Annotated in this window: 98 protein-coding genes, 2 tRNA genes and 1 other RNA gene (1 of these 101 only partly in view); 40 read left to right on the top strand and 61 right to left on the bottom strand. The window is 60.1% G+C overall.

The annotated features are described in order from the left end of the window. The first annotated feature begins 90 nt into the window (after window positions 1-90). From JST30_07805 to JST30_07790, 4 genes are all read left to right on the top strand, one after another. Window positions 91-1404, top strand: coding sequence for an RHS repeat-associated core domain-containing protein (locus tag JST30_07805; protein MBS1714227.1), 1314 nt, complete (start codon window positions 91-93; stop codon window positions 1402-1404). Window positions 1405-3383: 1979 nt separating this feature from the next. After that, entirely contained in the window at window positions 3384-3575 is a 192-nt protein-coding gene (gene rpsP / locus JST30_07800; protein ID MBS1714226.1) for a 30S ribosomal protein S16, read from the top strand. 270 nt (window positions 3576-3845) lie between these two features. Next, the gene (locus JST30_07795; protein ID MBS1714225.1) at window positions 3846-4268 is read left to right on the top strand and encodes a hypothetical protein; all 423 of its coding nucleotides are present in this window, start codon (window positions 3846-3848) and stop codon (window positions 4266-4268) included. A 43-nt stretch (window positions 4269-4311) separates the two neighbouring features. Then, entirely contained in the window at window positions 4312-5346 is a 1035-nt protein-coding gene (locus tag JST30_07790) for a hypothetical protein (GenBank protein ID MBS1714224.1), read from the top strand. 260 nt (window positions 5347-5606) lie between these two features. Here JST30_07790 and JST30_07785 read toward each other — a convergent pair whose 3' ends face one another. Beyond that, window positions 5607-6044 (bottom strand): hypothetical protein, encoded by a 438-nt coding sequence (locus JST30_07785; GenBank protein ID MBS1714223.1) that lies wholly within the window; start codon window positions 6042-6044, stop codon window positions 5607-5609. Window positions 6045-6391: 347 nt separating this feature from the next. Next, window positions 6392-6556, bottom strand: coding sequence for a hypothetical protein (locus tag JST30_07780; GenBank protein ID MBS1714222.1), 165 nt, complete (start codon window positions 6554-6556; stop codon window positions 6392-6394). 1220 nt (window positions 6557-7776) lie between these two features. Between JST30_07780 and JST30_07775 the strand changes: the two genes are divergently transcribed. The 4 genes from JST30_07775 to JST30_07760 all read left to right on the top strand — a co-directional run bounded on the left by JST30_07775 (window position 7777) and on the right by JST30_07760 (window position 15728). Then, window positions 7777-10941, top strand: a complete 3165-nt coding sequence (locus JST30_07775) for a glycosyltransferase (GenBank protein ID MBS1714221.1) — start codon at window positions 7777-7779, stop codon at window positions 10939-10941. Then, window positions 10934-11299, top strand: coding sequence for an iron-sulfur cluster assembly scaffold protein (locus JST30_07770; GenBank protein ID MBS1714220.1), 366 nt, complete (start codon window positions 10934-10936; stop codon window positions 11297-11299). Before JST30_07775 ends, JST30_07770 begins: the two co-directional genes overlap by 8 nt. A gap of 321 nt (window positions 11300-11620) precedes the next feature. Continuing rightward, on the top strand, window positions 11621-14902 hold the full coding sequence (locus JST30_07765; protein ID MBS1714219.1) for an RHS repeat protein: 3282 nt from the start codon (window positions 11621-11623) through the stop codon (window positions 14900-14902). 1 nt (window position 14903) lies between these two features. After that, complete coding sequence (locus JST30_07760; protein ID MBS1714218.1) at window positions 14904-15728, top strand: RHS repeat-associated core domain-containing protein; 825 nt, start codon at window positions 14904-14906, stop codon at window positions 15726-15728. Between the two features lie 1099 nt (window positions 15729-16827). Here JST30_07760 and JST30_07755 read toward each other — a convergent pair. The 3 genes from JST30_07755 to JST30_07745 form a co-directional block, all read right to left on the bottom strand. Then, the gene (locus JST30_07755) at window positions 16828-17595 is read right to left on the bottom strand and encodes a hypothetical protein (protein ID MBS1714217.1); all 768 of its coding nucleotides are present in this window, start codon (window positions 17593-17595) and stop codon (window positions 16828-16830) included. Continuing rightward, complete coding sequence (locus tag JST30_07750; GenBank protein ID MBS1714216.1) at window positions 17531-18073, bottom strand: hypothetical protein; 543 nt, start codon at window positions 18071-18073, stop codon at window positions 17531-17533. The genes JST30_07755 and JST30_07750 overlap by 65 nt, the downstream gene beginning before the upstream one ends. A gap of 104 nt (window positions 18074-18177) precedes the next feature. Next, window positions 18178-18336: a hypothetical protein gene (locus tag JST30_07745; protein ID MBS1714215.1), complete on the bottom strand. Its 159-nt coding sequence runs from the start codon at window positions 18334-18336 to the stop codon at window positions 18178-18180. A 954-nt stretch (window positions 18337-19290) separates the two neighbouring features. Here JST30_07745 and JST30_07740 point away from each other — a divergent pair. Continuing rightward, window positions 19291-20148 carry a hypothetical protein gene (locus JST30_07740; protein ID MBS1714214.1) on the top strand — a complete coding sequence of 286 codons (858 nt, stop codon included), beginning with the start codon at window positions 19291-19293 and terminating at the stop codon, window positions 20146-20148. 1125 nt (window positions 20149-21273) lie between these two features. Here the strand turns inward: JST30_07740 and JST30_07735 are convergent. Continuing rightward, on the bottom strand, window positions 21274-21837 hold the full coding sequence (locus tag JST30_07735; protein ID MBS1714213.1) for a hypothetical protein: 564 nt from the start codon (window positions 21835-21837) through the stop codon (window positions 21274-21276). A 277-nt stretch (window positions 21838-22114) separates the two neighbouring features. On the opposite strand from JST30_07735, the gene JST30_07730 reads away from it, so the two are divergent. Further along, window positions 22115-22381: a helix-turn-helix transcriptional regulator gene (locus JST30_07730; protein ID MBS1714212.1), complete on the top strand. Its 267-nt coding sequence runs from the start codon at window positions 22115-22117 to the stop codon at window positions 22379-22381. Window positions 22382-22757: 376 nt separating this feature from the next. Then, complete coding sequence (locus JST30_07725) at window positions 22758-23240, top strand: hypothetical protein (GenBank protein ID MBS1714211.1); 483 nt, start codon at window positions 22758-22760, stop codon at window positions 23238-23240. Here JST30_07725 and JST30_07720 read toward each other — a convergent pair. Then, window positions 23237-24067 carry a MobA/MobL family protein gene (locus JST30_07720; GenBank protein ID MBS1714210.1) on the bottom strand — a complete coding sequence of 277 codons (831 nt, stop codon included), beginning with the start codon at window positions 24065-24067 and terminating at the stop codon, window positions 23237-23239. The two genes, JST30_07725 and JST30_07720, sit on opposite strands and share 4 nt — an antisense overlap. A gap of 187 nt (window positions 24068-24254) precedes the next feature. On the opposite strand from JST30_07720, the gene JST30_07715 reads away from it, so the two are divergent. Both JST30_07715 and JST30_07710 read left to right on the top strand, forming a co-directional pair. Then, window positions 24255-24515: a hypothetical protein gene (locus tag JST30_07715; GenBank protein MBS1714209.1), complete on the top strand. Its 261-nt coding sequence runs from the start codon at window positions 24255-24257 to the stop codon at window positions 24513-24515. A gap of 6 nt (window positions 24516-24521) precedes the next feature. Continuing rightward, window positions 24522-26213, top strand: coding sequence for a type IV secretory system conjugative DNA transfer family protein (locus JST30_07710; protein ID MBS1714208.1), 1692 nt, complete (start codon window positions 24522-24524; stop codon window positions 26211-26213). Window positions 26214-26217: 4 nt separating this feature from the next. Here the strand turns inward: JST30_07710 and JST30_07705 are convergent, their stop codons facing one another. From JST30_07705 to JST30_07690, 4 genes are all read right to left on the bottom strand, one after another. Further along, on the bottom strand, window positions 26218-26796 hold the full coding sequence (locus tag JST30_07705; GenBank protein MBS1714207.1) for a hypothetical protein: 579 nt from the start codon (window positions 26794-26796) through the stop codon (window positions 26218-26220). A gap of 94 nt (window positions 26797-26890) precedes the next feature. Then, entirely contained in the window at window positions 26891-27103 is a 213-nt protein-coding gene (locus JST30_07700) for a hypothetical protein (protein MBS1714206.1), read from the bottom strand. An 864-nt stretch (window positions 27104-27967) separates the two neighbouring features. After that, the gene (locus tag JST30_07695) at window positions 27968-28993 is read right to left on the bottom strand and encodes a hypothetical protein (protein MBS1714205.1); all 1026 of its coding nucleotides are present in this window, start codon (window positions 28991-28993) and stop codon (window positions 27968-27970) included. Between the two features lie 347 nt (window positions 28994-29340). Beyond that, the gene (locus JST30_07690) at window positions 29341-30228 is read right to left on the bottom strand and encodes a DUF1738 domain-containing protein (protein MBS1714204.1); all 888 of its coding nucleotides are present in this window, start codon (window positions 30226-30228) and stop codon (window positions 29341-29343) included. 372 nt (window positions 30229-30600) lie between these two features. Between JST30_07690 and JST30_07685 the strand changes: the two genes are divergently transcribed. Next, window positions 30601-31905, top strand: a complete 1305-nt coding sequence (locus JST30_07685; GenBank protein MBS1714203.1) for a hypothetical protein — start codon at window positions 30601-30603, stop codon at window positions 31903-31905. A gap of 738 nt (window positions 31906-32643) precedes the next feature. On the opposite strand, the gene JST30_07680 is transcribed toward JST30_07685, so the two are convergent. Both JST30_07680 and JST30_07675 read right to left on the bottom strand, forming a co-directional pair. Continuing rightward, entirely contained in the window at window positions 32644-33516 is an 873-nt protein-coding gene (locus tag JST30_07680; protein MBS1714202.1) for a nucleotidyl transferase AbiEii/AbiGii toxin family protein, read from the bottom strand. Further along, window positions 33513-34115, bottom strand: a complete 603-nt coding sequence (locus tag JST30_07675; protein MBS1714201.1) for a type IV toxin-antitoxin system AbiEi family antitoxin domain-containing protein — start codon at window positions 34113-34115, stop codon at window positions 33513-33515. Before JST30_07675 ends, JST30_07680 begins: the two co-directional genes overlap by 4 nt. Before the next feature lie 2148 nt (window positions 34116-36263). On the opposite strand from JST30_07675, the gene JST30_07670 reads away from it, so the two are divergent. Together JST30_07670 and JST30_07665 are read left to right on the top strand one after the other, a co-directional pair. Next, window positions 36264-36629, top strand: a complete 366-nt coding sequence (locus JST30_07670; protein ID MBS1714200.1) for a hypothetical protein — start codon at window positions 36264-36266, stop codon at window positions 36627-36629. A 3-nt stretch (window positions 36630-36632) separates the two neighbouring features. Continuing rightward, window positions 36633-38165, top strand: a complete 1533-nt coding sequence (locus JST30_07665; GenBank protein MBS1714199.1) for a hypothetical protein — start codon at window positions 36633-36635, stop codon at window positions 38163-38165. 648 nt (window positions 38166-38813) lie between these two features. Here JST30_07665 and JST30_07660 read toward each other — a convergent pair. The 6 genes from JST30_07660 to JST30_07635 all read right to left on the bottom strand — a co-directional run bounded on the left by JST30_07660 (window position 38814) and on the right by JST30_07635 (window position 44815). Beyond that, on the bottom strand, window positions 38814-40064 hold the full coding sequence (locus tag JST30_07660; GenBank protein ID MBS1714198.1) for a phage integrase SAM-like domain-containing protein: 1251 nt from the start codon (window positions 40062-40064) through the stop codon (window positions 38814-38816). A 487-nt stretch (window positions 40065-40551) separates the two neighbouring features. Then, on the bottom strand, window positions 40552-42033 hold the full coding sequence (locus JST30_07655) for an SAVED domain-containing protein (protein ID MBS1714197.1): 1482 nt from the start codon (window positions 42031-42033) through the stop codon (window positions 40552-40554). Window positions 42034-42040: 7 nt separating this feature from the next. Further along, the gene (locus tag JST30_07650; GenBank protein ID MBS1714196.1) at window positions 42041-42937 is read right to left on the bottom strand and encodes a nucleotidyltransferase; all 897 of its coding nucleotides are present in this window, start codon (window positions 42935-42937) and stop codon (window positions 42041-42043) included. Window positions 42938-42939: 2 nt separating this feature from the next. Then, complete coding sequence (locus tag JST30_07645) at window positions 42940-43449, bottom strand: HORMA domain containing protein (protein ID MBS1714195.1); 510 nt, start codon at window positions 43447-43449, stop codon at window positions 42940-42942. Continuing rightward, window positions 43446-43919 (bottom strand): hypothetical protein, encoded by a 474-nt coding sequence (locus JST30_07640; GenBank protein MBS1714194.1) that lies wholly within the window; start codon window positions 43917-43919, stop codon window positions 43446-43448. The genes JST30_07645 and JST30_07640 overlap by 4 nt, the downstream gene beginning before the upstream one ends. Continuing rightward, complete coding sequence (locus JST30_07635; GenBank protein MBS1714193.1) at window positions 43916-44815, bottom strand: AAA family ATPase; 900 nt, start codon at window positions 44813-44815, stop codon at window positions 43916-43918. The genes JST30_07640 and JST30_07635 overlap by 4 nt, the downstream gene beginning before the upstream one ends. Window positions 44816-45315: 500 nt before the next feature. On the opposite strand from JST30_07635, the gene JST30_07630 reads away from it, so the two are divergent. After that, window positions 45316-45567: an excisionase family DNA-binding protein gene (locus JST30_07630; protein ID MBS1714192.1), complete on the top strand. Its 252-nt coding sequence runs from the start codon at window positions 45316-45318 to the stop codon at window positions 45565-45567. Here JST30_07630 and JST30_07625 read toward each other — a convergent pair. The 3 genes from JST30_07625 to JST30_07615 form a co-directional block, all read right to left on the bottom strand. Next, entirely contained in the window at window positions 45564-45695 is a 132-nt protein-coding gene (locus tag JST30_07625) for a hypothetical protein (protein ID MBS1714191.1), read from the bottom strand. The two genes, JST30_07630 and JST30_07625, sit on opposite strands and share 4 nt — an antisense overlap. Before the next feature lie 63 nt (window positions 45696-45758). Next, complete coding sequence (locus JST30_07620; GenBank protein ID MBS1714190.1) at window positions 45759-46910, bottom strand: tyrosine-type recombinase/integrase; 1152 nt, start codon at window positions 46908-46910, stop codon at window positions 45759-45761. Between the two features lie 119 nt (window positions 46911-47029). Continuing rightward, a tRNA-Thr gene (locus JST30_07615) sits at window positions 47030-47104 on the bottom strand. Window positions 47105-47315: 211 nt separating this feature from the next. On the opposite strand from JST30_07615, the gene JST30_07610 reads away from it, so the two are divergent. From JST30_07610 to JST30_07595, 4 genes are all read left to right on the top strand, one after another. Then, window positions 47316-47654 carry a hypothetical protein gene (locus tag JST30_07610; GenBank protein MBS1714189.1) on the top strand — a complete coding sequence of 113 codons (339 nt, stop codon included), beginning with the start codon at window positions 47316-47318 and terminating at the stop codon, window positions 47652-47654. Between the two features lie 150 nt (window positions 47655-47804). Continuing rightward, window positions 47805-48353: a hypothetical protein gene (locus JST30_07605; protein ID MBS1714188.1), complete on the top strand. Its 549-nt coding sequence runs from the start codon at window positions 47805-47807 to the stop codon at window positions 48351-48353. Continuing rightward, a complete protein-coding gene (locus tag JST30_07600; protein MBS1714187.1) occupies window positions 48350-50209 on the top strand; it encodes a PAS domain S-box protein in 1860 nt (619 codons plus the stop codon). Before JST30_07605 ends, JST30_07600 begins: the two co-directional genes overlap by 4 nt. After that, window positions 50206-51315, top strand: a complete 1110-nt coding sequence (locus JST30_07595) for a response regulator (protein MBS1714186.1) — start codon at window positions 50206-50208, stop codon at window positions 51313-51315. Before JST30_07600 ends, JST30_07595 begins: the two co-directional genes overlap by 4 nt. On the opposite strand, the gene JST30_07590 is transcribed toward JST30_07595, so the two are convergent. Next, window positions 51312-52118 (bottom strand): VanW family protein, encoded by an 807-nt coding sequence (locus JST30_07590; GenBank protein MBS1714185.1) that lies wholly within the window; start codon window positions 52116-52118, stop codon window positions 51312-51314. The two genes, JST30_07595 and JST30_07590, sit on opposite strands and share 4 nt — an antisense overlap. A 64-nt stretch (window positions 52119-52182) precedes the next feature. Between JST30_07590 and JST30_07585 the strand changes: the two genes are divergently transcribed. Continuing rightward, entirely contained in the window at window positions 52183-52932 is a 750-nt protein-coding gene (locus tag JST30_07585) for an SIMPL domain-containing protein (GenBank protein MBS1714184.1), read from the top strand. Window positions 52933-53062: 130 nt separating this feature from the next. Here JST30_07585 and JST30_07580 read toward each other — a convergent pair whose 3' ends face one another. After that, on the bottom strand, window positions 53063-54769 hold the full coding sequence (locus JST30_07580) for a glutamine--tRNA ligase/YqeY domain fusion protein (protein ID MBS1714183.1): 1707 nt from the start codon (window positions 54767-54769) through the stop codon (window positions 53063-53065). Window positions 54770-54900: 131 nt separating this feature from the next. On the opposite strand from JST30_07580, the gene JST30_07575 reads away from it, so the two are divergent. Beyond that, a tRNA-Gln gene (locus JST30_07575) sits at window positions 54901-54974 on the top strand. A 161-nt stretch (window positions 54975-55135) separates the two neighbouring features. On the opposite strand, the gene JST30_07570 is transcribed toward JST30_07575, so the two are convergent. The 6 genes from JST30_07570 to JST30_07545 form a co-directional block, all read right to left on the bottom strand. Next, a complete protein-coding gene (locus JST30_07570; protein ID MBS1714182.1) occupies window positions 55136-56245 on the bottom strand; it encodes a mandelate racemase/muconate lactonizing enzyme family protein in 1110 nt (369 codons plus the stop codon). Window positions 56246-56285: 40 nt separating this feature from the next. After that, the gene (locus JST30_07565) at window positions 56286-57617 is read right to left on the bottom strand and encodes a hypothetical protein (GenBank protein MBS1714181.1); all 1332 of its coding nucleotides are present in this window, start codon (window positions 57615-57617) and stop codon (window positions 56286-56288) included. A 1-nt stretch (window position 57618) separates the two neighbouring features. Then, on the bottom strand, window positions 57619-58764 hold the full coding sequence (locus JST30_07560) for a caspase family protein (protein MBS1714180.1): 1146 nt from the start codon (window positions 58762-58764) through the stop codon (window positions 57619-57621). Continuing rightward, entirely contained in the window at window positions 58761-59954 is a 1194-nt protein-coding gene (locus JST30_07555) for a hypothetical protein (GenBank protein ID MBS1714179.1), read from the bottom strand. The genes JST30_07560 and JST30_07555 overlap by 4 nt, the downstream gene beginning before the upstream one ends. Before the next feature lie 69 nt (window positions 59955-60023). After that, complete coding sequence (locus tag JST30_07550) at window positions 60024-60674, bottom strand: DUF1080 domain-containing protein (protein ID MBS1714178.1); 651 nt, start codon at window positions 60672-60674, stop codon at window positions 60024-60026. Between the two features lie 26 nt (window positions 60675-60700). Continuing rightward, window positions 60701-63151, bottom strand: a complete 2451-nt coding sequence (locus JST30_07545) for a hypothetical protein (GenBank protein MBS1714177.1) — start codon at window positions 63149-63151, stop codon at window positions 60701-60703. Window positions 63152-63195: 44 nt separating this feature from the next. On the opposite strand from JST30_07545, the gene JST30_07540 reads away from it, so the two are divergent. After that, on the top strand, window positions 63196-63534 hold the full coding sequence (locus JST30_07540) for an MmcQ/YjbR family DNA-binding protein (protein ID MBS1714176.1): 339 nt from the start codon (window positions 63196-63198) through the stop codon (window positions 63532-63534). A gap of 44 nt (window positions 63535-63578) precedes the next feature. Further along, window positions 63579-66005 (top strand): glycoside hydrolase family 127 protein, encoded by a 2427-nt coding sequence (locus JST30_07535; GenBank protein ID MBS1714175.1) that lies wholly within the window; start codon window positions 63579-63581, stop codon window positions 66003-66005. A 15-nt stretch (window positions 66006-66020) separates the two neighbouring features. Here the strand turns inward: JST30_07535 and JST30_07530 are convergent, their stop codons facing one another. Beyond that, window positions 66021-67280 (bottom strand): hypothetical protein, encoded by a 1260-nt coding sequence (locus tag JST30_07530; protein MBS1714174.1) that lies wholly within the window; start codon window positions 67278-67280, stop codon window positions 66021-66023. Between the two features lie 136 nt (window positions 67281-67416). Here JST30_07530 and pruA point away from each other — a divergent pair, with 136 nt between their 5' ends. The 3 genes from pruA to JST30_07515 all read left to right on the top strand — a co-directional run bounded on the left by pruA (window position 67417) and on the right by JST30_07515 (window position 72456). After that, window positions 67417-69048, top strand: a complete 1632-nt coding sequence (gene pruA, locus JST30_07525) for an L-glutamate gamma-semialdehyde dehydrogenase (protein MBS1714173.1) — start codon at window positions 67417-67419, stop codon at window positions 69046-69048. 113 nt (window positions 69049-69161) lie between these two features. Continuing rightward, the gene (locus tag JST30_07520) at window positions 69162-70799 is read left to right on the top strand and encodes a PQQ-dependent sugar dehydrogenase (protein ID MBS1714172.1); all 1638 of its coding nucleotides are present in this window, start codon (window positions 69162-69164) and stop codon (window positions 70797-70799) included. A gap of 10 nt (window positions 70800-70809) precedes the next feature. Continuing rightward, window positions 70810-72456 carry a PQQ-dependent sugar dehydrogenase gene (locus JST30_07515; protein ID MBS1714171.1) on the top strand — a complete coding sequence of 549 codons (1647 nt, stop codon included), beginning with the start codon at window positions 70810-70812 and terminating at the stop codon, window positions 72454-72456. 68 nt (window positions 72457-72524) lie between these two features. Here the strand turns inward: JST30_07515 and JST30_07510 are convergent, their stop codons facing one another. The 3 genes from JST30_07510 to JST30_07500 all read right to left on the bottom strand — a co-directional run bounded on the left by JST30_07510 (window position 72525) and on the right by JST30_07500 (window position 77774). Beyond that, entirely contained in the window at window positions 72525-75029 is a 2505-nt protein-coding gene (locus JST30_07510) for an ATP-dependent Clp protease ATP-binding subunit (GenBank protein ID MBS1714170.1), read from the bottom strand. A 326-nt stretch (window positions 75030-75355) separates the two neighbouring features. Beyond that, on the bottom strand, window positions 75356-76435 hold the full coding sequence (locus tag JST30_07505) for a DUF935 family protein (GenBank protein MBS1714169.1): 1080 nt from the start codon (window positions 76433-76435) through the stop codon (window positions 75356-75358). 25 nt (window positions 76436-76460) lie between these two features. Further along, complete coding sequence (locus tag JST30_07500; GenBank protein MBS1714168.1) at window positions 76461-77774, bottom strand: hypothetical protein; 1314 nt, start codon at window positions 77772-77774, stop codon at window positions 76461-76463. 157 nt (window positions 77775-77931) lie between these two features. Here JST30_07500 and JST30_07495 point away from each other — a divergent pair, with 157 nt between their 5' ends. The 3 genes from JST30_07495 (at window position 77932) to JST30_07485 (ending at window position 80931) form a co-directional block, all read left to right on the top strand. After that, window positions 77932-78381: an ester cyclase gene (locus tag JST30_07495; protein MBS1714167.1), complete on the top strand. Its 450-nt coding sequence runs from the start codon at window positions 77932-77934 to the stop codon at window positions 78379-78381. Window positions 78382-78487: 106 nt separating this feature from the next. Next, window positions 78488-80299 (top strand): hypothetical protein, encoded by a 1812-nt coding sequence (locus tag JST30_07490; protein ID MBS1714166.1) that lies wholly within the window; start codon window positions 78488-78490, stop codon window positions 80297-80299. 11 nt (window positions 80300-80310) lie between these two features. Beyond that, window positions 80311-80931 (top strand): hypothetical protein, encoded by a 621-nt coding sequence (locus tag JST30_07485; GenBank protein MBS1714165.1) that lies wholly within the window; start codon window positions 80311-80313, stop codon window positions 80929-80931. Between the two features lie 81 nt (window positions 80932-81012). Here the strand turns inward: JST30_07485 and JST30_07480 are convergent, their stop codons facing one another. Together JST30_07480 and JST30_07475 are read right to left on the bottom strand one after the other, a co-directional pair. Further along, window positions 81013-81633 (bottom strand): hypothetical protein, encoded by a 621-nt coding sequence (locus tag JST30_07480; protein MBS1714164.1) that lies wholly within the window; start codon window positions 81631-81633, stop codon window positions 81013-81015. Window positions 81634-81719: 86 nt separating this feature from the next. Then, entirely contained in the window at window positions 81720-83162 is a 1443-nt protein-coding gene (locus tag JST30_07475; protein ID MBS1714163.1) for a leucyl aminopeptidase family protein, read from the bottom strand. Window positions 83163-83219: 57 nt separating this feature from the next. Here JST30_07475 and JST30_07470 point away from each other — a divergent pair, with 57 nt between their 5' ends. Further along, the gene (locus JST30_07470; GenBank protein MBS1714162.1) at window positions 83220-84908 is read left to right on the top strand and encodes an adenylate/guanylate cyclase domain-containing protein; all 1689 of its coding nucleotides are present in this window, start codon (window positions 83220-83222) and stop codon (window positions 84906-84908) included. On the opposite strand, the gene JST30_07465 is transcribed toward JST30_07470, so the two are convergent. Beyond that, a complete protein-coding gene (locus JST30_07465; protein ID MBS1714161.1) occupies window positions 84887-85366 on the bottom strand; it encodes a DinB family protein in 480 nt (159 codons plus the stop codon). The two genes, JST30_07470 and JST30_07465, sit on opposite strands and share 22 nt — an antisense overlap. Window positions 85367-85403: 37 nt before the next feature. After that, window positions 85404-87599, bottom strand: a complete 2196-nt coding sequence (locus JST30_07460; GenBank protein MBS1714160.1) for a hypothetical protein — start codon at window positions 87597-87599, stop codon at window positions 85404-85406. 60 nt (window positions 87600-87659) lie between these two features. Here JST30_07460 and JST30_07455 point away from each other — a divergent pair, with 60 nt between their 5' ends. Then, entirely contained in the window at window positions 87660-88352 is a 693-nt protein-coding gene (locus JST30_07455; GenBank protein MBS1714159.1) for a hypothetical protein, read from the top strand. Here JST30_07455 and JST30_07450 read toward each other — a convergent pair. Next, entirely contained in the window at window positions 88342-89880 is a 1539-nt protein-coding gene (locus JST30_07450; protein ID MBS1714158.1) for a M14 family metallopeptidase, read from the bottom strand. The two genes, JST30_07455 and JST30_07450, sit on opposite strands and share 11 nt — an antisense overlap. A gap of 229 nt (window positions 89881-90109) precedes the next feature. Here JST30_07450 and JST30_07445 point away from each other — a divergent pair, with 229 nt between their 5' ends. After that, on the top strand, window positions 90110-90751 hold the full coding sequence (locus JST30_07445) for a hypothetical protein (protein MBS1714157.1): 642 nt from the start codon (window positions 90110-90112) through the stop codon (window positions 90749-90751). 162 nt (window positions 90752-90913) lie between these two features. Here the strand turns inward: JST30_07445 and JST30_07440 are convergent, their stop codons facing one another. Further along, window positions 90914-91444: a transposase gene (locus tag JST30_07440; GenBank protein MBS1714156.1), complete on the bottom strand. Its 531-nt coding sequence runs from the start codon at window positions 91442-91444 to the stop codon at window positions 90914-90916. Between the two features lie 71 nt (window positions 91445-91515). After that, window positions 91516-91977 carry a hypothetical protein gene (locus JST30_07435; GenBank protein MBS1714155.1) on the bottom strand — a complete coding sequence of 154 codons (462 nt, stop codon included), beginning with the start codon at window positions 91975-91977 and terminating at the stop codon, window positions 91516-91518. A 149-nt stretch (window positions 91978-92126) separates the two neighbouring features. Here JST30_07435 and JST30_07430 point away from each other — a divergent pair, with 149 nt between their 5' ends. Beyond that, complete coding sequence (locus JST30_07430; GenBank protein MBS1714154.1) at window positions 92127-92945, top strand: hypothetical protein; 819 nt, start codon at window positions 92127-92129, stop codon at window positions 92943-92945. A gap of 14 nt (window positions 92946-92959) precedes the next feature. Here JST30_07430 and JST30_07425 read toward each other — a convergent pair whose 3' ends face one another. The 3 genes from JST30_07425 to JST30_07415 all read right to left on the bottom strand — a co-directional run bounded on the left by JST30_07425 (window position 92960) and on the right by JST30_07415 (window position 94625). Then, a complete protein-coding gene (locus JST30_07425) occupies window positions 92960-93118 on the bottom strand; it encodes a hypothetical protein (GenBank protein MBS1714153.1) in 159 nt (52 codons plus the stop codon). A 259-nt stretch (window positions 93119-93377) separates the two neighbouring features. Beyond that, window positions 93378-94037, bottom strand: a complete 660-nt coding sequence (locus tag JST30_07420) for a hypothetical protein (protein MBS1714152.1) — start codon at window positions 94035-94037, stop codon at window positions 93378-93380. A gap of 90 nt (window positions 94038-94127) precedes the next feature. After that, window positions 94128-94625, bottom strand: coding sequence for a hypothetical protein (locus JST30_07415; protein ID MBS1714151.1), 498 nt, complete (start codon window positions 94623-94625; stop codon window positions 94128-94130). A 15-nt stretch (window positions 94626-94640) separates the two neighbouring features. Between JST30_07415 and JST30_07410 the strand changes: the two genes are divergently transcribed. Next, window positions 94641-96614 carry a hypothetical protein gene (locus JST30_07410; protein ID MBS1714150.1) on the top strand — a complete coding sequence of 658 codons (1974 nt, stop codon included), beginning with the start codon at window positions 94641-94643 and terminating at the stop codon, window positions 96612-96614. A 6-nt stretch (window positions 96615-96620) separates the two neighbouring features. Here JST30_07410 and JST30_07405 read toward each other — a convergent pair whose 3' ends face one another. Genes JST30_07405 through JST30_07385 form a run of 5 tightly spaced genes read right to left on the bottom strand, consistent with a single transcriptional unit; the run spans window position 96621 to window position 101082 of the window. Continuing rightward, window positions 96621-97631: a DUF21 domain-containing protein gene (locus JST30_07405; GenBank protein ID MBS1714149.1), complete on the bottom strand. Its 1011-nt coding sequence runs from the start codon at window positions 97629-97631 to the stop codon at window positions 96621-96623. A gap of 51 nt (window positions 97632-97682) precedes the next feature. Beyond that, window positions 97683-98537 carry a zinc metallopeptidase gene (locus tag JST30_07400; protein ID MBS1714148.1) on the bottom strand — a complete coding sequence of 285 codons (855 nt, stop codon included), beginning with the start codon at window positions 98535-98537 and terminating at the stop codon, window positions 97683-97685. 42 nt (window positions 98538-98579) lie between these two features. Beyond that, on the bottom strand, window positions 98580-99896 hold the full coding sequence (locus JST30_07395) for an adenylosuccinate lyase (protein ID MBS1714147.1): 1317 nt from the start codon (window positions 99894-99896) through the stop codon (window positions 98580-98582). 17 nt (window positions 99897-99913) lie between these two features. Further along, window positions 99914-100591: a hypothetical protein gene (locus JST30_07390; protein MBS1714146.1), complete on the bottom strand. Its 678-nt coding sequence runs from the start codon at window positions 100589-100591 to the stop codon at window positions 99914-99916. After that, window positions 100588-101082, bottom strand: a complete 495-nt coding sequence (locus JST30_07385) for a sigma-70 family RNA polymerase sigma factor (protein MBS1714145.1) — start codon at window positions 101080-101082, stop codon at window positions 100588-100590. The genes JST30_07390 and JST30_07385 overlap by 4 nt, the downstream gene beginning before the upstream one ends. 158 nt (window positions 101083-101240) lie before the next feature. On the opposite strand from JST30_07385, the gene JST30_07380 reads away from it, so the two are divergent. Continuing rightward, complete coding sequence (locus JST30_07380) at window positions 101241-101666, top strand: DUF4870 domain-containing protein (GenBank protein ID MBS1714144.1); 426 nt, start codon at window positions 101241-101243, stop codon at window positions 101664-101666. Here the strand turns inward: JST30_07380 and JST30_07375 are convergent. From JST30_07375 to JST30_07340, 8 genes are all read right to left on the bottom strand, one after another. Further along, on the bottom strand, window positions 101656-102885 hold the full coding sequence (locus tag JST30_07375) for a hypothetical protein (GenBank protein MBS1714143.1): 1230 nt from the start codon (window positions 102883-102885) through the stop codon (window positions 101656-101658). The genes JST30_07380 and JST30_07375 overlap by 11 nt on opposite strands. A gap of 7 nt (window positions 102886-102892) precedes the next feature. Further along, a complete protein-coding gene (gene purD, locus JST30_07370) occupies window positions 102893-104140 on the bottom strand; it encodes a phosphoribosylamine--glycine ligase (GenBank protein ID MBS1714142.1) in 1248 nt (415 codons plus the stop codon). Then, the gene (gene recR / locus JST30_07365) at window positions 104137-104730 is read right to left on the bottom strand and encodes a recombination protein RecR (protein ID MBS1714141.1); all 594 of its coding nucleotides are present in this window, start codon (window positions 104728-104730) and stop codon (window positions 104137-104139) included. Before recR ends, purD begins: the two co-directional genes overlap by 4 nt. Before the next feature lie 7 nt (window positions 104731-104737). After that, window positions 104738-105073 carry a YbaB/EbfC family nucleoid-associated protein gene (locus JST30_07360; protein MBS1714140.1) on the bottom strand — a complete coding sequence of 112 codons (336 nt, stop codon included), beginning with the start codon at window positions 105071-105073 and terminating at the stop codon, window positions 104738-104740. Between the two features lie 5 nt (window positions 105074-105078). Next, window positions 105079-106701: a DNA polymerase III subunit gamma/tau gene (dnaX, locus tag JST30_07355; protein ID MBS1714139.1), complete on the bottom strand. Its 1623-nt coding sequence runs from the start codon at window positions 106699-106701 to the stop codon at window positions 105079-105081. Window positions 106702-106729: 28 nt separating this feature from the next. Further along, window positions 106730-106828, bottom strand: an RNA gene (gene ffs, locus JST30_07350) — signal recognition particle sRNA small type. Window positions 106829-106918: 90 nt separating this feature from the next. After that, on the bottom strand, window positions 106919-107590 hold the full coding sequence (locus tag JST30_07345) for a hypothetical protein (protein MBS1714138.1): 672 nt from the start codon (window positions 107588-107590) through the stop codon (window positions 106919-106921). A 214-nt stretch (window positions 107591-107804) separates the two neighbouring features. Next, on the bottom strand, window positions 107805-108782 hold the full coding sequence (locus JST30_07340; GenBank protein MBS1714137.1) for a hypothetical protein: 978 nt from the start codon (window positions 108780-108782) through the stop codon (window positions 107805-107807). A gap of 176 nt (window positions 108783-108958) precedes the next feature. On the opposite strand from JST30_07340, the gene JST30_07335 reads away from it, so the two are divergent. Then, window positions 108959-110053: a hypothetical protein gene (locus JST30_07335; GenBank protein ID MBS1714136.1), complete on the top strand. Its 1095-nt coding sequence runs from the start codon at window positions 108959-108961 to the stop codon at window positions 110051-110053. 75 nt (window positions 110054-110128) lie between these two features. Here the strand turns inward: JST30_07335 and JST30_07330 are convergent, their stop codons facing one another. From JST30_07330 to JST30_07315, 4 genes are all read right to left on the bottom strand, one after another. Next, entirely contained in the window at window positions 110129-111496 is a 1368-nt protein-coding gene (locus JST30_07330; GenBank protein ID MBS1714135.1) for a hypothetical protein, read from the bottom strand. A 1-nt stretch (window position 111497) separates the two neighbouring features. Next, the gene (locus JST30_07325) at window positions 111498-112286 is read right to left on the bottom strand and encodes an ABC transporter permease (GenBank protein ID MBS1714134.1); all 789 of its coding nucleotides are present in this window, start codon (window positions 112284-112286) and stop codon (window positions 111498-111500) included. Then, complete coding sequence (locus tag JST30_07320) at window positions 112283-113281, bottom strand: ABC transporter ATP-binding protein (GenBank protein MBS1714133.1); 999 nt, start codon at window positions 113279-113281, stop codon at window positions 112283-112285. Before JST30_07320 ends, JST30_07325 begins: the two co-directional genes overlap by 4 nt. An 85-nt stretch (window positions 113282-113366) precedes the next feature. Beyond that, the gene (locus JST30_07315) at window positions 113367-114053 is read right to left on the bottom strand and encodes a ribonuclease HII (protein MBS1714132.1); all 687 of its coding nucleotides are present in this window, start codon (window positions 114051-114053) and stop codon (window positions 113367-113369) included. Between the two features lie 96 nt (window positions 114054-114149). Here JST30_07315 and JST30_07310 point away from each other — a divergent pair, with 96 nt between their 5' ends. Both JST30_07310 and phrB read left to right on the top strand, forming a co-directional pair. Continuing rightward, a complete protein-coding gene (locus JST30_07310; protein ID MBS1714131.1) occupies window positions 114150-114707 on the top strand; it encodes a DUF1439 domain-containing protein in 558 nt (185 codons plus the stop codon). A 25-nt stretch (window positions 114708-114732) separates the two neighbouring features. Further along, on the top strand, window positions 114733-115343 hold the beginning of the coding sequence (gene phrB / locus JST30_07305; GenBank protein ID MBS1714130.1) for a deoxyribodipyrimidine photo-lyase. It continues 826 nt past the right edge of the window; only the first 611 of its 1437 coding nucleotides appear in the window; the start codon lies at window positions 114733-114735; its stop codon lies beyond the right edge, outside the window.

Raw genomic sequence — 115343 nt, 5'->3', positions numbered from 1 at the left:
GGCGAGCCCTTCGTCGTGTCCGGCACGGACTCTCACGGGTCTGTCGCATCGCACGCGAGAGGAGGGTGAGAAGGTGGTAGAACCACGCTCGTGGCCGCGAGACGATTCCGCGCCCTGACCGCGTGCTTAACGGCCCTCGCCGCAGCGCTCTGTCTCGGAGCGACTGGAGCGGACGCCTCGTCCGATGCGGGCGGCGCCTCCTCGGAGGCGCCTGCCCTTAGCGCGCAGGCCGTACGAGAAGATGGCTCGCAAAACGGCGCAGGCAATCCGACGACGTACCGTGACGACGCGCTGATTTTCAACGCTGACAACCAGCGCAGCGCGACGGGCTTCGCCTTCGACGGCAACGGCAGCCCGACGGCCTATGCCGGGGCAACGATGACCTGGGACGAGGAGGCGCGCCTAAAGACGGTTTCAAGCACAGGCGCGTACCGCTGGTACGGCACCCGGTCGGACGGCCTCAGGGCGTGGAAGGACAGCGCGACCAGCGTCCCACAGGGCGGCGGGACGCCGACTTCGACGGCCAAGTACTTCTATTACGACGGCGGCAAGCCGGTGTTGGAGACGGACGCGAGCGGCACCGTCACCGCCATCAACGTCTTCGCCCCCGACGGGCTCGTGGCACGATGGGGCGGGTCTTCTTGGCGCTATTACCAGTTCGACCAGCAAGGCTCGGTGGTGCACCGCCTAAAGGCAGACGGCACGCTCGACAACTCCTCGATGTACGAGTGCTACGGGCAATACGTGAACGTGCCGCAGTACATCGGTGCAGACTGCTGGCGCTGGAACGGGCGCTGGGGCTACTACTACGACTCGGAGACGGGCCTCTACCTCTGCGGGCAGCGGTATGTGGATCCGGGTCAGGGGCGGTGGCTGAACCGCGACCCGATCGGCTACGAGGGCGGGGCGAACCTGTACGGGTACTGCGATGGGAACCCGATAGGGGCCGCGGATCCGGAGGGATTGCGCTGGGTCTTGCAAGGTAAACCTGGAAGAGGCAAGTCCTGGGACATCGAGTGGATTTGGATCGATCCATGGCGGAGAGATCCCGAAGGATACATGGTATATGTAGGCGTTGATCACGACGCTGACCTGTTCTCACGGATTAACCTTAAGGGCAACGCCATGACGATAAGTGGATACACCAGAATCCACGACGAAGAGGACTATGAATTGTACCTTAAGAGTTCAAGATGGCGTAAGCACGAGCACTGGCATATCGAGCAAGAGAACTGCTACGGGGCTGCCTATTTGCCCATGACGATCATAGGGTACGTCAGCACTTTGTCGCATGACAATGCGCCAATGGAAATCGATGCATACAATGCTGCTGGTTATCCATACCGTGATCCGATGTCAGGGCCAGCATACCCGATTATCCCGGTGGTGCCTCTGCTTAGGTGAGTGTATAAACCGTCAAGCTATAGTCAAACACGCCCGCATAGCATTCAGTTTCGCTCGGATTGTTGTTGTTTCTGCGGCATGCCTCGCGGCATGCGGTTGCTCGAAGGTGCATAACGTGCTTTTCGTTAACTATGCAAGTACGCCGCAAACGCTCACGCTTAGAGAGAGCGGCCAGCGCTTCACGGTAGCACCTGAAGGCAGTATTTGGACTCGCGAGTATTTAGGCGGACAGTACGGAGAGTTTTCATGCACAGTCGAGAAATCGGGGTCTTCGACAATGATTAATTACCGCGGTAAGGATCTCGCTAGGCGGATCAAGGATGACAGCGTTCTGTTGATTGAACTTCACTAGCACGGCTGGTGGCAAGACCATGGGTGACGGCCACCTGGATGGCCTGCCCTTAGACTCCCCCCCAGCCGTTCAAGGGCTGGTTACTTGGGCCACGGCGGGTGGCATGGGTGAAACGGGATGAGTCGTGCCCGTTTGCACCCATGTGTCCGTAAGGACTAGGGGACGACCGAGTGCGTGTCGTCTCAGCGCGTGGCCCCACAGGTCGCTCGACGAAGGGTGACCTCCCTTCCGTGTGGCCCGTTTGTCGCGGCAGGGTGTCCCGACGATGGGTGACCTCCTCCGGGGTGGCACGATTACGGGCCCGTCAGGAAGGACAGCCTACTGCAAGCGTCCTGCCGAGGGCCCTTCGTCGTGTACGGAGCGGACCTTCAAGGCAGACGGGGATCGAGCCCCACCTTGGCGGGTGGCAGGACTAAGGGTGGTCTCGCTTGGGCGGCCAGGACAAGGCCGACGGTTCGTACGACCTTGTCATGGTTCTTAAGGAACATGGGCTTCTGCGTGTGTGCGCTCGATCGATATCAGCCGGTTACGCACTCTTCCTCGCCCTACGTCCGGCCCAAGGTTCTCGGAAAGGGCAGAAAAATCTGAGAGGCTTACTGCAAATCGACCCCCGTCCCACTTTTGCCCCTGCCCCCGGGGGTGCCGGAAAGTTCGGACGTCTCTTGGAGGCGGACTTGAGGATCGTACGAACGGCCTTGCCCCTGACTGCTCCCGGTGGGGGGTCGACAAATTCGGTCGTCCGCACCGACTCCAGGCCCACGGACGGCCGCTCCCTAATGAAGTTTTCCAGCTTCTCAAAATTTGCGGGGCCGCATCCCCTCGCGAGAAGGGGCAGGGGCGGGGGCATCGGTGTCGGCCTCGCCAGGTGACCGAGGAGCCTGAAGGCGAGCCAGGGATCGAGCCGACCACCTTACTGAATTTGAAGACCTACCTGCCGCCGAGTGACCTGTCGGGCTCGCCTGCCAAGACCCCTCAGAGGAGCAGAAGACTACGCCGAGAACTGTCAACTACACTGTCAAAATCGAATTCAACGGATTGATTTGGTTTGGAACTCTAACTACTTAAGTTCAAAACTCTGGAGCCGATGACCAGATTCGAACTGGTGACCTGCTGTTTACGAAATTCCTGCTCGGGGCAATTTTGGCGGGTATTTCGTCCCGTTTGAACCTCGCGTTTCAAACTCATAACGCAAGGACACGCACCAGAACTTCGGAAGTTTTTTCGGAAGTGTTCAGACCAGCTGTCCGCCTACATAGCAGGACTTCCGAAACAGGCTACCCAAAAACTTCGGGGCGTGCAACGGCCAGCGAAGATGTCGCCTCAACCGAGAGGAGAGGATGGAAGGAACCGGGCCCAGAAGGCCGCCTGTCAGCCGTAAAGAGCGAAGCGGGGCAGTTGCGCAGCGGCGATGATCGTGCGCAATCGCTCGTGCATCCTGCCAGGCGTCAGACTGACGTGAATTCCGGGGCGGGAATATATCCCTCCTGACGTTCGTCGGGGCGGCGGCGACTACTCTGAACCGTCCCCATACTAAGACGGATTTGTGCTATCGTAGTGCTCCCAATTTTCTTGCTGGCAGTGAGCGAGGCGCAAGCCCCCTGACTGCTGCAGAGGTATGTAGTAAAGAGTGGTAAAGATCAGGCTAGAAAGACAGGGCCGAAAGCACCGTCCCTTCTACCGAATTGTCGTGGCAGATGAGCGCAAGAGGCAGAAAGGACGAACAATCGAGTGTATTGGCACCTACGACCCCGTTTCAAAGAAACAATTTCTCACGCTAGAATCTGAACGGGCCCTATATTGGTTGCTTGTTGGAGCATAGCCGAATGACGCCACCACGCTGAGATTACTTTGGACAGATGGGGTGCTGGAGTCATATTCAGCGATTCGAGGTCAAAGTCCCGGCGTCCGAAAAATTCAGGCACGTGCCTTGAAGCAAGGTCTCGGAACTCGGATCACCAGGCCGTTGGCTCCGGGGCGCCGTCTTGACATTGAACAGGACTCCAGTATTCCTACGGAGCTCTGGACTGCGGAGCCCAGGGAACAAGTCACTCGTGCCCAGCGGCCAGGCAAGGAGCGGAGTCCGAAGCCCATGAAGGTCAGCAGGGGGAGCAATTGGATTGGAAGGGACGCCAGCGAAGCGGCCTTTTTCGGCGCTCCGTCGTCTCAACCTGTAATGAAGGCTGACACGGATGTCGCCAAGGTGGAATTGAAGGGCGCTCAACTGCATGTGAGCGTTGATGTCACTTCTCTTTTCTCGGACTTCTCAGACATCGCGCAGCCCGTCGTCTTTGTAACCTCTGTCGGATACAACTCCGAAATAGAGCGCGATGCTACCATCCTTCGTCCCCAAGTTACGCCTTCCACAGGCGACGCGGTCACGGTTAGCTTCCAGCTCATTGACGCTTTTGATGGGGAATGTGTCAAGCGCGAGGACATTGCCATTTCATTTGACCCCTCGTCTGAGCGGTTCCGTCAAATGCAGGTAAGATTACAAAACTCGGAGCACCTGTAGTTGGCCACCTGAGCTAGGCATTTAGTCCCAGATTGCCCCTGTCATGGGACTGTGCATGCAACATATAAGTGCGAACGCTGCGGTTACATTTAACCGTTCTCTCAATGGTAGCTGTTCATTTACGATTTTTGGTGACACCTTTGTTCCGGGCGAGCATCTTTCAAACTTCGAAGATATCAATGCAGACAACCTGAGACAGTTGCTGGACGACTCTGACTTCGCGCTCAAAGCATGGTCAGAGTACGCGGACATGTATGGCCAGTTGCTTCGGGGTCACGAACTGCATCAGAACTGCCTTTTAAAACTATCCGAAGCAATACACAGTTCAATTGCGCTTACAAATACCTTTTTGTCCGTTCTTCGAGACCGTAGAATACCAGATTTGCGAGCAACATACTTCTCATGGGCGCGTCCTACCACTCATTACTCCCTTTCACATGCACTCAATGTACACAGGCGGGGCGTACCAATACCCTGGCACCTCTTAATGGCAAGTGACATTCCTCGAAGCGACGTAAACATCGAGACGGCAACAGACTGTGCGCAATTACTTCTGGGCCTTGTTCGTCCAATCGCTTACATAAAGAACATGGAGCCTGTTAGAGATGACGACCCCCGTGTGTTTGGCCGAGCAGAAAGTAAGTCAATCGTCGGTAAGGTAATTGTTAGTGTTGGCAGTACAACGGGCACTCAGAAGCCTGCTCTTTCCTCGTCAGCTGTTGCAGCGAAACTAATGGACGTAGCACAAGATTCCGCAGATCACGAAGTTACTGTCGTGCCATTATTTCGCAAGTCATCTTTTCTGAAGGCACTCAGCAACTCTCCGCACTCTGACTGCAATGCAGTCATAGTTGCTAGCCATGGCACATATCTTGGCTCTGATCAACAGAGTTCTGGATTTGAGATGCATCACAATCATGTGGTCGATGCACGATTGGACATCGCGCGCAAGATCAATGATACGGGTGAAAACGGGCTGACCAACTCACCAGCGGTAATTCTGTTTGTCTGTGGAGCCGGAGGCGAACGCAGGGATGGAAGACAAACATGCAATCGATCTTACAACAGCCTTTCTTAGAATTGGGGCAAGCATTGTCCTCGCAGCGATGACAGCGGTCTCACTATCGGCAAGCCTTAGGATGCTTGAGGCCATCGCGCCTATTGCTTGGGTTGAGGGTAATACCTTTTAGGAAGCACTTGCCATGGTCGTGTCTGCAACTGACGATAAACTGCAGTTGGCTCATGACAACTTGTACAATGTATACTTCAGTCCGAAGGGGCATCCGATTCAGCTGGGCGGGAGCATTGACGATAAAAAGCGAGATACTCGAGCTGAACTCATTGTTTGAGGTTCAGTATCCACTTGAGACAATTGCCGAGTGATTCAGGAGATGCTTTGCCTTTTCGCACACGAACTTTTAGCTTCCGGCTTTTCGTGAGAGAATCTGTCTCATAATCAATCTTCAGGAGGGTCTGAGCAATGTACCAGAGGGCGGCGGCAACAGTCATTGTTGCCAGTGTCGCATCCTGCTTGTCAGAGTCTGGCGCTGCTACTGCTTTCTGCACGAGGGGCGTAACTTCTTCGCTTGAAACAAAGCTGTCGACATCCCTTTCAAGAGATTGCATGTCACCACATTTGGGTAGTTCTGCAATGAATTCCTCTATCCCAACACGAACGTCGTCATCCAGCGGTACGGCGTCTCGTCCAGTTTCGTCATACTCGTAGTGCTCATGAAGCCATGAGCCCACGCTTTTCAGTTCCGTTTCGTTCAGCACTATGAGATGTTACCATGTATGTTTCTACGTGGACACCGTATGGGAACGATATGTTTGAGTAGCTACGAGTCCTCAGGTGATTGGTCGCAGTTCAAGCTGTTTTCGACGGCTCTCTTGGTACTCGCAGAGCTGAAGCATCGATGAGGTCACGGCGAATGCCCATGGTTCTTCGTGCCACGTGGACCAAACCAAAGCGGAATCGAATTTCAAATTGATCCTGCGGATGGGTGGGTGACGAATCTAGGGCAGATTGCTTGCTCTTTCTAAACGTCGGCCTTTTGGGCAGCGAAAGTGTCGCCTCGACCGAGAGGCGAGGATGGAAGGAACCGGCACCGGAAAGCCGCCTGTCATTCGTAGAGAGCGAAGCTGGGCAGTTGCGAAGCGGCGATGATCGTGCGCAATCGCTCGCGCATCCGGCCAGGCGTCCGATAGGCGTGAGGTCCGGGGCAGGAAGGTATCCGTTCCGGACGGTTCGTTGAGGCGGCGGCGAGCGCCAAATTCGCCTTCTTCATCTAGACATTCCAATTGGATCTGCACCTTAAGTTGGGTTTCCAGTAGAATTCTTACGAATGCGTCTGGTGGACGTGGAATAGTCTCTGCAACTACCTCGTCTATGCTGATGAATTCTTAAGGGACTCTTACGTCAAAATCATGGCAGTTAATGAACCCGCCTTGAGGAGTTGCCTCGCTTTCGCATATTATCTAACCAGTCCTTGCCCCTTCTTGGCGCACACTATTGGATTTGTGGCACTGCCTCAGCTTTTGACTGACTGCATTTAGATCGCGATGAAGTCACACTATGGGAAAGCGTCGAGTCTGCATTGATGATCCGAATGTCCGACTTGCGGCTCGGATAGCTCTTGCAGCTCGAGGAGAAAGGGACGTCCCAAATGGTCAGGCATGCTCCGCCTTCAAACATCCTGACGGCAGAGACCCTATCGCTAGCTTTGGATCGCCTTAATGCACAACATGTACTCGTAAACTTTCGATATTAAGCCGGATGGATGTACGTTGCTCTGGTGTCCACGGCTCGGACAAGACCGCTATGACGAAGCCAAGCGTCGGCTCTCCGCTCGAACAATGGACCACCATAGGAAGGGTATCTCTCGCCATGCGGGTGATCAAGGCTAAAATTGGCGGTTAGCCACGGCTCTTTCATTACAAGATAGCACTGATCCGAAAATCCCGCGCCAAGAAGGTACGGGCCGACCTGTGACGTGGACTCGACACGTGCTTCCAACAACCGTCCGTTCCAAACCGGACAAACGACGGAGACGCGTTTATCAAGCCGGTCCAGGCCCGGTGTGACCCAGTCGTGAACGTGGGCCATTGCAGTGTCGCTCGAAAAATGGAGCAACGCCCGTGTATCGCAAAGGTGGAGCCCCGATAACTCGGCGCTTGAATACCAATAGCCATCGCCGAGATCGCTTGGCCTGAGTCGGAAACGGTCAAGGGCTTCGTCGATGACGTCTGACACGAAGTAGTACTTGGTCAGTACCTCTTGTGAGACCAAACGGTCAGCGATCCTGGACACCTGCTTAGGGTCCCGAACGTTGTTCACGAACAGGACGCGTTCGTCGAACGGTCGGGCCAACCGCCCTATACGCTCTGCGAGCACTCCGGGAGCGAGAAGTCGCTGCCAGTCTTCCTCCCAACATTTCGTCTCAAAGGTCACCGTGAGCCTTTCAGGTCCGGGAGCAGTCGATGGCATTACTTCTGTAGAATACAAGTCGTGACAAGGGACAAACCGGGATCCTCGATCGCGACCGCGTACTGCGTCCACGACGACTGGTACTATCTTGCCGACAGCATCGCGTCGGTCAAGCAGCTTGGACCCGTGATGGTGTTCGTAAGCCGTGTTCCGTGGCATGCCGAGCCGGGCGACTGGGCACGATGTGCCGAAATCGCGCACAGTGCGGGTGCCGAAGTCTGTGAGGGCGATTGGTCAAGCGAATCGCTGCACCGCTCCTATGCTTTGGGCGAAGCCCGTCGGCGAGGCGTGACGTTTCTCCTGACCGTCGATGGAGACGAGATCGTCGAACCGTCCCTTGGTAAAGCGCTTTCGGCCGTTGCGAAGGCAAACCTGGCCGATGTTGTCGAAGTTGAGATGCAGACGTACTGGAGGTCCCCGGAGTACGCCATACGGCCGCCCGAGAGCTTGACGCCGGTCCTGATGGTACGAGCTGACGCCGCCGAACACCATCACATTCGGAATTACTCTGGGAAGCGTCGAGTGCGCTTGGGCGCCGGGATCGGGTCGCTCCACCACCTGTCGTATTGCGGCCCTGACGAACGTATCCTACGAAAGCTGGAGACCTGGTCGCACCGAGACGAGGTCGTGTCCGGCTGGTGGACGAAGAAGTGGCAGGCTTGGAAGACTGACCACACGGTGAGGAACCTCCATCCGACCCACCCTGAGTGCTACCTGTTCACGGAGAGAATCCGTTGCCCGGCGGTCCTGGAACCGTGCATGGACAAGGAATGGGATTTGCCTCGAACGGCGCTCCAGTCTTTCTTCACGGGATCCGAAGGAAGGGCGGATACGGACCCGAAGGTCTCGGTGTGCATTCCTCTTTGCGGCGGTGAAGACGACATAGTGCGTTGCCTCGACAGTTTGGAGTCTTGCAGGGACCTTCTGCACGAGACCATTGTCGTCGACAATGCCTCTCCTGACGGGTCGAACGCGTTGGTGAGACAGCGCGACTGGGTCCACTTGATCGAAAACGAACAGAATTTGGGTTTTGCTCGGGCGAGTAACCAGGCGGCGAACGCGGCGACGGGAAACGTCCTCCTCTTTCTCAATAGCGATACGATCGTGACCCGACCCGGTATCAGGGAAATGATCAAGGACCTCATGTCGAGCGGTTCGGTGGCTGCAACCGGCCCTGTCAGTAACAACGTGGGGCACAACCAGCAGATCGATCCGACGTACACGAGCCTGGAGACCATCGAGCTGTTCGCGGAGGATTTGGCCGCAACCGCGAAACGGGCAAGGGACGTGGACATGCTGGTCGGCTTCTGTTTGGCCGTGAAGCGCTCTGTGTTCGAAGAGGTCGGCCCCTTCGACGAATCGTTCGGGCTTGGGTTCTTTGAGGACAACGACCTCTGCTACAGGATGCGTCGAGCGGGATACAGACTGTCAATATCAGAGCGGGCGTTCGTCCATCACCGCGGATCGGCGAGCATGTTCCGGTTGGGCGTGGACGGAAACTTGCTGTTGCGCCAGAACGAGGCCCGGTACTTGGACAAGTGGCGGATCGACACCGAGTGCGGCTTCGTCAACGTCCTGCCGGGCCTGTCCTCTGAGCGCACCGTCTTCGACGAGAGCAGGCGACCAGAGGTCCTTCTTGCTTCGTTTCGGTCTGCGGCGCAGCTTGCAGACATCAGCCTTTGCATGATCGTCAAGGATGAAGCAAGGGTCATTGGAGACTGCCTGCGAAGCGCCGAACCGTTTTTCAAAGAGATCATCGTGGTCGACACTGGCTCCACGGACGGTACGCAGGAGATCGCGCGATCGTTCGGGGCAAAGGTCTATGAACACCCTTGGGAGAACAGTTTCTCCGACGCCCGGAACCGCTCGCTCTCGTACGCTAAGGGAAGCTGGATCTTTTGGATGGATGCGGACGACACCTTACCGATGAAAACTGGTGAAGCTATTCTTGACGCGGCGATGAGCGCTCCTGCCGATGTTTCCGGCTTCGTCATACCCGTCCAGTTCGTGACGGACGGCAAGGACGCAGGAACGAGGGTCGACCATGTCAAGCTCTTCCGGAGGGGTCCGAACGTCCGATTCGAAGGACGCATCCACGAACAAGTCCTGCAGAGCCTTCGGTCAGGCGGTGGCATGATCAGTAGGCTATACGCAGTCGTACTCCATTCCGGCTACGACACGAGCCCGGAAGGGCAGGCCAAAAAGAGGGCGCGCGACCGTGCGCTTCTTTGGCTAGACCTAACAGAGCGGCCGAACCATCCGTTCGTTCTCTTCAATCTTGGAATGACGGCCCACTTCAACACCCAGCACAAGAAAGCTTGCAGGTGGCTCAAGAAGAGCATCGAGGCGGCAGAACCGGGCGAGAGCCACCTGAGAAAGGCGTACGTACTGCTCGCAGTGAGCCAACGCGAACTCGGGCTGAGTGCCGAAAGCGCCTGGACGCTTGAAGAAGGACTGAGGGCCGTCGGGACAGATCCGGAACTCCACTTTCAGAGAGCCCTGCTTCACAGTCGCTGCGGAAACCTACAAGAGGCCGTGCATCACTATTCCGCGGCACTGGATGCCGACGTCAGCTCGTGCTTCAACAGCTTTGATATCGGTATCAAGGGCTTCAAGACGCACCATAACCTCGCAGGGGTCCTCAACGCACTTGGACGCCGGACTGAGGCCAAAGAGCACTATCTCAAGGCACTTTCGTCCTCGAGCGACTACGCGCCTAGCGCCGAGGAGCTCTTCACGATAGCGATGGAAGTTAGAGACTGGAGCACTGCTCAATTGTGTCTGGATCACCTCAATAAAATCGATGGGCTCGGCAAGCTCTACTGTAGCCATGCTGCCAGGTTCGCCGAAGCACAAGGTGGGCCAATGGAACGGCAACGCCTCTTCGAGAACATCGCGCGAACTTGCCCGACGGCGCTGGAACCTCGCTTGTGCCTTGCAAGGGCCTGCTTTGACGCCGGGCAGAATTCGCGAGCGGTCCATGTCCTTCGAGAACTCGAGGCTGCCGGAGAGCCGGAGGCAGCCTTCATGATCGGCGTCAGCCGCATGCTGGCAGGCGATCCAAGAGGCGCAAGGGAGCACCTGCTTGTCGCGCACAGGCTCAATCCGTTTCACGACCAGACCAGGCAGCACGTCCGCCGCGTTAACGTCACCCTGGGGTTAGCGGAGGAAGACGGTCTTGCTTAGTGCCACGGTCATGTCGCTTTCGGGCATGCCAAGACACGAGGGTGCCGTCGAACGCCCGACGCATCGGGGCCAGCTGGGGACTCCGGGCGAAGGGCCGTACGTCAAGTTCACGCTGCGCGAGCGGGAGGGGACAATCGAAGAGTGCCGGTTCCAAACCTACAGCTGTCCGCACGCGCGGGCTTTTTGCGAACTGCTCTGCCGCCTCATGGCAGGGCGAACATTAGCGTTCTCTAATGAACTTACAGCCAGGGACTTGGTAGTATTGGTTAGAGAAGTTCCCGAAGGTAAACGCGATCTGGCCCAATTGGCCTTAAGTGCATTCCAAAGCATGGCGGATCGCACACCCGACGAAGCTTAGAGGGATTCTGATGGCGATGCCCCCCTGGTTCTGTTGGTCCTGTTTCCAATGGCCTCCTGAGTTCGGCGGGGGTGGCGGCCCGGGCGGGTCGGGAGGAGGGTATGGCGGCCCGGGAGGAGGGAACGGCGGCAATGGCGGAGTGCCTGGAAACGGCCAACCTGGTGACTGCGGATCGTGTGCAAACGGGGCATCAGGAACTTGCGCGACTTTCAACAGCCCCCGCCTTCCAAGTGCATCGTGCCCACAAGTGCCGGCTCTCCCGACCTCGAACTCGCCTGGCCCTACCAACCCGTGCGCGCCGTTAGACTAAGGATGAGAGCCATGGCACGAGAGTTCGGCCCAGAGACGTGGAACCCAGAGACAGGTTTGCCGGCCTATGTCGGTACGACCGCACGTGAAAGAGCGCATCCTTATCGGCCTACGCCTGATCCCGCAACGGGAAGGCTAGTCGTCGACCCCGAATTGAGGCTGAAGGCCCGGGGGTTCGGGGTCGATGTGAGCCTCTATTACGACTCTGCCAGCGATTTGGACGGCCCGGTGGGAAAGGCACGGTCGGCCAACGTGTTCCAATCCATCGTCAGCTACACGAACAACGGTACGACTTATGCGAAAGTGGTGCGGGGCAATCAGGACGTATCTGTATTCGAGTTGGACGCCGGAAACTACTCGGCTGCGAACCAGATGTCGTACACCACGCTCACGTACAGTTCAGGTTCTGACGAGTTCACCGAGCACTACCCGGACGGCATAAAGGCGGTCTACGCTCCGAAGGTAGCCACGACCACTTATAGTCTGTCAAGGGTGGAGGACACTTACGGCAACAGGCATACGTACAGCTATTCGGCGATCGGAGGATTCCCGTACCTGGACAGCATCGCTGTCCCCGGCGGAGCGCTACTGAGTTTCGCTTATTCCACCGGATCTCCGACCTCGCTTCTGAGCGGCATCGACGATTGGGGCGGTCGGCACTGGACGTTCCAATACGACTCGAACCGGAACCTCACCACCATGGTCGTCCCGTCGGGCTGTGTGACCCGCTACGGTTACACGACGGTAACGAACGACACGGTGTCCATTCTGAACAGCATAGAGGATCCAAGAGGCTTCGTCACGTCCTATGTGTTCAATGCAGACAGGCGCGTCGTGAGCATGATCTTGGGTACTACGCCAGAATCTCCTTTCTGGAGCTACGAGTACAACGAGGCGCAGAAGCGGACAGTCATCACGTCGCCACTGGGAGGAAAGACCACGTATGTCTTCGACGCCGACGGTCGCGTGTCCACGGTGACGTCGCCAGATGGAGTCGTCGAGACATCGACGTACGATGGAAACGGCTGGCTCGCGTCTTCGAATAGGCCGATGGGCGTGCACAAGGCGTTCACGAACAACAGCGTGGGACTGGTCCTGTCGGAAACGGACGCTCTAGGCAACATCACAACGTACAAGTACGACGCGTTCCTGAACTTAACGACCGTCGTCGACGCCCTCAATAACGTCTGGACGTCCGTCTACTCCGATGTCTCAACGCTGGCGAACAAACGGAGGCTTTTGGCAGCGATCGATCCGTTAGGTCAGCGGACCACATATTCGTACACTGCACAGGGCTTGATGCGGACCATGAAGGACGCAAGAGGCCTGGTCACGACCTTGAACTATGACTCTCTGGGCAACGTTGTCAGCATTCAACACAGCGACGGTGGGGTCGTTACGAACCTGTACGATCCATTGAACCGCCTGCTGCAGACCACGGATCCTCTCGGGCGGGTGACCTGTTTCCAATATGACCTTTCTGACAACGTGACCGCGAGAATCGGACCCTATACGGTCGGTGCGGACGCACCGGTGTGGAACTACGTGTACGACCAATGCATGTTGACGGCGGAAGTCGATCCACTAGGGAACCGCACGACCTACGCCTACGGCCGGTATGGGAACCGCACCTTGGTCATTAACGCTCTCGGTGATAGGACCACGTACGAGTACGACGTCCTCGGGAACGTGACAACGGTGACCGACGCGTTAGGGTTCACGATGGTCTACGAGTACGACGCCGCCAGTCGGCTCACCACGGTGCAGGACCAGCTCGGCTTCACGATGGTCTACGCGTTCGATGCGGCGGGCCGTCGGGCCGCAGTGACCGACGCGCTGGGGCATAGCACGTCTACCGAATACGACACGCGCAACAACGTCACGACCGTCACGGATGCGTTGAACGGCACCACGACGTTCGGCTACGACGCACGCAACCGGCAAGTTCAAAGCACCGATCAGACAGGCTGCCTTTCCCAGACGGTCTTCGATGCCGTCGGACGTGTTCGGTCCTCGATCGATCCGCTCGGAAACCGGGCGACGTACTCCTTCGACCAGGTCAGCAATGTCGTCACCGTCTGTGACGCGAACGGCAAGATTACGACGAACGCCTATGGTACGTCCTCGAACCGTCTGTCCGCGGTGACGGACGCGAACGGCAACACGACGTCTTACGAATACGACCTCGCCGGTCAACAGACCGCTATCATCGATCCGGCCGGCGCGCGCACTACGATCGGCTACACGCCCGAAGGATGGCGCCATACGTTAGGCAATCAGCTCGGCTTGACGACGACGACCTCGTACGACCGTAAGGGCCGGCCCGTCACGGTCATGAACGCCAGGGGAAGGATCAAATCGCTCACTTATGACGCCCTGGACCGTACGGTCTCGCTCCACTATGCGAACGGACAACGGGCCACGATGCAGTACGACGCGTTGTCGCGACGCACGACCCTTGTCGATTGGACCGGCGCGACGACTTTCGCATACTCGAAGCGAAGCGAGGTGATCGATGAGACCCAGGTCGGTTACAGGCTCCAACGGAAATATGATGCCGTGGGTAACCGCACGACCCTCATCGATCCGGACGGCGGGGTCATGACGTACGCCTTCGATGCATTGAACAGGATATCGGAAATCCGTAACCCGAACGGACGGATCTTTACGCAGCAGTACGATGCGGCTTCGAGGCTGACCACCCTTCTGATGGATCAAGGCTGGCAGCGGCGCTGGGAGTACGACGCGGCTTCACGGTTGACGACTCTGACCGAAAAGAACCCCGCCGGTGCCTTCGTCATGACCATCGTCGACACGTGGGACGGAGCAGGCAATAAGACCGCTTCGGCAAAAGACGGTATTGCGACCAACTACACGATGGACGACGCGTACCGTTTGACGGGACAGTCCGTTTCGGGCGGTACGGCCACCTTCGGATACGACACGCGCGGCAACTTGACGCTGAAGTGGCACCAGGGCCTGCAGCCGATGACCTACAGCTTCGATGTGGCCAACAGGGTGACGACCCTGCAGGACGGCCCGACGTTGGTCACGTACACATATGACGACAACGGAAACCAGACCCGCGAGGATAGAAACGGACAGGTGACGAACTGGACGTACGACGACGAGGACAGACTGACCATTGAAGAGCTCGCCAACGTCGCTCCACCGTTCTCGACCTACACCTATTCGGCCGACGGCCTTCGGAGGTCGCTGGTCCAAAGTGGGCTCGGGGCCAAACTGACCACCATGATCTGGGACGGTAGCGACTACCTGATGGAAAAGGACTGAGTTGGCCACCACCAGGTACACGGTTGTGAACGGGGTGGTCCTCCACGAGGACCGAAACGGCACAGAGCGGCTCTACCGGCCCGACACGCTCGGCTCGACAGCCGCCCTTCAGGACGCGACCACCACTCGGGCCACCTACGACTACTGGCCGTATGGAGAGATCCGCTCCAACACTGGCTCCGGCAGCTCCCGCTTCAAGTATGTCGGCACTTTCGGCTACTACGACGACGGTGCCAGACTCTACGTCCGGGCCAGGCAATACAGGCCCGTGCAGGGGCGGTGGATGACCGTAGACCCGCTGTGGCCAGACGAGGCTGCGTACAATTATGCGGAAAATCACCCGATCAAGAATAGCGATCCTTCGGGCCTTTCCATAGTGATTCCGCTACCGGTGCTTGGTGGACTTGGTGGTCTTTTTGGAGGAGCGGTTGGCGCTGCCTTAGCCGCAGCCTTCGCCATCGTTACGGCAATAGTAGTGATGGTTCTAGCTTACTGCTGGATGTGCGCTTGGGTCAACATGATCACTCAAACCATTTGCAAGGTGGGGCTAGCCTGCAAAGGTACAGATCATTGCTCTACGTTACTCAAGAAACTCTTTCTCATGGTACTATGTTACCTGGCGCAACTGATAGTGTCGCGTTTGTGCCACTGGCCCTGGGAGTGGACACACGGAGAAAAGCTCCGCAGTCTTAGGAACGGTGTCCGTAAGTGCTTTCTAATTGCACTCGTGAAGTGCCTGATCCTTCCAGGGCCTGGTGTCCGCATTCCACCTCCTCCCCCATGGACATGGCCCATTTTTGGGCCGCTACTTACCTTTGGCCGATGAATAGTATATATAGAATATAATGTGTGACGCCTGCTTCTCCGCCTCTGTCTGTGCACTCTCTGCAAAGTAATGGATCTTTCCCACGACATTCTCAGGGTAAGACTTGTGGTTGAAAGCGCTTTCCAAAATTCGGTTGCACCGTTGACAGCGGCAGACCTATTCCGTAATCCGCGAGATTGGCAATTGAGGGGAAAAATAAGCTGGCTTCTGGCTACACCTAGAAACCTCATTTCGCTTGACGACATGTATTCAATTGAACCTACTCGACTGAGCCCGAGAGCATTTGCTTACTTTGCACCGGTTTTCCTGGCAGGAGGGAGTGATCCAGAAAGTATCGGGCTAGACCCCTTTATGATTGGATTGATGGCTCGGACAGCCTCGGAATGGGCTAGTCTCGCTACACTATTAAGGGAGTTTGATCATCGAAAACATCGTGCGCTAAGTATTTACTTTCGATTTTATGCGCGCCATGAACCTTTGACATATCTTAGCGCGTTCCGAGAGTTTAAGCGGATGGCCGCTTCTCTGTAATGACTGCATCGTTCCAAGCCTAACGGTCGTGTCGAAACTAGACGGTGCTCGTTTCGGATTCGAGCGGACGGGCATGACTTTGAAAACAGATTGGCGCACTCATTTCCGACCCGGGAGCGATTGACTTGAGCATATTACAGAGTGGCTACGGCCCGATACACTATGGTGAACGGCGTGGCCCACCACGGGACTGTAGCGAGACTGAGCGGCTCTACCGCCACGACACCCTGTGCTCCGCCGTCACCCAGCATGACGCGATGACGACCAAGGCCACCAACGGCTTATTGCCGTATGAAGAGGCAGGACGAGCATGGTTCCAGTAGCTCGCTCTTCAAAATCTCTGGACACTGGGCTACTACTACCACGGGAGTCAGGCTTTACGTCTGGGCCGAGCCGACACTGGCCGATGCTGGGCATGTGGATTGGCGAACCAATTGGCACGGCCGTAGATTCAAGACCGTGTTTCTCAGTGATTAAGACTACACCGGTTTATCCCATTGGAGATATCTAGGCTGAACTGGGATGCGCCACGCGGACTCGTGGCAAGAACCTTTGCATGAGCTTCGATCTAGCCGCGCCCAATGGACACCAATGCTACACCCTGCTGAGCACATATTGCACGCCAAGGATCGATTACCACAGATCCTTCTGGGAATTTGACCGCGTGGAACGCCTCGTGATTAGTTCCCAGCACGAACACGGCGGACTTGACGAATACGTCGGTCGCCTCACCGTCCGTAAACGGATCGTATGCTGCAACGGCACCGCCTTGAGCGGCGATCAAGTTTGCCAACAATACGGCAGGGCTGCCTACCGTCAAGTTTGTCTCCGGCTTGTATGCTTTTCCGAGCACTACGATGGCCAGATCCCTGTTTCGCGATTCTGCCACCGCTAGGTTCGCTATCCATTCTGTCTGTCGGCCTCTGGCCGCCATGATTGCCTCGAAGATGTCGAAACTCAACCCCAATTGCCTCGCGAGGTAGGACATGGCGATGTTGTCCCGGGGGTGGCATCCGCCACCGTCTCCCATGTCCGCCCGCATGTACTTCGGACTGAGCAGACGCTTCGTCGCGAGAGACAAGGCGGCTGTAACGTCGTCGACGTCCGCGCCCACATGCTCGCTGACCTCCATCATCGTGTTCGCGAACACGACCTTCATACCGATGAACGTGTTGTACGCGACCTTGATGAGTTCGGCCGTGCACACGGTTGTGCAAAACATCGGTCGCCCATGTAGGCTCCCGTACAAAGTTTGCATCAGTTCGAGAATGTCATGATCTTCCGACCCCAAGAGGACGAACTCCGGATCCATAAGATCCGGGATGGTCGTGCCCATCGCTATGAAAAACGGATTGTAGCAGAATCGCACTCTGGACGATAGTAGGTGCCTGATCTCCCGATTGATCGTCCCTGGTAGCACCGTTGAGACGAGGGCCAGGTTCACGGTCCCGTGCCAGCCGGTCGGCGGCGGCAGAGAGATCGGCTGCCGCAGCTTTAATGTATTGGTAGTCAAAGTGCGCGCGCATGGGGGGCAGTGGCGTGACACCTTCATACTCCGGACCGTGAGGAGTTTGCACGGCCAAAAAGATTAGATCGCACTGATCGAAGAGTTCGTCGGTACTGCACAACTCCAGCGATGACTCATCGAGCAGTCCTTGCGCTTGTTCCTCTCGATATGGAATGTGCCGAGTACGGACGTATCCGAGGACCTCCTTGCTCGTGTCCGTGCCAAAGACACGGTGACCCCCGTAGTGTTCCATCGCGAGCGCACAGGGCAGCCCCAACTTTCCGAGAGCGACGAATCCTAACTTCATTTCCTGTCTGCCCACTCCTGCACCAGCGGCCGCAATCGCTCAACGTCTGCCATGATCCACGATTGCATTTCTCGTCCGAAAAACTCGCCCGTCGTAAACTGGCGCTAGTGGTACACGTCGTCATCGTTGTCGCCCGTGAGGTCGGCCCGCTCATGCCGCACGTAGATCTCCACGTCCGTTCGGATGCCGAGACGGTTAGCAACATGCTCGATGTACGTGTCGTTGTGGTTGCTGCGCGATAGGTGGCCAAGTTCTCTAAACATGAGGGCTGGCACGATCGGAGAGATACACGAAGACGTCTTGTGGTTGCCTGATTCGAGTCCGGATTTAGCACGGCGAACCGATCACCGAATGAGGCCACGACGACGTCCCAATGCAGCGTTTCCATAACGGCGTCGTCGTTCCACAGGAACAGCCAGTCGCCGTTGGCCCGTGCGGCGAGGAAGTTCACGTACATGTGGAGGTTTGCATATCCGAGCCGAGGTCCGACAAACAAGTGAGAACCCGGAATAGGACTCTGCCCGAGGTCATCAAGGGTCAAGCCATCGTCGTCATCGACGGCTAGCAAAATCTCGACCGAGCCTGCTGCCCGATCGACGAGCGAGGCCACGCTGCGCCGCAATGCCCCGGGCCGATGGCGTGTCGGCAACAGGATCGAGACGAAGGGGTGTTCGACCTCGACCATCCCTTCAGCAATTCCCATTTCCCTACTTCTACTCGCAGCGAGCTGTTGATCTTGCAGTTTGCGTCCTTGGCGCGCCCGTCGCTTAGGGCATGTATGAACTTGCGGCGCGGACCGATTGTATGCAGCTGTAATGCGGAGCATCCGACACTTGCCGGGGCAGCTCGTCCGACAACAACTACAAGACATGCTCTGGACGACAACAAAAAACAATAACCCGAAGAGTCGCGTCCGATCAGGTAGTGCACCTTCTTCGTCGTCCCTTCCAGCACAACCATGTCGATTGTACCCTAGGAACCATAACCAAGGTCAGCACCTTGAAGCGGGAGACGACCATTCACGTCGCCAAGGAGCGCTCCTTCACCCCATTGCTCGCTGGCCTACTTTGGAAGATTCCGGGACGAACGGGAATACGCCGGGCTCGCGAATGGCACCATCAGACGTTGCCAGAGCCTAGACCTGACTGAATGAACGATAACGTCCCCGATTAGGCTATTCAAAAGAGGACTCAGCTGTTGTTGGGCTACAATGAACCGTGGCCACGACCCGGTATACGGTGGTGAACGGGGTGGTCCTCCACGAGGACCGGAACGGGACGGAGCGGCTCTACAGGCCTGACACCCTGGGATCGACCGCCGCCCTCCAGGACGCCACCACGACCAAGGCCACCTACGTCTATTGGCCGTACGGCGAGGTCCGCACGACCACGGGCTCGGGCAGCTCACCTTTCAATTTCGTGGGGACGCTGGGCTACTATGACGACGGCTCCAGGCTGTACATTCGGGCCAGGCATTACAGACCCGCGCAGGGACGGTGGATGACCGTAGATCCGCTTTGGCCATTCCAAGCCCAGTACGCTTATGTCGGAGGCAAGGTTGTTTCAAACACGGACTACTTAGGTCTGCGCCCAATGACTCCATTGGAGCAAAAGGATGATTGCTGTTTTGATAATGCATTGCTGGCAGCCACATTTAATGCTGGATGGCTGGTCGGCGGAGCCCTCGCTACTTGTTTGGCATGCGCAATCTTTACGGCTGGAACGTGCGCCTTCGTCTGTGGGCCATTGCTGCTGATACTCGGTGCCGCCGCTTTGTTGATGCTGCTTATTAACGCAACTCTGTTTTACCTATGGTGTATGAATAGTCCTTACGGGCCATGCAATAGTTTGCCGCCGATAAAACAGCCCTGCTTGCCTCCGACAAGCCCTGACCCCCCTATTCTTCCGCCTCCGGGAGTAGCTCCGACGTTTCCTCCTTTGCCCGGCACTCCTCCTGTCAAAATTAAGAATTGCGACACATTTGCCACGGAATGGTGCATTAGGCATCCAAGGCCCAATTGCTGGATAGAGGAACAAGCCAGATGTCTTGGGTTAAGTCGCAATTTGATTACGTAGTCTGTCGGAAGCTGACGGCCAGTTGGCCAATGAACGGAACTAAAACCAGATGAAGACGCTTCGGGCACTTGAAAAGTCGATCATAATCGTCGGATGTTTGCTTCTTCTTGCCGAGCCATCTTTGTTTTTGTGGTTGCCAAGCCCCCGACTACTACTCGGTGTTCTAACGATTAATACCATAGCGTGCTACGTATGCGGCGTTCGCTTGAGAGACAGAGTGACTGAGCGTAAGTCCTTGGGTGCCAACTTGATTCCAGCATTACTGGTATGTCACCTTTTGTCGCAAGCATCAGCACTCTTGATTGGATTGAAACTTGCTAATCCGTCACAATCTTTGTCGCATGAGAGCTTGCTAGTTTCGGTCATGTTGAACGTCACGCTCCTCGGAGGTGCTGCCCTCTCTTTTGGATGTGGATTATTGTCTCGAAAAGTATAGCAGAGCGCTCCTGTATTGATGATGTGCGCTAACGAAGGTTGCGACAAACAGAATTGGACCGGCAAAGTACTGTTGGTCCGGCGGTGGCAACGGACCTGCTCCTTTAGTGTGGCACGATTGACGCCGCATTTCCTACCTAAGCTACATTGACAGACCATTGCCCTGGCCAGCGGGTGGCCAGGCGAAGAGCGACGGGTGGAAAGACCAAGGATGACTACTCGCTTGGGTGGCCAGGACAAGGCCGATGGTTCGTGCGGCGTTGCCCTGGTTCCGCAAGGAACGTTAAAAAAGGACGCCCGATGCACGAAGCAGGGTAGAACCACGTCCATGGCCGTGAGACCCCTCCGCGCAGCTCCAGCGACGAAGGCAAGTTCCTTGGGAACCGGGCTGCAAACGGGCACAAGCCGTCCCCTCTCAGCCCGGCCACCTAAAAGGAGGTCACCCATGGTCAGGCCACCGTCGTTCTCCGACACGAAGCGGAGCGTTCTTGCGCCGTCCGACTCGTGACGTTTGCGACCGAAGAATCGGCCGAAATCACTAGAGTGAAGTCGGCATGAGATAGTCGAGATCTTATTGCTCTCCCCTACAATCTCGCAGCCTGAGATAGCCGGGTATCGGATTCTCATGGCGACTGAACTCGCCACGGCGGCCGCACGATTTGTCGCCGACTTCTCAGGCTGGAGCAGCGGCTAGAAGAAAGCGCTCACGATCGCGTTGGTGAAGTTGAGTTTTCCTGTCGTAAGCCTCGTCGTCTTCCACGGAGCGGCGAGCGTGCCGTCTGTAGCCGGAATGCCATCGATGGCGAACTCAATGTAGGACAGGTCAGTTCCCGTAAACTTGATCGAAAAGTCTACGGAAGCTGTCGAGGTGTAAGTGACGGGAAGCGTTCCAGTTAGCGTCCGTACGTCACTTGCGAGCTTCATTGCTGAATCGACGCGGACGTGATGGTCGCCTTGTGTCGCGCTGAAGAAGCGGATCAGAAAGCCATTCGAGAACGACTGACCCTGCCATTCGGCAGCGGGCGTGGTCATCTCGATCAGGTTTTGAGCGATTACGCTAGCTTGAAGCACTCCGTCCGGAGAAAGAGGGACTTTAAAGGAGGTCTGACCTAGCGTGGCTCCCAGTCCTGCATTTGGTATGACGGCATTGACGACTTTAGAGCCTTCGCTCAAGAGTACGACCTGACTTCCTGCAGTGATGTCCTTGGCCACAATCACGTTGCTCACCGTCCGGAGGACACCGTTCACGTTCACTTTGACAGTCTGAGGTGAGGCGGACTCGCTCAAAGCCGTCTGAAGCGTCCCAGAGAATCCCGTCATGTCATAGGCGATCGCCAGGTCGGTCGTCCCGCCACCGCCACTCCCGCCCGAGGCTGAGCTGCCCCCGCACCCAAGAGCAAGCGGAATGATCGTGAGGAAGAGCAGAAAATGGCCCAGTAGAGCACAGGGATTAGAATTGGTCTTCATAGCATCACCGAAGTGGAATCCTATGGTAGCATATTCCTACCACTCCAACGGTCATCTTGCCTTGGTGAGCTCGGAAAACACGGTTCACCGCCGCGAACACGATGCCTTGCTGCGCCTCATCGTAAAGTGGCGCTTGGAGGCAGGTTTGAGCCAGCGCCAACTGTCCGCGCGACTCCAAAAGCGCCACAACTTCATAGTGGAGATCGAGACTGGCCAGCGCGGTGTCAGTGTCGTCGAGCTGGTGGACATCGTTCGCGCCCTCGAGTTGACCGTACCGCAAGCCCTCAATGAGTACGCGAAGGCCCTCACCGAGCCAGGCTCATTGCCGTGAACCTCACCAATCGTGGGCCTGGACTACTGTTCAGAAGCGGCTTGCGCTGGTCGCCCGACAAGCGTCACTGTTAGGTCTGGGTATTCGTTGAATGGACGGACCGACCATTCGTCCGGTGACAAGTCGGCGGCTTAGGCGCGTCGTCGTCGCCGCAGTTGTTCCTTCCCATCAAGATTTGGATGCACTAGCCATTGCAGTCACGAAACAAGTGTGAGAACCAAAGTGGACAATAGCCGAAGGCTCGCGGCAATGAGGCCCGTAAGATGGCTAGACTTATGACATTGGAAGTTCGTGAGACACTTTGCTGTTGTACGATTGGTCCATGCCATGGCTGAATTTCGAGCGCAATGCCTACGGCCCATATACTAGAGCGTTCGTGGGTCTTGTCAAAGTGATCCCTGCTGGTGAGAAGATCATCCTTCCCAAGGACCGCTATGGACACAGTGGCGGGCTGGTAATTTCCAACGTCGCCCTGTATGAAGTCAATCCTCCTGGAATGGTGGCATCATTGACGGAGATCTTCCCCACTATGAAGGTTCAGGGATGGTCTCTTCAGGAAGGCAGTCTAGGGGCAGTCCTTCTAGCACGTCATCTGGACGGGAACGAATTCTGGGGATCCGTCCTGAATTTCAATACACTACGCATCTGCTATCCGCTTGCACTAAACGGTGCCGAGACGCTCGGGAAAGTGGCAGACATGTTTTTGCCGAAACTGGGCCTTGGTAATTTTGCTAAGAGTCTAGGCGGAGCCGATGACAAACAGTGGCGCAAGGATCTGGAGGTGTACTCCGAACCGGCAGCAGAACGTGTTTTCGGTTATGTCCAAAGTGCCTTCACTACGAGCTCCGGCCATCTCTAAGGTTCCATCTCGCTGTTATACTGGTCGCTCCGCTCACGATCGTGTGCTTCCCTTTGCTTGGCCCTCGTGCTAGACAGGAAACCACGGACCGCGCCGTGCCGCCTGCTATCGGCGCAGTCGGGCTGCATCTCATTGCGTTTAAGGATTGACCGGTTGCGCTCACCGAGTTCCGTGAGCTTGCCTCGCCGCTCCATCGCCGTGGCATGAACACCCATATGGTACGTCGGCTCTAGTGCGAGACCCTGGTCTTCGTAGCTCCGGTGATCAACCTCTAAGAGTCGACCTTCTGCGTCGAGTACGCCATGCTCTCGAAAGGCCTGATTCACCGCTTCGGCCCAGTTCGCCCGCCATGCATTCAGCTGTAACGGCGTGTTCAACTCCCGTTCCTTGATGGGATCGAAGCCTGCAGGCGACAAAGTGCGCATGGTCACCATCACGTGTGCATGAACATTGCGCACGTCTCCGGACTGGTTCGCGTCGTGGATCGCCCAATCGGCTACCAAACCACGTGCGAGGAATTCGGATCGGATGAACCGTTCCAGGACTTCCGCTTGCTGCTCAAGACTGAGTAGGTGTGGCAGGCCGAGCACAAACTCCCGTGCGAGCTGCGCATCCTTGCGCTTTTCGAAGGCTTCAAGTTGGTTCCAAAGATCTGACCGGTTACGGGTCCAAGAAGGGGCGTTCTGCGGCGCTGACACGCCGCTCAGCTGCACGCCTGTCCGAAAGGAATAGTCGTGCGTCCTGCCATATCGCTCGTCCTTTATCCTTGTACCTGACCGATAGGCTGCGCAAGCGACTGCCGAACGGCCTTGTCCTCTTCCGATCACTGAGACAGACAGATGATAGTATCCTTGCATTTTCGCGAGTGTTCCCTATTCAACTAATGGGTGCAGGGCAAGGCCCTGCCGCACCGTTGCGAAGCAACGTATAAGTGCGCCCTTACTGCGCTCGGTTCATCAACGGTTGATGTTTGTGACTTGACGACATATCTATGATACAATCATAGGTTGTAATATGGGCGCTGAGAACCGGATTGAAGTGTTGAAACAGAAGCGGGCTCAGCTAGACGCCGAGATCCAACGCTTGGCGGCAAGGAACCGTATGCAGTCGCGCAAAGACGACACACGTCGGAAGATATTGATCGGGGCGGTCGTAATGCTTGAGATGGCGGATCACGAAGAGTTCGCCCGGTTCATCCGAAAGGCCCTGTCCAAGCGACTGATGAAGCCGCGCGACCGGCAGTTATTCAATTTGGATGCAAGCAATCTGAGGTAGGAAGCCATGGCACATTTTCCGGGATTGACGGGTGGCGGCGGAGAGCTCAATGCGCATGCGCACGGCTCCGCGCGCTGGATGACGGCGGAGGAGGCCGAGGAACTACATCTCTACGATTATCGTCCCGGGAGCATCATCTTGGGCCAAAACCAAGACGGCTGGCTCTGTTGCCTGAACCGGCAAGGGCATGTGATTGTGCTTGCCCCTCCGCGTACGGGCAAGGGGGTTGGATTCGTTCAGGCCAATCTCGCAGGCTATCAGGGCAGCATGGTGGTCACGGATCCGAAAGGGGAGAACGCCGCGGTGGCGCACCGCCACCGATCCGGCGCAATGAATCAGAACGTCGTCGTTCTGGACCCGACGCAGAAGCTGCAGAGCTACGGTATGGACGATCCGGTCCCGATCCACAGCTTCAACCCTCTGTCGGTCTTCGACAATGCCAATTACGCTGAAGTGTTGGACGATGTGGGCATGGTCGCGGACGCGCTGTTGGTACCGAAGGAAGGGGAGAAGGAGCAGCATTGGCGCGACGGTGCCCGAGCGATCCTTTGTGGACTGCTGACCTACCTGCTCTTCTTCGTCCCGCGCAAGGACCGGAACCTGATCATGTTGGCCCGGATCGGCGGTGGGCTTGAAGGATCGCTGGACGAGATCTTTTCGGCCCTGACTCTCAACGAGCATCCTGACCCTGTATTGCGCGATGTCATTTCGAAGACGGGAACCTGGTGGGACAAGGTCAACCTGAAAGAAAGGGCCTCTTTTCTCTCCTTGGCGCTTCGTTCCTTGGCCTGGCTCAACAGCCCGGTATGGCACGACCACTTACGCACTTCAGACTTTCACCCTTACGATCTGAAGCAGGGTAGCACAACGGTCTTCATCGTTTGCCCGTTCGAGAAGTTGGAGCTCTATTCTCCCTGGATACGGCTGGTACTAAGCTGTTGTATCGTGGCGACGCTCCGAGCACCGTTCGTGGAAAACGTGCCGCCCGTGCTCTTCATGCTCGATGAGTATGCTGCTGCGGTCGGTCGCCTCGCGGTCGTCGAGCAATCGATGGCTTTTATAGAGGGTACCGGCGGAAGGTTCGCACTGATCTTTCAGTATTTGAGCCAGATGCAGAAGCTTTGGCCGGATCCAGGCTATCACGGCATCTTCGCCGGTGCCGGCGCTCATGTGTTCTTCAACGTGAACGATCAGCACACCGCCGAGTATGTGAGCAAGTTCATCGGCCAGCACGGCGCGATGCTGCCTACAGCAGGGATGTTGTCCTTCGTCCAGCGTGACCTGCTGAAACCCGACGAGGTGCGCACTCTACCGCAAAACGACTTGATCGCCTTTGTCAGGGGCTATCGCCCCGCCTGGATCTCGAAACTGGACGTTAGGTCGCACCAGGCATTCGAAGGACGGCTCTTGCCCAACCCGACCTACGGGACGCCGCGCTCGCCTAAACAGCTCGGCACTTGGCCATCGGACGAGGAACCGCTCCTGAGACCTGCTGCCACGGCGCGCGCGGAAAAGGTTCAATCAAATTTCGATCAAGACGCCTTGGCGTCGACGATCGCAGCGAAGTATCCAGACAAAGACATCTGTGTCGAAGGCGACATGCTGGGGTACCGTGAGGCTTGCTTTGATCCGGTCACATGCGGGTCAGAGTGGGTGTTCGTGCCGCTGATGCACGTCAGCCTGCTGACTGTGCTCTGAGCTCTTATCTGTCAAAGTCGTGCCCGTCTTCGCGCTGGCGGGACTTCTGGTCTTGAATCTTTGAGAGAAAGGCGTCGACCAGTTCCCATTTGCGCGGTTGGGTTTCGTGCTCGGTGATCCCAAACCGCTCGTTGAGCTCGCGCTCTGTCTCCGTGAAGATCCGCTCGACCTCTTCCCTGCGCTGTGAGATCTTGGTCTCCATCATGATCCTCGCGGCCTGAAAGTCGGGGTTGAGCAGGAAGCGTTGGTTGGTGTCGTCCGCGAGTTCGCGCAGTTCCTTCAGATAAGGTTCGTGAACCTCGACTTGACGCGCGGGATAGAGTTCGCGCGAGACGGCGGCGTTGGCATCTCTTTGAATGCGTGATCGTTCGCTTGCCTTCCATTGCTCGGTGAAGGTTGAACGCCGCTCGGCGTCCAAGTCGTCGAGACGTTCCATGGCTTCGATGTGCTCTTGACCGAGCTCCAACGTAAAGTCACGTTGAGCGACAGCGCGATCCGGATAGTCACTTGGCGTGAAACGGCTCTTGATGAATCCGAGTGACTGGTTCATGGCCCGGCGCCAGTTCATCTCTCTGTCGGTCACTTGATGAGTTTATACGCAGCATGGTCTTAGCGTCCCTTCGTCATTTACCAGAAGAAAAGCGACCCGTAGCATCCTGCCACGGGTCGATTGACTGCTATTCGAAGGAAACGACAGTGCTGGTCGCGTCCGGTTTTTCCTTCGGAGGAAAGAGCACGATCTTGTACTTGCCGTCGGCAGGCGCTGGTAGTGCGTCGAGGATCACGGCTGCTCCATTTCCCTTGATCGCGAAGGCTGGACCGATGCGGGTCCAGTAGGATTTTCCGTTCTCTGATTGACGCACGGCGTACGCGGTGAGGTGCTTCTTCATGGTACTGCTCCTTAGTTGGTCGGCCAGTGAATTCCCGCCGATGACCGTAGAGGGCCAGGCGCAAAGGGCTGTGAGTGCAAGGGCGCGAAGCCATAGGGGTGTCCCCAGGTTGGCAGGGCACTGAAACTGGGGGAAGATGGCGGCAGGGCTAGGGGCTGTACCCTTGCGAGAGCAGCCGCGTCTGGCACAGGTCGTCAAATTGGCGGGATTCCCCTGGCCAATAAAGGCGTGAGGTGAACTGACGCTTCCGATTCGCAGAAAATTGAGCGCAGCGGATGTACTGTACGCTAGATCCTCTTCTAAGCGGAAGGAACGTGCGGGATAATCAGGACAACCTGGCCCAGCAGAGCACTGATTCGATGGTAACCTTATCTGCAAGTGCCTACACAAGACGACCACAACTCTGGCTTCCGCGTCGCTGAAACAGTAATCCTGTCAACCTCTTTCGGCGTATCATTCCATACCATATCGCACTTTAGCTGGGTTAACACTGAGAAGCTTGCGGAATCATTTTCATGGTGCTAACTTGAAACACAAGAAAGAAGACACTGATCAAGCAACTGGGGAGGACAGTTTGAATCTCGTAAGATCAATTGTTCGCAATACCAGGTTTCATGGGTTGATGCATGACTGCAACGAGCCAGTTTACGAAGATGCAGATCGATGTGAATACGCAATATTTACAATCCGACTCTCAGAACAAGACTTCGCCGCTGTACGTCGGTTATCAAGTAAGATGAATGTATCTCTAGACGACCCTGACATCCTAATGATTATTGGTTCTGTGACTGGGCGAGACTATTCTGCCAGTATTCCTTGGCTAAAGGCGAAAATCGCACGAGAACAGCCAAACCAATAGCTGCACTATCTCAATTCATCAAAGCCAAAGAGGCGCCGACCCACGTGATCTAGGTGATCATATGCGTTCCAAAATGAGTTACTCGAGAGATCACGCATGGTGGCTTCCCTTTCAAATTCGCTTGGCATCATGCACTCACCGTCTTCGATGAGGTAGGCTAGTCCCATGGCTGTTTCGACCAGTGAGGCCATTGTAGTTGCGTTTATCGCCTGGGCATTGTCTCTTGCATAATTGGCGAGTTTTGCGGTCAATTCTATCAATGAGGATCTTTCCTTTGCCTCCAAGAGCGATCTGGCTCTAACATAGCTGTCGAACAGGCCAGGGCGGAACCTTAGTTTCGGGCTACCGTCGGATCGAAAAGAGTGCATACGGTATAGTTCGATGAAGTCGCGGCACTGTTGGGCACAAAACTCAAAGCCTGTGCTGGTCGACTCGGTGGTTGAGATTTCTATAGCCTTCATCCAATCTGGTGTCTGGAATCTGTAAACAATGGATATCCACCAGTAGAGCCGCACACAATCCGACATTACCTCCAAGTGACACTCCGTATAATCGTCGTGCATTGCAAGCGGCTCGGGAAGTCCCGTTTGCGAGTTTGGAGCCTCCAATTCATCGAACACCAGATTTTCAAATTTCGCCTGAAGTAGTTCAGCTATGATCCCGGGAAACAATTCGCTCAACTGACGATCACGATCTGTGTCCTCGATGTAATGGCTGACCATCCCGCGCCTCCTGGCGCCACATTCGTAGCGACGAGCCTTGAACCGTCCGAAAATGATCTTGCGAGTGCACTCGTCATTTTGTGCCGGCAGGAGTTGATCGCAGAAGCGGCAGACCGTTCCAGCAACTCGTTCGGCTTCCACAAGGTTTGCACGCGCTATGAGCTGAGATGCAAGGCAATAGCCGACATTAAGGTAACGGCTCCACCACTGACATGCCCCGGGGAAACTATCTTGATCGCGATTAGCATAAAGCTGGTTCTGCCATATGCCATGTCCGCACTCGTGCGCTGTTTGCCCGTGGGCGTCCATGCACTTGTCGTGCCATCGTTTGCGCCTCAATTTGAATGACGCGCTGGGAATGTGTGCATCGGTCAGCCACCATAGCTCGGAGTGTGGGTCAGTTATCACCTGCGGCGCTTGATGGTATCCGGAGATATGAGTGAAATTCAAGTATGGGTATTGAATGGTGTAGAGTCACCGCCACAATGCAAAGTGCTTTTTGTTCGCTGTTTGATGCTGCAGGCCCCAGATTGGCGAAGCCCTGGAGGATCAGCTGTGGAGGCTTGCGTGCATGTGCGAAACGGGATGTCCTTACGACCGCCGCTGCAATCGGCTAGTGCCGCGCGGTGCTATCCATACACCCTGTGTCAGTCCGATCATGGCTGAAGGTGATGAAGGAAGTCGGCAGCTCTCTGAGCTTGCTGTGCAGCAGTGAAGATGGCCCTGCTGTCTGACGACAAGAGCTTCAACCATGATTGGATGTAGCCAGCATGGTCGAGGCGTGGCTCAAGTTCAATGGCGAGATCTGCGCAGATGAAAGCTGACCCAAGCTCTGCTACGAGCTCTTCGGCAGCATAGGAATCGGTTCCAAAACGTCCTGAGAGATCGCGGTTGAGACGCGATGGGTGCGCCGTCCAGTGGGTGACCTCGTGGGAAAGCGTTGAGTAGTAGGCAATTTCGTCGAAAAAGGCCTCAAAAGGCGGCATCTGAACGTGGTCGGTCAATGGCTTGTAGTAAGCCTTCGATCCTCCGTGCCTGATATCTGCGTTCAAAGCTCCAAAGAAGACTTCCGCACGCACAATTCGCCTGCGGGGTTCCAGGACTTCAGTTTGAGGCAGCTGGTAATCCGACGTTTGAGCTGCGTTGAATACAGAGAATGCGCGGGCGATCCATTGTTGTCGCGGCGAGCCCTCGACTTCATCCTGAGTCTCTGTCCGGTCATCAGGCGCGGCCTCAGCTGGTTTCCAGAATACGGCAACGGTCGCCTTCTCGCCGCGTTTGACAGAGTGACCAAGGCTGTTCCACTGAGCTAGGGTCGCCCAGATGTTCTCAGGATAGCAGGATGCATGAGCGGCCATCCAAAGGGCGAGGACGTTGACGCCGCGATAGCGATTGCCGGTCGCAGCATTTCTGGGGATCGATACGTCGGCTCCGCTTGCGTGCCATGGCATCTCATAGGTTGCCGCCCCCGATTCGATGCTCTCGATGATCTGGTTCGTCACGCGTTCGTAAACGCTGCGCCGCGAGACCGGTGCCTGTGCCATCTCTACCTCCGTTCTGAGAATCTGGAGCTACAACCTAAGGTTGTTTGTGGAAATGATCAAGTCCTTGTCGTCAGTGGGGCGGCCCGGCAGAGATACCTGTAACCAGATCGAATGAGCACAGTTTCTTTTCCTAAAGCCTGGAAGAGTCCGATTGCGAAGTTCCGTTCGGAAGTCAAGGGCGGGCCCTTTTCGGTAGAAGCGGCTCCGCATGCGAGGGTGCCCTTGACTTGAGCAATGCCCCGTCAGCCGGGCGGAACTGTAGCCACAATTGAGGCGGCTTCAGGGAAACGAATTCTGACCCCTTCAATAAGTCCCACCGAGCACGAAGCGACACTTGATGGGAGCAGTGCTAGACCCTGACAAAATGAGAGCGTGCCGATCAATATTCCTGAGGGCCGCCGGAAGTTTGCATGGCAGCTAGTTGAAGAGCTGCAAGGGATCGTCGTTACCGAGCCTGAAAAGCAGCCTAAGGAAAATCGCAGGAAGCGCGGCGTCGCAACAGAGCTTCCAGAAGTCGGGCCCCTTCGGATCCTCAACTTTGGCATGTACTGGGAGGTTCAGTTCTGGCTGTGCGGCGTGGTGAGTTGGGGTCATGAAAGGGTCCACGATAAAGGCAACCTGGTCGTAACGGCTGCCATGTTGGCGAAGCAAAACCGGGACAACGGCATCTCGACTTTCATCGCCTCATTGCAGAAGCTGGCCAAAGAGCGGCGAGCGGCATCAAGACCCATGAAAGTTGTTTTCGCTGCAGACCTGCCGAGTTTGCCGAACGGATTGAGGGCTCTAAAGCTGCTTGGCCGTTCACTCAAGCTAGGTGCGCCGGGTGAGTTTTCCGAACTGGAAACTCACCTGACGCAAAGTCAGTACTGGCACAGTTCAGCTGATCGTTCGCGCGTCATATCCGACCTCTCGAACTACGTTCCGGTCAAGGTCAAGATCTCCTCTCCTTCGACCGATGCGGCCTTTGAGGAGGCGTACGATGTCTTTAGTCTCTTTCGTGCCTGCCTAAACCTGGACTGCCACCTTGGTGTCAGCCAGCCCTTGGGCCATGCTGGCGGTCCGTATGCCACGCACCCAATGCCCTCTTTTGGATATGTGGTCGACGGCGAAGAAGTCAAAGACTACGGCAGACACCCTGACCGACTTCCTCCCAGGGGGAACCCCAAGGAACGCGAGTGGATCGCTGCTATTGGGATGCTTGAGAGTTTCGCAAGGACGCCCAGTAGCTCGTCACCTTTGGTCGCCCTGCATCAGGCAATTGACGCTTTTCAAGAAGCGATCGATCAGGCTCTGCCGTCAACGGCAATGGCGTCCCTCTGGCGTTCGCTTGAACTTGTGGTAGGAACGCACAAGACAAGTGAGGTCGTTGAGCGGTGCTCGGCCATCTTCGGGAACAGCAACGTGGTGCGGGCCAGGTTCGAGGCACTAGCTACGATTAGGAACACTTACGTACACGAGGGGCAGTTTGGTGCAGACCTCATGCCTGGCATGCAGTTCGCAATTCGATTGGTATGCCTTTGCCTCACAGCGTCTCACCAGAGGATGAGAGGAGTGTCAACGCAAGCCGTGTGGAAAGAGGTCGTGAGGCTTGCAGTGGTCAGCGGAAAAACGCGCAGGGTGCTGAAAAGGGCCTTGCAGCGCATGGATGAGTTTGATGCGGAGCGCAAGCAAGATTGAAGTTATGGTGCCGGTAAGCCTTGAGTACGGGAACTAGGCAGTGAGTTCTCCGCACTCGTCGTTGGCGTATGGGGCAAGCCCGATCAGGCGGATTTGAGCCAGAACGGCCTCATTCTCGTCAATTCCGCTGTCCACGCCGTGAGTTCGGCGGCCGCACAACATGTGGCGCAGCATGCGAGGTCGTTCTGGGCCTGATAGCAGCTCGGGTGACCGAGGAGATGATGGAGGGCACCGGATTATTGGCGTCGGCTTGCAGCCGTCAGAGTGAAGTGGGGCAGTTGTTCGGAGGCGATGGTTCATGCGACGGAGAACATCCTGCCAGGCGTCCGCAAGGCGTGTGCCGATTGTCCGGGAGGTGGCCGTCCACTCCTTGGTCACAAAGGGTACGAACACCAATCTCTCTATCATGGGAACTTACCGTTTCATCGGGTCAGACCGGGACATGTTCGCCGGCCACCCCTTCCGGTCACAATGCGAGAAGAGCCCCAGTCATTTGCTCCTTTCGAGACCAGGGCTTGGATGGCGGTCACAAGTTACTATACGTGGCCGCTTTGCGGGCATAATTGAATTTGGCGCCTCTGCTTGACGCGGGCCTCGGTTGCGGAGCAGGGAGGAGTCGGGGCAGTGCTACCCACTTATTTTAGACTACTCAGCTTTCTGTAGACCGAATATTGATGTGTTAACTGCAGGAATTTGCCAGTCGGTTCGGATTGTTTTGACATGGTTACTCAGACTGGCTTATGCTGAAGTGTTTCGTGCAAGTGCGAAGATTTTCGATGCCCACGGTCGAATTTCTGCGATCACGTCAGCCAGACTCGGGGCTTCCGTGCCTAAACCGCCCACAAAAGCTGCCCATTGCTGGTGCTTTCCTGCATACTCAGCGAACTCGTCGCTGAGTCCGTTGGGCACCGAGTCTGGCACCGTTTGGCCACGGCGTTCGAAGGTGCGACGGACGGCAATCGCTAAGCTCTCCAGATCATCGTTAAAAGTCGTCGCAAAGAACCAAAGGTCGAAAAAATCCTTCAATCGGCTATTGGCGAACCCAAGATCGACTACGGCTTCAAGCTTCTCGGCGATGACAGTGGCGCGAGGATATGCGAGGAGCCGAGGTGCAGGCATGTCGAGCAAGGTTGGATAGTCGGTTTCCTCAGGTTCCGGGGTCACGATGTCACCAATGCCGAAGTCAATTTGAATGGGAATGATCGCAGTGGTCAGTCGTGCCACAAATTTAGCCCGGATGCCTCCGTACCGGTCCGCCTCCCTTATCTCGGCGATTTTAAGATTGGCTAGATCAAAGTGCAGGCCGTCAGGGGGATCGACTTCGGGCGGGCAGATCTCTCGAAGGATCCGCGCTATCTGATCGCTGTCGATACTTTTCGCCAAAAGGTCGAGGTCTCTGGTGGCACGGTGCGGGGTGCCACTCCAGAGCTCAAAGAGCATGGCGCCCTTCAGGATCAAACTTGACCTGTGCTCAGAGTTGGAGAGGCGATAGAGGAATCGTTCCAGGGCGAACCTGGTTAAGACCAGATCGAATGTCTCATTGCGTGCACGCGCTGTGTTCAACAGGCGTGCACGAAGGGACTCTCCGACGTTGGTGACGGGCTTGCTCATGCTGAAAGTGCCTCAAGATATGGACGCATGACGCGTTCCACCCGGAGTGCCTTGGCGTGCCTGTGCAGTTCGTCCCGAGTACAACGGCGATCGCGCAGGGCTTCGCGGAGGGCTTCGATGGCCACACCAATTCCAATTGTTTGCCTGAACTTGAAACAGTCTGCAATGGTCTTTGCGACCGAATAGACTGGCACCTCGACCCCTTCGATTTGGTGTCTCTCGATTCCTGGAAAGTAGCCGTCGTGGCGCATGACGACGGTTCTGATAGGAATTCCGCTCGGCTTGGCGATCCACGATCCAAAGGGGACGGCTAGCCAAACCTGATGTGGCAGCTGTGTGCCGACGTGATGGAAAGCGAGGGCCGAAAGTAGACAGACGACGCCCTTGGGCTGAGTCCGGACGGCTTCGACGAGAGTGTGATCTTGGGTGAGTTCGAATGTCGCCAGTGTGTAGAGGCCCCTGCTCGATCTGATGAGCTCACCTCTGGACATGAGGTGGCCGAGGTAGCTTGGACTCACACCGATCTGTCGGAGGTCGCGTGGCCGAATGGCGCCTCTCTGCTTGGCAAGTTCGAGGATCTGCTGACGTTTGGTCGGCATTGAATTCTTGTTTCCTCTAACGATGATAGCATGTGTTAGAGGTATCGTCAACTGTGGTGCAAGTTCGCCACTCTGCTCAGCTTACGAGCGCTGCTTGGGGGTGGGCCGGAACGGTCGCCGCCTCGGCAATCCACGGCCCTGCTCTGGCCAGCATTCGTATCGGGTCAATAGCATGCTGATGAGCTGCTGCCGCTTGTTCTGCGGGAGGGAGTCAATGAGCTCAGCAACCATCCTCATGATTTCGAATTCGTTGCCTTGCTCGGGAGTCACGTCGTCTCGCATCCGGCCACTATCACTGTGGCGACAGCGGTGTCAAGTTACAACGCGTTCGGTTGCGGCTAGACGAGGCCATCCACAGGCGCCAGCAACTGTGTCTAGGTCAATTTCTGGTTGGACAAGAACTACCCGCGTGAGTACGAAAGGCCCATTAAACGGGCACGATATTTCAGCTCGCGCGAGACGACCTGAATGCGATTCAAGTTCCCCTTCGATAGATCCTTGGTCCTAGGACCTTTTAGGTTCAATGCATTAGAAGGCCGCGTCAAGGCCCTTTGAATTCGACCAGAGGCGGGTTATACTGGCCCTCAGGTGAGGCAAACTGAGACCAAAGTCCTATTGCAGTGTTAATCGCAACATAACTGTAGTATGATCCCTGGCTTTCGTGGAACTTCACCTTCAGTGAGGCCGTCAAGAAATGTGTGACTGAAAACCACATCATGGATCTTCACCGTAGATTTGCCGAGATTAATCTTGGATGAATGGCACATCTGAGAACATCCCGGCAGAGGACAAACCAGCTCAGGAGGTATTGATGCACGAAACTCGAGACAATGGTCTGGATCCTGAACTCCAGAAGTTCAGGGCTGAAGTGCAGGCTCGGCTTGACAATGATCCGAGTCTTGCTTCCGGGCCGAAATCACAGAAGAAAAGGGCTGCCCTTCTCATTGGCAGGCACAGTCCAGGCAATGCGAAAAGAAGCAAGCCGAGTTCTCCCACCAGTGGTAATGGCGGCACAGAGCCGCCTCCAGCATAGCCCGAACCTGACCGAACGAGGGGCGACCATTCAAAGTGGTCGCCCCTCGTTTTATTTGTAAAGCGCCTTCGAGTGTCGGCCGTACAGTTCGAGCCGAACGATTAAACCAGGTATAACACGCCGTTCTACTAAAGGGCTGCCCACGGAGAACGCAGGTGATCGAGATCGCCACCTCAACGTTCAGTTGGGAAACATTGCAATGAGGCGAATAGCGATTGTCGATCCCTCGGCCCTCCTAGTGCTGGCGAATTCAGGTCAGCGATTGGGGGAGACGGTGTCCCGAGCCAAGGACACGCAAACCGTACTGGTCTTTCTCGACCAGAGTAGAGCGAATTCAGACCTTGAAGGAAACTTCTTTGCCAGATTGAGTAGTCAAGCGCGAATTTGGCTTCTGTGGAACAGGCTGAATAAGTCGCGGGATGAGTGGCCCATCACCATTTGCAAGAGCCTGGATCTAAGGAAAGCGTCGAGTGCGGTTCCGGTCGTCGGGGTGGCTCGTGCAGTGCTGGGTGATTGCGGTGAAGTAGGCGCCATCTACCTAGCCCTCACCATGCAGCTTCCGAACTGTAGCACCGTGATACTGACGGACACACCACGTAAGTACGATGGCATTGACGGCTTCGATAAGACTAACTTGGCCAGCATACAACGATGGGTCTGACCCGGGCGGCACTTCAAATCGCGGTCTCTTGTCCTGCTCGTCGGAATGACCAGAGGATTCGGTTGGTGCGGGCGGCCGGACTCGAACCGGCACGGGATTGCTCCCAACGGATTTTCGTACCACTTCGGCTTGCGCCGCCGCTTGTAGGCGTTCGTGGTCTGGACTATCCCTTCACCTTGGCCATTCATTGGCGGTAGGTGCTGCCCGTCTAGTCTCTACACCTTCCTGCGAGCAGGCTTGGCTCGGGATCGCCCGATGCTGGGGTTCCCCGAATTTGAGCAGTTCTGCTCCGCTGGTTTCCCAGCGGGCACTCACTTGAACAAGTCCGTTGCGTCTACCATTTCGCCACGTCCGCACGCCCCTGTTATAGAGACAATGCACCCACTTGCCAACCCCGCCAAACAGCATTTGCTACACCGTTGAACTAGCTCGATGACATTGGTCATAATGCAGCATGCCTGAGGCCGGACTTCAGATTTCAATCTCCGCAGCGGCAATCGAGGACGAAAGCTCGCCTCAAAGCGCAGAGGTGCTCGCGCTGCATGATCATCTCCGAAAACTCGCTCTCGCCGCGCCGACGGCCGCAGCCGGAGAGCAAAATGTGGCTAACTTCATTACTATGATCCTGGCAGCACCCGTCTTGGTCGAAGTCGCAAAGGGATTCTTCGACTATCTGAGAACGCGTCCGACAGGTAAGATTTCCATTTCGCTGCCTGAAGGACATCCAATGCACGGTGCAGGCCCAATTGTTATTGAGGGTATTTCAAAGCCTACAGAAGTCAGCATTCTGAAAATCCTTCGAGAAATCCTAGACTTCTAATAGATGAACGTAGGCATCCTGCTTCTGGGATCATCCGAATACGTTGGATACCTTGGGGAATCACAGGGCGCGGACAAGGTCGCGAAGCTTCGCACCTGCCTCGCGATCAGAACCAGCCATGACCGATTGGCGGCCTACTTCTCACACGAATCATGGATCCGGCAGGGCACCGCTGTTAAGCTCTTAGATCTCTTCGATTCCAGTCAAGGCATGGAAGCGACGCTGGAAGCTGTCATTGACTGGCGGAATTCGCTGCCGGAACCGTTAGAAAGCATTGTAGTGTACTTCATCGGCCATGGCCAAGTTTATGATAGGGAATACTATCTTCTCTTGAAAACCTCCAAACATGCAGAGGGCAAGTTGACAGCTACTGCTCTTAAAGCAACAGATCTTCTCTCAGTGCTAGTTCGACATCTTCCACGTGTGCATAAGCACTTCATTTTCGACGCCTGCTATGCCGGACAGGTCATGACCCAAGCAGTCGCGTTTCCCGATACTAAGGATTTTGCCGACGATAATAATGCGACATCACTTACCGTTGCTGCATCATCAGGATACTTAGAACCGTCACGCGTACTCAACGGTGGCACGGCATTTACTACGTTGCTTCTTAACCAATTGTGCGACGCATGGAGCTTTGAAAGTGTCTCCCTCATGGCTACCATTGAGGCAATTCAAGATACGGTCTCCGAGCTAAACAGGTCCGTAAAATCGGCATTTGTACGACCACTGTTACGCTTGCAAGGAAGTATTGCTCCACCGATTTTATTTCCCCAGTATCGCACTCCCAGCAGAAGGAGCCTGCAATCACTCCTTCAGAACACCGATCTCGCGCTAGGCGAGCGCATTGTCAGGGCGTTTGAGTCCATAAGCGACGAAATGCCCATTGCAGTCCAACTGAGAATCATGTGCACGATTGTTCAGTTGTCGGCACTCTGGGCACGAAGCGAGGAGAACCCAGAGACCACGGGAATAAATTGCAATATTATGATTCCCCGTAAAGTGACCGCCAGATGGCCCATGGATGACGTCAAAGCAGGAATAAGAGAGATCTACTATCCTGAACCTCACTTGCTGAATCCGCCAGCACTCCACCGAAAGTACTCTGAAGCCCTTTGCCTTGTGCAATGGGCCGATAGGTACCCTCATACTCCAAAAGGCTTTACCTTGCTAGTAGACAAGGATGCGCAGTCCGTAGTGTTCGGCGCTCCTGCATGCTGGAAAACGCTTCAGGAGCAACCAGTCAACAATATCAGAAAGCAACGCCGAAAATTCGGCGAAGGTCAGTCCCGCCAAGTGGCCGAAGCAATTGAAGCCTATCTCATTAGACAGGAGTATGACAGTTTTCATTGTTTTCCTATACTTCACAAGAGGAGTATTTATGGTATCCTAACGGTGCACTGCAAAAAGTCGCCTGTTTTTGGACGGCGCGGACGGCAAAGGGATGAGGCCTTAGAGTCAATTCGAAAGGTGAGCTGGATGATCGGCGAACGGATAAGCAAATATCCGCGTAGAGAGTTGGAGGAGATTGTGTAGATGATGGCTCGTCTGTGTTGCGGCGAGTCTGCAGTACGTAACGATTTATGACAGTTGTTTTAGGAGCGGTACGAATATGGATAACGTGAACATTCAAGGACGAGTCGAGGTTGACGACGAACAGCGCAAGCTTTCTGACGCAGAAGTTGGAAGATTGTTGCGCGAACGCAGAATCACCGGATGGCGAGCACAAGTGACGCCGGAGTGGCAAAGTATTCTGGATGACATGGTCGCCTTGATCATAACTCACAGGCGTCCTGATCTGCTTGATATGTCCGCGCTCACCTCAAACTCTTCTGATCCACCTTCGCACGCCCCTAGTAGTGGGGCTCTAGCTCGGCGGCAACAGCCAACGCAGAACACACAAGGATACTGCACTGTAGGCAAGGTTGAGAAGATGAGACGCAGAAGCAAAGGTAATTATGATCTTTAGCCCTAGTACTTGTGATGTGTCTTTTGACAAGGGTGGCAAGCTCTGGACAGCATCTTATAATTCGCGTGCGTTGCCGACAGTTATAATTGCTCGTCTACGGAAAGTTGCGGCGGCTCCCCAGCCCCTAAAAGTTGCGTTGTGGATGGAAAGCCGGGACGCTGAGTCATCTTCCCTCACTAACTGGCAGTGATTGTCTTCAAAGTCGGAAAGAGTACTTATGCTGCTTTATTGTGGCGGGATGGACGGGGAGATTTCTTTCTAAGATTGATTGCCGATGCGTCGATCATATTCTTAAGATGGGCCGCGTAGTGCTTCTGAATGATCTCAATACTGGTGCGGCAGTTTTTTGCGATCTCGTAGATATTTGCACCTTCAAGCAGGCGAAAGCATATATACGAGTGGCGGAGCGAGTATGCCGTCCGCCAGTTTCCGTCGCGGTCTTTCTTGAGGTCGAGCTCATCGAGAATGCTATTGAGCAGCTCTGTGTGAGCTTTCGGAAACAGAAGATCCGTCGGGAGCGGAAGTCGACGCTCGGCCGAAGTTCTCGAATTTCGTCCTTCTCCGGATTGACCGACGCCGGATACTGCACGCGGCCTTTCGCGGAGCCGCTCGAAGGGACGAACGGCACCTGGCATGCTCTTGCAGTAACCTAGGCCCCGCTTGCCTCGCACCTCGATCTCGAGAATCTTCTCTCGTGTTGCCTCGTCCCTGACGATGGTGACGTCCCGGAACTCTAGACGTGCGGCTTCGTCAGGTCTCAAACCCGAATTGCAGACAAGCAGAACGTAATCGTGCAGTTGCTCACAGGCCCATTTCCAACGGGGCTTGAGCGGATTGGCGGCTCTTGCTCTCGTTGCTTCGTATAGCCTGCGGTACTCGTCGTGAGAAAACCATCCTCGGTGGCTGATCTTGCTGGGCGCTTTGAATGGATCCTTCAGATCGGGCACGTATGCGATCCAACCTTGCCGGTTTGCTGTCTTTAGAACCTGGCGAAGCGTGACGATCTCCTGATGAATCGTGTTACGTGCCGGTTTGATCAACTCCCCCGTGGCTGGGTTTCTCTTTGAAGTTGACCGGTGGATTCGGTACTCCTGTACAAAACCTGGAGTGATGTCAGAGACGATGCGCGTCCCGAAGAACGGACGCAAATGTGCCCGCAAACGGTCTTGATGACCGCGCACATAGTGCTGACCACGGTCGTGAGCGATCAGAGCTTCGACTTCCCTGAGAAACTGATCTGCAGCTTCATTGAATGTCTTACCTGACTTCAACGTGCCAGCACGCTCCTTGCCGCGCAATGTTAAATACCAGTCTTCTGCGAACTCTTTAGCCAATGCCAAGCTGTCCGTTTTAGTGCTCACTCGCCAGTTTCTGCCTTTTAGGTATGCTGAACACTGCCAGTTCGTGCTCATCGCACGACGGTAGACATGCAACTTGCCTCCCATGATCTTGTGATGCTCTGTCATGCTCCACCCTCCCTGGACGATGTGTCACTTTGTGTAAGTCGTGTGTAAGGCTGATCGTACAATGTGTCAAGACTAAATCATTGGAATTGCTTCGAAATATAAACTAAAGGATTAAGTCAGATCAATTTTAAGTCGTCATCGTGTAAGACTAAGTCATTGACATAGCTGGATGATTTTGAAAATCACTCACCTGTGTGCAACTGGATGTGCAAGTTGTTCCGGCGCCAAGGAAGCACAGCAAAAATGTCGCCATTCCGCGTGGAAGGTCCGAGGGCAGCGGGCTGGAAACGCCGTTCGGCAGCCGTAGAGAGCGAAGCGGGGCAGTTGCGCAGCGGCGATGATCGTGCGCTATCGCTGGCGCATCCTGCCAGGCGTCCGCCGAACATGTGTTCCAAGGCCGGGAGGAAACCGTCCCGACGGCTCGTCAAGGCGGCGGCGAGCACATAGACACAGTTCTGAGTGGTGCGCGACTTCAGTTGGCGCGTTGCTAGGCAAGAAGGAAGGAGGGTAGGTATGTTCTGTCGTACTGCGCTTCCATGATTTGAATTTCCGCTCCGACTGCATTCATGACGCTCCCTAAAAAGCAGGCACCACTAAGGGGCCCATAATAGAAAATACACACCCTCTTAGCCTTCCGTTGTCGGACATAAGATGAGATCAGCGTCTTTGTTTGACGCGCAAACGTGACCACGTCTCCCGCGTCAACAAAGGCGTCCCTCCCAGGCCCCTCCTTGGGAGAAAGTAGAAGCAAGTGTGACGCCAAGCCAGAGTCAGAAAGGGCATCACGCACGTCACTTGAAAGATCGCCTGTTATGCTAATACCCACTGCAACGGTGTCACTATTACCTTGGCAGACCTCGCCATCCATGTTGGAAGTTACAATCTCGAACCGATTGGACGGCGCTGAGTCCGTCCGCCAAAGGTTGCCGTATTGATCGACCTCAATCACATAGCGGCTAACTTCTGAAAACACATACCCAAATGCAAACCAGGCAGAAAGTCTTGCAAGCCCGCGGGCACGGATCAGTCTCACACCCGACTCCTCAGCAATTTCACCTTCAATGCGGTGCAGTTCGGGCAAGAACTTCTCGTTCCATGCGTTGCTGACCTTTGGTGCGTGACCTTTGAGTTGATCTTGGCCCTCAAACTCGACGCGCCAGTCGATGACGTAATCGGGCCGCAAGTCCGTGGATTGCTTCTTGATCGTAGTCAGATGAACTATCCTGCAGTTTTCGTCAGTCTCGGCACGCAAGTCATTGGCTGTGATCGCTTCATCCAGAACGGCGTGTGTCACTTGCTGCAGGCCACTCTTAATCCACCCACGAACGATGCCGACTGCGACGAGCAAGGCTGCTTCGTCGTGCTTGAGTCCTAGATTGGCCATTCGCTCGCTAGCGTGACGCGCTCGTTCAGTAAAGCACGCGGCACCTAGGCAGAGGCGTATGTCTTGGATGAACCGCGCGAAGGTGGTTGCATCAGCCTCAAGATGGGCTTGCCACTTGTTTCGGGCCTTTCCAGCGTCTTCCTGGTTGGAAACTGTGAGGAACGATTGACGAAATTTGTTTGTTTCGCCGTCAATCTGCGTGGCTACTGCATCCTCCGCACTCCAAGACCAATTGCTGACCAAATGTAACTCGACCTCGCGCTCAGGCTCCGCATCCTTCAGCTTCTTCCACGTGGCGAAAAGCTTGGTCAGTAGGCTAGTCCCCTTTCTTTTTCTTTTCAAAAGTGCTTCAGTCGAGTATGCACCAGCGTGCGTCGTGTGAAACTTCACCTGATAGAAACGATCAGGCTGCCCAGACTCAGGAGAGTAGCGAACAGTAATGTCGTCCGCCGAACCGCTTGTCTCATCTTCAACAGTGACCAGTCTGACGCGATAACGCGGGTATTTTAGTTCCAGCACGTGGAGCCATGTGGTGATGTGCTGGTAATCATCGCCCTTCAATCTTGCGCCCGTCTGATTCGCCATTCACATCTCACGAGAGCGGGAACATTGGCCCAAATAGCTCACGCCACGCTTTGAGCGCTTCGTAGTTCTTGCCTTGGCGGGCAAGATCGATTGCAAGCGTACATTCACGCGCCGCCGACTTGAGCGCTGCCTTTGCTGTGGCCCTGCGTACTGAATCCATCATGTCGCTTACTGGTGGGCCCAAATTTGCTGGGTCGTTCCACGTTTCATCTATGCGGTTTGATAGCGTGGCAAAAAAGCTTTGCATCTCATACGCATAATTTCCCGACCAAGGCGCATGAAGGCATTCCAGTGCCATAACTTCAAGCAAGAAGGATGGCTTGACTGGCTTATCCGCGTGTTTCTTGTTGTTCCAGTACTTGACCATCCGAACAAGGCCCTTCCACTCACTACTGTAAGCTTGGTGCGCAGAAACTGCTCTTTCGGCATGCACTTTCGGATTGGTCTTGACCCACTTGCCTTCGGTAGCATCTGGTATCTCGTAGTTGTCACCGTCCTTGAAGGCGGCGACAACATCAAGACTTAGAACCCGATAATCGGTCTTGTCATCGGCATCAGGCTTCACTCCAAAGTCAACCGTCACCGCGCGACGCTGCTTGGACACTGAACTACTACCGTACTTTTCCACAAGGGCCGTCTCGAAGGCCAACATCACGTTCGACGGATGCTCCTCGCGGTAATGTTTCTCCTTTTCGCCAAGAACCACAAACACATCAATGTCCTTAAGTGGTTTTGTCTTGGTGTGTCGCGCATAAGACCCTGTTAGAAAGTCGTTGTCTATTGAGAACTTGCAACGCATGTGATCGCGCACTTCAGTATGTCGCTTGCTTGCGTTATCCTGTTCTCGCGAGTTGAGTTCGAGCCGAGACTTGAATTTCCTGAAGGCTTCGTCGGTCGTAAGCATGCCTAGGAAACCTTCCTATAATAGCTCGCCGAACCACCGAGGCCACTGTGTTCGACATTAGTGCCGAGGCTTTGACGCACAAAACCTTGGGTCGAACGGAAATTGCAGTCACCCCAGCCCGCAACGTAAGGCTCGCCTGAACTGTTTTTGACTTTAATGGCATAAGCGGCACTAGATGGCCAGATGCCCGACTTCTTGATGGCGTTCCTAATTTGATCTGTATCGACCCAAAAGCGGCCATTTCCGCCCGACCACTCGTAGGAAATGTCAATATCCCAACGTCCGATCAGGGCGTCCGAGGACGTATTGTAGACCTCAAGTGTCACGCGCTCAAGGTGCCCCGAATGTATCCATGTGCTAATACCTGAATGCAGAACATGCCAGTCAGTAGTCATTTTTTCTGGGCTCAGACCACTCAAGACGATGATGTCCTTTAGCGTTTTCAGAATGTTATCGGTGACAAATGTTACAGAGTGTGTATAGGTGCTTACAGAAACAGTGGTTGCGCTCATGATCGCAGAAATGCCTCCTCATCAAACATAACAGCTGCGCGGGTGTTGTCGTTGCTTTCGCCTAAGTTAAGGCCCTGGTCGCGGTCGCGGGCGGTGATACGCGTTGACTTATTCTTCAGCGCCGCTTGAACCCATGACAAATCTGAGTTGAAACACGGAAGGGACATAGCCCAATCGCCCTCGGTCGCGGTGAAACTTAGGGCCTGTTCGGAAGCTTTGTCACCCTCGATTGCATCGTCGTCATAGATACAGTAAATCCGCACCCGTGGGTTGGGGCCCGTCACAGTGGCAGGCGAAGGGGCCCTGAATGCCTTGTCTGTGATCAGAGAACAGGCAATCCCCTCGATACGCATGAGTTCATCCCGCGCGTCGCCCGGCTCAGGTGCGATGAGCGACACAATGGCCCGCCAAGTGTCAGGTGCAGTCCGTTCTGGCACGGATTTGTAGGTGCGTGCGACGGCACTGCTCATCGTCGCACGTCCTTGAGCGCTCGCAACGCAGCCCTCTCGATATCTTTCTCAGTGAGTAGACCGGGATTTAGCGCGGTCTTCTTGTCGAACGTACAGGCGGCAGCAACAAGTTTGCGGATCTGCCTTCCATCTAGGCCGACGCACTTGGCGGCCAGTGCAGCAAATTGTGGTCGCCTAGTGAAGCCCCTTAGCTCAGGATAGGTGTTTGACAACTGATCTAGTGTGTTTGCCAAAATTGAGTGAGAAGCCTGGGAATCAGGCAGAGGGACTTCGAAAACCACGTCGCAGCGCGAGACGAAAGCACCATCTATGGCCTGGGGAAAGTTGCTCGTTGCGATGATGAGCAGATTTGGATGCTTCTCCGCCAGATGATCGAGGGCCACTAGCGCAGCATCGGTAGCGCGATGAACATCGATCGGGTTGGCATCTAGGCTGAGTTTTGCCCGGTCAACCAAGATAGTCTCCACCTCGTCAAGCAAAACAACGGTAGGCCCCTGCATGGCGATCTCAGCGATGCTCGTCGCGAACAGGTCAGACACTGCGCGCTGTGTTTTGCCCAAAGCCGAGCTCGCAAGCGAGTGAGGCTCAACCTCCACGAATGTAAGACCGTTGCCTTTGATCAGGTCGGCAGTTTCGGAGGCCAAACCCTTTGCTAGCGTTGTCTTCCCCGTACCTGGCTTTCCCGTCAGAAGTATGATCCCGTGCAAAGGCACCACATTTCGACCAACTCGGCCACGCATTGTAAAATTGAGAGCAGCTTGGCATAGCAGAGACTCCTTTAACTCGGGCGCGACAATAATAGACTGCCAGTGCTTCTTGAAGTCGGCGTGAGGCAGCCGCCTGATGTCGTAAATGCCCGGAGCCTCAATGCCCGGCAAGTTTCTTTCTTGTTTCATCCTAAATCCTTCAAGTTCCGTCCATCCCGTCCGAAGACGAGTCCACGAAACGGTGATGGGCCCGGTAAGATAGTGCACACAAGTATACCTGTGCAAGAGCCTGGCGGTCACACGGCTTTGGGCCCCGCGGGCCTAGGCAAAATGGCTCTGCAGGTGTCCGCGGCACTCTTTCGTTCGCTTGTAGAAAAACCCTCCAAAGACTGGAGACGGGACAAATCTAGGAATAGCCGCAAGAATATTGGCAGTCGTTCAAAAAGACTGCCAAAGGCCTAGAAGGGAGTTGATCAGCCAAGCGTCGGAGTGCTCCGCTGAGGTTCATTGGTAGACTGATTTCCACTCGGCCAGTAATGGGGGCTGCGCTCGTGGAGATGGTAGCAGTTGTTGATATTCTTAATGCCGTGAAGCAGGAAGGTTTTCTGGCATCTCTATCAGAACGTTTGTGCTAGATACTGCTGTAAACTTATCCATTGTGGCTTCGCCACGCTTGCAACGGGGGTTGCATGAGTCCCTCAAGTCATCAGCGTTCCAAAGAACTGACGGGCGATCAGGCGGTTGCGATCCGTCAGAAGGAGCATTTGACCGTTCAGGAATTCGCGTGGCTGTTCTCTGTGTCCGTCCGTCACATTGAGTATGAAGCGGCCAGGGGCCGCATCTACTTCACCCGGAATGGAAAACTTCGGCGCATCAACCGACGCGAGATCGAGCGGTATGACGCTTATCTTGAAAAGTCCACCCTCTCGCCCCAATCTTAGTTGTAGTCGGTACCCTGGCATTTCGGGCACGGAGGCAACCTGTCGTCGTCATCGTCAAGGATCACTGAAGTGCCGCAGTTTGTGCATATGTATGTTCCTGCGCCAGGCTTTTCACCAGTTGTTGGCATCGTTTTTCCTTGCTCACGAGCGAGCGAGACCTAGGTTACCCAATACCACGTCCCAAGCGTATGTCAGTCAACAAAGTTGTTCAGCGCTTCGGGGATTGCCCAGGCGTAGTTCTTGAGAAGCGTGTCCACCGTGTGACCCGTCACCTTGGCTACATCGACGGGATTCTTGCCTTCGGCCAGCTTCCGGCTAATGTAGGAATGCCTGAGCCAATAGGGACTGACCTGGCTTGGCAGCTTTGCAGCTTTGACCGCAGGAACGACCAGCTCTGACAATGGCTTCTGGTCAAGCGGCCGGCCCGATCCATTGAGCGCGATCGCTTCCTCCGGGCCACGTTGCAGTGACTGTAGGTAGTCAATCAGAGCCTTACTCAAAGGGATCGAACGGGTCTGCTTGTTCTTTGTGAGCTTGTACTTGCCGTTTTCGTAGGTGCGCCAGATCCGGACGCGCTTGGTTTCAAAGTTGAAATCTTTGCCGACGAGCCCAAGCGCCTCGCCTGTCCTGCAACCAAGGTTGTCCATCAGGGTCAGGACGATGTGCGCAGGAGTGCCCTCAACGCCCGTCAGGAGCCTTTTCCGCTCCTTGTCAGTCAGAACCTTGGCGTCCAAGTCTTCCTTGTCGCTCTCAGCGGCTTTCTCAGTCAAATCAAGCAGCCTTCGTTCTTCCGTCAGCTTTGACCACTTCACCTTGACGGAACACGGATTGGCGGTCGTCATGCCATGCTGACGGCCCAGGCTGAACAGGCGGGATACGGTTGAGAACACGTACTTGAGGAACGCTTCCGATGGCGGACGCTCAACCCCCTTGTACTTGACCTTCGATGCGGCAAGATCAGCAAGGAGCTGGTTGACGTCGCCGGGATTGACGGCATTCACGGGCATCCGCCCAAGAACTGCCTTGACGTGCTTCCCATAGAGCCGCCGGAAGTGCCGGACGTGTTTGTCCTGTTCGTTCGACCAGTCGCGTTCGCAAATAAAGGTGAACAGCGCGTCCACGGTCATGGGCTTGTCGGGCCGACCGTCGCGGACGCCAGGGTTCAAGAGCAATCGGTTGTACTCTTCGTAAATGGCATCGCGCTCGGCACGGGCGTCCTCGATGGTCGCCCGCTGCAGGTCGCGGCAAAAAGGTGTACCGTCTTTCAGTCGCCACTTGATCTCGACGCGGTAGGAATTGCCGCGCTGAGTGATGTTCGCGTCCTTGTTCTTCGCCTTCTTCATGTGATGACTCTGGCATCACGGCGCAAGCGAACGCTACAGGAATTCGGAGGTTTTTTCGGAAGTGGTTCTTCGGCGTCACGAAAAACCGTTCGTATCCCGTATGGATTAGGTTCAATCATTGGAGCCGATGACCAGATTCGAACTGGTGACCTGCTGTTTACGAAACAGCTGCTCTACCACTGAGCTACATCGGCCGGACAGGGGAATTATGGCCGAAACGGCCCTCAGACTCAAGGGTCGGGCCGGAATTCCCAGTCGCCGAGCACCGCATTTCCACGGCTAGGAACAGCACCGGACTTGATCCGCACTGTCAAGGATGCCGGACAAGCAGGGGCCCGGAATGGTGAACAAGACCGATGTGCAGGCAGCGAGGGCGCTTGCAGATCGGTGAAAACCATGTACATCTTGAATTGGAACCCTAGCGTGCGGCAGGTCGAGGCGAGCTTCGGAGGCGCGGTCACCGCGGCCGAAGCCGAAGTCTTCCTGGAGGACTTCCGGGCGTTGGTCGTCTGCGACGACGTCTGCGACTTCGACCTTTTGATCGACTATGCCAAGGTGAGCCGGATGGACGACGGTATCCGTCAGACCCTGGACACCGCCAGGGAGATGGCCCAGTTCTCCGGAGCCCGGAAAGTCACCGTCGTCACCCGGGACCAAGACGAGGTCCAGGCGTACACGAACGTACGTCTACAGCAAGTCTTGGAAGGCACTGAAGAGTACGTTGCCTTCGGCCTCGCCGCCTGACGGCGCGAGGTCCGTTGTTTCTTTTGGGGCCGCCCGTCTGGGCGGCCCTTTCTTTGTCGTCCTTTTTGACTCCCGGTATTCGTACGGACTTTGGATCTCACGTCCTGTAACGTTCTTCACTTATACCGATTATTGATAAGGTTCGGAACCGTGAAGAAAACCCTGTTCGTCCTCCTTGCGGCCTTGTGGGCCGGGATCGTCGCTGAAGGCTTCGCAACGATGCATCGGTTTGACTCGACTCCCGGCCCTGTCGTCTGGGCACCGGTGCCGCCCCAAAGGGCGACGGGCCTTTGGAGGATCGTCGTCGTCGGGACCGTAGAGTGTCCGTGCACGACTTCGACCATCGAAGCCATCGGAATGGCCTCGGCCGCGTTCCCGAACGATACGTCCGTCGAAATCCGGTTCATCGGAAAGGCCGGGCCCCAAGACCGTGCCTACCGCGCGGCCCGGCGGGTCCATAGTGCTCCGATCGCGACCGGCCTGCTCCAGGGTTCGCCGGAGGCGCTCGGGGCACGGACGTCCGGCCAGACCTACATCTTCGCACCGGACGGGACCTTGGCTTTCGAAGGGGGACTGACCCAGGGTCGTGGCGCTGACCTGCCCCGCCACGCGGTCGCGCTCTACGCGTCCGTGCGTAACACGACGAATCTGATCCACGCGGCCGTCTATGGGTGCCGGATCGGGGGTGAGGGGCCTTGACCGCGCTCCGACGCACGATCCGGCTCCACGAGGCCTTCCTCCAAAAGAACTATAGGGCCGTCGACGGACTTTTCCTCTGGCTCATGGGGCTGCAATACGTTGCGGCGGTCGTAGCCGCACTCACCTTGACCCCGACGACCTGGAGCGGGACCCAAAGGGTCGTCCACCCCCACGTCTGGTCGGCGCTCGTCCTCGGGGGCGTGATCACGGCCCCGGCCGTCGTCATGATCCTTGTCCGAAGCGGCTCCAAGGCGACCCAGTACACGATCGCGGTCTGCCAGATGCTGATGTCTTCGCTCCTCGTCCACTTGAGCGGCGGCCGCATCGAAACGCACTTCCACATCTTCGGATCGTTGGCGTTTCTGGCCTTCTATCGGGACTGGAAGATCTTGATCCCGGCGACCATCGTCACGGCAGGCGACCACGTGCTCAGGGGGCTCTACTTCCCCATGAGCGTCTACGGCGTCCCCACGGACGCCGAATTCCGGTTCTTGGAACATACGGGTTGGGTGCTGTTCGAGGACGTCTTCCTCTTCCTCGCGTGTCGGACGACGAGCGCCGAAGCTTGGACGATGGCGGAACGTCAGGCCGCTCTCGAAGAGACGAACGAACTCGTCGAGCAGGCGGTCAGTCGACGGACCGAAGAGCTGGTCGAGACGGTGCTCGGCAAGTCGGCCGTCTTCGAATCCGCCTTAGACGGCATCTTTGTCTTTGGGCCTGCCGGGCAGGTGATCGAAGCGAACGGAGCGGCCATCGGCATGTTCGGCCTGTCCGAAGCCGACCTCGATGGACTCACGTTCGAACAGATCTGGGCCGAATCGAGCCTGAGTGAACTTGAGGGCCGTGCGGGACGGACCGGATCCCTCGCTTGGGCCAGTGGTCGCCACTTGGAGCTTGTCGCGCGAAAGTCCACGGGTGACGTGTTCCCGGTGGAACTGGCCGTCGCCAAGATCGGCGGAAGGGGCGAAGCCCAGTATGCGGCGGTTCTCAGGGACCTCAGCGAACGGACGCGCCTTCAAGCACGGGTCCTTCAAGCGACGAAAATGGAGAGCCTCGGGCAGCTCGCCGTCGGAGTCGCCCATGAGATCAACACCCCGAACCAGTACATCGGCGACAACCTCACTTACGTCGCCGAGTCTTTCGACCGGATCGCCGACTACGTCAGGATTTGCCGGGACTTGGAGGTCGTCGGGTCCGAGGACGAGTTCCGGTCCGTCCAAGAGCGGATCGTGGGGGCGGCACGCAAGGGCGACGTCTCGTATTCTCTGGACGAAATCCCGGCCGCCCTGTCACAAGCCCAAGAGGGCGTGGCAAGGGTCGGTCAGATCGTCAAGGCGATGAAGGAGTTCGCCCATCCCGGGACGCCCGACTTGACCGCTACGGACGTCAACAAAGTCGTCCAAAACGCGATCGCAGTGACCCGTAACGAATGGAAGTACGTGTCCCAGATGTCGGACGACCTTCAGCCGGACGTCCCGATCGTACAGGGCCATCCCGGTGAACTCGGCCAGGCCGTCCTGAACCTGATCGTCAACGCCGCGCACGCGATCAAGGAGAAGTTCGACGGGCGGCCCGACGGTCACATTACGGTCCGGACGCGGTCCGACGGCCACGCCGTCGTCATCGAAGTCGCGGACAACGGTACCGGCATCCCGGCCGCTGTGCGCCCTAAAATTTTCGACCCGTTCTCTACGACCAAAGGCGTCGGGATCGGTACCGGTCAAGGGTTGAGCGTGGCCCATAGCATCGTCGTCAAGCACGGGGGCGAGCTTTCGTTCGAGACCGAAGAAGGGGCAGGGACGTGTTTCCGCGTCTCGCTCCCGATCGTACGACAGGACAAGGAGCAAGCAGCATGAACAGGATCCTATTCATCGACGACGAAGAGCGGGTGCTCGAAGGCCTCCGCCGGCTCGTCCGGATGCACTGCCCGGAGTGGGACGTCTCTTACGCGACGAACGTGGACGACGCCTTGATCGTGATCGCAGGCGGGCTGGACGCCGTGGTGACGGACTTGAACATGCCGGGCAAGGACGGACTGGACCTCTTGAGGTCGGTCCGGTTGGATCCGGCCACATCGCACCTGCCCTGCCTGGTCCTCACCGGCAACGGTGACCTTCAAGCCAAGAAGGAGGCATTGGAGAGGGGCGCCACAGACTTCCTCGACAAGCCCATCGATTTCTGGGAGCTGAGGGTCCGGCTGGAGAACGCCATCGAGCTCAAACGGTATCAAGACCTTGTGGCGGCACAGAACGACCTCCTCGACGCAAGGGTCAAGGAGACCACCCGGGACTTGGAACTGTCCCGCAAGAACGTGTTGCTCCGCTTGGCCCTGGCGGCAGAGTGGCGGGACGAAGACACCGGAGCCCACATTCTCAGGGTCGGCCTGCTGTCCCGGCTGCTCGCCGAGGAGCTCGGGTTCGACCAGGAGGCGCAGGAACGCATCCTTTTGGCCAGCCCGCTCCACGACGTAGGCAAGATCTCGCTGCCTGACCGGATCCTGTTCAAGAAGGGCCCGATCGATCCCGAGGAGCGCGAGGCCATGAAGGAGCACTGTGCGGCCGGGTTCCAGATCCTTGCGGGCGACCGAGGCGGGATCTTCTCGTTCCTGGGTATCGACGAAAAGGCCGACAACCAGAACGAGCTCCTCCATTGCGCGGCGCTCATCGCGATGACCCACCACGAGCGTTGGGACGGGACGGGATATCCGTCGGGACTGAAGGGCGAGGCGATCCCGATCGAGGGCAGGATCGTCTCCGTCGCCGACGTCTATGACGCGCTCCGCTCCAAGCGGTCGTACAAAGACGAATTTCCGGTCGAGCGTGCTGCAGAGATCGTTCAGAACGGTGCAGGGTCGCATTTCGACCCGAAGGTCGTAGACGCCATGTTGAGGAGGATCGACGATGCCGAAAGGGCGCTCGATCGTTTTCGCGATCCCGCCGTATCCCGGGCGGTCGCCGCTTAGTCGCCGACCTGCTCCGGGTCGTACAGGCACCGGCCGACGTTCTGAGCGACCAGTTCCTCCCGGATCAGGCCCCCGTCGGGGTGGTCGAACCGGCGCCAGACCTTGTTCTCGCGGTACCAGGCCTCGCCGTCCCGTCGGAACCGATGGTCGGTCTCGTAGACCTCGACCCGGAACCCGGGGTCTTTCGGCCCGAGGACGCTCCCCTCGAGCCGGCCGTCGACGATCTCCATGTGGACCATGACGTCTTGATCGGTGTCGTTCCGGAAGCGAAAGTCCGCCATGTTATAAAAGACCGTGGCCCCGCAACCGTAGGGGACCGTCCGGCCATGGTCCGGGAACAGGTCCAGGGCGTGCCGGTGCCGCTCCACGATCTCACAACCGGCCCGCAGGGCGAGCAGGTAGAGCATGTTCGACACCATGCAACAGCCTCCTCCGATACCGGCCGCCATCTGGCCGCCGTGCAGTTCGAGTCCGGGTAAGAACCCACGGCTCCGAGAGGGTCGGCCCACCAAATGGTGGTACGAGAAGACCGAGCCGGGACGGACGACGGTCCGGTCGATGGCGCCGGCCGCCAGTCGGACGTTGTTCTCCTTGCCTTTCTGTAGCTCTGGGTCCGTGTCGCTACCCCCTCGCTTCAGGGGGGACGCGTGCCGTGAAAGCTCGAACGGGAACGACTCGACCTTGCCCTTGTCCTTGGCGACCGTCCCGGATTCGGTGATCCACGACGGCCACCGTTTCATGCGGACGACTTCGATCCGGACCGCTTCAGGAACGACCCGCCTCGCCCATTGCCTTGCACCCACGTGACGATTCTAGGTCCGAGCACTCCGAATCTGGTCTCCTGAACGTCAGAATATCGGGGACACGATGAGAAGGAGCACTCCGCTCGGATTCTTGGCTGCGGTCGCGTTGTCGCTGGCGGTGGTCGTCAGTGCCTGGATGCTCTCGGGGGCCTTTGTGCAGACGCGTTCGGGAAACGTCCTGACGGTGACGGGCAGCGCCCGAAAGGCGATCAAGAGCGACTTCATCATTTGGCGCGCGGTCGTCACACAGCGGGGCCCGAACCAAGCAGCGGCCTATCAGGCGCTTAAACCGAGTATCGACAAGACGTTGGCGTACCTAGAAGGGAAAGGCGTCAAACGCGAGGAAATGGTGGTCAGCGCGGTCTCGACCCGGAAGCTGTACGCTCCTAAGGCTGCGAACACAGGCTACGAGGGCGAGGACACCATGCGCGAGATCGTCGGCTACGAGCTGAGCCAAACGGTGGAAGTGCGGTCTCCGCAAGTGGACCTCGTGGACAAGACGGCGAGAGAGTCGACGGAACTGATCTCTCAAGGCGTTCCTTTAGAGTCGCTGTCGCCCCAATTCATCTACACGAAGATCGGGGACGTCAAAGTCGAGATCCTGGCCGACGCGGCCAAGGACGCGAGGCGACGGGCGGAGGAGATCGCCAAAAGCAGCGGGGCGACGATCACAGGCGTCAAGTCGGCACGGATGTCTCCCCTCCAGATCACTCCCATCTACTCGAACGAGATCAGCAGCGACGGGATCAACGATACGTCGAGCCTGGACAAAGCCGTCACAGCGATCGTGACCATGGGCTTCAACTGCCGTTAACGGATCCCGACGGGAGCGCGCTTCCTTGGTACCGGAACCGTTCGCTTTGACTTTTTCATAAAGGGCCGATCGACGGCCGTCAAGAGCATTCAGGGATACACGACGGTCGAACTCGATTGATTCGGGCCCGTCAAGGCTTCCCGGCAGATTGGGCCTGTTCGATCTTGGCCCAGGAATCCCGCAAGGTGACCGCCCGGTTGAAAACGAGCTTGTCCGGTTTCGAATCCTGATCGACGCAAAAGTAACCGACGCGCTCGAATTGGAAGCTCTGGCCCGCCACCGCACTGCGGACGTTCGGTTCGATCCACGCGGTCGTTACGGTCAGCGAGTCCGGATTGAGGTTCGCGAGGTAGTCGTCTCCCTCTGCCACGTCGTTCGGATCAGGCTTGAGGAACAGGTGGTCATAGAGCCGGACCTCCGCTTTGACGGCCGTCGGTGCCGCGACCCAGTGGATCGTAGCTTTGACCTTGCGGCCGTCAGGGGTGTTGCCTCCCCTGGTCGCAGGATCGTAGGTGCACCGAAGTTCGACGACCTCGCCGTTCTCGTCCTTGACCACGCTTTCACACCGGATGAGGTAACCGTAGCGGAGACGGACTTCGACGCCAGGACTCAGTCGGTAGTACTTCGGCGGCGGCACCTCTCGGAAGTCGTCGCGGTCGATGTAGATCTCACGGGCGAACGGCACGAACCGCGTACCGGCGTCCAGGTCTTCGGGGTTGTTGACCGCTTCTAAGTCCTCGACCTGCTCTTCCGGGTAGTTCGTGAGAACGACCTTTAAGGGGTTCAAGACGCCCATCAAACGACCGGCCGACTTGTTCAAGACCTCCCTCAGGCAGTCTTCAAGCTGATAGGCCTCGTTGGTCGAGTCCGCCTTCGAGACGCCGACCCGACGGCAGAACTCACGCACGGCTTCCGCCGTATACCCGCGTCGGCGGAGGCCGGCCAACGTGGGCAACCGCGGATCGTCGTAGCCCTGGACATGCCCGCCCTTCACGAGTTCGACGAACTTGCGCTTGCTCATCACGGTGTACGTGAGGTTCAGCCTTGCGAACTCGATCTGGCGCGGTCGGTAGACGCCCAGCTCTTCCAGGAACCAGTCGTACAACGGTCGATGGATCTCGTACTCGAGGGTGCAGAGGGAGTGCGTGACGCCCTCGATCGAGTCTTCCAGTCCGTGTGCCCAGTCATAGCTCGGGTAAACGCACCACTCGTCGCCCTGCCTGTGATGGTGGGCGTGGCGGATACGGTACATGACCGGATCCCGCATGACGATGTTGGGCGAAGCCATGTCGATCTTCGCCCGCAACGTCTTCGCACCGTCAGGAAACTCGCCGGCCCTCATCCGGTCAAAGAGGTCCAGGTTCTCCTCGACGCTCCTGTCCCGGAACGGGCTGTCCGTTCCCGGCTTGTTGAGCGTTCCCCGCGACTCCCGCATCTCTTCGTTCGAGAGGTCGCACACGTAAGCCTTACCCTTCCGGATCAGTTCGACCGCATAGTCGAACATCCGGCCGAAATAGTCGGACGCGAAGTAGAGCCGGTCGCCGAAGTCGGTCCCCAACCATTTCACGTCTTCGATGATCGCGTCAACGAACTCCTGCTCTTCCTTAAGCGGGTTCGTGTCGTCGAACCGAAGGATGAAGAGGCCCCCGAAGTCCGCCGCGACCCCGTAATCGATCCAAATGGCCTTGGCGTGGCCGATGTGGAGATAGGCGTTGGGTTCCGGCGGGAACCGGGTCACGACGGACTGGAAGCGCCCCTCGGCCAAGTCTTGCTTGACCGCTTCACGGATGAAATCGGTCGGGACAACGGCTTCGGGACAGGCTTCGTGGTCGGTCATACCCATGGTCGCTCAGGGTCGGGGAAGAAGAGGGCTCCGAAACGGGGCCTTCATCGACAGGATACCTGGGGTGCCGGTCTGCCCAACGGCCTTGAAAACCAGCCTGCGACGAGCCATAATCGAACTTGGACTGCCCGATCGTCTAACGGTAGGACACCGGTTTCTGGTACCGATAGTTGGGGTTCGAATCCCTGTCGGGCAGCCACGTTCTTTCAGCCAAGGCCCCTTGTCGGGCGAGCGCCGGACTAGGTTCCGGACAGGGCCACGGGTCTCGTGGCGCCGGCATCTGGCAAGCCGGCTACTCAAGCGCTTTCGTACAGGCTTCTTGGCCGTATCTCTGACAGGGCCCTCGAGACGACGGACACCCTAGACCTCGGTCACATCGACCAGCGGGCCGCCCAAAAGGTCAAAATCCGGCTCCACGCCCAGGCCTGGCGCGGTCGACGCGGCCATGCGGCCGTCTTTCCGTTGCGGCGCCCCTTTCGCGTTTTGGACCGTGACGTAGCTGTTAAAGTCCGTCGACGTGAAGAGGAGGGGGGTCGGAGTGCTGTGCGCCAAATGGGCGATGGCGGCGGTCGTCACGTCGCCGCCCCAACTGTCTTCGATCGTCATCGCGATCCCCATCGACGCACAGAAGTCGCGGGCTTGTCTCGCTTTGGTCAAACCGCCGAACTTACTGATCTTCAAATTGACGACGTCCGCAGACCGGTGCGACGCGACCCGGACGAGCGCGTCAAGGCTGTCGACGACCTCGTCCAGGACGAACGGCAGCGTCGTGCGCTCCCGGACCGAGCGGCACTCCTCATAGCTCGGACAAGGCTGCTCGATGTAGACGTCGACGTCGCGGACGGCGTTGACGACCCTGATCGCTTCGTGCACCGTCCAACCGGTGTTCGCGTCGGCGACGAGCTTGTCGGTCGGCGAAAGGACGTCCCTGACCGCCTTGATCCGGGCAATGTCCGTGTCGGGATCGCCTCCGACTTTGAGCTGGAACCGACGATAGCCCTCCGACCTGTAGCCATGGACGTTGGCGGCCATCTCTTGTGGCGCGACCTGCGAGATGGCACGGTACAGAACGAAGTCGTCCCCGTAACGGCCACCCAGAAGGGTGGCGACCGGTTGGCCCGTCGCTTGTCCAAGAATGTCCCAGCAGGCGATGTCGATCCCCGACTTCACGTAAGGGTGACCCTTCATCGCGCGGTCCATCACGTCGTTGAGCACCCCCGTCTGTCGGGGGTCCAGACCGATCACGTGGGGGGCTAGCTCTTGCAACCCGGAGCGGACTCCCGCCGCATAGGCAGGCAGATAGAACGGCCCTAGGGGGCACACCTCGCCGTGGCCCGCAAGGCCAGAATCGGTCTCGACCCGGACGATCGTGCTGTCGAACACGTCGACGGACTTGCCGCCCGACCACTTATAGGAGCCTTCCTTCAGCGGCAGGTCAATCCGGTACGCCGCGATCCGCGTGATCTTCATCGGGTCGGTCCAGGTTACCGGAAGGAGCGGCGGCAAGCCGTCAGTCGGGTCGCTCGAGGGCACCGTCGGGCGGGTCTTGCCAGAAGACCCTTCGTGTCGTCGTCCTCCCCGGATCTTCGACGTACAGCGTCAAGAACCGGCTGTTCCAGTCCGCGACCTTGCCGAGCGAGAGCCACCGCCACATGGTCTTGGCCCACTTCCAAGGCTTGGACTTCCGGCGGAGGGTCGGAACGTTTCGGACGGCGTGCCACGCCGTGTCGAACCGCTTGTCGCCCAGAGGCTCGTCCAAGGCATCCAGAAGGTCGAGGTGCAACCGCAGTCCTTCGGTAAAGAGCGGGATCCCGGAGTCGTACGCCGCTCCGAGGAGGTGGATCGAACAAGTCTGTCTGAGCTCTTCGTCCGACAGTCCGCTGGGAAGAACGAGGTCTTTCGCGAACCGAAGCTGGCGGATCCTCGATACGGGCACGGACGGGTTCTGGGAGACCGCGGCCAACAGCAGATACGCGTCCGGTAGGGCCGGAAAGCCGTCGGCAAGATTGCCGAGCCATTCGAGGACGTTGGTGATCCGTCCCGTCTTCAGCATCGCGTAGGCGCCCCCCGTCGCTGCCACGGGGTCGGCTTCCTTTTCGCCCAGCAGCCGTTCCGCGACGTCTTGGCTGATCGTCCGGGCCGCTTCGTATTGTCCCGCGGACTGATACGCCATGAGGCCTTCGAACGACGCGTTCAGCGTGACCATCGAAACGCACAGAGGGTCTGGCTTGTTCCGGGGACCAGGTGCACCGGCGGGCCGAGGGAAGAGCACGGCCCGCATCGGCACGTATGGCGGCACCAGGATGCTCCGGACAGGAACTTTGGGACCTCCGACGGCCAGCGCCCTCACGAAGCGGCGAGGCGGCAGTTCCACTCGCGCGACCAGGCCGTCGGTCGCCTCGGGACTGAGCCACTCCACACGCATCGGCGGACCGATCGTCTCCAAGGAAGACGGGGTCCAAGTGCCGTCAGAATCCCGGTCCAAGCACCTGACGAACAGTCTGCCAGGATCCTTCGTATCGGACCGAAGGGCTAGGCCGACGATCGGCCGTGTGGCGACAGCGGTGTTCAGCGCGGCACCTGGAGACCGGAGTTCGGGCGAGAGGTCGACGGTCTGAGCCTCCGCCTCGAGGTCGACCGTCCGGCTCACCTTCTCGCCGTTCGGGAGGACCGTTTCGACCAGGTAACGCCCGCTCTCGACGTCGTGTCCGGTCAAGCTTCGAGTGTTCAGAGGCACCATCTTCGGCTTACGCCGTGCCTTCCTGTCCAGGTTCACGATCCGGACGGCGATCGTAGCGTCGACTTCCGGCCCCAAGTCCGCATGGAGGTTCAACTTCGGCATGTCACTCCAACTCCGCGACCAGGACGGGGGGTTTAGCGTAAAACTCCCGCCGCGTCCCGAGTGCTAAGGCACCGTCAAGCCACATCGTGCACCGCCCCATCTTCAACGTAAACCGGACCGGCTCGGGAGCAGGTCCATGGGTCTCCGTCGCGCCCGAGGAATCCGTACAGACCACTCTTGTCGTTTCGAGGACGCCAGAAGGTTCACCGTAAACCTTCGCGCAGACCCTTGGGTCGGGAACGCGCAAGAACGGCACCTTTGCCGCGTTGTTGCCGTCCAGCTCGACGTAGCCGCCGCCGAGGCCCATCTTGCGAGGGTTCGATACGTCCCGGACCGAAACGCCGATCGAGTCCGTCGTCACCATCCATTGGTTTCCCACTTCCTCGGCCCCGTACATCTTGAGGCAGTCGAGCAGGGTCGTTGCGAAGCGGCTCAGTCCGCCCTTGTCACCGAACGACTGGGCGTTCGGGCTCGTGCTGCGTGCGATCGGCATCGAGCTTTCGGAAGCCGCCGACATCCGCGCATTGACGAGCTTGGACGCGCGGTCTCGGGGGAACTTCATCCAGGAGTCAAGGGTATTGCGGCACGCGTCGAACCAGTACACCTGTGTCTTCGCCGCGCACGACCTCATCGCGCGGTAGAACTTGTCCGAGTTGCAACAGTGCTCGTAGAAGTCCCGGTTCTGCTTCCCGAAGTCTTCAAAGAGAAGGAGGCTTTCTCCAGAATCGGCGTCGAAGAACCCGTGGCCGCAGAAGTAGAAGACTCCGAAGTTATCAGGATGACGGTCCAGGGCAGACCGCCACGCGTTGGCGTCTTCCGTCGCGTTCTCGAACGTCGCCGCTCCCACTTCGACTTCGGGGCCGACACCGGGCGCGAACGGGCCGGGGCTCAGCAACAGGCGCAAGGATCCTAACGGCCGAGAGAGTCGGGCCTGATTGTCCAGGAACCAAGCGGCCATGGCCGACGCCGACGCCGGAGGAGACGACAGTCGTTCGAGATCCGCAGCTTCGGGATAGAAACTCCCTTGGGGCGCATCGACCACTGCTTCGCCAGGGCGACGCATATAACGGTAGTCGCCGACCCCGACGAGGAAGATGTGCGTGGCGGGTTTGTCGGCCAGTCCGGCGTCTTCGTAGACGAGGCTCACACGATCCCTCTGTCCTTCAAACGTTGACCGAGCCGCGAATAGAACGACGGTCGCGAGAAGTAGGACGAATGCGCCGTGACAAGGGACGCTCCCGTATCGAACTGATAGTCGTCGGCGCCTGCGAATACCGGGGAAGCCTTAAAGCCCAAGGGATCGGCGAGATCGAAGACGTTCAGCCAATAGTCGACGGTCGATGGTACGGGGAGTTTCTGAGGAGGCGCGACCGGAGCGTAGGCCGCGATGTCTTTGACGTACAGGTCCATCGTCTGGAAGAACGCGACCTGCGATCCGACCGTGACGAACGCGTCGACTTTAAAGCCCTCAGGGAGGGCACCGGCTTGGACGTAGGTCGACAAGACGTCGAACATCACGGGGCCCCCGAAACTGTGAGCGACGACGACGAGCTTTTCACCGGCTCGACGATCGTCCCAAGCGGACCGGAGCGAGGCCACGACTTCCGAGGTGATCGCGTTCTGGGACGTCGGAGTATCGGGCCGTTCCGCGAGGTAACGGCAGGTGTCACCCAGGAAGCCGACCGCAGACGTCGTCAACCGGCCTTTGAACTCGAGCATCGCCTTGTCCGAAGCGGCGTTTATGACCGATCCCCAGACACCATTGATACCGGACCGCACGCCGTCCAGGAGGTCGCGCCACCCGAAGGCTTCCTCGGAGGTCCCGGCACGGGACTTCAGGAACACGTCCAGTTCCGACACGAGCCGGTTTTGGAACTCGGTGTCGTTCCGGACCAGGAACAGCCATTCCCACTTCTCTGCGACGGCATAGTCGTGCAACGCCGCAGCGAGTTCCGAAAACTCGCGCGGGTCATAGATCGTCCGGTCCGCGGCGATCGCGATGTCGTCGGCTGCCTGGACCTGGTCGCGCATCGCCGTCCGCAAGAGCTGCGTCCCGGTCCCACCGCTTCCGGACGCGGGGTCGAACGCGAACAGGGCCTTGCCCGCAGCCGCTCCGGCACCGAACGTCTCTGTTCCTGTGGCCCTCGGAACATACGATCCTTGATAAGCGTCGTTTCCGCCGAACCGCCCCCAATAGGGGTTGAAGTAGTCGCTCTCTTGGGTCGATGGAAAGGACAATTGCCGGAACAGGGCCGTCCGCTTAGCGACGGAACTGTCGAATTCGTGCTCGTGCCCTTCCCTACGAGTAGCGACGCCGTGGACGAAGACGACCTTCATAACGTTCGTTCTACCATAGGGCGCGGGCTCCGGCCTTCCCGACGAGCTTCGCCCGAAAGGGCAGACTCTTTAAAGTTTCGTCAGTTCGAGCTTTCGGAACTCGACTTCGGTCCCTTCGGCTTGGAGGGCGATATGGCCGGACGAAGCGGTCGCGCGGTCGCCGTCGTTGACGAGGTCGCCGTTCACCCAGACCTTGACCGTCGATTTACGGCACTCGATCGTCATCGTGTTCCAATACTTCAGCGGTTTTTCTGACCCGTCGGTCAAATTGACGATCCGTCTCGCCTTGTCGCCGTCGACGCCCCAGTCCGCTTTCGGCCCGCGCCTCTTTTCCATGTCGGGGACCGTGATGTCTTCACCGATACACCAGAAGTCGCCGGCATCCCCGCTTTGGAGCTGCACTTCGATGGATTGCGGGAACATGCCGTACAGCCGCCTGGGCTTCGAAGCATGGACGAGGACTCCGCAGTTGCCGGGCTTGTCGACGAACCGGTACTCGAGCCGCAGACGATAGTCGTGGAAGGACTTGTCCGTGATGAGGTGCCCGCCCGGCGTGCCAAGGCTGACCAGAACACCGTCGCGGACGACGAACGGTTTTCGCGCATCAGGGTTTTTGTCCCTTTCCGGCACGTCCATGTGCCAGCCGCTGAGATCGCGGCCGTTGAACAACGCTTCGGTATCGTGGGGCGCCGCCGCCAAGAGCACTGCGAGTCCGACCATCGTCCTAGTCTACTGCGACAGAGCCGTCACGATCCCGAAACCGCGAACAGCCCGCCGGAAACGCGGGGACATCCTTGCGCACCGATCCGCAGGTCCAGGACGGCCCCTTTCGGTGCGGTACCCGATACGCGCAGACGATGGATTCCGGCACCGAGCCAAGCCGGCGCGAACTGTTGCTTGTCGGTTCCGGCCGTCAACACTTTGAGCCCGCTGATCTGCACGGTCGCCTTGGTATTGGTCCGGATCTGAACCTGGTACAGATCGGCCCGGGGTGCCTGGAACAGCCCGTCCAATACGAACTGCTGGTCCGGTCCCGTGGCCAGGTTCGCCAACCAGTTTCCGTCGATCGTGTCGGCCACGACGTGCGCCCCCCCGCCCGCGATGGCAAGTTTGAGCCCGCGCGTCGACGGCATTCCGCTTGACGACCCTTGGGCCGCGATCTCCGGCGCAGGGTCCACTTGGACGGTGACGGGCAAGCCTTGGACTTCACGGTCTTCGCCGTCAGGCCCCGCCACGATTGCGACCGGGACGAGGACCACCGTTCCGAAGCCGGTCTGGGTCGTCGCAAGATCCGCGGCACACCGTTCCCCTTGGGACTTGGCCATGGTCCGGCCAAGGTGCCGGATCTCGACGGACTTCGCCCCGGGACAGGCCGCGACCGCGTGGACGGGGCTTCCGAAGGCGACTTTCGCCGCGTCGACGGTCAGGACCGCCGACTGACCGTCACCCGGAACGTGGACCGTCTTCGAAACCCGGATCCGGGGCTCGGACGGGGCTTTGCCGACCGCGACCACCGTCACGTCATGGACTCCGCCGGACAGTGAAGAAGGATCGAGCGGGAAGGACGCACCGTCCGACACGGTCGATTTCAACCGACCGTCCACGTAGAGCTCATAGGCAGCGACGGAAAACCCCGGATCGCTCGGTGGCCCGGCCTTGAAATCGAGCTTTGCGTCGATCGACTGTCCGTTCGTCAGACCTGTGAGCGGCATCTCGACGTTCGGGCACCATGGCTTGCACATAGGGTCGCCGACCACGAGAAGCTGGTACGGACCGGTCAGCGAAAGGTAGAACGACTCCGCCAACGTGAACCCCTTCGCGTATTCCAGGTGGAGGAACGGGGTCGGAAACTTCTCTTGGAGCGCGTAAGGTTCGGTGACCGTGCCCGACGAACCGGAGGCGCCTGCTCGGATGAAGTCGGTACACGGCGTCTGGCCTCCGCGTTCCGAAATGATGCCGCCCAGGCTTGTCAAGTGCTCAGCGATCGCTCCCGGGACCATTTTGCTCTGGCTCGACGCCCAGTCGAAGTCGGCGATGCCGATCATCGCTCCTGCAACGTCGGCGTGGCCCCTAGGAAGGACGCCGTCCTCGACCGCGCCCGCGACGCCGACGGACTTCAATGCGGCGACAGCCGGGGCGAAGCCCCACTCTCTCGTGGTCGACCGGACGTCGCCGTTCTTCAAATAGTAGACCGTGCCTTTCGGCGCCGTCCCGTCCGCTTTCAGGGAGCGGCGGAGGCATTCCAAGACCTCCATGACCGAGTTCCCACGACCGCACGTCACCCCTAGGAACGTCGACAGCATGTAGTGCGGGCCGGATTCGCCCGAGACTCCGGCCTCAGACCAGCCGGACCTCGATCGGAAGCCCGTTCCCGGCTGCATTTCGACCTTGGCCGAGCGCATCTGCGCGACGAGGGCTTGGAAGTCCGAACGTCCGGCCAAGGGCTTCAGGTCCGGGTCAGAAGTCGCTTGGCCTGCGTTCCGGTAACCGGCCGCGACGGCTTTTTGCAGGGCCCCGACGGCTTCGTCAAGACGGCCCGCCAACGAAAAGCAGCACGACAGGTTGTAACCGATGTTCGGATCCGTGCGGGGGATCCGGAGCAACTTACTGAGGGCGACGGCCGCAGGCATGTACTCCTTCTTGTCGTACAACCCCATCGCTCGGCCGTATTCGGCCTGCTCTTCAGAGCTCAGCGGAGTCCCGGTCGGAAGCGGGAGCAGCCGTCGGGCGTATCGGTTGATGTCCAGCCGCAAATAGTCCGGATCCTTTTTGACCACCCACTCGTGAAGATAGGTCAGACCGTTCGCCGATGCGACCGGGGTGATGACTTGGGGAATCGTCCGGCCCGACATGTCCGCGCTCACGACGGCGGCATAGGGCAGGTCGACGCTGTAGGCCACGCAATCGATCTGACCCCAAAGCCCTCTCGATTTCAGCGTGGCGAACGTCGGTGCCAAGACTTCGTCCCGAAACTTCTGGACGTCGGTCACCTCCGCGTTCGAAAGGCCGTTCAGGACGACGAAGTTGCTCCAAGGGACGCCTCGGAGTTTCGCGTATTCGTTGGCGACTGAAAGCGACGCCCAACTGTCGCCGTTGACGACGACGGCCACGTTTTCCGGTGCCAGACCCGCTTGGGCCGGGACGGAGAACGATCCGACGAGAGCGAGAGCGACGAAGTCGAGGAGGTGAGATCGCAAGACTGGAGGCTACCCGTGGACGATGCAAGACAGAATGGTAAGCGATGACCAGGGATCCACTGAGCCGCGTCCGTCATGCGTTCGCCGCTATGGCCGACGTCGTCGAACGTCCGAGCCATGGCGAACCCGCCTGGTTCTATCGCGATAAGCGGCAGATCGCAATGTGGGCCGACCACCACCACGACGATCGGGTCGCCCTCTGGTGCGCCGCGCCGCCTGGCGTCCAGCAAGCTCTGACCGAATCAGAACCCGAGCGTTACTTCCGTCCGCCGTACGTCGGCCATAGGGGTTGGATCGGTATCGACTTTGGCGCGGACCCGGATTGGGACACGGTCGAAACCCTCGTGTCGGACGCTTACCGACTGATCGCGTCGAAGCGCTGACACTCGGACCTCGGTCGCGACCGGGCTGTCCCCATAATGAAAGCGTGACCCTTGCGTTCGTCGCCGCATTCGCCATGTCCGACAGCAACTCCGTCCTCGACCGGTTACCTTCGACGCCTTCGAGCCGCCACTACGATGGCCGCCGTGCGCCCCTCTCCGAGTCGCCCGTCATGAAGCTGCCGACAGGCGCCGTCCGCGCGGGAGGTTGGCTCAAGGTCCAGCTCGACCTTCAGCGAGAAGGGTTTTCGGGACGGTTACCTGAGATCAGCAGGTTCCTCGATCCGAAGAACAACGCATGGATGGGGACAGGCTCGGGCGAACGGGCGGGATGGGAGGAACTTCCGTATTGGCTCAAGGGCCAGGTATCGCTCGCCTACGTGAGCGACGACAAGAAGCTCATCGCCGAGATCCAGCCGTGGATCGAAGCGACGCTGAAGAGCCAAAAACCGGACGGATGGTTCGGCCCGGAAACGAACAGGAAGACCAAGCTTGGGACGCCCGACCTCTGGCCGAACATGCTCATGCAGTCGGTGTTGCAGACGTACTGCGAAGCGACCGGCGACAAGCGGGTCGTACCGTTCCTTCTGAAATACACGGACTATCTGGCCTCGCTCAGTGAGAAGGAACTGATCGATCCGCGGCATTACTGGCACTACCACCGCGTCGGCGACCAACTCGCGAGCCTGGTCTGGCTCTACGACCGCACCGGAGAGACCAAGATCCTGGGTCTTGCCGCGCGGTTCCACAAGGCGAGTTCCGACTGGGTCGGCGGCGTCGCCAACCGCCACGGCGTCAACTTCGCCCAAGGCTTCCGAGAGCCCGCGACATGGTCCGTGTTCTCGAAGTCGCCCACGGACTGGAAGGCGACGGAACGCGACCTCAAGGCGTTCCGCGACGAGTTCGGCCAAGCACCTGGCGGGATGTACGGCGCCGACGAGAACGCCCGTGACGGAAAGACCGATCCTCGGCAGGCGGCGGAAAGCTGTGCCGTCGTCGAAATGATGTTCTCTCACGAGCTGCTGTTCCTGTACAGCGGAGACCCGTCGTGGTGCGACAAGGCCGAGGACGTCGCCTTCAATTGGATGCCCGTCACGATGACGCCGGACCTCAAGGCCCTTCGCTATCTCCAATCGCCGAACATGGCGGTTTCGGACAGTGGCTCCAAGAGTCCGGGGGTCGAAAACGGTGGCCCGATGTTCCTCATGGACCCCAACGACCACCGGTGTTGCCAGCACAACGTCGGCATGGGATGGCCGTACTTCACCGAGCACTTATGGACGGCGACTGCAGGCGACGGACTGCTTGCATCGATCCTCGCACCGAGTACGGTCAAAGCCAGGGTGGGCGACGGCACGACGGTCACGATCGTCGAAACGACCGACTATCCGTTCGACGAGACGGTCCGGTTCAAAGTCGACGCACCGAAGCCGGTGGCGTTCCCGCTGTCATTGCGGATCCCAGCGTGGTGCGACGGGGCGAAGGTCAGCGTCAACGGAAAGAAGCTCGCGCTCGCGCCGAAGGGCGGACAGTTCGTCCGCATCGACCGCACGTGGCGGACGGGTGACAGCGTCGAACTCACGCTGCCCATGTCCGTCGAAACTCAGACTTGGCCGGCGCGGCCTGGCACGCTTAGTGTCAGCCGCGGGCCGTTGGCGTACTCGCTCCGGATCGAAGAGGAGTACAGCAAGGTTCCCCGCACGAACGGATGGGACGCCTACGAGATCCTTCCGAAGTCGCCTTGGAACTACGGTCTGACGTCTACGAAACCAAGCTTCAAGGTCGTCAAGAAGGCTCTGAAGCCGGGCGTGCAGGCGTTCGACCTCCAGAACGTCCCCGTCGCGCTGACGACCACGGCCCGACGGATTCCCGAGTGGAGCTTCGACATGTACGGATTGACGTCGACGCTTCAAGAGTCGCCCGCCCTTTCGAAGGAGCGCGACGAGCAAGTGACTTTGGTGCCGATGGGTGCGGCCCGACTCCGGGTCACCGTCTTCCCGACCGTCACGTCCGGCCCGAAGGGCCACAAATGGGTCAAGCCGCGGGAGGCCCGAAAGCCGATCCCGACGACCTACTCCCACCGCAACTGGTGGGACAGCGAGGCCGCGCCGAGCGACGGTTTGCTTCCCGGCTCCTCCGACGACGAGGACATGCCCCGCTTCACGTGGTGGGACCACAAAGGGACGGAAGAGTGGCTCCAGTACACGTTCCCGGCCGACCGCACGTTCCAGACGTGCCGCGTCTATTGGTTCGACGACGGGGACCGGGGCGGCTGCCGGGTGCCTGCGTCGTGGAAAGTGCAGGTCAAAACGGACGGGACTTGGACGGACGTCGCGGCGGAAGGCGCCTACCCGGTCGTGAAAGACGGCTGGTCGGAGGTCAAGTTCCGTCCGGTCGGCGGCCGCGAGATCCGGATCGTCGCCCATTTGAAACAGGGATTTTCGTCCGGCGTCCTCGAGTGGGAAGTCGGTTAAGTTCGAGACGCCCGACTAAGGACGCCCCCCACCGTTGGCCCGTAGTCCCGCGCGCGACTGTGCCCGCGATGCCGGTTGGCCATAGAGTTCAGGGTTCAGATATGTCCCCCGGTACACGTCCGGCTTCAACGGCTCGGCGGAATGACCCGTCTGCCTGACCCACTTGTCGTTCCGGACCGCCTCGATCCGCCAAGAGACATCGACCCCCGGCTTGCTCGTCCGAATCCTGAACCTGCCGGCCACGACCCGCTGCACGACCTTGACGAGCACGAAGTCTTCGCTCGAATCGACCACCGTCAACTGGTATTCCGGATCGGTATTGACGCTTTCGTAGTAGTCCGGGAGCTTGACCCAAGCGTAGCCTTGCCCGTCCGTCCGGACATGGCCCGTGTAGACGTTCCGAGGTTCGGGGCCTTCGGCGCAATAGTGCTTCAAGTAACGGTTCTCGGGGTCGAGCGGGTGGTCGATGATGAACGACTTCGTACCGGTCGCGGCCTGGTTCCCTTCACAGAACACGCCGAACCCGTTGGGACTGAGGCACTTCCCGTGGACTCCGAACCCCGCTCCCGAATTCGGCACGATTCCGAGAACGCCTTCTCCGTTGATCGTGCTCCGGCTCTCGCCCACCACGCCTTTGCTGAAGCCTGTCGTCTTCGTGGCCAGTCCCTGCAGGGCGAAACCGCCCGTGGAGCCGGTCGTAAAAGAACCGCCGGGAGCGTCTCCGGTCGTCGCACTGTTGGCACCGATGACCGAAGCGATGGTCGTCGAGCCGTTGAGCCCGAGAACGCCGATCGCTGAGGTCGAAATCCCGACGACGGCGTTCCCACCTTGCGACGTCGCGGAAACGGCCACCCCTTGGGTCACGGAGGACAAGAGTCCGATACCGTTCGTCGCCTTAGCGTGGATCCCCGTACCGTTGTCGCTCCTTGACTCGCCGACGATCCCCGTGGCTGGACCCGTCATCGCTGTCGCCGTCGCTCTTAACGCCGTACCGTTGGGGCTAGCCGAGCTGAACGATCCGCCAAAGGTCGACCCGCTCGCCGCAATGTTGTTGCCGACGACCGGGATCGTCGTCTGCGAACCTTGTTGGACGAAGACCTGCCCGGCTCGGAGCGTCCCCGTGATCGTCGCATGGCCGACTTGAGACGTGCCTGGAGTCGTACTCTGCAGGAAGACGTCGCCGACGATCGCCTGGACTCCTTGATCTTGTGCGACCGCCACGCCCGCCAAAGTCAAGACCCCCAGAGAGACGACGATCAGTGTGTTCGTGCGCATGGGCGCATCGTAGCGGGCAAAAGGGGACGTCACACCCACACTTTCGTCAGGGTTCGGGGCCAGGCGGTCTGGTCGAGCCCCTCGTGTAACAGGCTCCCGGGGCCGGAGCACCCTCGCCGGTACACTCCCGTCCATCATGGACCGCGGAGATTTCAACGTCGCAATCCCCCAAAACGAGCCCGTCTTGACGTACGGCCCCGGCACGAAGGAGCGGGCTGAAATCAAGGCCAAGCTCGCAGACCTCAAGAGCCAAGCGGTCGATGTACCGATGTACATCGGCGGGCATGAGGTCCGGTCCGGAGACACGAAAGACCTTCGCCCTCCCCACGAACGCGCCCACGTCCTCGGCCGGTTCCACGCCGGTCGGGCCGAGCACGTCTCCCAAGCGATCGACGCGGCGCTTAAGGCCCGCCACGACTGGTCGAGGACGAGTTGGGAGAACCGGGCTTCCATCTTTCTGAAAGCGGCGGACTTGATCGCGACCAAGCACCGTCAGTTCATGAACGGCACGACGATGCTGGGTCAGAGCAAGAACGTCTATCAGGCCGAGATCGACAGCGCGTGCGAGATCATCGACTTCCTCCGGTTCAACGTCCGGTTTCTGAGCGAGATCTACCGCAATCAGCCGATCAGTTCGCCGGGCGTCCACAACCGCACGGAGTACAGGCCGCTCGAAGGGTTCGTCCTCGCGATCACGCCGTTCAATTTCACCGCGATCGGCGGGAACCTTCCGACCAGTGCCGCACTTTGCGGCAACGTCGTCGTCTGGAAGCCCGCGAACACCCAGATCTATGCCGCACAAGCGTTCATGAGGATCTTGCATGAGGCCGGCCTTCCCGACGGGGTCGTCAACCTCGTGTATCCGGACGGCCCGACCGTCGGTGACGTGTGTTTCGGACACCGAGAGTTCGCCGGAGTGCATTTCACGGGTTCGACCGGTGTCTTCAACCACATGTGGAAGACCATCGGCGCGAACGTCGCCAACTATCGCACGTACCCCCGGATCGTCGGCGAAACAGGAGGAAAGGACTTCGTGATCGCACACAGGTCGGCCGACCCCGCCGTCGTCGCCACGGCCCTTTTGCGCGGGGCCTTTGAATACCAAGGGCAAAAGTGCTCGGCCGCTTCCCGGGCCTACCTCCCGTCCAATATCGCGGACGAGGTGCTGGAGAGACTCGTCGAAGGCGTGAAGTCTTTCAAGATGGGGACCGTCGAGGATTTCTCCAACTTCATCAATGCGGTCATCGACGAAAAGAGCTTCGACAACATCATGCGGTACGTCGACGGGGCCAAGGCTGACCCCGATGTCGACGTGCTCGTGGGGGGCGGAGGCGACAAGACCGAGGGCTTCTTCGTACAGCCGACCGTCCTCAAGTCCCGAAACCCGAAGAGCACGACGATGTGCGAAGAGATCTTCGGCCCGGTCTTGACCGTTCACGTGTACGATGCCGAGAAGTTCGACGATGCCTTGGACCTGGTCGATTCCACCTCGCCCTATGCGCTGACCGGAGCCGTAATCGCCCAGGACCGATCGGCGGTCGAAACGGCGCTCGACAGACTACGCGATGCCGCGGGCAACTTCTACATCAACGACAAGCCGACAGGAGCGGTCGTGGGCCAGCAACCGTTCGGGGGAGCCCGGTCGAGCGGGACGAACGACAAGGCCGGGTCCAGCTTGAACCTGATGCGGTGGCTGAGCGCGAGGACCGTTAAGGAAACCTTCGTTCCGCCCACCGACTACCGGTATCCCTTCCTTCAAGAACCGTAATCCTGCCGGGATTGTCCGTCAGCCTGCGTGTGCCTGTCGCGACCGGCAGTGTCCGGCGTCGTAGAATGGGACAGGCTCCCTTGAGCCCACTCTTAGTTGCCTGGAAGGAACGTATGTCCCGGACTCTTGCTCTCGCCTTCGTCGCCTCCGCCTTGCCCTCATTGGCAGGCGCCCAGCTCCGCGTCTCGACCTGGTCGGTCGGTTCTCTTGTCCAACCCGTCGCGGTCGTCCAGCATCCAACCGACCCGCACGTCCAGTTCATCGTCCAACAAACCGGAGCGATCCTTGTGGCCGTAGACGGGAACGTCTTGACGACCCCCTTCTTGACCCTCAGCGTGTTGAACGGCAGCGAGCGGGGACTTCTAGGCCTCTGCTTCGACCCCGACTATGCGACGAACGGTTACTTCTACGTCAACTACACGCGTCCGGGCGTCTACATGCAACTGTCCCGATTCAGCCGCGACCCGATCGATCCGCTTAAGGGCGATCCGACGTCCGAGGCCAAGATCCTGCGGACGCAACGGCCGTTCTCGAACCACAACTCCGGTACGGTCATGTTCGGCCCCGATCGTATGCTGTACCTTCCGACCGGAGACGGCGGCAGTGGCGGAGACCCCGCCAACCGCGCCCAGAACCCCAACGAGTTGCTGGGCAAGATGCTCCGGATCGATCCTCGGTCCGACGACTTTCCTGGCGACCCGGAGGCGAACTACCACGTTCCTCCTGACAACCCCTTCCTGGACAGCGATCCGATCACGGCCCGAGGGGAGATCTGGGCGTTCGGTCTTCGCAACCCTTGGAAGTTTTCGTTCGACGATCCCAAGTGGCTGGGCACCGGCGCGATGCTGCTACCGGACGTCGGACAGGGCGCCTGGGAGGAGTTCAACTACGAACCCGCCGGAAAGGGGGGTCGGAACTACGGGTGGAGCCGGTTCGAAGGCTTTGCGATCTACGACGGCAGCCGCAACTTGGCCTACCAGCCGCATACGACGCCCGTCCACGCATACGGCCACGGACTTGGAATCGCGATCACGGGCGGATACGTCTACCGAGGTCTGGAACTCGGCCCGGAGTTCTTCGGCAGGTACTTCTTCGCCGATTACGGCACCGGGCGATTGTGGTCTGCCGGGCTCGTTCTGGACGGAGCCGGAGAGGCGACCTTGGGCGACGTGAAAGAACACACGTCCGAACTCGGGGCTTCGATCGGCAATCCGTCGTCGATCGACGTAGACGAGACAGGCGAGCTGTACCTTTGCGACGTCGGATCGAACCGGGTCTTGAAGCTGTACCGGGCCGACTCGGCCTGGCTGACGGACGTCTCGCGCGCCGACGGCCTCATCACGGACGGACAAGTCCGATCGCTCGTCGCCGCTGACGGCAAGACCTTACGGATCGTGCCGTTCTCGCCCGTCCAATCGCCGACCAAAAAGACGACGACGGTCGTCGGGTTTAAGACCAATAAGACCGGTGCGGCTTCCTTCGTCCTGGACATCGAGGCGAGGATGAGCCAGAACCTCAACGTCCCGACCGTCGTGAAGGTCAAGAACTGGACGAGCGGCGATTACGACACAGTAGACTCGTTCTCTCTCAACGGGACGATGAGCCTCCATACCTCGACGTTCGCCTCGGCCGATCACGTCCGGGCCTCTGACCAAAGGATCGAAATCCGGATCGAAACCTCGTACACCGGCCCCGTCTTGGCCGCCGCTTTGGCGACGTTGATCGAACGGGCGACCTGTACGCCCCATTAGGACAAAGAAGATGCCCGCTAAGCAGTTCGTCGTCAGCATCGCCTTGGCCGTCAGCGCGGCCGGTGCGTCCGGCCAATCGCTAAAAGCTACGACCGTCGTGACAGGACTGTCGTCTCCCATCGAGATCGTTCAAGACCCGATCCGTCGCAACGTCCAGTACATCGTCGAACAAGGCGGTGTCATCAAAGTCCGCATCGACGGTGTCGTCCGAACGATGCCGCTGATCGATGTTTCCGGCTCGATCGTTTCCGGCGGAGAGCAAGGGCTTTTGGGGATGGCCGTACCGGCCGGCTTCGCGAACGGCTACTTCTACGTCAACTGCACCCGACCGGGGCCACGTATGCAGGTCGATCGGTACACGGTGACGCAAGGCGATCCGTACGTCGCAGACCCTGCCACCCGACGCACCGTGATCGCGACCGCACGGACGAACGACAATCATAACGGCGGCAAGATCGCCTTCGGGCCGGACGGCATGCTGTACATCGGCATAGGTGACGGCGGTGGCTCGGGCGATCCGGAAGGTAACGGTCAAAACCCGTCGACCCTCCTGGGAAAGATGGTCCGGATCGATCCTCGCACCGACGACTTTCCGACCGATCCCGAACGGAGCTACCACGTTCCTGCCGACAACCCGTTCGTCGATAACGACCCCGTCGTAGCGCGAAAGGAGATTTGGTCGTTCGGACTGCGGAACCCCTTCAAGTTCAACTTTGACGATCCGAACCTTGCCGGTAACGGTGCACTCGTGATCGGGGACGTCGGGCAAGGCGCTTGGGAGGAACTGGACTACGAACCCTATGTCCGTGGTGCCGGCAGCAGTGGCGGGGCGAACTACGGGTGGGGCCGCTTCGAAGGGTTCGCACAGTTCTCAGACCGAGCTCTCGCGTATAGTCCTGATACGAAGCCGGCATACGTCTACGACCACGGGAAGGGCGAAACGGTGATCGGTGGCCGCGTGTACCGCGGACTCCAATTGGGCCCGGACGCGTTCGGCCGCTACTTCTTCGCAGACTACATTACGCGCAGACTCTGGTCGCTGAGGTTCTATTTCGACGCGAACGTCGGTCGATGGCGGGCACTGGACCTTCGCGAGCACACGGCCGAAGTGGGCTCTGACGTCATCGGAGGAATCGTCTCGATCGATGTCGACTCCTATGGCGAACTCTTCCTCGTCGACCTCAACGGCAAGGTGTCCAGCCTGACACGGACCGATTCGACCTGGATCAAAGACCTGACCGTCCAGGACGGCAAGATCAAGAGCGGTGCCTTAAGGAACCTCATCGGGATCGACGATAAAGACCTGGTGCTCTCGACGAAAGCAGGACTGCCTGCGACGTCGACGATGACCGTCGTCGGTCAGACGAACCGCAGTTCTTCGTCCTTCTTCGACTTCGATGCCGTCGGCAGGCTCTCTAACGGCAGCAAGGGACTCCTCCGCATGTACGCCCGACGCTGGACGGACGGCGCGTATGTCCAAGTGCGAGCAGAGAACATGGACAGTACACAACGACGGTTTCGGGTGACCGGACTCCCGGCCGCGACCTATGTCAGGGCTTCGGACGGCCGGGTCGAAATCAGGCTCGGCGTCCAAGTGACGCAAAGCGTCGCCACGTCCACGGTCGCTTGGAACCAGGTCCTGATGTCCGCTCGTTAAGCCCTGTTCAGACAAAGACGGCCCCGGCAGAATCGCCGGGGCCGTCTTTTGTCCGGTCTGGACAAGCGCTAGTTTTTAACCAGCATCTTCTCTTTTTCGCTACCACCGCCGGACCGTTTGCTGAAGACGATCTTCTCCTCGTCGCCTTCTTTGCCTTCGGCGACGTCGGCGACGATCGTGTCCCCATGTTGGAAGACGTTGAGCAGCAGCTCTTCGCTGAGCGGGTCTTCGATGTACCGTTGGACGGCACGGCGAAGAGGACGCGCGCCGAGGTTCGGGTCGTAACCCTTCTCCACGAGCAAGTCCTTGACCTTGTCGCTCAGTTCGATCGTCAGACCGAGTTCGGCGGCTTGGCGGTTGACCCGAGTCAGATAGAGGTCCGCGATTTCGAGGATCTCCTCCTTCTTCAGGTGCTGGAACACGATGACTTCGTCGACACGGTTCAGGAACTCCGGCCGGAAGAGCTTTTTCATCTCGTCCAGCATCTTCGCCTTCATCGTCTCGTACGTCCGCGGATCGTTCAAGTCCATCTTCGTGTCGCGGAAACCGAGGCCCTTTTCGAGCTCGATCGGCCGGACGCCGACGTTCGACGTCATGACGATGATCGTGTTCCGGAAGTCGACGGTCCGGCCCTGACTGTCCGTCAGTTGCCCGTCCTCCATCACCTGGAGGAGCAGGTTGAAGACTTCAGGGTGGGCCTTCTCGATCTCGTCGAGGAGGACGACGCAGTACGGGTTGCGGCGCACCTGTTCGGTGAGCTGACCGCCTTCGTCATAGCCGACGTAACCCGGGGGCGCGCCGACCAACCGACTGATCGCGAACCGCTCCATGTACTCCGACATGTCGATCCTGACGATGTTCGATTCCTTTTCGTACAGGTATTCGGCCAGAGCCTTCGCCAGTTCGGTCTTACCGACACCGGTGGGGCCGAGGAACATGAAGCTGGCGATCGGCCGCTTCGGATCCTTTAGACCGCTACGGGCTCGGCGGATGGCACGGGCCACAGCGCCGACGGCGTCGTTCTGGCCGATGATCCGGTTGTGGAGGTCGGCCTCCATGCGCAGGAGCTTCTGGCTCTCGGCCTCGACCAGCCTGGTGACGGGGATGCCCGTCCAGCTCTGGACGATCGAAGCGATCTGGTCTTCGCCGACGACAGCCTTTGGCTTTTCTTCAGCGCTCCACGCCTCTTCCCTTCCTGCGATGCTGTCTTCCAGTTCGTCGACTTCGGACTCGAGCTTGACGGTCGACTCCGCGTCCGGCTCGTGCCGTTTCGCGTGGTCGAGTTCGGCCTTCAGCTTGTTGAGCTTGACCTTGTCCGCTCTGACGTCGGCGGGCGGCAGGCTTTGCTGCAACCGCACACGGGACGCGGCCTCGTCGATCAGGTCGATCGCCTTGTCCGGCAACGTGCGGTCGGTGATGTAGCGCTGACTGAGCTGCACCGCGGCCGAGATCGCCTCATCGGTGATCTCCACATCGTGGTGCGCTTCATAGCGCTCCCGCAAGCCCATCAGAATGTCGACCGCCTCCTCCTCGTTCGGTTCACGGACCTTGACGGCCTGGAACCGGCGTTCGAGGGCGGCGTCCCGCTCGATGTACTTGCGGAACTCGTCCTGGGTCGTGGCGCCGATGCACTGCAGCTCGCCACGGGCCAAGGCCGGTTTCATGATGTTACTGGCATCGATCGCGCCTTCAGCGGCGCCGGCGCCGACAAGAGTGTGAAGCTCGTCGATGAAGAGGATCACTTGGCCCTCGGCTCTCCGGACCTCCTCCATGACTTTTTTCATGCGCTCTTCGAACTCTCCACGGTACTTGGTACCGGCTACGAGCCCAGCGAGGTCGAGGGCGACCAACCGCTTGTTCTTCAGCAGGTCGGGGATGTCGCCGCTCACGATGCGGAGGGCCAATCCTTCTGCGATGGCCGTCTTTCCGACACCGGGTTCGCCGATGAGGCACGGGTTGTTCTTCGTCCGGCGGGTCAAGATTTGCATCACCCGCTCGATCTCTTGTTGGCGGCCGACGACCGGGTCGAGCTTGCCCTCGCGGGCGAGGTCCGTCAGGTCGCGACCGAATTCGTCTAGGGTCTGGGTCTTGACCTGCGACCCGTTCGTCCCGGCGCGGGAAGCCGAGCGGGTCTGGGTCTCGTTGTCCTGGAGCGCCATCACCTCGCGGCGGGCCTTCTCCAGTTCGACGCCCAGCTTGCCAAGGACACGGCCGGCAAGGCCGTCGCCTTCGCGGATCAGGCCGAGCAACAGGTGCTCCGTCCCGATGTAGTTGTTGTTGAGGTTTCGGGCCTCGTCGTAGGCCAGATCGATGACACGCTTGGCGCGGGGCGTCAGAGTCATGTCCTGACTCTGGCGGGCTTCCCCGCGAGGCAACTGCTTTTCGATCTCGGCGCGGATGCGGGCCAGGCTCACGCCTAGCCTTTCGAGCACTCGTGCGGCGACGGAATCCGACTCCCGCACCAAGCCCAACAGAAGGTGCTCGGTACTGACGTATCCTTCGCCGAACTTCTGGGCCTCTTCTTGCGCGAAGAAGACCACTTTTCTCGCACGCTCAGTAAAGCGCTGCCACATGTTCTCTTAGTCGTTCCTTTTGCTCTGCACTTCCGCTGCTTCGAACGGCCCTTGTCCGGATCTGTCCGGTCTCGGGACGCCGCCCGCGCGGTCGCCTCGGCTGTCCTGGTGGTACCCGAGGGCCCAGCAGACGTGCTGGGCATCCCGAATCTCCACAATTGGGTAGACGCTTTTCGCGTCCGACCAGTGCCCTGGCCGGGCCCGAGTCCCCAGCTTTCGTCCTACTCTTAGAACATCGGTTCCGGAGACGAGAAAACTGACGGCCGGGAGCCCCTACTTGTTCCTTTCCACGAAATTGCCGGCCAAAGGACGCAGTGCGCGCCCCGTCAACGGAGTTCGCCAGAGGAGAACGCGTCGACTCCCGAGTCTTGAAGGACGAACCTCGGCACGTCGCCCGGACCGAAGTTGGCTTCGACCAACGGTCGGACGAGTTGCTCCGTCATGACCGTCTCCGCAAGTTCCCGCCGGATCGCGTTCACTTGAAGAAGCAGGATCTGGAGGTGCACTTTGCCGAGCGCCAGAGAGCCGACCCGTCGGCCCTCGTCCGTCGTCAGCGTCTGGCCCAGGACCGCCCGCGCGATCTCCCGGTTATGGAACTCGATCGCCTCCTGGAATCCGGTCGATGGCTCCTTGCCGCCACCGAGCAGGGACACTTCGATCTCGCTGGGGAACGTCACGGCCGTGTTGTTCTGCACGTCCTGCAACGCCCGGAGAAGGCTCGCTTGCTCGTCCGAGGGCAGCCCCCGTTCGAACCTTCCCAAGACGGTGGGCATGGCGAACTTCTCTAGGTGCAGCTTCCACGCCGCAAGCAGCCCTTGCTTGGCTTGCCAGTGCCGGTAGGCCGCGTCCAAGTCGCTCCGCCCCTTCGGCTGGGCATAGTTCCGCCGGTTCATGTAGACCAGGAACCGGGACGGGTCGAGCGACGTCTCCCCTTCGCCAGGCAGTCTCAACGTGAGTCCTTCGATCCGGCCGAACCTGTCGACCTTGAGCCCGAACAGAGACGGGTCCTTGGGCCGCACGGTCTCGATCCAGATCCGGCCCCCGTCTAACCGGTACACCGTCTCTTGCACCGACCATCCTTTGGCGAACGCGTCCATCGCATTGCGGAGGACGTCGAGCGGCGAACCCTCCATCCGGGCGAACGCCTCTTCGACGAACCGACAGACGCGTCGCGCTCTTTCATGGTCTCCGGACGGCTCCAACGTGAACCCTCCCGAGACGACGGCCAGCCGTTTGAGCGTGAGCACCGTCTGGACCATCGAGTCCTTCTGCATCTCGTCGTAGGTCTCGTACCCGAGGAGCCCGAAGCGGGATCCGGGGATGGAGAAGGCGTTGCGCTCGAAACGCGTGAGCTGGGGCGCGGTCTCTTCAGTCTGGGAACGGTGGCGGTTGAAGATTCGGAACATAGGTTTAGACAGGATTGCGGTTCGGTCAAGGGGCGAACGGTCGAGGGCCGCCGACGCGGATCGCGGCACGATAGACGGTGTCGAGTTGGCTGGCGGCTAGGGCCAAAGCGACGACCATGTCGTCGTGATAGCCCCCTCGCGCTTCGAGCCGGGTGCCCCCGTTCTGCGTCGGCCGAGCTTCGAAGTGCTCGAGTTCGCGCAGCAGTTGAGGGTCGGGGGCCATCTTGAGGCCGCCTCGTTCGATGAGCCAGGCCAGCCCTTCGATCAACCCCGCTTTGACGGACGGCGTGAAGGTCACGCCGTCGATGAACGACCGCGGCATCGACCGTTGCAGCATCTCAAGGACAGGGTCGCCTGAACCTGTGGCGTCGCATAGCACCCGGGCAGGCGTGAACGCTTCGAGGACCGCACCGACCCGGCGGACGATCTCGCTCCAAGAGGTGCAGTTCAGCCGTTCGAGGTGCAAGAGCGAAGCCTCTTCGCGGTCGCCCGCGAGGACCGCCACCGCCGTAAAGTCCGTATACCGGGCCCAATCGACGCCGATCACGTACGGCGGCCCGCGTCGCGGAACTTTGGGGACCAGGCACGATTCGACCGCTTCGGCCTTAAAGACCTGGCCCGCCGATTCCATGAACTGAGCGCCGTACTCGATGTCGAAGGCACGGCTGCTGATCAGTTCGCGCTGGATCTCCAGGAACGACCGGGATACGAACGGCGATTCCGACGAAGGCGCGGTGCGGCTCCAAACACCGTGCTCCCCGCGTTGCCCCATGTCGTAGAACCGCCAGAAGTGGTTCTTGCCGTGAGGGGTGCTGACCAGCGTCAGGTACCCGTCGGACGTGGCCAGCATCGGCATCGCGACCTCCGTGATCACCGATTCGGGAAGGTAGGCAGCTTCGTCGACGATGATGTGGGTGGCCTCGTGCCCCCTCAGGGCTCGTGGGAGGTGGCCCGAGCGGGCCATGACGGTATGGGTGCCGAAACGCAACCGGGGGTACGGGGAGCGCTTGATCTGGACCGCTCCGTCATCGGTAGACCGGTCGAGCCTTTGAGCGCTCCGGCCGCCCCCATCGCCTGCCTCGGACTCCCCGATCGCCCGCAGGAGTTCGACCGCACGGTCGAAGAGCAGGGCGGCTTGGTCTCCGGTCGGGGCCAGGACGAGGTGCTTCGTGGGGTAAGGACGGTGCAACGCGTGGACGATCTGGACCGCGCACGCGTCGGTCTTGCCCCAGCGCCGTCCACAGGCCAAGACCTTGAACTTCGCCGGGTGGAGAAGGAACTCCCTTTGACCCGGGTGCGGCTTCCAAACGCGCCGGATTTTCGCTAAGAAGCGTTGCACGAACCGATAGGCCGGACAAAAGAGGGTTTGTCAACCTTTTGGAGAAGCCTTGAAGCGTGGCGGTCGGAGGGCACCTGAGGCTCTATAGGTCGGCGCGACTCGGCGAATCGAAGGACTCCGGACCCAAATGGGCCAAAGACGACTTACAATATCGTCCATGGCAACCCTTGCGACATCGCGCTATCTGGAATTCGTCACGACGTGGTTCGACCGCGTGTGGAAAGACCAGGACACCGACGCCATCGCGGAAATGTTCGTCGAAGACGGGCCGGCCTATGGTCTGGGAGGCAGGGCCTTGGTCGGCCCAGAGGGCTTCCTCACGTTCCACAAAGCCATGCTCGAGCTGCTCAGCGACGTCGACGTCACTGTGGACCACATCATCGAACAGGACGACTGGTTCTCCTACATCGGCACGTTCAAAGGCAAATGCCGTCGGACGGGCCGTGACGTCTCCATGCACGGTGGAGCGATGTGCAGGATCGTCGACGGCAAGATGTTAGAGGCGTACAACACGTGGGATTTCTTGGCTCTGTACGAAGGTCTTGGCCTCGTTCCCGAAGGGGCGTTCGAACGCGGGCTCTCGGGCCGACCGCTCTGCGAAAGATGACCCCGGGTCGGACCGGCTCCCTCTGTAGCGGCGGGGAGGCAAGAACCCGCCGCTGCGCCGCACATTGTAGGAAACGACCCGAACGACCGACAGTCTTAAGAGAAGCGTGCGCAGACTTGTCCTCTTCTCGACCCTGCTCACAGCAGCCTCGATCATCAGCGGCAGTGCTTCGGCCGAGACGGGCCGCTGGCAGCTCGGAAACCCTTCGCTGATCATAGACCTGCCCGGTGAGCCGACCGGAGGCGGGGTCTCTTGGCACGAAGGACTTGGCGTACTGCCGACGTCATGGTCGAGCGAGTCGGCCGACCTGCGTGTCGAAGTTTCCGAACAATACGGCGACCCGTCTCCCGAAAAAGCCGCTGAGACTCTCGCCGGAAAACTTGGAGGCTCGGTTTCGGGAGGGAAGGCGGGTCAGGTGTCGGGACAGCCCTCTTCTACGTTTCAGATCGGAAAGGCCTGGGGCCTGACCATTGCGGCAGAAGGTCGCGTCTGGTCGGTCCTCGCTTCGCCGAAGACTGCGGCGGGAGCGACGATGGCCTCAAGCGTCCTAGGTTCGGTCGTCCTCGAACAATGGGGGACGCCGCGTTGGGTCCGTCGATGTCTCGGCAAGACGCGACTGAACGCCGAACTCCCTTACGAACTCGCGGCCGAAAACGGCGGTCGGCCAGGCGGTTTCGAACTTCACTTTAGCGACTTTGTCGTGACGGCTTCGGTCTCCGAAGCTGATGAGGGCCATACGATCGACTTTGACGGTACGGTCAAACAGGCTCCTGCCCTTGAAAAGGCCCGGACGGGCACGACGGACTTCACCTCGAAGACGGAGAAGGTCGAAAGGGACGGGTTCAGGGCGTTCGTCGTGACGATGACCTTTCACCGCGGCTCGAAGTCTTACGTCCTCACCGAACTCTTCACGATGGACGAAGGCCGGTTGCTTCGGGTCAACATGACCGGACGGCAAGGCAACGCCGAACACGAAGCGTGGGCCGCACGTGTCTTGGACACCCTCAAAGTTTCGAGCGTCGACCTAGCGTCGTTCGCTCCCCGAAGCCTCGGTAACGAAGGCGTTTGGTTCGATGCGCCCCGACCCTTTTCCGGCCCGACGGCCTCAGGTTCGACCCGCACTTACGCTGTCGATTTCGGCGCCTTCGGTTGCGACGTGCGCGTCGTCGATACGGGCGGAAACGACCAAGACCTCGATCAATTGATGGACTTCGCCGAAGCACGTTTCAAGCCGAAAGACGATGTCAAAGACTATTCGTCGGACGTGACCCGTAAGTTCGTCGACGGCGTCGAGGCCCGAGTGCTTCGCGTTCAGTACAAACGCAAGGGCCGCGGCGACTTCGAGGTCCGTAGTGCCATTGCGCTGGGCCTTCCCGACAGGCTCGTCCTGCTCGAAGTCGTTGCGAACGAAGCACAGGCTCCCTACATCGACCGTGTGATCGGAACGGCCCGCGTCGAGATCCCGGCTCCGTCGGGTTGGAAGCGACGTTCGTTCGGTTCGAGCGGGTTCAGCTACATGTTCGGCAAGGATCATGAGACCCCGGAATCCTCGGACAACTTTGGCGCGAAGACGCTCTCCACGATTCTCGATGGTGAAGGCATCCTTGCCGAAATCCATGAGATGACGTTCGAAGGAGCACCACCCATGGCCGGGATCCTCGTCAACCAAGTGTTCCAGCGCGTGAAGTCTTTGCTCAAGGTCGAGGGGAAAATCGCCGAGCAACGGCCCTACGGCTTTGGAGCCAGGACCGGGGTGTACGCCACTCTGGAATTCGAACACCCCCAAGCCGGCAAGGTGAAGATCGACCTGATCGTCGTCAGAAGGGGCAGCGTCGCACACGCCGTCATGATCCTCCCGACACCCGGCGACGCCCTTGCGCGCGTCAGCCGCGCCGCATTGATCAACTCACTTCGATAGGAACCGCACAAATGAACGTACGCACCCGGACCATGACCGTCGCTTTGGGACTGTTCGCCCTGGCCACGACCGCCTTCACACAGGACAAAGACTGGACGACACTGACGAGCAAGGACGGCTCGTTCTCCGCCAGCTTCCCGCCTGCATGGGTCCTGGGTGACTCGGACGACCCCGACTATCGCAGGTCGGTCGAGAAGTTCAAGCAGGACAATCCCAAGATCGCGGCAAAAATGTCGGCGAACACGAACGACAAACAGATCCTGCTCGCCTACGATACGGGCAACGTCACACCAGAAGGTTGGATCGACGTGGTCAACGTCATGAAGCAACCGCACGGCGGACTCACGACCAAAATGTACGAGGACGTGTACCGCGAAGTCGCGAAGAACATGCAGACCAAAGGCAAGCTCGACCACAAAGTGGTCGACGGCCCGTCAGGAAAGGCTCTGACCTACTGGGGAACGATCGTCGCAAAAGTTGGAGAAGCCGAAAACGCCGAACTCGACCTCTACGGAGTCTTGTTCCTCAAAGGCGACCACGTCTACATCGTGACGTTCATGGCCAAGGGCGGAGAACTGAAATCGAAGCGCCCCGTCTGGGACAAAGTCGTCAAGACCATCAAGTCCCGATAAAACGGAGTCGTACGGTCAAAGGGCCGGAGGGCACTGACCGTAAGGTCAGGCGTCCGGCCCTGGAGACAGGAGAGGATCCGTTTACTGGACGCCGCCGTCCTTCTTCTTCTCGAACTCGAAGGCCTCGCCCAGCGACTCCTTCCACTTCTTCTGCTGCTCCTCCGTCAGTTCGACCCTGATCTTGGCCTCGACGCCCTTCTTCATCTCCTCCATCTTCTTCCGGTCGACCGAGACCTCTTCGTTACCGTTCGAATGTTGGTTCATGAAGAAATCGGTCAGTTCCGTCCGGTACTCCTCGAAGATTTTCGACAGTTTCTTCTTCTGCTCGTCCGTGACCGAGAATTCGGCGGCGGTCTTCTCCTCGGACAGGGCGACGAGGCCGTTCTGTTGTCGCCATAGCTGCGCGAAGCGGACTCTCTGCTTTTCGTCAAGGACCGCGAGGACGTCTTTGTCCAGATCGGTCATGTCCATGTCTCCGCGCAAGACGACCATGACTTTGTCGCCGTCGCGCTGGACGATGTCCTCGAGCACTTTGTCGATCTTAGAGGTCTGCTCGGACGAGACCTTGAGGTGCTCCTTGACCAAAGGGTTGGTCATGAGGACGAACTTCGGTTGCGTCAAAGGGAATTCGAACTGCGCCCGCGCCGTCAACGCCGACAGCAACAGGACGAGGGTGGTGAGAGACTTCATCGTGCGGGTCATAGGTGACTCCAACGCCGCCTACTACTTCCCACAGGGCCCGATCTGTTCCGGACGTCGTCCCCTTTCCGGGAAGTCCGCACGAACGGTCAAGCCGTCTGTTCCAGATATCGGGCCAAAAGCCGGACGCCGAACCCGGTCGGTCCGGCCGTGAACGGGCCCTTGTCCGCGTCGGTCTGGGCGACGCCCGCGATGTCGATGTGCGCCCACGACGTTCCGTCGGGTACGAACTTCGACAAAAACGTCGCGCCCATGACAGGGTGGGCGCCGCGGCTGGCAGCCGAGTTCACGACGTCGGCTACAGGAGACTTCAGGTACGACTCGTATTCCTTGTCGAGAGGCAACCGCCACAAACGCTCCCCCGTCGCCGCTCCGGCTTCGGAAAGGGCCCCAGCGAGGGCGTCGTCGTTCGAAAAGAGGCCCGCGAACACGCCGCCCAGCGCCACGACCACACCCCCGGTCAGGGTCGCAAGGTCGATGACGCACCGGGGGGTCTCGCAATCCGCCGCCCAACAAAGGCCGTCCGCGAGGACGAGCCTTCCCTCCGCGTCCGTATTGGTGACCTCGACCGTGACCCCGTTCCGAAACGTCAGGACGTCGTCGTTTCGGAAAGCGTCCGGCCCGATCGAGTTCTCCGCCGCGACCAGGATCCCGACGACCGGAAACGACGGTCTCAAGACCGTCGCGACGGCGTGCATCGCCCCAAGGACGGCGCACCCGCCCGCCTTGTCGCCTTTCATGCCCTTCATGCCTTCCCGCGACTTGATCGCCAGACCGCCCGTGTCGTACGTCACCGTCTTGCCGAGCAACACCACAGGCTCGCCGCCCATCGTCCCTTCAGGCTGATAGGCGATCCGGATGAAGCAAGGCTTGTTGGCCGACGCCTTTCCCACGTTGATCAGTCCGGCTAGCCGCTCGGTACGGAGTTCTTCGCCGTCCAAGACGCGGACGTCGAGGCCTTGGTCCGCAAGCCGGACCGCCTGGGCGGACATCCACTCGGGAGTGGCCACGTTCGGCGGTGTCGCGGTCAATGTCCGTGCCCAATTGGTCGACGCGGCCAAAGCCAAACCCCGCTCGAGCTCCCGGTCGAAGTCACCGTCGTCGGCCCAGACGGCAAGGTCGACGGCATCGCGCCTTTCGCTCCCAGAACCTAAGAACTCGTCCATCGTCCAAGACAGCAGACCGAAGGCTTCGCCGATAGCCTGGTGAAGACCGGCACCGCGGATTTCCGTCGAATCGATCGACACCGCTCGGACTTTCATCGCCGCAATGCGCCTTGCTGCGGACGAAAACGCCTTAAGGAGCGCGTCAGGACGGTCGTCCGGCGCATCTCCCAGGCCCAGAACGAGTTCGCGCGGAGAACCGTGAGGGAACGACTCGACGGTCTGTCCTGCGTCACCCTGAAACTCGGCTCTGGCGACGGCTTCGACAGACTCCGAAGGCCAGGTCGCGGGAGCTTCCGATCCCTTCCGGACAAAGCGGACGACCAGGTCGGAGACGGCTTCACGTCGCACGGAAACGGAGCGGAACATCGATCCATTTTGCCTGGAGAAACCCGAGGGCCGCTGTGCCAGTAGAATCTGCCAGGAATGACCGGAGTCCAGGCGTTAGTCCGATTCCTCAAGGAAAACCCGGGGACGCACGACGCCGACGGCTTAGCCGAGCGGTTCAAGGTCGGTCGCAACCTTGTCCTTACGGCGATGGGTCAGGTCCACCGGGACGTCGGCGCATCCACGACGCCGAAGACGGCCGGTTTCGGCGGTTCCGTCGTCGCCCTGTGGATGAAGGCGACTTCGAAGCCGCTCGTCTGGCTGCTCACCTGCAACGGACTCGGCCTTGCAGCGATGTTAGCGGGCGAATCGCTCTCCGCCGAAGTCCTGGCCCGCGTCGGCTTGACACCGCTTTTCAACGGGATCCTCTTCATCGCGGCGATGTTCCTCGGCCCCGTCGTCCAGATCGTCGGCGTCATGCGCCACGGCAGCATGAAGTCCGTGTTCCAAGGCGTCGGGCTCTATGCGGCGTCCATTTCGATCCTGGCCTTGATGCCGGGAGACAAGGGAAAGCTCGGACTGCTCCTTGCAGCTTTCGTGATGTGCGTCATGTACGTCGTTTTCGCCGCGCCCGCCGTGCTGGCTTGCGCCTACTTCAAGGTCCAGAAGGAACGCAAAGCCGTCGAAAAAATGACCCGCCAGCAGTTGCTCGAACGGCTGTTCGCGGTCCGCAAAGCCCTTGAAGACCCGCAGGAACCGGCGGTCAAAGGCTCGTTTTTCGAGACGCCGTTCGTCCTTTGGGCCGAGCGTTACCGGTTCGTCTTGGCGTTCGTCGTCTCGTTCGCCGTGTCGTGCGGTTCGTCCGTCGCACTCCTGTCCATGGATCCCGGCCGAAAGCTCATCATCGTGGGGCGGGCCCCGCAACAGGACGTCCAGGCGTACGCCCTTCCGCTGATCGTCTCGTTCGTCCTGGTCATGGTCGGAAACGTCGGACAGTTCGCGTTCGGGGCCCTGTGCAGAAAGCCGTTGGCGACGATCGGGCTCGCAGCGATCCATATCGTCGCGAACGGCCTGGTCATGTTCCTCCCGTTCGCCTATATCACGTCCTCCGACTTCCTTGCCTTACCCGTCCAAAGGTACATCCTTGGCTACGTCATGATCGTCCTACTTTCGTTCGCGGGTTTCGCGTTCCGGTCCGTCGCCGAGCACCGCGTCCGTGCACGGCTTCGGCGCGCCAACGATCCCGACGCCCTCATGGCCGAACTGCTCGAACTCGAATGGCGGCTGACGCCGCGGTCGTCCCGCGTCACCGTCCTCGCCGTCGACGTGGCCGGCAGTACGCGCATGAAACAAGGCAAGGACCCGCTCGTCGCCGAATGGAGCTTCCGCGCCTACCAAGACTGGATCGAAAGCACCTGCGCTCCGCACGGAGGGGTCGTCCATTCCACCGCCGGCGACGGGGCGATCTTGGGATTTCCCGAACCCGTCGCGGCCATGAACGCGGCGAAGTCCCTGCTTGCGGGCCTTCCCACTTTCAACTCCGAAGTCAACCGTTTGGACGAACCGTTCGCCCTCCGCATCGGCATCCACCAAGGCGACGTCCAAGGCGACCTCGGAGACGTCCAGTTCACGCGCGTCATCGACGTCGCGGCGCACCTCGAATCACTCGCCCCCGTCGGAGGCTTTGCCGTCTCTGAGACCGTCATCGGGGAACTCCCGGCGGCGGAGTTCACACTCTCGGCGGCGACCACCGACGGTCACCAGGTCTACGCCTGGACCGGAGCCTGACCTTCGAGGGCGGCCCGGGACAACAGGTCGAGGTGGTACACGTCGTGGCCCAGAAGGAAGACGCACTGGTCGTGGACCGTGACGGCCCCGCGGAACGGACAGCTGATGTGCCGGTCGAGCGCCTCGTCGTCCAGGTTTTCGATGAACGCGCACACGTCCTCCCGCAGCCGTTCGAAGCGACGGAGTTCGTCTTCGACGTCTTTCGACAAGTAACCGTTCTTCCGGGCCAACTCCATGGCGTCGGGGACGTCGATCACCGCCCCCGGCTCTGCGATCGAGAGCCGGATCCAATCAAGGACGATCTGTTCGTTGTCGGCCATGTGGCAGACCAGTTCGCGCGCGCCGAAGCCTTCCGGACTGACGGGCGCGTCCCTTCGGCCTTCTGCGACCAGCGCGACCACGTTCCGCAACGCCGGAGCCGTATGGCGGGCCAAGTCGGCGAAGATCTTTCGTGTCACATCAGGCTTTTACCCCTGACGGACGTCGACCGCGAGGTCAGCGCGGAGGAACGGCCCCGCCGGGTACGCCCCGCATGAACTGGCCGAACCCCTTCTTCATCAGGTCTGCCATCATCTGCGCCCTCTCCAGGAAGTCCTTCGGCAACTGGTCCTTCGTCACTTCCGCAGCGTCCTTGGGCATCGTGTCCTCCTGAAGGTAATGGATCTGCCGCACGCCCTGCACGAGATTGATCGAAAACGTCAACTCTTCCCGCGAACCGACTTTGAACTTCGTCGCCTTCGGGAACATCGAGGCGAACTCGGCTCCGTTCGGCATGTCCGAGAACGACCACAGCATGCCCAAGTCCTCCGGTCCAAGGCCGTTCAAGAACTTCGCGAAGAATCCCTTCGTGTCCGTCGGTGCGACGTACGACGACTGCGCCGAACGGACCGTCAAAGTCGCGTTACCAGGGAGGCCGTTCGGCATGAACTCGGTCGGCTCGTGACGGAAGTCTTCGATCTGGCCGTCGCCGCGCATCCCCATGCCCATGCCGACGAACAGACCGCGCGGCCGGTTCGGATCGGTCGGGGACGTCGTAAAGTCGGCGCCTGTCCCATAGACCATTTTCCGTACTTGGGCCGATACAGGCCCGCCCATGGCTCCGATCGAAACGGGCTGGCCCTGCTTCAGGCTTTGTCGCGTGCCGGGGGACAGCAGCCCATAGAGCCGGAGCATGTCCCACGACGCCTGGTACGTCATGACGATCCGGAACGCTCCGGGACAGACGAAGAACACGCCCGGCATCGCCGCCGGCGATTCGACCAACGGCTCGTTTTTCGCCGCATAGTCCGCGATCATGTCCAGAGTCGGGACGTCGCGGCCCGCGCATTTGGCCAGGAACTGGGCCAGCGCGACCCGGTCTAACCGGTGGGCGCGGCTTTTCGCGGGCGCGTCCGGTCGGACGACGATCCATCCCGTCGCCGCTTCCCACTTGGTCTCACGCTCGAGTCCTTCCTTGATCGCGGCCAAGGTGCCTTCGCCCATCGGCGTCATTCCCGTCTCGGCGATCTCGTCAGGGACGCAGGCGGCGAGGTTGGCCTTTTTCGCGGTCGCGATCGCCAAGATCTGTTGACCGGCGATGTACGACAGCGGCTCGTACTCGTCGGGGCGCGCCAGTTTGGCCCTCAACGCGTCGCTCACGTCCTTGGGCTCCCCGCCGCCCATCGGGTTCATCGACTTGATCAGTTCGACGACCTCGTCCGAGGGTTTGAACGGCACGTTCAGGTCGGGGTCGACCGGCTTGGCCGGGGGCTCCTTCGTGTCCTGGACGCTCGAGGACGCCGGAACGGCTTCCATGTAGTCCCAGCCGCCGAGCGACATCTGCTGGGTCGCCAAGCACTTTCCTGACGGGTCGAACAACCTGTATCCGACCTGCACGGAGTCGCCGCGCGAAGAATCGGACCGCTCGACCACGAGCAGGACTTTGGCGACCGCCGTCTGGATCTTGCCCGGCTGTTTCGGCTCCTCGTAGCCGAGCTGCTTCATCAGGTCCATCGCCTGCTTTCGGTCGGCGTCGGTCATTCCGCCCTCGTCGACCGGTCCGGTCTCGACGCCGCCCGTGTTGCCGTAAACGTCGTTATGGAACTTCACGTACTCCGCGATCGCTTGGTCGAGACCCTGCGGCCGGATCGCTCGCTGCATCGCCGTCGGGTTCGTCGAGAAGACCGTCCGCTCGCCAGGTTTCAGCGAGCTGATGTCCGAAAGCCGGATCGCCGAGACGAGCCGGGCCAGCAGTTTGTGCCCGGCGCTCGCTTCATAGGACTCCTCTTCGACCTCCTCCCCGTCGACGACCCTCTTCTCCGGCTTCTTCGGAGGTTCGAGGGCCTTGGCCATCGATTGGAGGCCCTTCTTCAAGCTTTCGATGTACGCGCTCTCGTCCGCCCGCTGTTCGTCGCGGCGCTGGTTCTCGTCCGCGACCAAGAGCTCCGTGCCGTCCGTCTGCGTCTCCCACTTTCCGCTGACGGCCCGGGCCAGCTTCTCTTTGACCTCGCCGAGAGCCGCGTTCTCGAACCGCAGGACGACGATGTCCGGAGCGGTCTGGGGCGCGGCCTTCCAGTTCACGCCGGCAGACTTCGAAATCGACTCCAACGCCTTGGCCACCGTCGTCCCCGCCGTCTCGAAGGTGAGCGGCTTGGGAGCGTCTTGCCGAGTGGAAAGCGTCAGGAGCGAGGCGAGTACGAGGGTGGCGTTCACGGCTTTCCTTACGATACACCGGGTCGGCGGTCCGGGTTCGGATTTTTGTAAACTTTGGGCATGCCGCTCGCCGCCCTGACCCTCGTTCTTCTCACTCAGGACGCAAAGGCACGGCCCGCCTATGCTCCGACGTCTTCCTATAAGGTCGAAAGCGTCGAGGGCTTCACGGTCCGCATCAGCAAGGAAGCTCTCGCCGCGAAAGACGAGCTAGCCCCCGCCATGGCGCTCCTCAGACTTCGCTTCGAGGAGATCGTCCGTCGCGTCCCCGCTCCCGCCCTCGTCACGCTCCGCAAGATCCCGATCTGGGTGGAGCGCGACGATCCCCAGTTCCCTTGCATGTGCTACCACCCTGACGCCGGTTGGCTCAAAGACCACGGCCTCAACCCCGACAAGGCCAAAGGGGTCGAACTCGCGAACCTCAAGTCGTTCGTCGCCTGGTCGATCGACCAACCCCTCATGGTCCTCCACGAATACGCCCACGGCTACCACGACCTCTCGTTCGGGTTCGACGGGGCCGTCGTCGCCGACGCCTTCAAAGCCGCGATGGACGCCAAGCTCTACGACGAGGTCGTCTACTACCGCGGCCAGAAGAAGAAAGCCTACGCCGCGACGAACCCCATGGAGTACTTCGCCGAACTCAGCGAAGCCCTCTTCGGCTACAACGACTTCTTCCCCTTCACGCGCCCCGAACTCGAGAAGCACGACCCCGTCGGCTACGCGATGGTGAAGAAAGCCTGGGGCGTCAGCGACTGACGCCTTCGTACTGAAACAGCATCCGGACCGGCACCGCGCTCCCGACCGGGAACTTCTCGCCGAAGAAGCCCCACGTCACCGCCCCGTCCGTGCTCTCCGGGTCGAGGATGCAGTGGACGAGCGCCGCGTCACGGTTGTCGCACGGCACGACGACGTCGCCCGGATCGAGCAACACGTCCGTCTGTCGCCGTTCGACGTCCAACCGGATCAGCTTGTGCTTTTGGAACGGTTGCGCGTCCTGGTGGAACGTCGTCACAAAAGCGACCGCGCCCTTCACCGACTCCGATTTCGCCACCGTCCGCGTCCGCACGCCTTGGAGCCGCAACAACTCGATCACTTTCCGCGCCGAACCCGGAACGACGTACGCGAGCGGCAACCGCACCGACCGTGTCGCCACGAACCGGTCGAGGACGGGCAGCTTCACCTGCTCCAAGTCCTTCGGCACGCCCCGCTTCGGCGACGCGCTCTTCTTCTCCAGCCACACCGGCTCCGTGCCCCGCGAAGCGAAGTCGAACCGAACGCCCAGTTCCTTCCGCGTCCGGATCGTCCAGTTCCGGTCCGCGGCCCGCTGCATCGCCTGGATCTTCGCCGAATCCTTCAACGCTTGGTCGACGACCGCCGTCACGAACTTCTCCGTCGCCTCCACACGCTCCTTGAAAGGCAGATAGACGAGCGCCTCGCTGAGGACGCCGATGCAGTTGCGCAGGCCCGCCGCGTTCGTCGAATACCGTCCGTCCGGGGCGACCGAATACCACGCCCGCCGACCCGCGACCGTCTCGTCGTTGCCATAGTCGAACGTCCGCAGCCCTTGCGACTCCAGCTTCGCCTTCACCTTCGGCATCAGGCTGTCGCGCGCATAGAGGTAGATGTCCTTGTCCGTGTTCGGGTTGAGCGGCGGCGACCAGGTCAGCGGATAGCCGTGCCGGGTGCCGTCGGTCGTGTGCAGGTCCATGAAGACGTGCGGCCGCCAGGGGTTCCAGACCGACTTCAGGGCCGCCTGCATCTCCGGGCTCTCCGCCTTGATGTAGTCCCGGTTCAGGTCGAGTCCCTGCCCGTTCGCGCGCTGCCCCACCAGTTCCGGCCCGTTCTGCCCCGGCCGGTTGCGCGATTGGGGCGCGAACTCCTCGTTCCCGTCGATGTTGTAAATCGGGTTGATCAGGAGCACGGCCTTGTCGAGCACGCCGTTCTTCTCCTGGCACCACTTGCGCAGCAGGTGAAGGATCGCCTCCTTCCCTTCGACCTCGCCCGCGTGGATGTTCGCCTGGATGTGGACGATCAGCTTGCCCGCCTCCCGCGCCGATTCTGGACTGACGAGGCGCGGCCGGCTCGCGATGACGAGCAACTGGTCGCGGCCCTTCGTGGTCTTGCCGGTCCGCTTGATGGTGATCGGCGCGCCCTTCGCCTTGAGCCCGTCGAGGAACGCGACGACGTCCTCATAGTGGCTCGTCTCCTGGTAGCCGGTCCTCTCCGCCCGGGTCTGCGGCCACGCACCGGCCTGCACGGCGAGCAAGGCGAGCATCGTTGTCATGGAGGCCAGGTTTACCCGTCCGGCCGCAGGGATTACTTTCGTGCGTGCTTTTCTTTCAGGGTGCGTGGCCGGGGTGATGTCTTGTGCACCCCGGTTCCGCAGGAACATGTCCTTTTGAGACTGTCCTGCCCTCATGGCGACCGCGGGCGCGTGGCCGGGGTGATGTCTCGCGGCGCGTGGCCGGGGTGATGTCTCGTGCACCCCGGCCACGCGCCCATAATCCTCCCGGATGCTTGTCACACACTACTCGAGTCGGGCAACCCTCAGGATCGGCTGGGAGTTCACATGCGACCATTGCGGCTCGCTGTACTGGTATGGCGACACATACCAAGTCACAGGTCGTGACTCCTCGGCAATAGTGCCAAGCAAAACCGCAGCAAGGCACGCATTCTATCAGATGAAGCACCTGCTCGCCTGTGCCATCGAGCGGAGAAGCGAAGCTATCAAGTGCCCTGAATGTGGCAGGATTTCGGATGCCGCCATTCGGAACTTACGTCGAAGGTATGTCCACTCTTACTCTTTTCCAGGCTATGTGGCTGGCATTGTTGGTCTCTGCGTGGCGCTAGGGAATCGCCCCGGAGTGCCCGGGGTTAGTTCCGAAAACTTCTTTTGGATCGGCGTCGTGGGTCTTGCTGCCGGGCTAGTGTGGATTTCCTTGGTCTCCTTTCTTTCCCAAAGCCCCGGTGTCGTTGAGCACAGGCTCCGCCGATTACTTAGGCAAGGCCTGAACACGAAGGAAGCGATCAAAGAGCCTGTCGACCTTTGGGCGGTAAGTATTGACGGGGTGGCGATGGCGCTCCTAGCAGAAAAGGCAGAACCCTTGCCGCCCAAAACAGCGATTGACCTTCTCCTCGGAGAAGAGCCGAGGTGACCAGGGTAAGAGCGACGATTCGTACGCTATTGTCCTGGCGGGGTGGCCCGGTCGGCACCTCGCCGTGACAAGCTTCCCGAACGCGTGCGCCCCGTTGCAGACCGGGCACGTGGCGCGTGGCCGGGGTGATGTCTCGTGCACCCCGGTCCGGAACGGACAACTTCAGCCCTTGTACCGGTCGACCTTGAACGGTCCGTCGGAAAGGCCTTGGTAGAACCCGGCGCTCGACCATTCGTAGTCCCAGGGAAGCTTGGAGATCCCCGCGACCACGGGGTTGTCGTGGATGGTGTCGATCGTCTTGGCCAGCAGACCGCGTGAGACAAGGTTGCGGTCGTAGCCGCCGCCCGCCTGCCAAAGCCGGTGCTTCTGCGACGCCTCGTTCCACAGCCTAGGCAGGCGCGGGTCGCTTTCGAACCGCAAGAGGCTGAGGATGCGGGCCGAGACCGGCTGCTTGACGGCGCGGAGGATCTCCGAGACGTCGTAGTCGCGCTCCGTGGGCCAGATCAGGACGTGCGCGTGGTCGGGCATCGGGACGTACGCCCAGACCTCGAACTTGAGATTTTTCCGCTCGCGGTCCAGGACGTCGAGGAACAGCCCGCAGAAGCGGGGTTCGGTGAAGACCTTGGTCCGGCGATAGGTCGAGAACGTCAGCCCGTGCGCCTCTCCAGGAGTGTTGAAGACTCTACGCCGCAATTCTGGGATGCTACCGTGACGACGTGTCCTTCGGACCGGGGTGCACGAGACATCACCCCGGCCAAGCGCCATCATGGTCGGCCCTTGAGTAGCCACTGTTCAATGAGCTGGTACGCGATGCCGTCGTCCGATCGAAGGGGAGCAATAGTGTCTGTCATTGGGATCCGTTGCCATTTCTTGGGGTTCGTCACATAGTCTGCGTAGAACGCAGTGTTCCTGATCAACCTCAAGTGGCGGAACCAAACGCCATGGGCCTCACGCGCGTTGGGAACGTACGCATAGTCGCTGGCAATTTCGACGAGCGCGAACGGGTGATGGTGCGCTTGGATGAGAACATGGTCACCTACCGACATTTCGTTCTCAAACAGTCGGTAGTCTTTCTGGCTCTCGTCAATTGCGTGATGGGATCTGCGTAGATCTCCTACGTCAGTTCGGAAATCAAGCCCGATCAGGCCACGGGTCAGACAAGTCGCAGCGTGGAGCACCGACCTGTTCGCATCATCGGGGTGAAGCTGCATCCGCCAATAAGCCATGGGAACAAAGTTACCCACTCGAACCGGACGGGCGCGTGGCCGTCACGAACAAGATCATGCGCAGGATAGCGGCCGTCGTCCACAGAGGCACGCCCTACCTGAAGGCTTGACTTTCCACCACGGTATCTGTCGCAATGGAATGATCTCACTTGCTAGCCCACGGATGCTCAAGTAAGGAACGGCTCGAAGCTTCCGATCAGGTTGTCGATCAAGTCAATCGACTGTCGGCACAGTTCGCCGACTGGTTCACCGTCCGTGACCCCAAGTTCGCCGAACGCTACCTGAAAGGAGAACTTCATATCCTCGTGCATTTCGGCTTCGGGAGCGTCGAAGTACAGTACGTCGCCGACTTTCAACGGGCACATTCTGTCGGTGGGGTGGACGACCATCTCGAAAAGAGGAATCTCAATGTCCTCGAATCCGGCGAGTCCCCTCATGTTCTTTTGGGCCATGGATCGCAGGGACGGTCCGATGTCCATGGAGTGAAAGGCCGACCCGACGACGCAAAGTTTGCGGTGCTTGTCGATACGGTTCAACTCATGGAGCCGCCATATGGCATCGTTCCCTCCCTTGTACGGCTTGATCGCGTCGATGACATCAAGGGCCAGTGGGGCGACCTTGTTTACTACGGACTTCTGTCGGGCCTCTTTGTAAGAATTCAAGGACTGGCCGACCGGGAACGCACACCGTTCGAGCTTGACCGGGTCGCCGGACGTGTGAACGTCGGTCAGGTGCCAGACAAGGTGGTCAAGGGCGCTCCGGGCGTTGTTGACAGCGTCGCCGGCCAACAGGGAAACGTGCTCATCGACGGCGGCGACCTTCGTCATTACATACTCGGGCTGTCGCGTTTGCGGATTTCGCTTGACGCTACCCGCGTAAGGCTCGGATTCAAGGAACGCATTGATGACTCGTTCAAGCTCTACGACGTGCTTCTTGGCCCAAGTGACTTTGTGCCGGATAAGGGCTAGCCTGTTCTGCGCGGTCATTGCTTCTTGCGGGACCTGCGCTTAGGACGGGTCGCCTCAATCTCGTCCATCTCCTTTTTGGGGACTTGGACGATCTTCTCAATGAACCCGTCAAGGTTTCCGAGGTCGGGCTTTCGGACGCGGCCCGCGCCTTTTTGCTCTTTTTCTGAACTCAAACTGTCGTCCATCCAGCGGCACCCGGCTTGCCTGTCAGTCTGGCATAGACAGATACCGTGGTGGAAAGTCAAGTTCATGCCGGGCGCGTGGCCGGGGTGATGTCTCGTGCACCCCGGTCCCAGAGGGACACGTTCAACCCGGATACCTGTCGACGGCGCAAGGACGGGTGACCCGGTCTGGCAACGCGACATGACGAGCCTTCCGAGCGCGTCCGTCACGTTGCAGACCGGGTCAAAGACGTCACCAAGGTTGCCGGGCTCAGGCCGCGACCGAGAGCTGGGGTTCGGCCACGCCGTCTTCCCAGAGCACGACGGGGACGCTCCACGGGCTCGTCAGGCCGTTGCGCTTGGCCGAGATCCGGAACCCGATGTAAGCGCCGACCTCGGCCTGGTGAACGATCCTCGCCTTCGTCGTGCTGTCGAGGAACGTCCACGGCTGGTCGGCCCCCGAGCGGGTCTCGACCACGAAGGTCGTGCCGTCGATGTTGCCGTTGCGCTTCCAGGTCAGTTTCACGAGGCCTTGCCCGTTACCGTTGGCGACAGGGTCCATCGGTACGGTCGGCGGGGTCTTCGTGCCCGGCGTCTTGTGCGGAGGCAGCATGAGTTGGTCGAGAAGGGCGTCCGAAACGGCCGGGTTCGCCCTAAAGGTCTTCGCCCATTTGCTCACAATGACCTTGGTGGCCTTCTTCTGGATGTCCTTGTTCTCTAAGGCCAGATTGGCGGCGGAGCGGGCCGCGACCCACGAAGTCAGATTGGTCGTATAAGACGTCTGCGCCGCACTGATCTCTAGCAGGTTGGCCGGCGTCAAACCTAGCGCGGCCGCGTTACTGCTGCAGACCGCACCGAAATTGATCATGGCCAAATTGAATTCGGCGTCTGCGACGATCTCAGTGATGTATTTGCTGGTCGGATCGGCCATTGTCCTTCTTTCCTTTAGGGCTTCGTTTCACCCATGACCTGTATGGTCGGCGGGTTTTTTTAGACTCTTAAGGGCACGGTGACAGAAGTTTCAACTTTTTCTTTCCGCTTCTGAGGAAAGGGCGAACTCTTCACGGTGGACCGTCCTTCTTGTCCTCATCTCTTGCCGCCAGAATCCGGAAACGACATGGATCAAGCGCGAGGTACAAGTTTTATGATTAAGAGCTGACGATATCAAAACGTCCTCTTTCTCGATGACGGTAAGAACGGGCCCTTTCTTGTCATGAAGTGGCCCTTTTGCGCCATGAAATGGCCCTTTCTTGTCATGGAGTGGCCCTTTTGCGCCATGAAACGGCCCTTTTGCGCCATGAAATGGCCCTTTTGCGCCATGGAGTGGCCCTTTCTTGTCATGGAGTGGCCCATTTGCGCCATGAAACGGCCCTTTCTTGTCATGGAGTGGCCCATTTGCGCCATGAAACGGCCCTTTTGCGCCATAAAGTGGCCCTTTCTTGTCAGGAACCGTGCCCGAACGTGCGCCGGCGACGAAGGACCGCCACCAAACCGCCCCGACCCGTGATACGATGGGCACGGAAAAGGCAAGTTCATGACGTCGCTCGCCCTCGCCCTGGCCCTCCTGCAGGACAAGCTCCCTGCGACCCCGGTCACCGCCGATTGGCCCGCCATGCGGCTCGAAAACCTCCTCAAGCGGATCGGGGACAAGACGGGGACGACGCTCCGGGCCACGGGGACCGTCCGCGACCTCACCGTCGTCGTCCACCTCAAGAAGCAGCCCGCGGCCGACGTCCTCCTCAAGATCGCGCAGGCGACCGACGCCCAATGGACCCGGGACAGGGACGGTTTCACGCTCGCCCGCACCGCCGCCCAAGACCAAGCGCTCGTCAAGCTCGACCGCGACCGCCAGACCGCCTCGCTCCAAGAGCAGCTCGAAGCGATGCGGACGAAGAACGGGCAAGACCCGTGGAACCTCGCCAAGGTCGACGACCTCGTGAAAGCCGTCGACAAGATCCGCCGCCCGCCAGAGGACGGACGCGGCATGTCGCTCGACGGCCCGCGCCTCGCCTCGCCGCTCAAGTGGCTGCTGAAGAGGCTCTTCGCCAACGTCGACGCCGACCGCTTGACCGCGCTCGCGCCCCGTGACTCCATCGAGTGGACCTCCGCCGGCCCGCTCGGCCCGGGGGCCTTCTCCGAATCCGACCGCAAGGCGATCACCGACTATCTGGCCAAGCAGGAGGAGTTCCTAGGCGTCGTCGCGAACCGACTGAAGGAGTCCGACCGCAAAGACCCGCTTTTCAAGGACATCTTCGACCTCTCCGATCCGGCCCGGCAGCCGCTCGAGTTCAAGCTCTCGGTGCGGGACTGGTTGACGCGCGTCGCCCCGTACCTGATCGTCAACGACCCCCAGGGCCGACAGGTCTCGTGGGCGTTCTCCGACGTCGGCGAATGGCTCTCGCGCTATCCGCACGTCGGGTTCACCAAGCGGTTGACCGACCAGAAGCCGGCCGTCAAGCTCCGGCCCGACTCGGTGCGGTTCGTCCGTTATCTTCCGCAGATGCTGGGGACGTCTCCCCAGTTCGTCGTTCCCTTTTTCGATAAGAACGGGTTCCTGGACGAAGACCGCCCGCTCTTCGCCGACCCGTCGACCCACGACCCGCTCTCGTTCCACGTCACCGATGCGCTGACGGGGCTGGCCGACGCGCTCGACGACGAAATGGTCGCGGTCGTGCCCGACGAGTTCTTCTCCAGCGTCCAGGCGGCGACGGTCGACGGAAAGATCCCTTGGGGCTCGCTGTGGAAGGCGATGTCGGTCCGTTCGATCCTGACGATGGAGGAGAAGGACGGCGTCCTTTGGGTCCGCCCGGCCTTGCCCGACCTCTCCCGGCGAATCGCCCTGGACCGGGCGCCGCTGGCCCAGCTCATGCGGGTCGTCGAAGAGAAAGGCTTTGTCCCTTATACGGATTGGGCGCTGTACTGCGCCAAGACGCGCGGCATGGACGTGAACCAAACGGTGAGGTATGCGCTGCTCTCGCCCTATGAAGCGCTAGGAGCGTCGACCCCGCACGGCATCTCTATGTACGAGGATTCGACGGCAGAGATGGTCGGGCTCCTGTCGCCCGCCGAACTCGGCCGTCTTGCCCGTGGCGAGACCGTCACGTTCTCCCGGATCACTCCGCGCCAGATCAAGCTCCTGAAGAGCGTCGGGAACATGTTCCCCGACGACAAGGGCGGCTATCCCCACGACGAGCGGCCGCTGCCGGACGTGCGGCAGATCACGGTCAAGGCGCGCAAGACGCTGATGAGGACGCGAACCGACAAGTTCCAAGGTTCGACGCACACCATGATTGACGACGCCGCCCGCCCCGGCAACCGCACCCCGATGTTCGACGAGAAGGACGCGTCGATCGGTCTTCGCGACGGCGTCGCCTATACGATCCAGGTGACGTGGGCGGACGGTGCGACGACGGGCGTGACGACCTACGAGCTCGGCCGGTTCCGTCCCGAGAAGGGCGAGGCGGCGAAGAAGGCGATCGAGGAGTTCCGCCGGGCGAACGGGTCGTAGCGGACGTCAGGCACGCAGTGCGGCGAGGTCGCCCGCGAGGAGGGCGACGGCGTCGTTGAGGGTCAGCATGCCGACGGTGTTGCCGTCGCCGTTCTGGACGAAGACGAGCCGGGCTTCCTTGGCCTGAAGCGCTTCGAAGAGGCGGACGGCGGTGTCGTCCGTCGAAAGGGTCGCGACGGGAAGGACGAGCGCGTCCAGCCCCTTGACCCGGCCGTCGGTCAGCCAGTCGCGGGCCCGGACAGCGCCGACGGGGCGGTCCATCGTGCCGTCGTAGACGGGCAGGAACGAGTGGGCAGAACCGCGGACGGCGGCGTCGATGCGGTCTTGGCCCCAACGGGCGTCGAGGGCTTCTATGCGGTCGACCGGGGTCATGACGTCGGCGACTTTGCGGTCGCTGAGGTGAAGGGCGTTGACGACGAACCCGGCTTCCTTGCGGTCGAGGGCCCCGATGCGAAGGCCCTCGGCCATCAGCGTCAAGAGGTCGGCCTCGGTCACGCGGGATCCGTGGGGGCGGTTGCGGTTGACGACGCGCTCGGCGACCTGTCCGGCGACGATGACGACCCACGCGAGGGGCCTTGTCAACCGGATCAGCCATCGGAAGGGCCAGGCGAAGAAGACGGCGACGTCGTCGGCGTGGTCGAAGCCGATCTGCTTGGGAATGACGTTCGTGGTGACGAGCGCGACCACGGTGGAGACGGTGAGGACGATCGTGGAGGCGACGGCCTCGATCTGGCCCGTCGTCCAAGGGACGGCGCTGCGCAGGGCCTTGACAAGGTCCGGCGTGACGGCCTGGCTAAGGATCGCGCCCGTGACGAAGGAGCCCGCCGTCGCGAGCACTTGCCCGGCGGAAAGGAACGGGACGGGCGAGCGTTGATAGCTGAGCACCATCGTCCCGCGGCGGTCTCCGGCTTTGGCGACTTGACGCATCCGTTCGGGCCGGGCGCTGAAGGTCGCCATTTCCGCCGCCGTCAAGAGGCCGGTGACGACGAACAACAGGGCCAGGCCCAGGTAGAGCATGGGCAGAAGTATGGGCCGACAGGCCGGCCCTTGCCGACCGGGGCACGGACTTTAGAGCGGGTTGGCGTCGAAGGTGTCGCCCTCGCGGACGTCGCCCGACCGGAAACCTTTAAGGAACCACCGCGTTCTTTGTTCGCTCGTCCCGTGGGTGAACGCGTCGGGCTTAACGTAGCCTTGCGCCTGCTTCTGGAGCGTGTCGTCCCCGATCGCGTTCGCGGCTTCCATCGCTTCGCGGATGTCGGACTCGTCGAGCTCGGCCATCTGCTTGGCATGGTGCGCCCAGACTCCGGCGTAGTAGTCGGCTTGCAGTTCGAGCCGGACGGAAAGCTGGTTGTACTGCCGCTCGGACATCCGCTCGCGCATGGCGTGGACCTTGTCGAGCGTGCCGAGCTGGTTTTGGACGTGGTGCCCGACTTCGTGCGCGATGACATAGGCCTGGGCGAAGTCGCCCTTCGCGCCGAAACGGGTCTTCATCATGTCGTAGAAGCTGAGGTCGATGTAGACCTTCTCGTCGTTGCCGCAATAGAACGGCCCCATGCCCGCGTCGGCCGTTCCGCAGCCGCTCTGGACCTGGCCCGTGAACATGACGAGTTTGGGAAAGACGTACTTGCGGCCGTTCTGCCGGAAAATGTCCGACCAGACGGTTTCGGTGTCCTTGAGCGTGACGGCGGTGAACTTGCGCAGCTCTTCTTCGTGCTGAGTCGGCTTGTACTCCCCGGAAGCGGCGGTGTCGCCTTGCGGTCCAGAGACTTGGTTCAGGACGTCGACGGGGTTCTGCTTCGTCGCTAGGGCGTAGACGATCACGATGACCAGGCCGAGCCCGCTGATGCCGACGGCCTTGCCCCCGACCCCGCGGCCCCTCTGGTCCTCGATGTTGACGCTTTCCTCGCGATCCTCCCAACGCACGGTCAGATTATACGGTGGGAGCCGCCCGGACATTTCATGCCGCTAGAGAGTCCGAGGCGCGTTCCTCAGGTGGTGTTCGAGGCTGAACGCCTCTTCCACCTCTTTCGCGTCGAGCCTGTCGCGGACAGTGGCGTCTTGCTGCACCGACGTCTTGAAGTCCTCGCCGTCCCAGGCCTTCGCCGCGTTGCGCTGGGCGGTCTTGTAGGCGCCCTCGCGGCTGAGCCCCGACCGGATGAGCGACACCATCACGTGTTCGCTAAAGACCAGGTCGCCCATCTGCCTCAGGTTCCGGGCCATGTTGTCCGGCATGACGACCAGGCCGTTGAGGATCCTCGTCAAGCGCGAGATCATGAAGTCCACGAGTTGGAACGTGTCCGGGAAGACGATCCGCTCCAGGGAGGAGTTCGTCAGATCGCGCTCGTGCCACGTCGTGACGCTTTCGAGCATGGCGTGGGCGTTGCCCCGCACGATCCTCGCGAGCCCGCAGACCGTCTCGCTGTTCCAGGGATTGCGCTTGTGCGGCATCGCGCTGCTCCCGGTCTGGCCGGCGGCGAACTCTTCTTGGACCTCAAGGATTTCCGTGCGCTGGAGGTTTCGGAGCTCGGTCGCGATCCGCTCCAGGCTCCCAGCGAGAACGGCGAGGTCGCAAAGCAACGCGGCATGGCGGTCCCGGGCGATGATCTGGGTGCTGTTCGGGTCCGCCTTCAACCCCAAGCTTTGACAGATCCGGGCTTCCATGTCCGGCGTGACGTGGGCGTGGATCCCGACCGCGCCGCTGACCTTGCCGACTGCGATCTCGTCTTTCGAGGCTTGGATGCGGTCGATGCTCCGGCCCGTCTCTTCGTACCAGCCTTGGAGCTTGTGCCCGAACGTGACGGGTTCTGCGTGGATCCCGTGGGTACGGCCGATGCACGGCACCTGGCCCGACGCGTCGAAGAGCTTCTTCAGCGCCCCTCGGAGCGAGTCGAGCGATGCGATGAGGACGTCGCACGAATCGCGCATCATCATGCCGAGCGCGGTATCGATGACGTCGTACGACGTCACGCCGAAGTGGATCCAACGCGACGGGTCGTTTTCGAGGGCCTCGGATTCGGCCGACAGTGTGTCGACACCGGAGACCTTCTCGCTGACGTTCCGGACGAACGCCATGAGGTCGTGGCGGGTCACCTTCTCGATCTCGTCGCACCGGGCGATGTCGAACGACGCACCGCTTCGGACGGTGTCCATGTCCGTGGAGGGCATGACGCCTTCGTCGACCCAACCCTGACAGACCGCCAGCTCGACTTCCAGCCACCTCGCGTACTTGGCCTCGCGGCTCCAGATCGCGGTCATGGCGGGCGTGCAATAGCGGTCGATCACGCCAGGCAGGGTACCCGTCAGCCTCGGCTGCGCTTGCGCACCATCCGGACCGTCTCCCAGAGGTCCTCGACGTCCTGACCGACGGCCAGGAATTCGATCCCGGCGTCCTCCCAGAGAAGGGCCGGACGGTCTTGCGACCGGACGACGGCCACGTCGTGGCCGTACTTGAAATCGGTCGAAAGCCCTTTGACCGTCCCGTGGCTCTTCCGGACGTAGAGCGAGACCGAGTGCTGCCCGACCTCGTACTCGATGCATCCCCAGCCCGTCCCACGGTAAACGCGCTTGACAGGCAAAACGGGGAGCGAGCCTTCGGGGACGTCGAGCGCCGCTTCGGCCGCCAGCCACAACCGGGCCGATTCCAGCCCTTCGACCGAAACGGCAGGGCGGGCGCCGACCAAGTCGAAACGGATCTCCGTCGGCCTCTTGAACACGATCCAGGCCCAGGCGAAAGTGGCGACGACGAGGACGGCCGCTAGTGTGGCCCACCGCCAGGTCGACTTCGGACGATAGAAGACCGATTCGAGGCGTCGGATCGGAACAGGTTCGGTCGACATCGCCGACACGGCCGATTTCAGCCGACGCAGTCCTTCGAGTTCGGCTTGGGCCGAGGGATCGGTCGCCAATGCCTGGTCTGCAACCGCTCTTTCGGCCGGACCGAGGCTGCCGTCGTCGTACGCTTGCCAGTCGATCCTCACGACGTCGCCTCCAGTCGCTTGCGGATTTCGACCCGGGCCCGGAACAGCCTCGACCGCACCGTGCCGATCGGGACGTCCATCGCTTCGGCCGCTTCCTCGTAGCTCATTTGCTCGACGTCGCACAGTTGAACCGCCAACCTGTAGGGTTCAGGAAGGACGGCGACGACGGCGAAGATCCGCTCCACTTCAATGTCGTTCTCGACTTCCGACCAGAAGTCCTCCGTCGCAGGCTCGTCGGTCAAGAGGTCGATCGTGTCGGTCTCGGGCCGGTACGTCCGAAGCTTGGCCAGTCGCTCGTTCCGTAGGATGCGGACGAGCCAACTCCTTAGATAACGCCCGTCGAACTGGTGCCACTTTCTCCACGCTTTCACAACCGTCTGTTGCACCAAGTCTTCGGCCTCGTCCGGATCCGCGCCGAGCCGCCTTGCGACGCGATAGAGCACGGGGAGTTCGGCTTTTACCAGACGTTCGTAGTCGTTCCGCCTGCCCAATCGTTCGCTCCGATCACGTCCACGGCAAGCGGCGCCTAGAGTCCCGTCCCGATGGGCCCCCGTACTTCCTCGCCTCGAATCCGATACCCGTAACGCCGAGTAGGGCCGACGGGTTCCATCCCGTGCACGTTTGCAACGCTAAAGGGCATTCTACGTGAATGACTGTGGTGCCTGACGCCCCGACTCCCACTGATCTGCCGACGCCGTTCGACCGGGGTTGGGCCGCTGCCGTCCACGTCGCTTCGATCCCCTGGCCGTTGATCGGGCCTCTCGTTGGTTGGGCCCTCTTCCACAGGAAGAGCCGCTACGTCGCCTCCCACGCCAAGCAGGCCCTCCTTGAGACGATCGTCCTGAACTTGGGCCTGTTCATCGTCGGGCTGGCGTCGTTCTGCTACACCGTCGTCCGGGTCGTTCACTATTTTCAGACGAACTGGGCCGACTTTTCCTGGCAGGAGTTCCTGGTCCGGTTCTTGGTCGGGTGGATCTTGCTCGCGCTCCTTCAAGTGTTCAACGTGGTCTGGTCGGTCAAGCAAGCTGTCGACGCGTGGCGCGGGAAGCTTCCCAAACGTTTCGCTACGGCTTGATGACCTCGTCGTCGACGCTTCCCGACTTGGCGTCCTTCTTCCAGACAAGGTCGATGCGCCCGGTCTGCTCCGTCCCGCGGCTATAAAGCTGGTAGGTGTCGCCGGATACCTCATAGACAAAGGGTTTGCCCGTTAACGGATCGACCGTCAGGTTCTGGTCTCCAAGCTGGTCCAGGGTGTCGGGCAGCTTGTTCGCCATCAACCTGTGCCTTCTGACCAAGACGTGGACTCTGAACAGACGGAGTTGCATCCTGCGCTTCAGTTCGGCCGCAAGGATTTGAGACCCTAAAGCGAAGCTCTCGGACAAAATCCCGACGGGGGATTTGTCGTTCGCCTCTCCGGACTCGAATTGCGAGATCAAGCCCGACCATCGCGGCTCTGGTGAACCGAGGATCGCGTCGATGCGCTTGATCCGGGCCAAGGTCCCCGCCTTTGCCGCTTGGACCGCGGCTACGAACTCAGAGTCCGGTAACGACTTCAATCGTTTGATCCCGTTCGAAGTCTCGCTGTCGTCGGCCGGGTCATTGGCGAGGAAGTCTTCGGTCTTTGTCCGGTCGCGAGCCAGTTCGTCGAACATCGTCTGAATGCTCGTCGCCTCCCTTTGAAGACAGGACCTTGCGGCGGTGGAATCGTCCTTACCGATCGGAGACCGCGCCAAACGCTCCAAATCGGGCAAAGGAAGCCGCGAAAGGTTGTCGTTGTATCCCCGGAGAACGATCGATTGCATCGCGATACCCACGAGGAAGTTGATCAAGACTCCGGTTTCCTGGACCCCTGAACTGAACCGAAGGGCTCCGTCCAAGGTCCGTACGGCGTCTCTCGGTTGGCCGTCGGCAAACTGGACGGTGGCCCGGACCACCATGACGCGCGTGAGGTTCTTGAAGTACACGAGCTCGGGAACCGTCGTCGTCAGACGATAACCGGTGCGCGGGTCGGAGACCGGTTTATCGTTCCCGGCCCGCACCGTCTCGATCGCCTGCGAAGCCTTGTTCGAGACGGCCCGATGGGTGTTCAACCAACCCAGATCGCCGGCACGCACCATCTGAGATTCCTCCCAAACCTGATCGCCGACCTGGGAACGGAAGAGGTCGCAAGCTTTCAGATACTCTTCGTAGCCGTTGCGACCCGTGGGGTTGGGGCAAACCTGCTCGAAGATGCTCTTTTCCTGCTGCGGGAACGCCGCTAAGAGACAGATCGTAAGCCCGGCGAACGAAGGCATGGACCCATTATAGGGCGATGTCCGTTCGGAACTGCATTCCGTCGAACCGGATCTGAGCCACGCCGTCGTACGCGGCACGGCGCGCGGCTGCGAGGTCCGGCGCGGCGGCCGAAACCGCCAAGACCCGGCCGCCGTTCGTGACCAACGTACCGTTCGACCGGGACGTACCCGCATGGAAGACGAAAACGCCATCGGGCATCGGTCCGACCGTGGCGGGCGTCCCCTTCTGGACAGGCCCCGGATAGCCGGCGCTGGCGGCGACGACCGTCACGACAGAATCGCCGTTCGTCTCGACTTCCGGCACAGGCCCGCCTGAAGCGCAAGCCCAGAGAGCGTCCAGGAAACCGGCCCCCAGCCGTCGGACCACGCTTTGCGTCTCGGGGTCGCCGAACCGGACGTTGAATTCAAGACAAGACGGCTTGCCGTCGACGACCATGACCCCGCTGAACAGCACGCCGCGGTAGTCCCCGCCGAGGTCCCGCATCGCCTGGACAGCGGGCGCAACGATGGTCTCTTCGACTTCGCGCACCATGTCGGCGCTCACCCATCCCACCGGACTGTACGAGCCCATTCCGCCCGTGTTCGGCCCGACGTCACCGTCGCCGATCCGTTTGTAGTCTTGGACGACGGGCAGACTCCGGAAGCCCGATGCTCCGACGAGGGTCAACAAGGAGAATTCGCGCCCGTCCAAACGGTCTTCGACGACGACCGTGTTCCCGGCGGCGCCGAGTGACCCGTCGACCAGCATCGCCCGAAGCGCGTCCTCGGCTTCTTCGAGCGTCGAGGTGACGACCACGCCCTTGCCAAGGGCGGCGCCGCTCGCCTTGACCGCGACCTGCCGTCCCGCGTCGTAACGGGACTTTGTCCATTCGAAGGCTTCGTCGAAGTCCATGAACGAGTCCGATCGGGCGGTCGGAATGCCCGCCGCGTGCATGAACTCCTTGGACCAGGCCTTGCTCGCCTCGTGTCGGGCGAACTTGGCCGGAGGGCCGAACACCGTCAGGCCAGCGGCCCGGAGGTCGTCGGCCACACCGGCGATCAACGGGTCTTCGGGGCCGATCACGACCAGTCCGGCACCGACCTCGCGGGCCAGGATCGCCAGGCCCTCAGCGTCAGAAGCCGGGACGTTGAACGTCGGACAGGAGTCGGAGATCCCGGCGTTGCCGGGGGTGCAGAACACCTCGCCTTCTTGGGCCAGTTTCCACACCAAGGCGTGCTCGCGACCGCCCGACCCGACCACCAAGACCTTTTTCATAGTTCCCTCCGGTACTCCAAAGCGCTCAACAAGGTCGCCGAATCGGCATAGTCCAGTTCTCCGCCGACGGGCATCCCGTGTGCGAGCCGCGTCACCTTGATCCCCAACGGCTTGATGAGCTTTGCCAAGTAGAGCGCCGTCGTGTCGCCTTCGATCGTCGGGTTCGTCGCGACGATGACTTCGGCGACGTCCGCCCGGAGCCGCTCCAAGAGCTCGCGGACCTTGAGGTGTTCGGGCCCGACGCCTTCCATCGGGTTCAGCAGGCCGTGGAGGACGTGGTACCTCCCTTTGAACTCATGGATCCGCTCCATCGCGGCCACGTCTTTCGGCTCGGCCACGACGCAGATCGTCAACGGGTCGCGGCGCGGGTCGTCGCACGTTTCGCAGACGTCCTTCTCGCTGACGTTCTGGCAGACCGAGCACAACTTGAGCGACTCGCGCGCATGGACCAACGCTTCGGAGAGCCGACGGACATCGTCCTGAGGCATCCGGACGACGTGGAACGCGAGGCGTTGCGCCGATTTCGGCCCGACCCCGGGCAATCGCTCGAGTTGCGAGATCAGTTCGGCAAGCGGCCGCGCGAAGAGCATCGACGGGTCAAAGCCCGAGGCTGCCCATGCCCGGGATGTTCGGCATGATCTCCGCCAGCCGGGCGTTGCGGAGTTCCACGGACTTCGTGAAACCGTCTTTCATGCAGCCCAGGATCAAATCTTCGAGCGCCTCGACGTCGTCCGGGTCGACGACCGACTTGTCGATGCTGACCGAGAGCATCTCGCCTTGACCGTTGAAGAGCGCCTTCACCGGACCCTTGTCCACCGGGATCTGTTCGGCCTGAAGCTCGGCTTCCAGGTTCTTGGCCCGGGCCATCGCCGACTTGGCCTGCTGCATATAGCCGCCGATCCCTTGTCCGCCGAATCCTTTGGGGAGTTTCATGCCTTTCAAGCTCCGGAGGGGCCGAACACCTCTTGGACCAACTCCGACAAGCGTTCGCCCTCCGCCGCCCATTCTACCGCCGCCGTCTCGACCTCGGCCTGCGGGGCCGACGGCCTACTCCCGGCGAAAAAACGGAGGGTCAACGACTCCCCGGAGCGCCGGGCCCAACACTCCCGGATCGCCTTCTCCAGCTTGCCGCCGACGACCATCTCCAGGATCATCGCGCTCGGAAACTCCACCATCGCCTCTCGACCTTCGACCCGGTCGACCCTCGTCTTCGCGAGCCGCTCGCGGGCGACGGCCGAGACTTCGGACAATTCCGCCAAGACGTCCGACCAATGGCCCCTCGCCGCCGCGAGGTCCGGATCGTCCGTTGCTTCGACCACCGGTGCGGCCGCGACAGGGCCAGCTTTGACCGGAGCCTCGTCTTGCGGCTTTGCCGGCGAGGCGGACTGTCGGGCCGTCTCCACCGGGCGCACGGTCTCTACAGGAGCAGGACGGGCCGCTCGGACAGGCTCAGACTTCGCTTCGGAGACGGCCGGAACCGCTTTTGGCCCGTTCGCGATCCGGATCAGCTCCGCCTCCAGCCAAACCCGAGGGATCGTCACGTCCCGGATCATGCGGTGCGCTTCCGCGAGCGCGGCGCGATAAGCGAGAAGTGTCGGCGCCCCGAGGTTCGCGGCGGAAGCCTTCAGCCCCGCCTCCTGCGCCGAATCCTGAAGACCTCCGACGTCGACGCCGTAAGCCGCACGGGTCAGGTCCGACAACCGGATCAAGACCGATTCGAGCAACGAGCGCGGGTCTTTGCCCCTCCGATAGACCTCTTCCAACGACGACATCAACGTCGGCACGTCTTTGCCCGCCATCGCGGTCAGGATCTGGTCGATCGTCTCGTCGTTGACGAGACCGAGCTGCTCGTAGACCTGGTCGAGCGTGACCTTGCCGTCCAGACTCGTGAGCGCCGCTTGCTCCAGGAGCGTCAGAGCGTCGCGATATCCGCCGTCCGACACCCGCGCCATCGCCGTCAATGCGGCCGGCTCGGCTTCCCAACCTTCCGATTCGACGACGTACTTCAATCGGCCGACGAGGTCTTGGATCGAACCGCGGTGGAACTCGAACCGCTGGCAGCGCGAGCGGATCGTCGGCGGCACCTTGGAGTACTCGGTCGTCGCGAGGATGAAGACGACATGGCCGGGCGGCTCCTCGATCGTCTTGAGCAGCGCGTCGAACGCTTGACGCGAAAGGTCGTGGACCTCGTCGATGATGAAGACCTTGTAGCGGCAGCTTGCAGGCTGATAGTCCGCGACCTCTACGATCGACTGCCGGACGTCGTCGACCCCGCTCTCGCTCGCCGCGTCCATCTCGACGACGTCCATGCAGATGTTCGTCGTGATCTCCTTGCAGGACTGGCACTCGTTGCACGGCTCCGCGGCGGGGCCCTTTTCGCAGTTCAACGCTTTGGCGAGCAGGCGCGCGGTCGACGTTTTTCCCGTGCCTCGCGGACCGGTGAACAAGTAAGCGTGGGCGATGCGCCCGCGATCGATGGCGCTCTGCAGCGTCTTGACGACGTGCCCCTGACCGACGAGGTCGCTGAACGTCTGGCTTCGGTACTTGCGGTAGAGGGACATCGGCTTGGCCGGACGCTCGCGCGGTCGGGAATGCCGGGAAGGGTGCGTCGCACAGCGAAACGACTTACCGTTGCTGCCTTCCAGCCCTGGCGGAGTTCGCCGCACGTCTGCCGCGCAGTTCCCGGCACCCAGATGATAGCACGGGGCAGGCTCGCAGTAGGGGTTCCGGGCTCCCTTCTCCTTGCCAGATGGATCGTGCCGGGAGGGAGAAGGGGAGTCACTCGGCCGCTTTGTCTTTGGACCGCTCCAACTCAGAGCCCGCGATGCCGACGATCTTCGCGAAGAGCTCGCGGGCTTTGCCCTTCCCGGCCTGGGCGACCGCGTAGAAGACCGACCCGCCGGCCGTCAACATCGCCAGCGGCACGAGCACGGCGGCGAGAAGGTTCCCGTGAAAACCCAGCCCCAGTGCGACCGGGATCGAAGCGACGAGCGGCACGTGCAAGCCTGCGAAGTAAGCGATGAAGGGGGTCTGGCGAAGGCCGATGCGCGTCCGACCGCGTTTCGACGACACTTTCAGCGTGCCGCAGACCCCGCCTCCGAACGCCTCGGCCTCGATCGATTTGCCGAACGATTGGGCCCGGTTGAGTTTCACGAGTCTGCGCACCTGGTCCATCAGCTCGCTGAGGCCGTCGTCGTCGAGTTCGCCCTCAAGTACTTTGTCCTGCTCCTCGATGAGGTTGAACAGCGAATGTTTCGGAACCGCGGTTTGTGGCGAAGCGAGCGCCCGCTCCAGACAACTGCGGTCGATCCCGGCCTCGTCGGCGATCCGGACGAGCTCCTCGTAGGTCACCCCCGGCGTGTATTCGGAACCATCGGCCTCCTCCTGCAACCGCACCGCATGCTGCAGGATCTGGCTGACCTCCTGTTCCGAGAACACGTTCCCAGGCATCGTCCGAGGGAGTGTACATCAGCTTGTTTCGGGCCATGCCGAGAAGACGGCCGCACCAAAGGTGGTCTCGAAAACGCCGATTTGGGCGGCGTGCCTCGGGCCCGTTGTGGATCAAGCCTCGAGACTCGGTCTGTCAGGATTCGGCGTCGGTTGGCATTCGGAGTCGAAGGCGGCCGATGGATAGACTCGAAGCCGATCGTAAAGACAGCAGAATCTAGTCGAACTCAGGCATCCTGTCGATCGTCGCGGCCCTCGTCGGCTGGAGGACTTGATTCCGGAATCGGTCAAGTGTCTTGATCGAACCCCATTCGCGCCATTGCAGTTCCGGTAAGGCGAGCGGCTGGAACCGATCCACCTTCTGCTGATAGTCTTCGACTTTCGTAAAGTACTGGGAATAATGGAAGAACGCAGCGTGCTCGACGGTATCGGGAAACGAATAGGGTGAAGTCCACTCGAATCCGGCACGTCTCGCTTCCGGAAGGGTCACTCGGGACTGAGTAGGATCCGACGGGATCAAGAGTTGCTTCCCGTCAGCTAAGTCGAGAACGAGGATGTTCCACGAGTGGTTCACGGGATTCTTGGTATAAGTCCCGTTGACCTGGAGCGCGCCACGTGTGAATCCTTGGACGTTGTACAGAGGAACCCCGACGTTTTTCGCCATTTGATAGACCAATCGCGAAAAACCAGCACAAACAGCACACAACTCTTGTTTTTGCAGCAAGGTCTTGGGAGTCCAAAACTGAGAGCGAAGAGCACTCTCCTCTTTCGCGGAGATTCCTTTTTGGGCTGCTATCTTCCCTGGCTCGAGCATTGAATTGTAAGGAACGTGTGACCGTACCCAATCGACAAGGCCCTCAGCCATGAGTTCCTTTCCTAACGGTGAACCGACGTCAACCCGCTCCCCTTCTAGTTGGCTTCCAACCGCAGCGGCGATCTTTGCGGACAGAGCCTCAATGGTGGATCCAGGAACATGATCAAGGTCCGGCTCCACCATGCGCCGGCCTACCTTGTTCCGTAACACTCTAAAACGGGCTTGGTCGATGCCAAGCAAGGCGTGGAACGGTGGCATAGCACGCTCGTCCACCACGTCGGACCAAAGACGGACCGCTGCTTCTTTGCTTAGATCAAGGTGCGGGCCCGGGTTTAAATTTTGAGCCTGAGCCAAGGTCATGACGAGAAAGGGGACGAGCACGACCTAGGTTAGCACGGCCGTCCCTTGTATTGAGCCCGACCCGTGTCGTCTCCATGCAGACGGAGACCTGGTTCCGCCACCCTTCCCCTTACCGGGTGAGGAATAAGGAGACGATGGTCCTCTGAACGTCCGGATCCTCCAGGCTCAGCACTATAGTGAACCGGGAGAAACACGACATGGATCTCAAAACCGTCCTCGCATCTGCCGGAGCTTCGGCAGCCGTCGTCGCCGTCGGAGTTCCGGCCATGGTGAGTTTCGTCACGCTGCAACCCACGACCCCCGGCACCGCCGACACGGGCCATACGAACGTTTCCGGCTATTCGCTGGCCGCCCGGTTCGGGGCCGGCACGTCTCCGACGTTGGCGAGGGTACAGGTCAACGAGACGGGCCCCCTGCAAGGCGTCCGGGCGATCACGAGCTCCGGAGTCTCCGTCTACGGGCAGAGCACGGCCACAACGGGGCTGGGGGCCGGCGGATATTTCACGACCGGGTCATCGGGCGGGCGGGCCGTCGTCGCCGATCCGCTCAGCACGACGGGCAACACGGTCGGCGGGCTGTTCTACAACCACTCTTCGAACGCGAACTCGGTCGGCGTCTGGGGCCGGGTTTTGGGCGCGGGTGCCGCCGGAACGGGCGTCTTCGGCGAAAGCGCGGCACCGGGGGGCACGGCACTCGCCGCGTTGAACGGTTCTTGGGGGAACGGCGTGCGCGCCGGCACTCCGGACGACAGCCTGATTAGTAAAGGCAAGCTGCCGCGACACGAGTACTCCGCCGGGACTCCGGCCACCATGGTGCCCGTCGCCTACGGTTATCTGTCGACGTTTGGGTCCATCCTGTCGGGTTCCGGCAACTTTACGGCCGCGAACATCAGCCAAGGGGTCGTCGACGTCGACATCCTGAACTACACGAGCAACGGCTTCGACCTTGCGATCGTCGCCTCGGCGGTCGAAACTGACGGGAGTCAATACGCTTCGGTCCAGAGGAGCGGAGCCACGGGAGACTTCCGTATCATCTGCACGGATGTGGCCCTCGGTGTCCAGGACAGCGACGTGACGTTCGTCGCCTATCGCAGCACGGGCATCGCCATGCCGCCGATGCCGGAAGGACTGAGGCGACCGAAGGAGTTGGACCGATACGGGGAAGCGACGGTCTGGGCTAAGAAGGATCCCGTGGGGTTCGAAGCTTGGATGGCCGCGCTCCGCAGATGGGAGCGTGCGAATCTGAAGAACCGGCCCTATACGGTTCCGGACGAGGGCCAAATCAAGCCATAACGCTCGTCCGCCGCTCGGACGAACACAGGGACGCCTCTTTCGAGGCGTCCCTGTCGACTTTTCGGTGTACGGGCGTCAGCCGCCCTGCTCGGACAGGAGGCCAGGGACCTTGATGACGTCGTCATCGAGCTGCTTGACGCCGAAGCCTGCGAAGTTCTTCGTGCGGCGCACGGGGACTTCGGTCTTCCACCGTCCGCGACGGAACAGTTCGTCTTTCGAGAACTCCATCGACGTGAACACGACGCGCTGGCCTTCACGGATCTCCGTGTTGAGGTAGTTCTTGTCGGTCATCCCTTCGCCGCTCCAGCCGAACTTGTCCTGGATGTAGGACGGGGCCTGGCGCGGGTTGTAATAGAACTCGACGGTGTACTTGTCCGTGACGAACGGGTACATGAGCGGGTCGCGGGACATGTCGATGTCGCGCTTGAACCGCTGGTTCTTCACGAACAGCAGGTCCTGCATGAACGTCTCGTCCTTCGGCGGGTCGAGGTTGACCTGGCCGCCTTGGTACCACTTCATGCCGCCCGGCACGGCGTTCTTGAAGTCCTTGTCGCGTAAGATCACGCGGACGCGCGTCCCGACGGGCATGACGTTCCACGTGCCTTCGACCCGGATGACCTGCGGCTCGATGACCGTGACCTGTGCGCTGAACCCGACGTCGAACGGCGGCTTGGTGTCGTATTGGCCCTGTTCGTAGTCGCCGCGACCCTTGGCCCAGTAGCCGCGCTGGGCCATGCGGACGAGGAGGCTGTCCAGGTTGTTCTCGATGACGTCGCGGTTCTGCTTCGCTTGGAAGTCCCGCAGGTCTTTGGTGCGGGCCTCGGCCTTGTCGAGGACTTCGAACAGGTAGTCCGCGGCCTTGTCGACGCGGCCGTTGCGCTGATAGGCGAGTTGGAGGATGTTCCGCCGGGCCGGAGTGATGTCCGTCCGTTGGACGGCCTCTTCGAACCACTTCTGTGCGTCGGCGTAGTCGTCCTCGATCTTGTGGTGGTAGAGCCACCCGGTCGCATAGAACAGCTCGTACGTGTTCGGGTTCGCTTTGGTGCCTTCGACGCCGAGGGCGACGGCGCTCGGGATGTACCGGCGGTCGGAGCGCGAGCCCTCGTCCGTGAAGTTGTAGGCGATGTGCCACATCCCGGTGTCGAACACGTCGATGTTGTGCGGGTCGAGAAGGGTGACGAGGCGGACGATCGGGAGGATCGCGTCGAAGTTGCCCTCGTCGAAGAAGTTGTCGGCCTTGACCCAGAGGATGCCCGCGATGAGTTCGCGGAACCCGGCGAAGACGAACAGGAGCTGGTCTGACGTCAGGTCGCGCAGTTCGCCGTTGGTGATCGGCGCGTAGTTCTTGCGCCAAGTCGGGAAGACCAGTCCCTGGTGGAACGCGCCTTGCAGGACGACGAGCCCGCAAAGGGCCGCCAAGAGCTTCGAGCCGCCGCGCCTCACGTCACACCTCCCGGTTGTCGAAGATCATGACGCCCGCGATCATCAGGATCGAAATGTACGTCAGCGCGTACGCTCCGAGTTGAAGGTAGTACAACCCTTCGTTCTGGATCCCTTGACCTTGGTTGATCGCCGCGTTCTGGACGTTGAACGACTGGAAGTTCGGGACGATGCCGTGCACGACCTGGACCAGCATCTTGAACGCCGGGGCCATGTCTTTGCTCTTGCTGACGTCGAAGAACGAGTCGAAGACCGTCCCGACCATGTACACGCCTCCCGAAAGGAAGAAGTTCACGATCGGTGTGGCGAAGGTCGAGAAGAACACGGAGACCGCTGCGAGCAGCGACATCTGGATGAAGAAGGCGACGGGCACCTTCGCGACGGCGGCGAGGTCGGCCGCCCCTTCGGTCTTACCCATGATGAGGAAGACGAGGAGCATGATCGCGGTCATCAACGCCATCATCAGGCCGAGCGCACTGACCGCTCCGAGGTACTTGCCGACGAGGAACTGCCACCTTCGGACCGGTTTGGACAGGATCGTATAGATCGTACGACGTTCGATCTCGTTCGGGATCATGTAGACCGTCAAGACGACGGCGATGACCGCGCTCGTAAGTTGGATGACGCCCAGTGTCAACGACCGGAGGACGACCATGTTCTGCCTCGGCGACAGTGACTCGAGCATCGGCGCGAAGGCGAGGAACAGGACGCCGATCAACAGCGTGACGAGGATGACGCGGCGGCGGATCGCTTCACCGAGCGTCGTCCGTGCGATGGAGAGGATGACGTTCACGCCTGGCCCTCTCCGTTACCGGGTCCGGGCGTTTCGGGGCTTTCCGCTTTCTCGTCCACCATGCGTTGCATCTGTCGTCCTTTCGACTTGTTGTCGTCGCTGACCGCTTCGAGGAAGAGGTCTTCCAGCCTTTTTCGGCGTGGGATGACGCTCACGATCTCGCCGCCGGCGGACTGGATCGCTTTGACCAGGGCGTCAGGGCTGTGGGCGTCGGAAATGTCGGCGATCAACCGGCCGTGGTTGACGGAGACGATCGTGTCGCCCGTCTTGAGCTGGGCGGCCAGGCTGTCCGGACAACTGTTGGCGGTGACTTCGATCCGGCCACCGATCAGGAGCTCTTCCAATCGTCCTTCCGCGACGACCTCGCCTTTGTTGATGATCGCGACTTGGTCGCAGATCCGCTCGACGTCGCTGAGTTCGTGACTGGAGATGAAGACGGTCTTACCTTCGTCCCGGAACTGGAGGATGAGGTCTCGGATCTCGATGTGGGCGATCGGGTCGAGACCGCCCGTCGGCTCGTCGAGGAACAGCAGTTGCGGCTCGTTGATGAGGCTTTGCGCCAGTCCGACGCGCTGCTGCATACCCTTGGAGTATTGGCTGATCGGCCGGTTCATGTCGTTCCCAAGGTTCACGCGCTCGAGGAGCCGCTTGCACTTGGCCTCGTCGTGGATGCCGAAGAGGCTGGCATAGAACTTCATGATCTCCAACCCGGTCATGTGCTCGTAGTAGTACGGCTTCTCGGGCAAGTAGCTGATCTGCCTGTGGACGTTGATGTCGCCCGCCTCCTTTCCGAGGACGTAGGCTTCGCCGGACGTCTGATAGATGACGCCTAACAAGATCTTGATCGTCGTCGTCTTTCCGGCCCCGTTCGGCCCGAGAAACCCGAAGATTTCGCCCGGCTCGACCCGGAGGTTCAGGTCGTTGACGACGTTCGTTGTGCCACTACGGCTTTTATAGGATTTGACAAGTGCTCGGGTTTCGATAGCCAGGCTCAAACGATTGGGCCTCCGGTATGAGTGCGGGGCGGATTATACCGGGCCCCGCCGGACGGCATCGCCGGGACTGAGCCTCGGACCCCGGTCAACTCAACGCTTCGGAAACCTCGAACGCTCCCGGATCGACCACCGCCATGACCGGCACGGCGGTTTCGGTCTCGGGCTCAGGATCGCCGAACAGCCTGGGCTGGTTCAGGACGGCCGCGACCGGAGCATAAGAGCGTCGGTGCACCGGCGTCGCCCCGTGCTTTCGTAAAGCGACCATGTGGTCGGGCGTCGGATAGCCGAAGTGCTTTTCGAAACCGTACTCCGGATAGCGGGACGCCAGATCGGTCATGATCCTGTCCCGGGCGTTCTTGGCCAGAATCGAAGCCGCCGCGATGCACGCGTAGGCCGCGTCGCCCCGGACGCACGGCGCACAAGGGCACGGGGTGTGGGCCGGGAGCTTGTCGCCGTCGATCAAAGCAAGGCGCGGAACCGTGGCGAGCCGTTCCAAGGCACGGCCCATGCCTGCCAGGGAGGCGTGAAGGATATTGACTTGGTCGATTTCGAAAGCTTCGACGACGTCGATGGCCCAGTCCGCTCCGGATTTGATCCGGACTTCGAGCGCCGCCCTCTGGTCCGGGGTCAACCGCTTGGAGTCGTCCAGACCCCGCGTATCAAAGCCCTTCGGAAGGACGACGGCCGCGCAGACGACGGGTCCGGCGAGCGGGCCCCGCCCGGCCTCGTCGCAACCCGCCACGTCGGGAAGATGGATGAGCCCCGCCATGATCGTTAGTCTGAATGATCGGTCGGACACTGTCAAGTTTGCAGGGAGGCCCGCTGCAACGCCGGTCCCTCACGACCGTTTCTCTTTACGGGTGGCAACATGAAGTCCGGCTTCCGAAACAGAGCGTTGTTCGCGGTTCCGATCGTCGTGACGGCGGTCGCGGTCTTGGCGGTCTCCGCCCGCAAACCCGAAATCACGCTCCGAATGTCCCAGGCCGAGCTCCAAGACCGGATCAAAGCCAAGTTTCCGGTCGAACAGAGCGCTTTCCCGCTGACCGTCGTCTATTCCGACCCGGAGGTGAGCCTTGATCCTGTCGGAAACCGCATCAAGATCGGCCTGTCCGCCTCGGCGACGCTCCTATCGGGCCGCATCGCGAAAGGTCGGCTCGAAGGCGACACGACCGTCCGATACGAACCGGACCGAGCCGCCCTGTTCTTCGACGACGCCTCGTTTTCGCGGCTCGAGATCGAAGGCGTGCCTGAAGACGTCCTCAAGCCCTTGCTCCCGATAGCGGGCCGCCTCGTCCACGACCGTCTCGACTCGGTCGCCGTCTACCGGCTCAACGCCGACGACCTGCGCCATAACGTCGCGAGGGCCGTGCTCAAGGACGTGGACATCGAGGACGGTTCCGTGAAGTTCGTCCTCGGAGTCCCGTGACCGACCGGTATCCTGAGGACGCCCCATGCGCCCTCTCGTCTGGTTCCGCTCCGACCTGAGGACGCACGACAACACCGCCCTGGCCCGATCGGCTGAAGCGGCCGATGACGGAACCGTCGCTCTCTATGTGGTGTCACCGGGCGACTGGAAACGCCACGACGTGGCGGCCTGCCGCGTCGAATTCATCCTAAGGACGTTGAAGGTCCTTTCCGAAAGCCTCGGCGACAAGAACGTCCCTCTTCTGGTCCGCACGGCACCGACCCCCGGCGACGTGCCGCGAACGGTCTTGGACGCGTGCCGAGAAGCCGGGTGCGACAGGGTCGCGTTCAACAGGGAGTACGAAGTCGACGAGGCGGCACGGGACGACGAAACCGTCCGTTTGACCCGAGAAGCGGGGATCGGTGTCCGGTCGTACGACGACCAGGTCTGCCTGCCCCCGGACAGTGTCAAGACCGGCGAAGGCAAGTTCTACTCGGTGTTCACGCCCTATCGCAAAGCATGGGTGACGGAATGGACCGCCCAGGGCGGTGTTCCCGTCCTTCCCGCTCCATCTCGACAGAAAGCTCTCCGTCTCCGCCCTGACCCTGTCCCCGAAGAGGTCGAGGGGTTCCGCTCAAGAGTTCCGTCCGAGCTTTG

The organism is Armatimonadota bacterium, assembly GCA_018268395.1.
Lineage (GTDB): Bacteria > Armatimonadota > Fimbriimonadia > Fimbriimonadales > Fimbriimonadaceae > JAEURO01.
The sequence above is the reverse complement of the archived record's forward strand: the minus strand, read 5'-3'. Positions and strand labels throughout refer to the sequence as shown.

Coding starts and splice junctions, on each gene's coding strand:
- JST30_07795 (MBS1714225.1), top strand. CDS start 3,846: ATGAAGGTCAGCAGGGGGAGCAATTGGATTGGAAGGGACGCCAGCGAA.
- JST30_07790 (MBS1714224.1), top strand. CDS start 4,312: ATGGGACTGTGCATGCAACATATAAGTGCGAACGCTGCGGTTACATTT.
- JST30_07780 (MBS1714222.1), bottom strand. CDS start 6,556: ATGAAGAAGGCGAATTTGGCGCTCGCCGCCGCCTCAACGAACCGTCCG.
- JST30_07765 (MBS1714219.1), top strand. CDS start 11,621: ATGGCACGAGAGTTCGGCCCAGAGACGTGGAACCCAGAGACAGGTTTG.
- JST30_07755 (MBS1714217.1), bottom strand. CDS start 17,595: ATGGGCACGACCATCCCGGATCTTATGGATCCGGAGTTCGTCCTCTTG.
- JST30_07750 (MBS1714216.1), bottom strand. CDS start 18,073: ATGAAGTTAGGATTCGTCGCTCTCGGAAAGTTGGGGCTGCCCTGTGCG.
- JST30_07745 (MBS1714215.1), bottom strand. CDS start 18,336: ATGTTTAGAGAACTTGGCCACCTATCGCGCAGCAACCACAACGACACG.
- JST30_07715 (MBS1714209.1), top strand. CDS start 24,255: ATGGGCGCTGAGAACCGGATTGAAGTGTTGAAACAGAAGCGGGCTCAG.
- JST30_07710 (MBS1714208.1), top strand. CDS start 24,522: ATGGCACATTTTCCGGGATTGACGGGTGGCGGCGGAGAGCTCAATGCG.
- JST30_07700 (MBS1714206.1), bottom strand. CDS start 27,103: ATGAAGAAGCACCTCACCGCGTACGCCGTGCGTCAATCAGAGAACGGA.
- JST30_07695 (MBS1714205.1), bottom strand. CDS start 28,993: ATGGACGCCCACGGGCAAACAGCGCACGAGTGCGGACATGGCATATGG.
- JST30_07690 (MBS1714204.1), bottom strand. CDS start 30,228: ATGGCACAGGCACCGGTCTCGCGGCGCAGCGTTTACGAACGCGTGACG.
- JST30_07680 (MBS1714202.1), bottom strand. CDS start 33,516: ATGAGCAAGCCCGTCACCAACGTCGGAGAGTCCCTTCGTGCACGCCTG.
- JST30_07675 (MBS1714201.1), bottom strand. CDS start 34,115: ATGCCGACCAAACGTCAGCAGATCCTCGAACTTGCCAAGCAGAGAGGC.
- JST30_07670 (MBS1714200.1), top strand. CDS start 36,264: ATGCCTGAGGCCGGACTTCAGATTTCAATCTCCGCAGCGGCAATCGAG.
- JST30_07665 (MBS1714199.1), top strand. CDS start 36,633: ATGAACGTAGGCATCCTGCTTCTGGGATCATCCGAATACGTTGGATAC.
- JST30_07660 (MBS1714198.1), bottom strand. CDS start 40,064: ATGACAGAGCATCACAAGATCATGGGAGGCAAGTTGCATGTCTACCGT.
- JST30_07655 (MBS1714197.1), bottom strand. CDS start 42,033: ATGGCGAATCAGACGGGCGCAAGATTGAAGGGCGATGATTACCAGCAC.
- JST30_07650 (MBS1714196.1), bottom strand. CDS start 42,937: ATGCTTACGACCGACGAAGCCTTCAGGAAATTCAAGTCTCGGCTCGAA.
- JST30_07645 (MBS1714195.1), bottom strand. CDS start 43,449: ATGAGCGCAACCACTGTTTCTGTAAGCACCTATACACACTCTGTAACA.
- JST30_07640 (MBS1714194.1), bottom strand. CDS start 43,919: ATGAGCAGTGCCGTCGCACGCACCTACAAATCCGTGCCAGAACGGACT.
- JST30_07635 (MBS1714193.1), bottom strand. CDS start 44,815: ATGAAACAAGAAAGAAACTTGCCGGGCATTGAGGCTCCGGGCATTTAC.
- JST30_07630 (MBS1714192.1), top strand. CDS start 45,316: ATGAGTCCCTCAAGTCATCAGCGTTCCAAAGAACTGACGGGCGATCAG.
- JST30_07625 (MBS1714191.1), bottom strand. CDS start 45,695: ATGCCAACAACTGGTGAAAAGCCTGGCGCAGGAACATACATATGCACA.
- JST30_07620 (MBS1714190.1), bottom strand. CDS start 46,910: ATGAAGAAGGCGAAGAACAAGGACGCGAACATCACTCAGCGCGGCAAT.
- JST30_07595 (MBS1714186.1), top strand. CDS start 50,206: ATGAACAGGATCCTATTCATCGACGACGAAGAGCGGGTGCTCGAAGGC.
- JST30_07585 (MBS1714184.1), top strand. CDS start 52,183: ATGAGAAGGAGCACTCCGCTCGGATTCTTGGCTGCGGTCGCGTTGTCG.
- JST30_07580 (MBS1714183.1), bottom strand. CDS start 54,769: ATGACCGACCACGAAGCCTGTCCCGAAGCCGTTGTCCCGACCGATTTC.
- JST30_07570 (MBS1714182.1), bottom strand. CDS start 56,245: ATGAAGATCACGCGGATCGCGGCGTACCGGATTGACCTGCCGCTGAAG.
- JST30_07565 (MBS1714181.1), bottom strand. CDS start 57,617: ATGCCGAAGTTGAACCTCCATGCGGACTTGGGGCCGGAAGTCGACGCT.
- JST30_07555 (MBS1714179.1), bottom strand. CDS start 59,954: ATGAAGGTCGTCTTCGTCCACGGCGTCGCTACTCGTAGGGAAGGGCAC.
- JST30_07550 (MBS1714178.1), bottom strand. CDS start 60,674: ATGGTCGGACTCGCAGTGCTCTTGGCGGCGGCGCCCCACGATACCGAA.
- JST30_07540 (MBS1714176.1), top strand. CDS start 63,196: ATGACCAGGGATCCACTGAGCCGCGTCCGTCATGCGTTCGCCGCTATG.
- JST30_07530 (MBS1714174.1), bottom strand. CDS start 67,280: ATGCGCACGAACACACTGATCGTCGTCTCTCTGGGGGTCTTGACTTTG.
- pruA (MBS1714173.1), top strand. CDS start 67,417: ATGGACCGCGGAGATTTCAACGTCGCAATCCCCCAAAACGAGCCCGTC.
- JST30_07520 (MBS1714172.1), top strand. CDS start 69,162: ATGTCCCGGACTCTTGCTCTCGCCTTCGTCGCCTCCGCCTTGCCCTCA.
- JST30_07515 (MBS1714171.1), top strand. CDS start 70,810: ATGCCCGCTAAGCAGTTCGTCGTCAGCATCGCCTTGGCCGTCAGCGCG.
- JST30_07510 (MBS1714170.1), bottom strand. CDS start 75,029: ATGTGGCAGCGCTTTACTGAGCGTGCGAGAAAAGTGGTCTTCTTCGCG.
- JST30_07505 (MBS1714169.1), bottom strand. CDS start 76,435: ATGTTCCGAATCTTCAACCGCCACCGTTCCCAGACTGAAGAGACCGCG.
- JST30_07495 (MBS1714167.1), top strand. CDS start 77,932: ATGGCAACCCTTGCGACATCGCGCTATCTGGAATTCGTCACGACGTGG.
- JST30_07485 (MBS1714165.1), top strand. CDS start 80,311: ATGAACGTACGCACCCGGACCATGACCGTCGCTTTGGGACTGTTCGCC.
- JST30_07480 (MBS1714164.1), bottom strand. CDS start 81,633: ATGACCCGCACGATGAAGTCTCTCACCACCCTCGTCCTGTTGCTGTCG.
- JST30_07475 (MBS1714163.1), bottom strand. CDS start 83,162: ATGTTCCGCTCCGTTTCCGTGCGACGTGAAGCCGTCTCCGACCTGGTC.
- JST30_07470 (MBS1714162.1), top strand. CDS start 83,220: ATGACCGGAGTCCAGGCGTTAGTCCGATTCCTCAAGGAAAACCCGGGG.
- JST30_07455 (MBS1714159.1), top strand. CDS start 87,660: ATGCCGCTCGCCGCCCTGACCCTCGTTCTTCTCACTCAGGACGCAAAG.
- JST30_07450 (MBS1714158.1), bottom strand. CDS start 89,880: ATGACAACGATGCTCGCCTTGCTCGCCGTGCAGGCCGGTGCGTGGCCG.
- JST30_07445 (MBS1714157.1), top strand. CDS start 90,110: ATGCTTGTCACACACTACTCGAGTCGGGCAACCCTCAGGATCGGCTGG.
- JST30_07435 (MBS1714155.1), bottom strand. CDS start 91,977: ATGGCTTATTGGCGGATGCAGCTTCACCCCGATGATGCGAACAGGTCG.
- JST30_07420 (MBS1714152.1), bottom strand. CDS start 94,037: ATGGCCGATCCGACCAGCAAATACATCACTGAGATCGTCGCAGACGCC.
- JST30_07410 (MBS1714150.1), top strand. CDS start 94,641: ATGACGTCGCTCGCCCTCGCCCTGGCCCTCCTGCAGGACAAGCTCCCT.
- JST30_07405 (MBS1714149.1), bottom strand. CDS start 97,631: ATGCTCTACCTGGGCCTGGCCCTGTTGTTCGTCGTCACCGGCCTCTTG.
- JST30_07380 (MBS1714144.1), top strand. CDS start 101,241: ATGACTGTGGTGCCTGACGCCCCGACTCCCACTGATCTGCCGACGCCG.
- JST30_07375 (MBS1714143.1), bottom strand. CDS start 102,885: ATGCCTTCGTTCGCCGGGCTTACGATCTGTCTCTTAGCGGCGTTCCCG.
- purD (MBS1714142.1), bottom strand. CDS start 104,140: ATGAAAAAGGTCTTGGTGGTCGGGTCGGGCGGTCGCGAGCACGCCTTG.
- recR (MBS1714141.1), bottom strand. CDS start 104,730: ATGCTCTTCGCGCGGCCGCTTGCCGAACTGATCTCGCAACTCGAGCGA.
- JST30_07360 (MBS1714140.1), bottom strand. CDS start 105,073: ATGAAACTCCCCAAAGGATTCGGCGGACAAGGGATCGGCGGCTATATG.
- dnaX (MBS1714139.1), bottom strand. CDS start 106,701: ATGTCCCTCTACCGCAAGTACCGAAGCCAGACGTTCAGCGACCTCGTC.
- JST30_07345 (MBS1714138.1), bottom strand. CDS start 107,590: ATGCCTGGGAACGTGTTCTCGGAACAGGAGGTCAGCCAGATCCTGCAG.
- JST30_07335 (MBS1714136.1), top strand. CDS start 108,959: ATGGATCTCAAAACCGTCCTCGCATCTGCCGGAGCTTCGGCAGCCGTC.
- JST30_07310 (MBS1714131.1), top strand. CDS start 114,150: ATGAAGTCCGGCTTCCGAAACAGAGCGTTGTTCGCGGTTCCGATCGTC.